The organism is Kribbella sp. CA-247076, from assembly GCF_050942445.1.
In the GTDB taxonomy this organism is placed as follows: Bacteria; Actinomycetota; Actinomycetes; order Propionibacteriales; family Kribbellaceae; genus Kribbella.
Genome location: NZ_CP192051.1, coordinates 4,045,442 through 4,160,059 on the forward strand (window position 1 = coordinate 4,045,442; position 114,618 = coordinate 4,160,059).

The 114,618-nt window shown below is 70.2% G+C and carries 102 protein-coding genes, 1 tRNA gene and 1 riboswitch (2 of these 104 only partly in view); of the genes, 33 read left to right on the forward strand and 70 right to left on the reverse strand.

All coding sequences use genetic code 11. The features are described from left to right. The 6 genes in view from tkt to pgl are tightly spaced (at most 36 nt apart) and all read left to right on the forward strand, a layout consistent with a single transcriptional unit that may run on beyond the window. Nucleotides 1-1,025 carry the final stretch of a transketolase gene (gene tkt / locus ACQPYZ_RS19190; RefSeq protein ID WP_433169720.1) on the forward strand. It extends 1,111 nt beyond the left edge of the window, so only the last 1,025 of its 2,136 coding nucleotides appear in the window; its start codon lies off the left edge, out of view; its stop codon occupies nt 1,023-1,025. Between the two features lie 36 nt (nt 1,026-1,061). After that, nucleotides 1,062-2,183 carry a transaldolase gene (gene tal, locus ACQPYZ_RS19195; RefSeq protein WP_433157588.1) on the forward strand — a complete coding sequence of 374 codons (1,122 nt, stop codon included), beginning with the start codon at nt 1,062-1,064 and terminating at the stop codon, nt 2,181-2,183. Beyond that, nucleotides 2,180-3,781 carry a glucose-6-phosphate isomerase gene (locus tag ACQPYZ_RS19200; RefSeq protein ID WP_433157590.1) on the forward strand — a complete coding sequence of 534 codons (1,602 nt, stop codon included), beginning with the start codon at nt 2,180-2,182 and terminating at the stop codon, nt 3,779-3,781. Before tal ends, ACQPYZ_RS19200 begins: the two co-directional genes overlap by 4 nt. Nucleotides 3,782-3,806: 25 nt before the next feature. Next, nucleotides 3,807-5,357 (forward strand): glucose-6-phosphate dehydrogenase, encoded by a 1,551-nt coding sequence (zwf, locus tag ACQPYZ_RS19205; RefSeq protein WP_433157593.1) that lies wholly within the window; start codon nt 3,807-3,809, stop codon nt 5,355-5,357. Further along, the gene (locus ACQPYZ_RS19210) at nt 5,354-6,574 is read left to right on the forward strand and encodes a glucose-6-phosphate dehydrogenase assembly protein OpcA (RefSeq protein WP_433157595.1); all 1,221 of its coding nucleotides are present in this window, start codon (nt 5,354-5,356) and stop codon (nt 6,572-6,574) included. The genes zwf and ACQPYZ_RS19210 overlap by 4 nt, the downstream gene beginning before the upstream one ends. Beyond that, entirely contained in the window at nt 6,571-7,320 is a 750-nt protein-coding gene (gene pgl, locus ACQPYZ_RS19215; RefSeq protein WP_433157597.1) for a 6-phosphogluconolactonase, read from the forward strand. Before ACQPYZ_RS19210 ends, pgl begins: the two co-directional genes overlap by 4 nt. A gap of 8 nt (nt 7,321-7,328) precedes the next feature. Here pgl and ACQPYZ_RS19220 read toward each other — a convergent pair whose 3' ends face one another. Beyond that, nucleotides 7,329-7,682 (reverse strand): DoxX family protein, encoded by a 354-nt coding sequence (locus ACQPYZ_RS19220; protein WP_433157600.1) that lies wholly within the window; start codon nt 7,680-7,682, stop codon nt 7,329-7,331. Between the two features lie 76 nt (nt 7,683-7,758). On the opposite strand from ACQPYZ_RS19220, the gene ACQPYZ_RS19225 reads away from it, so the two are divergent. After that, nucleotides 7,759-8,457, forward strand: a complete 699-nt coding sequence (locus ACQPYZ_RS19225; protein ID WP_433157603.1) for a sigma-70 family RNA polymerase sigma factor — start codon at nt 7,759-7,761, stop codon at nt 8,455-8,457. Here the strand turns inward: ACQPYZ_RS19225 and ACQPYZ_RS19230 are convergent. The 7 genes from ACQPYZ_RS19230 to whiA form a co-directional block, all read right to left on the reverse strand. Next, nucleotides 8,443-9,618 (reverse strand): IS30 family transposase, encoded by a 1,176-nt coding sequence (locus ACQPYZ_RS19230; RefSeq protein ID WP_433169721.1) that lies wholly within the window; start codon nt 9,616-9,618, stop codon nt 8,443-8,445. The genes ACQPYZ_RS19225 and ACQPYZ_RS19230 overlap by 15 nt on opposite strands. Nucleotides 9,619-10,043: 425 nt before the next feature. Continuing rightward, nucleotides 10,044-10,352, reverse strand: a complete 309-nt coding sequence (locus ACQPYZ_RS19235; protein WP_242001882.1) for an RNA polymerase-binding protein RbpA — start codon at nt 10,350-10,352, stop codon at nt 10,044-10,046. A 65-nt stretch (nt 10,353-10,417) separates the two neighbouring features. Next, entirely contained in the window at nt 10,418-10,651 is a 234-nt protein-coding gene (secG, locus tag ACQPYZ_RS19240) for a preprotein translocase subunit SecG (RefSeq protein WP_132145086.1), read from the reverse strand. Continuing rightward, on the reverse strand, nt 10,648-11,460 hold the full coding sequence (gene tpiA, locus ACQPYZ_RS19245; protein WP_433157607.1) for a triose-phosphate isomerase: 813 nt from the start codon (nt 11,458-11,460) through the stop codon (nt 10,648-10,650). Before tpiA ends, secG begins: the two co-directional genes overlap by 4 nt. 6 nt (nt 11,461-11,466) lie before the next feature. After that, nucleotides 11,467-12,669 carry a phosphoglycerate kinase gene (locus ACQPYZ_RS19250; protein ID WP_433157610.1) on the reverse strand — a complete coding sequence of 401 codons (1,203 nt, stop codon included), beginning with the start codon at nt 12,667-12,669 and terminating at the stop codon, nt 11,467-11,469. An 89-nt stretch (nt 12,670-12,758) separates the two neighbouring features. Beyond that, nucleotides 12,759-13,766 carry a type I glyceraldehyde-3-phosphate dehydrogenase gene (gap, locus tag ACQPYZ_RS19255; protein WP_433157613.1) on the reverse strand — a complete coding sequence of 336 codons (1,008 nt, stop codon included), beginning with the start codon at nt 13,764-13,766 and terminating at the stop codon, nt 12,759-12,761. Nucleotides 13,767-14,013: 247 nt separating this feature from the next. After that, on the reverse strand, nt 14,014-14,997 hold the full coding sequence (gene whiA, locus ACQPYZ_RS19260; protein WP_433157616.1) for a DNA-binding protein WhiA: 984 nt from the start codon (nt 14,995-14,997) through the stop codon (nt 14,014-14,016). Between the two features lie 137 nt (nt 14,998-15,134). Between whiA and ACQPYZ_RS19265 the strand changes: the two genes are divergently transcribed. Then, nucleotides 15,135-15,641, forward strand: coding sequence for a SigE family RNA polymerase sigma factor (locus ACQPYZ_RS19265; RefSeq protein WP_433157618.1), 507 nt, complete (start codon nt 15,135-15,137; stop codon nt 15,639-15,641). After that, entirely contained in the window at nt 15,638-16,453 is an 816-nt protein-coding gene (locus tag ACQPYZ_RS19270) for a hypothetical protein (RefSeq protein ID WP_433157621.1), read from the forward strand. The genes ACQPYZ_RS19265 and ACQPYZ_RS19270 overlap by 4 nt, the downstream gene beginning before the upstream one ends. 6 nt (nt 16,454-16,459) lie before the next feature. Here ACQPYZ_RS19270 and ACQPYZ_RS19275 read toward each other — a convergent pair whose 3' ends face one another. The 3 genes from ACQPYZ_RS19275 to uvrC are packed head-to-tail and all read right to left on the reverse strand — an operon-like array spanning nt 16,460 to nt 20,396. Next, on the reverse strand, nt 16,460-17,428 hold the full coding sequence (locus tag ACQPYZ_RS19275) for a gluconeogenesis factor YvcK family protein (RefSeq protein WP_433157623.1): 969 nt from the start codon (nt 17,426-17,428) through the stop codon (nt 16,460-16,462). Between the two features lie 56 nt (nt 17,429-17,484). Further along, complete coding sequence (gene rapZ / locus ACQPYZ_RS19280) at nt 17,485-18,351, reverse strand: RNase adapter RapZ (RefSeq protein ID WP_433157626.1); 867 nt, start codon at nt 18,349-18,351, stop codon at nt 17,485-17,487. Then, complete coding sequence (gene uvrC, locus ACQPYZ_RS19285; RefSeq protein WP_433157629.1) at nt 18,351-20,396, reverse strand: excinuclease ABC subunit UvrC; 2,046 nt, start codon at nt 20,394-20,396, stop codon at nt 18,351-18,353. Before uvrC ends, rapZ begins: the two co-directional genes overlap by 1 nt. 81 nt (nt 20,397-20,477) lie before the next feature. Here uvrC and ACQPYZ_RS19290 point away from each other — a divergent pair, with 81 nt between their 5' ends. Next, nucleotides 20,478-20,933 carry a DUF6194 family protein gene (locus tag ACQPYZ_RS19290; RefSeq protein ID WP_433157631.1) on the forward strand — a complete coding sequence of 152 codons (456 nt, stop codon included), beginning with the start codon at nt 20,478-20,480 and terminating at the stop codon, nt 20,931-20,933. Between the two features lie 148 nt (nt 20,934-21,081). Beyond that, the gene (locus ACQPYZ_RS19295) at nt 21,082-22,305 is read left to right on the forward strand and encodes a S8 family peptidase (RefSeq protein ID WP_433157634.1); all 1,224 of its coding nucleotides are present in this window, start codon (nt 21,082-21,084) and stop codon (nt 22,303-22,305) included. Between the two features lie 89 nt (nt 22,306-22,394). Here ACQPYZ_RS19295 and ACQPYZ_RS19300 read toward each other — a convergent pair whose 3' ends face one another. From ACQPYZ_RS19300 to eccCa, 6 genes are all read right to left on the reverse strand, one after another. Next, the gene (locus tag ACQPYZ_RS19300) at nt 22,395-22,973 is read right to left on the reverse strand and encodes a Rieske (2Fe-2S) protein (protein ID WP_433157637.1); all 579 of its coding nucleotides are present in this window, start codon (nt 22,971-22,973) and stop codon (nt 22,395-22,397) included. 176 nt (nt 22,974-23,149) lie between these two features. Continuing rightward, nucleotides 23,150-24,721 carry a hypothetical protein gene (locus ACQPYZ_RS19305; RefSeq protein WP_433157640.1) on the reverse strand — a complete coding sequence of 524 codons (1,572 nt, stop codon included), beginning with the start codon at nt 24,719-24,721 and terminating at the stop codon, nt 23,150-23,152. A 12-nt stretch (nt 24,722-24,733) separates the two neighbouring features. Beyond that, on the reverse strand, nt 24,734-26,056 hold the full coding sequence (eccD, locus tag ACQPYZ_RS19310) for a type VII secretion integral membrane protein EccD (RefSeq protein WP_433157643.1): 1,323 nt from the start codon (nt 26,054-26,056) through the stop codon (nt 24,734-24,736). 37 nt (nt 26,057-26,093) lie between these two features. Beyond that, nucleotides 26,094-27,143 (reverse strand): DUF6177 family protein, encoded by a 1,050-nt coding sequence (locus ACQPYZ_RS19315; protein WP_433157645.1) that lies wholly within the window; start codon nt 27,141-27,143, stop codon nt 26,094-26,096. Nucleotide 27,144: 1 nt separating this feature from the next. After that, the gene (locus tag ACQPYZ_RS19320) at nt 27,145-27,549 is read right to left on the reverse strand and encodes a hypothetical protein (protein WP_433157648.1); all 405 of its coding nucleotides are present in this window, start codon (nt 27,547-27,549) and stop codon (nt 27,145-27,147) included. Beyond that, nucleotides 27,546-31,505, reverse strand: a complete 3,960-nt coding sequence (eccCa, locus tag ACQPYZ_RS19325; RefSeq protein ID WP_433157650.1) for a type VII secretion protein EccCa — start codon at nt 31,503-31,505, stop codon at nt 27,546-27,548. Before eccCa ends, ACQPYZ_RS19320 begins: the two co-directional genes overlap by 4 nt. 200 nt (nt 31,506-31,705) lie before the next feature. Between eccCa and ACQPYZ_RS19330 the strand changes: the two genes are divergently transcribed. Beyond that, nucleotides 31,706-32,554: a hypothetical protein gene (locus ACQPYZ_RS19330; protein ID WP_433157653.1), complete on the forward strand. Its 849-nt coding sequence runs from the start codon at nt 31,706-31,708 to the stop codon at nt 32,552-32,554. Nucleotides 32,555-32,558: 4 nt separating this feature from the next. On the opposite strand, the gene ACQPYZ_RS19335 is transcribed toward ACQPYZ_RS19330, so the two are convergent. The 8 genes from ACQPYZ_RS19335 to uvrA form a co-directional block, all read right to left on the reverse strand. Next, entirely contained in the window at nt 32,559-32,798 is a 240-nt protein-coding gene (locus ACQPYZ_RS19335; RefSeq protein ID WP_433157656.1) for a hypothetical protein, read from the reverse strand. 36 nt (nt 32,799-32,834) lie between these two features. Beyond that, entirely contained in the window at nt 32,835-33,320 is a 486-nt protein-coding gene (locus tag ACQPYZ_RS19340) for a hypothetical protein (protein ID WP_433157659.1), read from the reverse strand. After that, nucleotides 33,320-41,293, reverse strand: coding sequence for a toxin glutamine deamidase domain-containing protein (locus ACQPYZ_RS19345; RefSeq protein ID WP_433157662.1), 7,974 nt, complete (start codon nt 41,291-41,293; stop codon nt 33,320-33,322). The genes ACQPYZ_RS19340 and ACQPYZ_RS19345 overlap by 1 nt, the downstream gene beginning before the upstream one ends. An 83-nt stretch (nt 41,294-41,376) precedes the next feature. After that, nucleotides 41,377-41,658, reverse strand: coding sequence for a hypothetical protein (locus ACQPYZ_RS19350; protein ID WP_433157665.1), 282 nt, complete (start codon nt 41,656-41,658; stop codon nt 41,377-41,379). Continuing rightward, on the reverse strand, nt 41,655-42,026 hold the full coding sequence (locus ACQPYZ_RS19355) for a DUF6507 family protein (protein ID WP_433157668.1): 372 nt from the start codon (nt 42,024-42,026) through the stop codon (nt 41,655-41,657). The genes ACQPYZ_RS19350 and ACQPYZ_RS19355 overlap by 4 nt, the downstream gene beginning before the upstream one ends. Nucleotides 42,027-42,126: 100 nt before the next feature. Continuing rightward, entirely contained in the window at nt 42,127-42,432 is a 306-nt protein-coding gene (locus ACQPYZ_RS19360) for a pore-forming ESAT-6 family protein (protein WP_433157671.1), read from the reverse strand. 14 nt (nt 42,433-42,446) lie between these two features. Next, nucleotides 42,447-42,785, reverse strand: coding sequence for a hypothetical protein (locus ACQPYZ_RS19365; RefSeq protein ID WP_433157674.1), 339 nt, complete (start codon nt 42,783-42,785; stop codon nt 42,447-42,449). 227 nt (nt 42,786-43,012) lie between these two features. Beyond that, nucleotides 43,013-46,018 (reverse strand): excinuclease ABC subunit UvrA, encoded by a 3,006-nt coding sequence (gene uvrA / locus ACQPYZ_RS19370; RefSeq protein WP_433157676.1) that lies wholly within the window; start codon nt 46,016-46,018, stop codon nt 43,013-43,015. Between the two features lie 229 nt (nt 46,019-46,247). On the opposite strand from uvrA, the gene ACQPYZ_RS19375 reads away from it, so the two are divergent. Then, on the forward strand, nt 46,248-46,907 hold the full coding sequence (locus tag ACQPYZ_RS19375; protein ID WP_433157679.1) for an MBL fold metallo-hydrolase: 660 nt from the start codon (nt 46,248-46,250) through the stop codon (nt 46,905-46,907). A gap of 20 nt (nt 46,908-46,927) precedes the next feature. Here the strand turns inward: ACQPYZ_RS19375 and ACQPYZ_RS19380 are convergent, their stop codons facing one another. Both ACQPYZ_RS19380 and ACQPYZ_RS19385 read right to left on the reverse strand, forming a co-directional pair. Then, complete coding sequence (locus ACQPYZ_RS19380) at nt 46,928-47,791, reverse strand: SDR family oxidoreductase (RefSeq protein WP_433157682.1); 864 nt, start codon at nt 47,789-47,791, stop codon at nt 46,928-46,930. Next, on the reverse strand, nt 47,788-48,228 hold the full coding sequence (locus ACQPYZ_RS19385) for a nuclear transport factor 2 family protein (RefSeq protein WP_433157685.1): 441 nt from the start codon (nt 48,226-48,228) through the stop codon (nt 47,788-47,790). The genes ACQPYZ_RS19380 and ACQPYZ_RS19385 overlap by 4 nt, the downstream gene beginning before the upstream one ends. A gap of 62 nt (nt 48,229-48,290) precedes the next feature. Between ACQPYZ_RS19385 and ACQPYZ_RS19390 the strand changes: the two genes are divergently transcribed. Further along, nucleotides 48,291-48,938, forward strand: a complete 648-nt coding sequence (locus tag ACQPYZ_RS19390; protein WP_433157687.1) for a TetR/AcrR family transcriptional regulator — start codon at nt 48,291-48,293, stop codon at nt 48,936-48,938. Between the two features lie 10 nt (nt 48,939-48,948). Here the strand turns inward: ACQPYZ_RS19390 and ACQPYZ_RS19395 are convergent, their stop codons facing one another. Both ACQPYZ_RS19395 and ACQPYZ_RS19400 read right to left on the reverse strand, forming a co-directional pair. Next, the gene (locus ACQPYZ_RS19395) at nt 48,949-49,572 is read right to left on the reverse strand and encodes a tetratricopeptide repeat protein (RefSeq protein WP_433157690.1); all 624 of its coding nucleotides are present in this window, start codon (nt 49,570-49,572) and stop codon (nt 48,949-48,951) included. 30 nt (nt 49,573-49,602) lie between these two features. Continuing rightward, nucleotides 49,603-50,547 carry a S1C family serine protease gene (locus ACQPYZ_RS19400; RefSeq protein WP_433157693.1) on the reverse strand — a complete coding sequence of 315 codons (945 nt, stop codon included), beginning with the start codon at nt 50,545-50,547 and terminating at the stop codon, nt 49,603-49,605. Between the two features lie 116 nt (nt 50,548-50,663). Between ACQPYZ_RS19400 and ACQPYZ_RS19405 the strand changes: the two genes are divergently transcribed. Next, nucleotides 50,664-51,212, forward strand: a complete 549-nt coding sequence (locus ACQPYZ_RS19405; protein WP_433157696.1) for a TetR/AcrR family transcriptional regulator — start codon at nt 50,664-50,666, stop codon at nt 51,210-51,212. Nucleotides 51,213-51,290: 78 nt separating this feature from the next. Then, entirely contained in the window at nt 51,291-53,462 is a 2,172-nt protein-coding gene (locus ACQPYZ_RS19410; protein WP_433157698.1) for an MMPL family transporter, read from the forward strand. Between the two features lie 35 nt (nt 53,463-53,497). On the opposite strand, the gene ACQPYZ_RS19415 is transcribed toward ACQPYZ_RS19410, so the two are convergent. The 16 genes from ACQPYZ_RS19415 to dop all read right to left on the reverse strand — a co-directional run bounded on the left by ACQPYZ_RS19415 (nt 53,498) and on the right by dop (nt 69,920). Further along, complete coding sequence (locus ACQPYZ_RS19415) at nt 53,498-54,277, reverse strand: group I intron-associated PD-(D/E)XK endonuclease (RefSeq protein WP_433157701.1); 780 nt, start codon at nt 54,275-54,277, stop codon at nt 53,498-53,500. Nucleotides 54,278-54,327: 50 nt separating this feature from the next. Continuing rightward, nucleotides 54,328-54,402, reverse strand: a tRNA-Pro gene (locus ACQPYZ_RS19420). A 57-nt stretch (nt 54,403-54,459) separates the two neighbouring features. After that, complete coding sequence (locus tag ACQPYZ_RS19425) at nt 54,460-56,817, reverse strand: sialidase family protein (protein ID WP_433157704.1); 2,358 nt, start codon at nt 56,815-56,817, stop codon at nt 54,460-54,462. Nucleotides 56,818-56,900: 83 nt separating this feature from the next. After that, entirely contained in the window at nt 56,901-58,280 is a 1,380-nt protein-coding gene (gene der / locus ACQPYZ_RS19430; RefSeq protein ID WP_433157706.1) for a ribosome biogenesis GTPase Der, read from the reverse strand. Further along, nucleotides 58,273-59,001: a lysophospholipid acyltransferase family protein gene (locus tag ACQPYZ_RS19435; RefSeq protein ID WP_433157708.1), complete on the reverse strand. Its 729-nt coding sequence runs from the start codon at nt 58,999-59,001 to the stop codon at nt 58,273-58,275. Before ACQPYZ_RS19435 ends, der begins: the two co-directional genes overlap by 8 nt. A gap of 115 nt (nt 59,002-59,116) precedes the next feature. Further along, nucleotides 59,117-59,803 (reverse strand): (d)CMP kinase, encoded by a 687-nt coding sequence (gene cmk, locus ACQPYZ_RS19440; RefSeq protein WP_433157711.1) that lies wholly within the window; start codon nt 59,801-59,803, stop codon nt 59,117-59,119. 39 nt (nt 59,804-59,842) lie between these two features. Continuing rightward, nucleotides 59,843-60,907, reverse strand: a complete 1,065-nt coding sequence (locus ACQPYZ_RS19445; protein ID WP_433157713.1) for a prephenate dehydrogenase — start codon at nt 60,905-60,907, stop codon at nt 59,843-59,845. Then, nucleotides 60,904-61,272 (reverse strand): chorismate mutase, encoded by a 369-nt coding sequence (gene aroH, locus ACQPYZ_RS19450; protein WP_393159014.1) that lies wholly within the window; start codon nt 61,270-61,272, stop codon nt 60,904-60,906. Before aroH ends, ACQPYZ_RS19445 begins: the two co-directional genes overlap by 4 nt. A gap of 34 nt (nt 61,273-61,306) precedes the next feature. Then, nucleotides 61,307-62,176, reverse strand: coding sequence for a bifunctional 5,10-methylenetetrahydrofolate dehydrogenase/5,10-methenyltetrahydrofolate cyclohydrolase (locus ACQPYZ_RS19455; protein WP_433157716.1), 870 nt, complete (start codon nt 62,174-62,176; stop codon nt 61,307-61,309). 25 nt (nt 62,177-62,201) lie between these two features. Next, nucleotides 62,202-62,291, reverse strand: a riboswitch (ZMP/ZTP riboswitch). Nucleotides 62,292-62,308: 17 nt separating this feature from the next. Further along, on the reverse strand, nt 62,309-62,944 hold the full coding sequence (locus ACQPYZ_RS19460) for a GNAT family N-acetyltransferase (RefSeq protein ID WP_433157719.1): 636 nt from the start codon (nt 62,942-62,944) through the stop codon (nt 62,309-62,311). 36 nt (nt 62,945-62,980) lie between these two features. Further along, on the reverse strand, nt 62,981-65,614 hold the full coding sequence (locus ACQPYZ_RS19465; protein WP_433157721.1) for a beta-N-acetylglucosaminidase domain-containing protein: 2,634 nt from the start codon (nt 65,612-65,614) through the stop codon (nt 62,981-62,983). Nucleotides 65,615-65,704: 90 nt separating this feature from the next. Further along, nucleotides 65,705-66,265, reverse strand: a complete 561-nt coding sequence (locus ACQPYZ_RS19470; protein WP_433157724.1) for an NUDIX hydrolase — start codon at nt 66,263-66,265, stop codon at nt 65,705-65,707. Between the two features lie 116 nt (nt 66,266-66,381). Continuing rightward, on the reverse strand, nt 66,382-67,254 hold the full coding sequence (gene prcA, locus ACQPYZ_RS19475) for a proteasome subunit alpha (protein ID WP_433157727.1): 873 nt from the start codon (nt 67,252-67,254) through the stop codon (nt 66,382-66,384). 29 nt (nt 67,255-67,283) lie between these two features. Beyond that, nucleotides 67,284-68,126, reverse strand: coding sequence for a proteasome subunit beta (gene prcB, locus ACQPYZ_RS19480; protein WP_433157729.1), 843 nt, complete (start codon nt 68,124-68,126; stop codon nt 67,284-67,286). Nucleotides 68,127-68,134: 8 nt separating this feature from the next. Further along, the gene (locus ACQPYZ_RS19485) at nt 68,135-68,344 is read right to left on the reverse strand and encodes a ubiquitin-like protein Pup (protein WP_433157732.1); all 210 of its coding nucleotides are present in this window, start codon (nt 68,342-68,344) and stop codon (nt 68,135-68,137) included. 55 nt (nt 68,345-68,399) lie between these two features. Continuing rightward, nucleotides 68,400-69,920 carry a depupylase/deamidase Dop gene (gene dop / locus ACQPYZ_RS19490; protein ID WP_433157735.1) on the reverse strand — a complete coding sequence of 507 codons (1,521 nt, stop codon included), beginning with the start codon at nt 69,918-69,920 and terminating at the stop codon, nt 68,400-68,402. Between the two features lie 73 nt (nt 69,921-69,993). On the opposite strand from dop, the gene ACQPYZ_RS19495 reads away from it, so the two are divergent. The 3 genes from ACQPYZ_RS19495 (at nt 69,994) to ACQPYZ_RS19505 (ending at nt 72,109) form a co-directional block, all read left to right on the forward strand. Further along, nucleotides 69,994-70,509, forward strand: coding sequence for an NUDIX hydrolase (locus tag ACQPYZ_RS19495; RefSeq protein WP_433157738.1), 516 nt, complete (start codon nt 69,994-69,996; stop codon nt 70,507-70,509). Nucleotides 70,510-70,598: 89 nt separating this feature from the next. Further along, a complete protein-coding gene (locus tag ACQPYZ_RS19500; RefSeq protein WP_433157741.1) occupies nt 70,599-71,219 on the forward strand; it encodes an RNA polymerase sigma factor in 621 nt (206 codons plus the stop codon). After that, nucleotides 71,216-72,109, forward strand: a complete 894-nt coding sequence (locus ACQPYZ_RS19505; protein WP_433157744.1) for a hypothetical protein — start codon at nt 71,216-71,218, stop codon at nt 72,107-72,109. The genes ACQPYZ_RS19500 and ACQPYZ_RS19505 overlap by 4 nt, the downstream gene beginning before the upstream one ends. 96 nt (nt 72,110-72,205) lie before the next feature. Here ACQPYZ_RS19505 and ACQPYZ_RS19510 read toward each other — a convergent pair whose 3' ends face one another. The 6 genes from ACQPYZ_RS19510 to ACQPYZ_RS19535 form a co-directional block, all read right to left on the reverse strand. After that, nucleotides 72,206-72,571: a hypothetical protein gene (locus ACQPYZ_RS19510; RefSeq protein ID WP_433157747.1), complete on the reverse strand. Its 366-nt coding sequence runs from the start codon at nt 72,569-72,571 to the stop codon at nt 72,206-72,208. 64 nt (nt 72,572-72,635) lie between these two features. Further along, nucleotides 72,636-73,844 (reverse strand): polysaccharide lyase family 7 protein, encoded by a 1,209-nt coding sequence (locus ACQPYZ_RS19515; protein ID WP_433157750.1) that lies wholly within the window; start codon nt 73,842-73,844, stop codon nt 72,636-72,638. Nucleotides 73,845-73,983: 139 nt separating this feature from the next. Continuing rightward, nucleotides 73,984-75,729 (reverse strand): proteasome ATPase, encoded by a 1,746-nt coding sequence (gene arc, locus ACQPYZ_RS19520; protein WP_433157753.1) that lies wholly within the window; start codon nt 75,727-75,729, stop codon nt 73,984-73,986. An 87-nt stretch (nt 75,730-75,816) separates the two neighbouring features. Then, a complete protein-coding gene (locus ACQPYZ_RS19525) occupies nt 75,817-76,827 on the reverse strand; it encodes a tRNA (adenine-N1)-methyltransferase (protein WP_433157756.1) in 1,011 nt (336 codons plus the stop codon). Nucleotides 76,828-76,881: 54 nt separating this feature from the next. Then, a complete protein-coding gene (locus ACQPYZ_RS19530) occupies nt 76,882-78,036 on the reverse strand; it encodes a site-2 protease family protein (RefSeq protein ID WP_433157759.1) in 1,155 nt (384 codons plus the stop codon). Nucleotides 78,037-78,117: 81 nt separating this feature from the next. After that, nucleotides 78,118-78,978 carry an intradiol ring-cleavage dioxygenase gene (locus tag ACQPYZ_RS19535; RefSeq protein WP_433157761.1) on the reverse strand — a complete coding sequence of 287 codons (861 nt, stop codon included), beginning with the start codon at nt 78,976-78,978 and terminating at the stop codon, nt 78,118-78,120. 125 nt (nt 78,979-79,103) lie between these two features. Between ACQPYZ_RS19535 and ACQPYZ_RS19540 the strand changes: the two genes are divergently transcribed. From ACQPYZ_RS19540 to glpK (ACQPYZ_RS19560), 5 genes are all read left to right on the forward strand, one after another. Then, the gene (locus tag ACQPYZ_RS19540) at nt 79,104-79,991 is read left to right on the forward strand and encodes a RecB family exonuclease (RefSeq protein ID WP_433157763.1); all 888 of its coding nucleotides are present in this window, start codon (nt 79,104-79,106) and stop codon (nt 79,989-79,991) included. A gap of 632 nt (nt 79,992-80,623) precedes the next feature. After that, nucleotides 80,624-81,367, forward strand: a complete 744-nt coding sequence (locus ACQPYZ_RS19545) for an ABC transporter ATP-binding protein (RefSeq protein ID WP_433157765.1) — start codon at nt 80,624-80,626, stop codon at nt 81,365-81,367. Beyond that, nucleotides 81,367-83,868, forward strand: coding sequence for an ABC transporter permease (locus ACQPYZ_RS19550; RefSeq protein ID WP_433157768.1), 2,502 nt, complete (start codon nt 81,367-81,369; stop codon nt 83,866-83,868). Before ACQPYZ_RS19545 ends, ACQPYZ_RS19550 begins: the two co-directional genes overlap by 1 nt. 53 nt (nt 83,869-83,921) lie before the next feature. Further along, nucleotides 83,922-84,680, forward strand: a complete 759-nt coding sequence (locus ACQPYZ_RS19555) for an IclR family transcriptional regulator (protein WP_433157770.1) — start codon at nt 83,922-83,924, stop codon at nt 84,678-84,680. An 18-nt stretch (nt 84,681-84,698) separates the two neighbouring features. Continuing rightward, complete coding sequence (gene glpK, locus ACQPYZ_RS19560) at nt 84,699-86,213, forward strand: glycerol kinase GlpK (protein ID WP_433157771.1); 1,515 nt, start codon at nt 84,699-84,701, stop codon at nt 86,211-86,213. 1 nt (nt 86,214) lies between these two features. On the opposite strand, the gene ACQPYZ_RS19565 is transcribed toward glpK (ACQPYZ_RS19560), so the two are convergent. The 4 genes from ACQPYZ_RS19565 to ACQPYZ_RS19580 all read right to left on the reverse strand — a co-directional run bounded on the left by ACQPYZ_RS19565 (nt 86,215) and on the right by ACQPYZ_RS19580 (nt 91,114). Beyond that, nucleotides 86,215-86,904 (reverse strand): hypothetical protein, encoded by a 690-nt coding sequence (locus tag ACQPYZ_RS19565; RefSeq protein ID WP_433157772.1) that lies wholly within the window; start codon nt 86,902-86,904, stop codon nt 86,215-86,217. A 62-nt stretch (nt 86,905-86,966) separates the two neighbouring features. Further along, nucleotides 86,967-88,679: a glycerol-3-phosphate dehydrogenase/oxidase gene (locus ACQPYZ_RS19570; RefSeq protein ID WP_433157775.1), complete on the reverse strand. Its 1,713-nt coding sequence runs from the start codon at nt 88,677-88,679 to the stop codon at nt 86,967-86,969. A 47-nt stretch (nt 88,680-88,726) separates the two neighbouring features. Then, nucleotides 88,727-90,244 carry a glycerol kinase GlpK gene (glpK, locus tag ACQPYZ_RS19575; protein WP_433157778.1) on the reverse strand — a complete coding sequence of 506 codons (1,518 nt, stop codon included), beginning with the start codon at nt 90,242-90,244 and terminating at the stop codon, nt 88,727-88,729. Between the two features lie 30 nt (nt 90,245-90,274). Then, on the reverse strand, nt 90,275-91,114 hold the full coding sequence (locus ACQPYZ_RS19580; protein WP_433157781.1) for an MIP/aquaporin family protein: 840 nt from the start codon (nt 91,112-91,114) through the stop codon (nt 90,275-90,277). A gap of 175 nt (nt 91,115-91,289) precedes the next feature. Between ACQPYZ_RS19580 and ACQPYZ_RS19585 the strand changes: the two genes are divergently transcribed. Next, nucleotides 91,290-91,793, forward strand: coding sequence for a SigE family RNA polymerase sigma factor (locus tag ACQPYZ_RS19585; RefSeq protein WP_433157784.1), 504 nt, complete (start codon nt 91,290-91,292; stop codon nt 91,791-91,793). Continuing rightward, nucleotides 91,790-92,941 (forward strand): hypothetical protein, encoded by a 1,152-nt coding sequence (locus ACQPYZ_RS19590; RefSeq protein ID WP_433157786.1) that lies wholly within the window; start codon nt 91,790-91,792, stop codon nt 92,939-92,941. Before ACQPYZ_RS19585 ends, ACQPYZ_RS19590 begins: the two co-directional genes overlap by 4 nt. 2 nt (nt 92,942-92,943) lie before the next feature. Here ACQPYZ_RS19590 and ACQPYZ_RS19595 read toward each other — a convergent pair whose 3' ends face one another. The 7 genes from ACQPYZ_RS19595 to ACQPYZ_RS19625 all read right to left on the reverse strand — a co-directional run bounded on the left by ACQPYZ_RS19595 (nt 92,944) and on the right by ACQPYZ_RS19625 (nt 101,560). After that, nucleotides 92,944-94,032, reverse strand: coding sequence for an ABC transporter ATP-binding protein (locus ACQPYZ_RS19595; protein ID WP_433157788.1), 1,089 nt, complete (start codon nt 94,030-94,032; stop codon nt 92,944-92,946). Nucleotides 94,033-94,045: 13 nt separating this feature from the next. Beyond that, nucleotides 94,046-95,074 (reverse strand): ABC transporter ATP-binding protein, encoded by a 1,029-nt coding sequence (locus ACQPYZ_RS19600; protein WP_433169723.1) that lies wholly within the window; start codon nt 95,072-95,074, stop codon nt 94,046-94,048. Nucleotides 95,075-95,121: 47 nt separating this feature from the next. Beyond that, nucleotides 95,122-96,111 carry an ABC transporter permease gene (locus ACQPYZ_RS19605; RefSeq protein ID WP_433157791.1) on the reverse strand — a complete coding sequence of 330 codons (990 nt, stop codon included), beginning with the start codon at nt 96,109-96,111 and terminating at the stop codon, nt 95,122-95,124. Nucleotides 96,112-96,237: 126 nt separating this feature from the next. Next, nucleotides 96,238-98,019 (reverse strand): ABC transporter substrate-binding protein, encoded by a 1,782-nt coding sequence (locus ACQPYZ_RS19610; RefSeq protein ID WP_433157794.1) that lies wholly within the window; start codon nt 98,017-98,019, stop codon nt 96,238-96,240. Between the two features lie 56 nt (nt 98,020-98,075). Beyond that, nucleotides 98,076-99,068 carry an ABC transporter permease gene (locus ACQPYZ_RS19615; RefSeq protein WP_433157797.1) on the reverse strand — a complete coding sequence of 331 codons (993 nt, stop codon included), beginning with the start codon at nt 99,066-99,068 and terminating at the stop codon, nt 98,076-98,078. A 237-nt stretch (nt 99,069-99,305) separates the two neighbouring features. Beyond that, nucleotides 99,306-100,868 carry an ABC transporter substrate-binding protein gene (locus ACQPYZ_RS19620; RefSeq protein ID WP_433157800.1) on the reverse strand — a complete coding sequence of 521 codons (1,563 nt, stop codon included), beginning with the start codon at nt 100,866-100,868 and terminating at the stop codon, nt 99,306-99,308. 68 nt (nt 100,869-100,936) lie between these two features. Further along, nucleotides 100,937-101,560, reverse strand: a complete 624-nt coding sequence (locus ACQPYZ_RS19625; RefSeq protein ID WP_433157802.1) for an HAD family hydrolase — start codon at nt 101,558-101,560, stop codon at nt 100,937-100,939. Nucleotides 101,561-101,780: 220 nt separating this feature from the next. Here ACQPYZ_RS19625 and ACQPYZ_RS19630 point away from each other — a divergent pair, with 220 nt between their 5' ends. The 3 genes from ACQPYZ_RS19630 (at nt 101,781) to ACQPYZ_RS19640 (ending at nt 104,424) form a co-directional block, all read left to right on the forward strand. Beyond that, the gene (locus ACQPYZ_RS19630; protein WP_433157805.1) at nt 101,781-102,626 is read left to right on the forward strand and encodes a PAC2 family protein; all 846 of its coding nucleotides are present in this window, start codon (nt 101,781-101,783) and stop codon (nt 102,624-102,626) included. Between the two features lie 118 nt (nt 102,627-102,744). Then, nucleotides 102,745-103,521, forward strand: a complete 777-nt coding sequence (locus ACQPYZ_RS19635) for a L,D-transpeptidase (RefSeq protein ID WP_433157807.1) — start codon at nt 102,745-102,747, stop codon at nt 103,519-103,521. 12 nt (nt 103,522-103,533) lie between these two features. Continuing rightward, nucleotides 103,534-104,424, forward strand: a complete 891-nt coding sequence (locus tag ACQPYZ_RS19640) for a hypothetical protein (RefSeq protein ID WP_433157810.1) — start codon at nt 103,534-103,536, stop codon at nt 104,422-104,424. Here ACQPYZ_RS19640 and ACQPYZ_RS19645 read toward each other — a convergent pair. After that, nucleotides 104,421-104,783 carry a MerR family transcriptional regulator gene (locus tag ACQPYZ_RS19645; protein WP_433157813.1) on the reverse strand — a complete coding sequence of 121 codons (363 nt, stop codon included), beginning with the start codon at nt 104,781-104,783 and terminating at the stop codon, nt 104,421-104,423. The genes ACQPYZ_RS19640 and ACQPYZ_RS19645 overlap by 4 nt on opposite strands. A 55-nt stretch (nt 104,784-104,838) precedes the next feature. On the opposite strand from ACQPYZ_RS19645, the gene ACQPYZ_RS19650 reads away from it, so the two are divergent. Continuing rightward, nucleotides 104,839-105,705 carry a polysaccharide deacetylase family protein gene (locus tag ACQPYZ_RS19650; RefSeq protein WP_433157815.1) on the forward strand — a complete coding sequence of 289 codons (867 nt, stop codon included), beginning with the start codon at nt 104,839-104,841 and terminating at the stop codon, nt 105,703-105,705. On the opposite strand, the gene mshC is transcribed toward ACQPYZ_RS19650, so the two are convergent. Then, on the reverse strand, nt 105,663-106,889 hold the full coding sequence (gene mshC / locus ACQPYZ_RS19655) for a cysteine--1-D-myo-inosityl 2-amino-2-deoxy-alpha-D-glucopyranoside ligase (RefSeq protein ID WP_433157817.1): 1,227 nt from the start codon (nt 106,887-106,889) through the stop codon (nt 105,663-105,665). The two genes, ACQPYZ_RS19650 and mshC, sit on opposite strands and share 43 nt — an antisense overlap. A gap of 45 nt (nt 106,890-106,934) precedes the next feature. Further along, nucleotides 106,935-107,747, reverse strand: coding sequence for an NAD(P)H-binding protein (locus ACQPYZ_RS19660; RefSeq protein WP_433157820.1), 813 nt, complete (start codon nt 107,745-107,747; stop codon nt 106,935-106,937). 85 nt (nt 107,748-107,832) lie between these two features. Here ACQPYZ_RS19660 and ACQPYZ_RS19665 point away from each other — a divergent pair, with 85 nt between their 5' ends. Beyond that, nucleotides 107,833-108,747: an AraC family transcriptional regulator gene (locus ACQPYZ_RS19665; RefSeq protein ID WP_433157822.1), complete on the forward strand. Its 915-nt coding sequence runs from the start codon at nt 107,833-107,835 to the stop codon at nt 108,745-108,747. Here ACQPYZ_RS19665 and ACQPYZ_RS19670 read toward each other — a convergent pair. From ACQPYZ_RS19670 to ACQPYZ_RS19680, 3 genes are all read right to left on the reverse strand, one after another. Then, on the reverse strand, nt 108,702-109,493 hold the full coding sequence (locus ACQPYZ_RS19670; protein ID WP_433157824.1) for an SCO1664 family protein: 792 nt from the start codon (nt 109,491-109,493) through the stop codon (nt 108,702-108,704). The genes ACQPYZ_RS19665 and ACQPYZ_RS19670 overlap by 46 nt on opposite strands. Then, nucleotides 109,490-110,065 carry a DUF3090 domain-containing protein gene (locus tag ACQPYZ_RS19675; RefSeq protein WP_433157826.1) on the reverse strand — a complete coding sequence of 192 codons (576 nt, stop codon included), beginning with the start codon at nt 110,063-110,065 and terminating at the stop codon, nt 109,490-109,492. The genes ACQPYZ_RS19670 and ACQPYZ_RS19675 overlap by 4 nt, the downstream gene beginning before the upstream one ends. A 179-nt stretch (nt 110,066-110,244) precedes the next feature. Further along, nucleotides 110,245-110,940: an MSMEG_4193 family putative phosphomutase gene (locus ACQPYZ_RS19680; RefSeq protein WP_433157829.1), complete on the reverse strand. Its 696-nt coding sequence runs from the start codon at nt 110,938-110,940 to the stop codon at nt 110,245-110,247. 60 nt (nt 110,941-111,000) lie between these two features. Here ACQPYZ_RS19680 and corA point away from each other — a divergent pair, with 60 nt between their 5' ends. Continuing rightward, nucleotides 111,001-111,972, forward strand: coding sequence for a magnesium/cobalt transporter CorA (corA, locus tag ACQPYZ_RS19685; RefSeq protein WP_433157832.1), 972 nt, complete (start codon nt 111,001-111,003; stop codon nt 111,970-111,972). Here the strand turns inward: corA and ACQPYZ_RS19690 are convergent. Both ACQPYZ_RS19690 and ACQPYZ_RS19695 read right to left on the reverse strand, forming a co-directional pair. Continuing rightward, nucleotides 111,969-112,796 (reverse strand): undecaprenyl-diphosphate phosphatase, encoded by an 828-nt coding sequence (locus ACQPYZ_RS19690; RefSeq protein WP_433157834.1) that lies wholly within the window; start codon nt 112,794-112,796, stop codon nt 111,969-111,971. The two genes, corA and ACQPYZ_RS19690, sit on opposite strands and share 4 nt — an antisense overlap. Beyond that, nucleotides 112,797-113,849: an LLM class F420-dependent oxidoreductase gene (locus tag ACQPYZ_RS19695; protein WP_433157837.1), complete on the reverse strand. Its 1,053-nt coding sequence runs from the start codon at nt 113,847-113,849 to the stop codon at nt 112,797-112,799. 51 nt (nt 113,850-113,900) lie between these two features. On the opposite strand from ACQPYZ_RS19695, the gene ACQPYZ_RS19700 reads away from it, so the two are divergent. Beyond that, nucleotides 113,901-114,618, forward strand: partial view of an aldo/keto reductase gene (locus ACQPYZ_RS19700; protein WP_433157840.1) — the 5' portion only. Its footprint extends 224 nt past the window's final position; 718 of the gene's 942 nt are visible here — the first part of the coding sequence; it begins with the start codon at nt 113,901-113,903; its stop codon lies off the right edge, out of view.

The following is a 114,618-nucleotide window of genomic DNA, read 5'->3' on the forward strand; positions in this document are numbered from 1 at the left end:
GTTCGGCCGACCTAGCGGGCTCGAACAACACCACCCCGAAGGGCCAGCCGTCGTTCGTCCCGGCGGAGTTCTCCACCAAGGAGTTCCAGGGCGACGAGTACGGCCGGGTGCTGCACTTCGGCATCCGCGAGCACGGCATGGGCTCGATCCTCAACGGCATCGCGCTGCACGGCGGCACCCGCCCGTACGGCGGCACGTTCCTGGTCTTCAGCGACTACATGCGGCCGGCGGTCCGGCTGGCCGCGCTGATGAAGCTGCCGGTCACGTACGTGTGGACGCACGACTCGATCGGCCTCGGCGAGGACGGTCCGACCCACCAGCCGATCGAGCACCTGGCGGCGCTGCGGGCGATCCCCGGCCTGGACGTCGTCCGCCCCGCGGACGCGAACGAGACCACGGCCGCGTGGGCCGCGATCCTCGAGCACACCGACCGCCCGGCCGGCCTGGCGCTGACCCGGCAGAACGTGCCGGTGTTCCCGCGCGGCACCGACGGCTTCGCGACCACGGAGAACGTGAAGAAGGGCGGCTACACGCTGCTCGACACCGACGGCACGCCGGACGTGGTGCTGATCGGCACCGGCTCGGAGGTGCAGCTCGCGGTCGAGGCCCGGAACCGGCTGGCCGACGAGGGCATCAAGGCCCGGGTCGTGTCGATGGTGTCGCGGGAGTGGTTCGACGAGCAGGACGACGCCTACCGCGACTCGGTGATCCCGGTGGAGGTCCGGGCGCGGGTCTCGGTCGAGGCCGGGATCGCGCTGGGCTGGCGCGAGGTCGTCGGTGACGCCGGCCGGAGCGTGAGCCTCGAGCACTTCGGCGCCTCCGCCGACTACAAGGTCCTGTACGACGAGTTCGGCATCACCGCCGACGCCGTCGTCCAGGCCGCCAAGGACAGCATCGCCGCCGCCGCGGAAATCGGCGGCTCCGGGGTCCCGGCCGGCCGCCGTCCGGCGGGCGGGATCGGCCCCGGCGACGACCCGGCGGTGAGCGCCGACCCCGATGCCGACGCCACCAACGAGCGCAACTGACACCACCACAACAGAACATTTCGGAGGGCTTCGGACATGAACGACCGCTTGAAAGCACTCGCCGACGCGGGTGTCTCCATCTGGCTCGACGACCTCTCCCGGCAGCGGCTCACCAGCGGCGGCCTGGAGACGCTGATCCACGACTCGCACATCAGCGGGGTGACCACCAACCCGACGATCTTCGCCAAGGCCATTTCCGACGCCGACGCGTACGCCGACCAGGTGACCCGGCTGGCCGCCGAGGGGGTCTCGACCGACGAGGCCATCCGGGCCATCACCACCGACGACGTCCGGGACGCCGCGGACCTGTTCAAGCCGGTGTACGACGACACCGAGACCGTCGACGGCCGGGTCTCGATCGAGGTCGAGCCCGGTCTCGCGCGGGACACCGAGAAGACGATCGCCCAGGCCAAGGAGCTGTGGGAGACCGTCGGCCGGGACAACGTGTTCGTGAAGATCCCGGCCACCGAGCCGGGCCTGCCGGCGATCACCGAGACGCTGGCCGCGGGCATCAGCGTGAACGTCACGCTGATCTTCTCCCTGGAGCGCTACAAGGCGGTCGCGGACGCGTTCCTGTCCGGCGTGGAGAAGGCGATCGAGAACGGTCACGACGTCACCAAGCTGGGCAGCGTCGCGTCGTTCTTCGTCAGCCGGGTGGACACCGAGGTCGACAAGCGGCTCGACGCGATCGGCACCGATGAGGCGAAGGCGCTGAAGGGCAAGGCCGCGATCGCCAACGCCCGGCTGGCGTTCGAGGCGTACGAGGAGATCTTCTCCTCCGACCGCTGGCGTGAGCTGGAGACCGCCGGCGCCAAGCCGCAGCGGCCGCTGTGGGCCTCCACCGGTGTCAAGGACCCGGACTACCCGCCGACCCTGTACGTCGACAACTTGGTCACCCGGGGCGTGGTCAACACGATGCCCGAGGCAACCATCAAGGCGACCGCGGAGCACAGCGAGATCACCGGCGACACCGTCCGCGGGAACTACGACGCCGACCGCAAGGTCATCGCCGACCTGGAGAAGCTGGGCATCTCGTACGACGAGGTGGTCCAGGTGCTCGAGGACGAGGGCGTGGCGAAGTTCGATGCCTCGTGGTCGGAGCTGCAGGACACGGTCACCGCGGCCCTCAAGAGTGCGCTGAAGGGTGCCGAGAAGTGACCGAGCTGACTGTCAACGCGTACGGCGAGGGCTGGCGCGAGGTCGTGGACCGGCTGGTCGACGAGAAGATCGCCTCCCGGATCGCGGCCAAGGACGCCACCACCTGGGGTCCCGAGGCCGAGTCCGAGTCGGCCATCCGGCTGAACTGGGTCGACCTGCACGAGTCCTCGCGGCCGCTGCTGGCCGAGATCGAGTCCCTGCAGGCCGACCTCCGGTCCGAGGGCCTGGACCGGATCGTGCTGTCCGGCATGGGCGGCTCGTCGCTGGCGCCCGAGGTGATCACCCGGACGGCCGGCGTCGACCTGGTCGTCCTGGACTCGACCGACCCGAGCGTGGTCGGCCGGGCGCTGGCCGGCGACCTGCAGAAGACGGTCGTGGTGGTGTCCAGCAAGTCCGGTGGCACGGTCGAGACCGACAGCCACCGGCGGGCGTTCGTCAAGGCGTTCACCGACGCGGGGATCGACCCGGCCGGCCGGATCGTCGTCGTGACCGACCCGGGTTCGCCGTTCGAGAAGCTGGCGGCGGACGAGGGCTATCGCAAGACGTTCCTGGCCGACCCGCACGTCGGCGGCCGCTACAGCGCGCTGACGGCGTTCGGTCTGGTCCCGTCGGCGCTGGCCGGCGCGGACGTCGCTGAGCTGCTCGACCAGGCCGCCGAGGCGGCTCCGGCGTTGCGGGCCGACGACGCGTCCAACCCGGCGCTCGTCCTCGGCGCCGTCCTCGCCGCGAGCCCGGGCCGGGACAAGGTCGTCATCGCGTCCGGTGGCTCGTCGATCGTCGGGTTCCCGGACTGGGCCGAGCAGCTGATCGCGGAGAGCACCGGTAAGAACGGCACCGGCGTACTGCCGATCGCGGTCGAGAGCCTGGAGGCGCCGGAGCTGCACAGCGGCGCGGGCGACCTCGTGCACGCGGTGCTCGCGGCCGACACAAGCGCGGCCAGCGTCGCCTCGGGTACGCCGACGGTCGTGACCACCGGCTCGCTCGGCGGACAGTTCCTGTTGTGGGAGACGGCGACCGCGGTGGCCGGCTACCTGCTGGGGATCAACCCGTTCGACCAGCCGGACGTGGAGAGCGCCAAGCAGGCCGCTCGTGGTCTGCTCGACGCGCAGCCCGAGCCGGAGCCGGCCGCGTTCACCGACGGCTCGGTCGAGGTTCGTGGGTCGGAAGGCCTGCTGGACGGTGTCGACTCGCTGCAGGGCGCGGTCGACGTACTGCTCGGCAAGCTCGACGACAAGGACTACCTGGCCGTGATGGCGTACCTGGACTCCGAGCGGGACGCTGCGCTGGCCGGGGTCCGGCCGGCGCTCGCGACCCGGACCGGCCGTCCGGTGACCTTCGGCTGGGGTCCGCGGTTCCTGCACTCCACCGGCCAGTACCACAAGGGCGGCCACCCGGAGGGCGTGTTCCTGCAGATCACCGCGGCGCACCCGGACGACGTGGAGATTCCCGACCGTCCGTTCACCTTCGGCACGCTGATCTCGGCCCAGGCGGCCGGGGACGCCAACGTGCTGGCCGAGCGCGGCCGCCCGGTCCTGCGGCTCCACCTGACCGACCCCGCGAACGGCGTACAGCAACTCCTTTCCCTGTTCGGCAACTAAGACAAGTCTCGGAGGGAAGCGGCTGATGACCGCTGAGCTCGACGAAGAGCTGACCGGCCCGGTCAACCCGCTGCGGGATCCGCAGGACCGCCGGCTCCCGCGGATCGCCGGGCCCTGCAGCCTGGTGATCTTCGGCGTCACCGGTGACCTGGCCCGCAAGAAGCTGATGCCGGCGGTGTACGACCTGGCGAACCGGGGGCTGCTGCCCCCGGGTTTCGCCCTGGTCGGCTTCGCCCGGCGCGACTACACCAACCAGGACTTCGCCCAGATCGTGCACGACTCGGTCAAGGAGCACGCCCGGACGCCGTTCCGCGAGGAGGTCTGGCAGCAGCTCGCCGAGGGCTTCCGGTTCGTGCCGGGCGACCTGACCGACGACGAGGCGTTCAAGCGGCTGCGGGAGACCGTGGACGAGCTGGACGTGAACCGCGGGACCGGTGGCAACCACGCGTTCTACCTGTCCATCCCGCCGGGGCTGTTCCCGGAGGTCGTCCGCCAGCTGTCCGAGCACGGCCTGACCGACGAGGTCCCGGGCTCGTGGCGGCGGGTGGTGATCGAGAAGCCGTTCGGTCACGACCTGAAGAGTGCGCGTGAGCTGAACCAGGTGGTCGAGTCGGTGTTCCCGCCGGAGGCGGTCTTCCGGATCGACCACTACCTCGGCAAGGAGACCGTGCAGAACATGTTGGCGCTGCGGTTCGCCAACTCGATGTTCGAGCCGGTCTGGAACAGCCACTACGTCGACCACGTGCAGATCACCATGGCCGAGGACATCGGCATCGGCGGCCGGGCCGGGTACTACGACGGCATCGGCGCGGCCCGCGACGTGATCCAGAACCACCTGCTCCAGCTGCTCGCGCTGGTCGCGATGGAGGAGCCGGTCAGCTTCGACGCCTGGTCGCTGCGGCAGGAGAAGAAGAAGGTGCTGGCGGCGGTGAAGTTGCCCGACCGCCTCGACCTGCACACCGCCCGCGGTCAGTACGCCCCCGGCTGGGCCGGCGGCGTGAAGGTCAAGGGCTACCTGCAGGAGGACGCGATCCCGAAGGACTCCGCGACCGAGACGTTCGCGGCGCTCCGGGTGGACGTGGACACGCGCCGGTGGGCGGGTGTGCCGTTCTACCTGCGGACCGGCAAGCGGCTCGGCCGCCGGGTCACCGAGGTCGCGGTGATGTTCAAGCGCGCGCCGCACCTGCCGTTCACCAAGACCGAGACCGAGGAGCTGGGCCAGAACGCCCTGGTCCTGCGGATCCAGCCGGACGAGGGCATCACCATGCGCTTCGGCGCGAAGGTGCCCGGCACCGCGATGGAGATCCGCGACGTGAACATGGACTTCGCGTACGGCGGCTCCTTCACCGAGTCCTCCCCGGAGGCGTACGAGCGGCTGATCCTCGACGTGCTGCTGGGCGACCCGCCGCTGTTCCCGCAGCACACCGAGGTGGAGCTGGGCTGGAAGATCCTCGACCCGGTCATCAACTACTGGGCCGCGCACGGCACCCCGGAGCAGTACGAGTCCGGTGGTTGGGGACCGGACTCCGCCCACGAGATGCTGGCTCGCGACGGACGCGCCTGGAGGCGGCCATGATCATCGATCTGACCGACACGACCTCGAGCGAGATCGCCTCGGCCCTGCTGCGGGCCCGCCGGAACGCGGGCTCGCCCGCCATGGGCATGGTCGGCACGATCGTCGTGGTCGTCGACGAAGCCTCTCACCACGACGCGATGAAGGCCGCGAACGAGGCCGGCCGCGAGCACCCGTCCCGCGTGCTGGTCGCGATCCTGCGTCCCGGCCGGGGCTCGTCGTCCGGCCTGGACGCCGAGGTGCGGGTGGGCGAGGGCATCCCGGGCGAGGCCGTGCTGCTCCGGCTGCACGGCGAGCTGGCGAAGGTGCCCGAGTCCGTCATCACTCCCCTGCTGCTGCCGGACTCGCCGGTCATCGTGTGGTGGCCGGGCGGCGGGCCGAAGGTACCGGCCGACGACCCGTTGGGCCGGCTCGGCCGACGCCGGGTCACCGACGCGGCTGCGACCCGTCGGGCCTCCGTGGACTTCAGCGCGCGGGCCGAGGGCTACCAGCCGGGTGACACGGACTTCGCCTGGGCCAGGCTGACCCCGTGGCGCGCACTGATGGCCGCGGCCCTCGACCAGTACCCGACGAAGGTGACCGGCGCCGAGGTCGTCTCGGCCAAGGGCAACCCGAGCGCGGACCTGATGGCGGCCTGGCTGCAGCAGCGGCTCGGTGTCGCGGTCGAGCAGAAGACGTCCCGTGGCCCGGGGATCACCGCGGCCCGGCTGTTCACGCCGACCGGCCCGATCTCGTTGACGCGTCCGGACGGCGCGGTCGCGACGTTCAGCGTGCCGGGGCAGCCGGATCGGCCGGTGGCGTTGAAACGCCGTACGACGTCCGAGCTGTTGAGCGAGGAGTTGCGGCGGCTCGACCCGGACGACGTGTACGCGCACACGCTGGCGTGCATGGTCGAGCGCGAGAGCATGCCGGCCGACGAGAAGAAGGTCAGCGCGGCGGATCGACGGTCGGCGCAGACCGCGGCGTCCGCGGCGGCCAGCCGGACGGCGGACCCGAACAGCAGCGGCAACGGCAAGGCCGAGCCGACGACGGGTACGGCCAAGAAGGCGGCGGTGAAGAAGGCCGTCGCGAAGAAGTCGACCACCGCCCGGAAGAAGACGGCCGCGAAGAAGTCAACGTCGAAGAGCGCCGCGGGGTCGAAGAGCGCTGCGTCGAGGGGCGCGGGGACGAAGAAGGCTGCCAAGAAGGGCACGGGTAAGAGGGTGGCGGGGCGGACATGAGCCGTCCGTCGGTGCTGGTCAACCGCGACGCCGAGGGCCTGGCCCACGCCGTCGCGGCCCGGCTCATCACCCGGCTGGTCGACGTCCAGAGCACCGGCCGGGTCGCTCAGGTCGTGCTGACCGGCGGCCGGGTCGCCGCGGTCGTCTACCGGGCCGTCGCCGAGTCGCCGGCCCGGAACGCGATCGACTGGCGGCGGGTCGAGTTCTGGTGGGGTGACGAGCGGTTCCTGCCCGAGGGCGACCCGGAGCGTAACGAGACGCAGGCCCGGGAAGCGTTGCTCGACCACGTGGACGTCGACCCGGCCCGCGTCCACCCGATGGCCGCAGACACCGGTCAAGGAGCCGAGGCAGCCGCAGCGGCCTACGCGGACGAGTTGGCGAAGGCGGCAGGTCCGGACGACCGGGACGGCGTACCGACGTTCGACGTACTGCTGCTCGGGGTCGGTCCGGACGGGCACGTCGCGTCGCTCTTCCCGGAGCACGCCGGGCTGGACTCCGAGGACGTCGCCGCGATCGCCGTGCACGACTCCCCCAAGCCGCCGCCGACCCGGATCTCGCTGACCTTCCCGGCGCTGAACCGGGCGCACGAGGCCTGGTTCGTCGTCTCCGGTGAGGACAAGGCGAACACGGTCGGCCGGGCCCTGGCCGACACTGACCGGCACCTGATCCCCGCCGCCGGCGTCCACGGTCTCGACCGGACGCTCTGGCTGCTCGACGACGCGTCCGCCGGCGACATCGGCACCTGACGACCAGGTCACGCTGCCGCGAGCACGAACACGAGCGTCGCGACACAGAGCGCCAGCATCCCTGTGGCGTTGACGAACAGGTCACGGCCGAAGTCGCGCGCCCTGAGGTGTGCGCCGATCGCGACCAGGAAGTAGCCGACGAGGGCCGCCGCCGTGAGGACGGCCAGCCAGGTCACCCAGATGCCGATGATCAGCCCTGCTGCCGCCGCGAGCTTCAACGGCGTCAGCACCGGCCAGAACCGCTGCGGGAACCGGACGTTGGTCAGACAATTGCGGACGAAGGCGACGGGCTTGTAGCACAGGACGGCGTCCCCGAACTGCACGAAGGCCAAAGTTGCCAGCGGCCACCATGGGTCGATCACGAGAGCGTTTCCTTCCGGTCGGCGTACGGTCGGTCTACGACGAGACAGCTCGCGCGGATGTGACAGCCTTGGGCGCATGGACATCGATCCGGAGGCGTGGCGGGATCACCGCAACTACCTGATGGCGGTCGCGTACCGGCTGCTCGGCTCGGTGTCCGAGGCCGAGGACGCGGTCCACGAGGCCTACCTGCGCCTGCGCCGCCACGACGGCGACGCGATCGAGGACGTCCGGCGCTGGTTGACGACCGTCGTGTCCCGGATCTGCCTGGACGAGCTGAAGTCGGCCCGGGTACGGCGTGAGCGCTACCTCGGGACCTGGCTGCCGGAGCCGCTGGTGGGGCCCGATGCGCAACCTGGTCCCGACGATCGGCTCGCGTTGAAGGAGTCCGTCCAGACCGCGATGCTGATCGTGCTGGAGACGCTGACGCCACCGGAGCGGATCGCCTTCGTGCTACACGACGTGTTCGACCTGACCTTCGACGAGATCGCCGGGATCCTGGACCGGTCGGCGACCGCGTCGCGGCAACTGGCGTCCCGGGCGCGGACGCGCGTGCGACGCGGGGTTCCCCGGTTCGACGTGAGTGCGGCCGACTGGTACGACGGGCCGCGCAGGAGCTCCTCACCACCGGCACCCTCGACTTCGCCGCCGGCCAGATCCCCCAGGCCGAGCTCAACCAGCTCTTCGCCCGGCAGGCCTGAAACACGAACAGCCCGGACCGTTGGGCGGTTTCTAGGGGTCGTTGCAACACCGTGTTGGTTTCTAGGTAGTGAGTAGATCACGCAAGCGCTCGGCTGGGGTGTCCCAGTCGAGCGTTTTGCGTGGTCTGGCGTTGAGTTCCTGGGCGACGTGTTCGAGGTCTTCGGGGCCGTGGACGGACAGGTCGGTGCCTTTGGGGAAGTACTGGCGCAGGAGTCCGTTGGTGTTTTCGTTGGTGCCGCGTTGCCAGGGTGAGTGTGGGTCGCAGAAGTAGACGGTCATGTCGGTAGCGATGGTGAATTGTTTGTGGCGGGCCATTTCGCAGCCCTGGTCCCAGGTCAGCGAGCCGCGCAGGTGTTCGGGCAGGGTCTGCATCGCTTTGATGAGGCCGTCGCGGACGGGTTCGGCTTCGTGGCTGCCGGGCAGGTGGACCAGCAGTGTGTAGCGGGTGGTGCGTTCGACCAGGGTCGCGATCGCGGACCGGTTGCCTTCGCCCATGATCAGATCGCCTTCCCAGTGACCAGGAACAGCGCGGTCTTCGATCTCGGCCGGGCGCTCGGAGATCATGAGCATGTCGTCGACGAACCGGGACTGGCGCTGGTCGGGCCGGCGTTGGGGTTTGCGGCGGGTCCGGCCGGTGCGCAGCGCGGTGACGAGCTCGCGTTTGAGTCCGCCGCGGGCCTGAAAGTAGAGCGCCTGGTAGATCGTTTCGTGGCTCACACGCATGCTCTCGTCGTCGGGGAAGTCTTTGACGAGCCTGTTGCAGATCTGTTCTGGAGACAACTTCTTCTCCAGGCCCAGTACGACCTGGGCGCGCAAGGCGGGATCGGTGAGCAGCTTGGAGGTCTTGGGCCGGGCCCTGGCCGTCGCAGCGTCGCGGTGGGCCTGGTGGGGCAGATAGATCCCTTCGACGCTGTGCGCGGCCACCTCGCGCGACACCGTGGACTTGTTCTTCCCGATGCCGGCCGCGATCGCGGTCAGCGTGAGCTTGTTGACCAGCCCGTCGGCGATCGCCAGCCGATCGTCCAACGACAAGTAACGCTCACTGATCACACCATCAACAGACCGGGGCACGGCAGTGAAATACCGGGTTCCGGTGCCGTAGTCCACGACCAGCCCGTCGGCATGGATCCGCGTGTTGCCCACCTTGCGGACCCCCAGACGCCAGTCCTGCCCGGTGCGCACGTTCACGCCCACCTCATCGGCCGCGCGAGCCACTGACCAGCCCGCCTCAACCAGCTCCGCGAACCGCGCCTTCGCCTGCGCCTTGCCATATGCAGCCTTCGCCGCACCGACCAGCCCAGCCGCAACCAGAATCCGCCGGGCAGCATCATGACTCAGCCCGCTGTCAATCGCAGCACGGTTGATACTGCCCGACCGGCCGAACACCGCCACCACCTGAGCACGCAACGCGTCGGTGATCACCGTCTTCGGGCCCCGCCCACGCCCCAACGACCGCAAAATCTCATAACCCCGACCACGCGCGATCCCCAACGACCTACACGCCGCCACTACCCCAACACCGGCATCCACCAACCGCAACAACCCATCCCCGTACTCCTCCAGGTCCTCCACAAACGACATGGCCGCCGCAACTCCTCAGATCGAGGTGTTGCGACGACCACGTGAACCCGCCTTGAGGGTCCGGGCTGTTGCGTGTGCTGCTAGAAGATGACCTCGCCGCGGGCGCGCCGGGCGCGGAGCTTCTCCAGCGCCTCCTCGAGGATCTCGGCCGCCTCCTGCTCGCTGCGCCGCTCCTTCACGTACGCCAGGTGCGTCTTGTAGGGCTCGATCTTCGGCGGCGGGGGCGGGTTGTTCACGTCGGTGCTGGTCGGCAGACCGCACCGCGGACAGTCCCACGCCTCCGGGATGGAGGCCTCGACCGCGAACACCGTCGCGGTCTCGTGCCCGTTGGCGCAGAAGAACACGATGCGCTGCCGGGGCGCGGTGTCGCCGCGCTCCGCCTCGCCCATCGGGCCCGCACCGACCCGGCTGCCACGAATCGCACTGCCACCACCAGCCACGGGAACCCGTCCCCTCAGCCGAGCTTGTAGAGCAGGCCGAGCGCGACGATGGCGGCGAACCAGATCAGACCGACACCGATCGTGATCCGGTCCAGGTTCCGCTCGGCGACCGACGAGCCGCCCAGGCTGGACGACACCCCGCCACCGAACAGGTCCGACAGGCCGCCACCGCGGCCTTTGTGCAGCAGCACGAGCAGCGTGAGGATGAGGCTGCAGACGATCACGACGATCGAGAAAGCGAGAATCACGAGGAGTAGCCTAACTGAAGGTCCAGGTAACGGCAGATACCGGCGAACTCGTCCACCTGGAGGCTCGCACCTCCGACCAGGCAGCCGTCGACATCCGGTTGGGCCATGATGCCACCTGCGCTGGCCATCTTCACCGACCCCCCGTAAAGAATCCGTACCGAGTCGGCCACCGACGGTGAGACCGTCTCCTCGAGCCGGCCCCGGATCGCGGCGATCACCTCCTGCGCGTCCTCCGGCGTGGCCACCTCGCCGGTGCCGATCGCCCACACCGGCTCGTAGGCGATCACCAGCTTGCGGACGTCGTCCTGCTTCAGCCCGGCGAGCGCGCCGTCGATCTGGCCGAGGCAGTGGTCGACGTGCCCGTCGGCCTTGCGGATCTCCAGGCCCTCGCCGACACAGACGATCGGGGTCAGCCCGGCCTCGAGCGCCTTGACCGTCTTGGCGTTGACCAGCGCGTCGTCCTCGTTGTGGTACTGCCGGCGCTCGGAGTGCCCGGTGAGCACGTAGCTGCAGCCGAGCTTGGCCAGCATCGCGGCCGAGATCTCACCCGTGTACGCGCCCGCGTCGTGCGTGGACACGTCCTGGGCGCCGTACCGGATCTTCATGCGGTCGCCGTCGACCAGCGTCTGCACGCTGCGCAGGTCGGTGAACGGCGGCAGCACCGCGACCTCGACCCGCTCGAAGTCGTGCTTCTTGTCCTGCAGCGTCCACGACAGCTTCTGCACCAGGTGCACGGCCTCGACGTGGTTGATGTTCATCTTCCAGTTGCCCGCCATCAACGGCGTCCGGGCAGCTGCGCTGTCGGTCATCGGGTGTCAGTCCTCTTCCAGTACGGCGAGACCCGGGAGCTCCTTGCCCTCCAGGTATTCGAGCGACGCCCCACCGCCGGTGGAGATGTGCCCGAAGGCGTCGTCGGCGAAGCCTAGCTGGCGCACCGCCGCGGCCGAGTCACCGCCGCCGACCACGCTGAGGCCGTCCACCTCGGTCAACGCCTGCGCGACCGCCTTCGTTCCGCCGGCGAACGCGGCCATCTCGAAGACGCCCATCGGGCCGTTCCAGAACACCGTCTTCGCGCCGGCGATCTCGGCCGCGAACGCCTTGCCGGACTCCGGGCCGATGTCGAGGCCGAGCTGGTCGGCCGGGATCGCGTCCGCGGCCACCACCGTGGCCGGTGCGTCGGCCTTGAACTCGGGCGCGACCACGATGTCGGTCGGCAGCACGATCTCGACACCCTTGGCCTGCGCCGCCTCCAGGTAGCCCTTGACCGTGTCGAGCTGGTCTTCCTCGAGCAGGCTCTTGCCGACCTCGTGGCCCTGCGCCTTGAGGAAGGTGAAGACCATGCCGCCGCCGATCAGCAGCTTGTCGGCCTTGGCCAGCAGGTTGTCGATCACGGCCAGCTTGTCCGACACCTTGGCACCGCCGAGCACGACGACGTACGGCCGCTCGGGGCTCTCGGTCAGCTTCTCCAGTACGTCGACCTCGGCGAGCACCAAGCCGCCGGCGGCATGCGGGAGCTTGCGGGCCACGTCGTACACGCTGGCCTGCTTGCGGTGGACGACACCGAAGCCGTCGCTGACGAACACGTCGGCCAGCGCCGCGAGCTCGTCGGCCAGCTGGTCGCGCTGCGCCTCGTCCTTGCTCTCCTCGCGGGCGTCGTACCGGACGTTCTCGAGCAGCAGCACCTCGCCCTCGTCGAGGTCCTGGACGGCGGACTGCGCGCTGTCACCGGTGACGTCGGCGGCGAAGTGGACGGTGATGCCCTCCGGCTGCAGCAGCTCGCCGAGCCGCTTCGCCACCGGGGCCAGGGTGAACTCCGGGTTCGGCTGACCCTTGGGCCGGCCGAGGTGCGCGGTCACGATCACCTTCGCGCCGGCCTTGGCCAGCTTCACCAGCGTCGGCACGCTGGCCCGGATCCGGCCGTCGTCGCCGATCGTCTCGTCCTTGATCGGAACGTTCAGGTCGGAGCGCACCAGCACCCGCAGGCCGGCCACGTCCCCGAGGTCTTCGATGGTCTTCACAGTTCAGCAATCCTTGCGGCTCAGGCATGGGCCTGCGCCCGGGGCCGGCGGTGGGCCGGTCCGGGCGCAGGCTGTCGCGCGTGCAGGTGTCAGAGCGAGGCGCCGACGTGGTTGACCAGGTCGACGAGCCGGTTCGAGTAGCCCCACTCGTTGTCGTACCAGCCGACGACCTTGACCTGGTCGCCGATCACCTTGGTCAGGCCCGCGTCGAAGATGCAGGACGCCGGGTCGGTGACGATGTCGGTGGAGACGATCTCGTCCTCGGTGTAGGTCAGGTAGCCCTTCAGCGAGCCCTCGGCGGCCGCGGCCTTGTAGGCCTCCTTGACCTCGTCCACGCTGACCTCGCGGCCGACCGTGACGGTCAGGTCGGTGGCCGAGCCGGTCGGGGTCGGGACCCGCAGCGCGTAGCCGTCCAGCTTGCCCTTCAGCTCCGGCAGCACCAGGCCGATCGCCTTGGCCGCGCCGGTGGAGGTCGGCACGATGTTCAGCGCGGCGGCACGGGCGCGGCGCAGGTCCTTGTGCGGGCCGTCCTGCAGGTTCTGGTCCTGGGTGTAGGCGTGGATCGTGGTCATCAGGCCGCGCTCGATCGTGAACGCGTCGTTCAGGACCTTGGCCAGCGGGGCGATGCAGTTGGTGGTGCAGGACGCGTTCGAGATCACGGTGTGCTTCTCGGCGTCGTACAGCTCGTGGTTCACGCCCATCACCACGGTCAGGTCCTCGTTCTTCGCCGGGGCGGAGATGATGACCTTCTTGGCGCCGTTGTCGGCGTGCGTCTTGGCCTTGGTGGCGTCGGTGAAGAAGCCGGTCGACTCGATCACCACGTCGGCGCCGACGTCGGCCCACTTGAGGTTCGCGGGGTCGCGCTCGGCGTACGCCTTGATGCTGTGACCGGCGACGGTGATGTCGTCCTCGGTCGCGGAGACCTCACCGGGGAAGCGGCCCAGGATCGAGTCGTACTTCAGCAGGTGAGCGAGGGTCTCATTGTCGGTCAGGTCGTTGACGGCGACGACCTCGATGTCGGCACCGGACGCCTGCACGGCGCGGAAGAAGTTACGGCCGATGCGGCCGAAGCCGTTGATACCTACGCGAACGGTCACGGGACTGCGTCTCCTCAGATCTAGCTTTCGAGCACTGCCGCTACAGCCCGAACACTAGCCCAAGAGCCCACTCGGCCAACTGGTACCGTCCACATCAGACCACCAGCGTCTCACCAACTGTCCCAGACCAGACCACCTGCTGGTACACGTCCCGCCCGCCTCCCGGACTCCCCCACCCCGCCGTACGGCGTCCCCGCCGGGCCACCGGCCGTCCGCCGCGGGCCCGCCGCATGGTGAGACGGCCGGATCAGGCCGGGTCGAGCATCTCGGGGGTGAGGCTGGCTTCGGTGTTCGGGATGCCGAGGTCGGCGGCGCGCTTGTCGGCCATCGCCAGCAGGCGCCGGATCCGGCCGGCGACCGCGTCCTTGGTCAGCGCCGGCTCGTGCAACTGGCCGAGCTCCTCGAGGCTGGCCTGCTTGTGCTCGAGCCGCAGCTTGCCGGCCACCTGCAGGTGGTCGGGGACGTCGTCGCCGAGGATCTCCAGGGCCCGCTCGACGCGTGCGCCGGCGGCCACCGCGGCCCGGGCCGAACGACGCAGGTTGGCGTCGTCGAAGTTCGCCAGCCGGTTCGCGGTCGCGCGCACCTCGCGGCGCATCCGCCGCTCCTCCCACGCCAGCACCGACTCGTGCGCTCCGAGCCGGGTCAGCAGCGCGCCGATCGCGTCACCGTCGCGGATGACGACGCGGTCCACGTTGCGCACCTCGCGCGCCTTCGACCCGATCCCGAGCCGACGGGCCGCACCGACCAGCGCGAGCGCGGCCTCGGGACCCGGGCAGGTCACCTCGAGCGACGACGACCGGCCCGGCTCGGTCAGCGAGCCGTGGGCGAGGAACGCGCCCCGCCAGGCCGCGACCGCGTCACACGAAGCGCCCGACACGACCGCTGGCGGCAGTCCGCGCACCGGCCGGCCGCGGTTGTCGACCAGGCCGGTCTGCCGGGCCAGCGCGTCCCCGTCCCGGACCACGCGGACGACGTACTTGGTCTGCTTACGGATTCCGGACGGGGAGATGACCACCACGTCCGACGGGTGGCCGAAGATCTCGGCGATGTCCTTGCGCAGCCGGCGGGCGGCGGCGCCGCTGTCCAGCTCGGCCTCGACGACGATCCGTCCGGAGACGAGGTGCAGGCCGCCGGCGAACCGGAGCACGGACGACACCTCGGCCTTGCGGCAACAGGGTTTCGTGACCTGGATGCTGGTCAACTCGGACTTCACCTGTGCTGTCATCGCCATGAAGGCATCCTCCCACCGTTGTCAAAGACCCTCCGGGCCACACCAGTCCAACGGAACGGACGGTGCCCTGTTACGGGTCGTGCAACCTTCCGGCGGGGTAGTCGCGTTCCATCGGCGAGAATGACGACAGGAGGGGTATGAGAGCACGCGACGAAGCCGAGTTCACCGAGTTCGCGGCCGTGACGGTCCGCCGGCTCCGGCGTACGGCGTACCTGATGTGCGGTGACTGGCATCGCGCCGAGGACGCGGCCCAGGACGCCCTGGTCAAGGTCTACCGCCGGTGGACCCGCATCGACCGCGGCGACGGCCTGGTCGGCTACGCCCACAAGGCAGTGGTCACCGCCGTCCTGGACCAGTCGCGCAAACCGTGGCGGCGGGAACACCTGGACGAGGTCGGTGACGACCTCCGGGTCGCACCCGATCCGCTGCAGGCGATCGACGACCGCTCGGTTGTGATCGACGCGCTCGCCGCCATGGCACCCGGTCAGCGCGCCTGCGTCGTGCTGCGGCACTACGCCGATCTCAGCGTCGAGCAGACCGCCGAGATCCTCGGCATCGGCGAAGGCGCCGTGAAGAGCCAAACCTCCCGGGGTCTCGTCCAGTTGCGCGACCTCCTCGGCCTGAACGAAAGGTGCGCCTCGTGAGCGACATCGAGCGCCTGCTGACCGCCGCGTCCGACGACACGGACCAGCCGCTGCACCACTCCGTCGACGACATCGTCCGCCGCGGCCGCCGGTCGGTCCGCCGCCGGCGCATCGCCACCGCGGGCACGGTCGCCCTCACCACCGCGGCGATCATCGGCGGCATCACCACCTGGTCGGCCACCCGTCCCGAGACCATCGGCCCGGCGGGCATGCCGACGGGCGTCACGTCCGTCGATGTGGAAACGGGCAAGGTCATCGCGCCCGCACCACCGGTCAGTCCGCTGAGCGACCGCGAGATCATCGCCGGCTGCATAACGCTCGACAGGCTCCCGACCTGGGATCCCAAGCCGTGGAACAGGCCGGGTACGCTCACGCAGCAGTGGAGCGTGGCGGTCAAGACCGGCGACGCGCGCAACCTCGCGGCGGTTCTGATCTCTCCGGACCGCCGCCTCGGGGCGCACTGCACGTGGTACGACGCTCCGGCGGGCCCGAACAGGTCGTACGGACGGTTCCCCGTCACCGTCGCGCCGAGAGGCGGGATCGTCTTCCGCTCCGGCACCGCCGACGGACTCAGGGTCCCCGGCGACGTCCGCCGCGTCCTGGTGGACATCCCGGACGAGAAACTGGTCCGGCAGGCGCTGATCGGCGCCGACGGCTTCTACACCCTCGGCGCGCCGAAGGGCCGCAGCAGCATCACGCCGGGGCGGACGGCCAAGAAGCCCCGGATCCTTGGCTTCACCACCGACGGCAGGAAGGTCCTCGACCGCGAACTGCCGTTCGCCGTCAACCTGCCGCCGGCGCCGGAGCGGTGAGCGGGGTCAGGCGAAGATCTCCTTGAAGACCTTGGCGAGTTTGTCGGGGGCGTGGTGGAGGTGGCGGTCGTCGTCGGCGATGTCGGCGATGACCAGGTCGGCGCCGAGGGATTCCGCCGTACGGTGCAGGGACTGTGGATCGGGGACGTGGCCCTCGTCGGCGAGGACCACGTCGATCCGCAGGTCGGGGGCGTGCGCCGCCAGGACCTCGAGGTGGGTCTCCGGGGAGAAGCCGTCGGTCTCGCCCTTCTGCTCCCCCAGGTTCAGCGTGAGTACGCGGCGCGCGCTGGTCTGCTCGAGACCGCGGCACAGCGCCGGGACCAGCAGGTTCGGGATCACCGAGGTGAACCAGGAGCCGGGACCGACCACGACCCAGTCGGCTTCCGCGACGGCCACCAGCGCCTCCGGGCAGGCCGGCGGGTCGGCCGGGTCGAGGGCGACGTCGACCACATGTCCCTCGGTGGTCGCCACCTCGGCCTGACCGCGGATCTCGGTGATCGCCTCCGGGTGCTCCGGGTCCAGCCCGAGCACCCGCGCGGTGATGTCCAGCGGTACGGCGGACATCGGCAACACCCGGCCCTGCGCACCGAGCAGCCGGGCGACCCAGTCGAGTCCGTCGACCGCCTCACCGAGCAACTCCCACAACGCCACGATCAGCAGGTTGCCGACGGCGTGGTCGTGCAGGGCACCGTCACTGCGGAACCGGTGCTGCAGTACGTCGGCCCACGTCCGGCCCCACTCGTCGTCACGGCACAGCGCGGCCAGCGCCATCCGCAGATCCCCCGGCGGCAGCACCCCGAGCTCGCTGCGCAGCCGACCGGACGAACCGCCGTTGTCGGCGACCGTGACGACCGCGGTCAGCTGGTCGGTGACATGGCGCAGCGCGGACAGGGAGGCTGCCAGTCCATGTCCTCCGCCTAGGGCTACGACCCGGGGTGCCGAGCGGGGGTCTGGGGGTCGCCCCCCAGACGACACGCCGGAGTCCCCCGGCCCGCGCTCTCCGCGGGCAGAGCTGTCCCAGGGGCTCCGACTCACTCCCGCCCCAGATCCCGGTGTACGACCAACGTCGGTGACCCTTTCTCACGCAGCCGGCGGGCGATCTCCTCGGCCATCGCCACGCTGCGGTGCTTACCCCCGGTGCAGCCGATCGCGACGGTGACGAAGCGCTTGCCCTCGTTCAGGTAGCCGGTCCGCAGGGTGTCCAGCACGTCCACGTAGTTCTGCAGGAACTGCTGGGCGAGCGGATGGCCGAGGACGAAGTCTGACACAGGACGGTCCTGCCCGGTCATCGGCCGCAGGTCGGGCTGCCAGTACGGGTTCGGCACGAAGCGCATGTCGGCGACCACGTCGGCGTCGACCGGGATGCCGTACTTGAACCCGAACGACACGACGGTGGCCCGGAGCTCGGCGTTCTCCTCGTCGCCGAACGCGTTCACGATCTTCGCGGCGAGCTGGTGGATGTTCAGGTTCGAGGTGTCGATCACCAGGTCCGCGCCGGCCCGGATGTCGCCGAGCAGCTCGCGCTCGCGCTGGATCCCGGTCAGCAGCCGGCCCTCGCCCTGCAACGGGTGCGGCCGGCGGACGCTCTCCTGCCGCCGGACGATCACGTCGTCGGAGGCCTCGAGGAAGACCGTCACCGGGCGGTACCCCTTGAGCCGCAGGTCGTGCACCGCCTGCGGCAGCTCGTCGAAGAACATCCCGGTCCGGACGTCGACGACGACCGCGAGCCGCGGCGACGCACCGGTGCCGACGACCTGGTCGACGATGGTGGTCAGGAACGTCGGCGGCAGGTTGTCCACCACGAACCAGCCGAGGTCCTCCAGCACGTCCGCGACCGAACTCCGTCCCGCGCCCGACATCCCGGACACGATGATGAGATTGCCGCTCTGGTCCGCCATCAGTTCTCTGTTCTCCCTGGATCCCCGTCGGCCGTGTCGTCCGGCCGCAGTCCGGCCGGCGCCGGGACGTCGTCGTCCAGTATCTCGCCTGTCGCCATGTTCACCGCGGGCGCCCGGCCGGTGTCGGCGTTCGTTGCGGCAGCGTTCACCGCCAGTACGACGGATTCCGCCGTACGCCGGCCGAACCCGGGCAGGCCGGCCACCTCGTCGACGGTCGCCTGCCGCAGCTTCTTCAGTGAACCGAAGTGCCGCAGCAGCGTCTTGCGGCGGACCTCGCCGAGCCCTGGCACGTCGTCGAGCACGCTCTCCACCATCGACTTGGACCGGCGGTTGCGGTGGTGCGTGATCGCGAACCGGTGCGCCTCGTCGCGCAGCCGCTGCAGCAGGTAGAGGCCCTCCGACGTCCGGGAGAAGATCACCGGGTCCTCCTCGTCCGGCACCCACACCTCCTCCAGCCGCTTGGCCAGGCCGCAGACCGGGATGTCGCCGAGGCCGAGCTCGTCCAGCGCCTGCCGCGCGGCCGCGACCTGCGGCGGACCGCCGTCGACCACGACCAGCCCGGGCGCGTAGGAGAACTTGCGGGCCCGCCCGGTCTCCGGATCGATCAGGGTGGCCGCCGGGTCTTCGTCGTCCGGCACGGTCGCTCGCTCGTCCAGCAGGCGCTTGAACCGCCGGGTGAGCACCTCGGCGATCGAGGCGACGTCGTTCTGCCCGTCCACGCCCTTGATCACGAACCGCCGGTACTCGCTCTTGCGCGGCAGGCCGTCCTCGAACACCACCATCGAGGCGACGACCTCGGTGCCCTGCAGGTTCGAGACGTCGTAGCACTCCAGCCGCAGCGGCGCCTCGGGCAGGTCGAGACCGGCCTGGATCTCCTCCAGCGCCTGATTCCGGGTGGTCAGGTCGCTGGCCCGCTTGGTCTTGTGCATGGTGAGCGTCTGCAGCGCGTTCCGCGCCACGGTCTCCATCAGCGCCTTCTTGTCGCCGCGCTGGGGCACCCGGATGAACACTTTCGAGCCGCGCAGCTCGGACAGCCACTCGGTCAGCGCGGCCGCGTCCTCGGGCTCGGTCGGCACCAGGATCTCCCGCGGGATCGCGTCGCCGGAGTCCCCGGCGTACGTCTGCTGGATGAACCGGGACACCAGGTCGCCGGTGGTCGCGGTGCCGTCGGCCTTGTCCGCGATCCACCCGCGCTCACCGCGGATCCGGCCGCCGCGGACGTAGAAGATCTGTACGGCGACCTCGAGCGGGTCCTCGCTGAGCGCGATCACGTCGGTGTCGGTGCCGTCGCCGAGGACGACCGCGTTCTTCGCCAGCGCCTTCTCCAACGCGGCCAGGTCGTCGCGGATCTTCGCGGCCCGCTCGTACTCGAGCTCGGCCGCGGCCGCCTTCATCTCCTTCTCCAGCCGGCGGACGTACGTCGCGGTCTGGCCGGACAGGAACGCGCTGAAGTCCTCGACGATCCTGCGGTGCTCCTCCTGGCTGACCTGGCCCGTGCACGGCGCCGCGCACTTGCCGATGTAGCCGAGCAGGCAGGGCCGGCCGATCTGGCGGTGCCGGTTGAACACGCCCTTGCTGCACGAGCGCATCGGGAAAACCCGCAGCAGCAGGTCGACGGTCTCCCGGATCGCCCAGGCGTGGCTGTAGGGGCCGAAGTACCGCACGCCCTTCTTCTTCGGGCCGCGGCCGACCATCACCCGCGGGTAGTCCTCGTTGAGGGTGATCGCGAGCCACGGGTACGACTTGTCGTCGCGGTACTTCACGTTGAAGCGCGGGTCGTACTCCTTGATCCAGGAGTACTCCAGCTGCAGCGACTCGACCTCGCTGCCGACCACGGTCCACTCGACCTTCGCCGCCGTCGTCACCATCGCCTGCGTCCGGGGGTGCAGGTTCACCAGATCCTGGAAGTACGACGACAGCCGGGCCCGCAGGTTCTTCGCCTTGCCGACGTAGATCACCCGCCCGGCGGAGTCGCTGAAGCGGTAGACGCCAGGTGAGTCGGGGATCGAGCCCGGAGCGGGACGATAGGACGACGGATCAGCCACCCGTCCACCCTAGTTCGCGGCACGGACAAAGCTGGAATTCCGCCGAAGTCTCAATTGCGACTTCAATGACACACTTGAAGCATGACTGTTGACGAGATGGACCTCCTGATCCGGAGGTACGACGGGGTGCGGGTGCTCGAGGGCCAGGGCGACCTGTTCTACCTGTACGACCCGGCCGCGGACCTCCCGCCCGAACGGCAGCAGCCGTTCGCGACGATCGTGACCGGCGACCACTACGAGACGGTGTCCCGGCTGGACGAGCCCGGGGCCTGGCGGCTCAACCTCGGGCTGACGAAAGCGACGTACACCTCCCTCTTCGGACCGGTGCCGACCGAGCGGGACGCGGACGGGGTGCTGGACTCCGGCCACGACTACGCCGCGCGGGACCGGCTCATGCCCCATCCGTTCTACGCCTCGCAGTACTGGGTGGCGATCATCGCGCCGACCGACCTGACGCCGGTCGAGCCGTTGCTGGCCGAGGCGTACGACTTCGCCGTGCGCAAGTACGACAAGCACCGCGCCCGGCAAACGCACTGACTCTTTGCGGTCGTGTTGCGGCTTGCCTCATAAGCCGGGTCTGACCCCTGGTTGGGATGAGCGGACTTCCTAGCGTGTGACCCAGGGTAGATGCGCAGGACCTTTGCGTGAGGCAACTGGGCCTTGCGCCGACTCGAGGGAGCCGCCCATGTCCCCATCCGTAGCCAGACCGCGCGCCGTGCTCGGAGCAGTCGCCGCCGCCGCGCTGGCCGCCACCGGGATCGTCGCCACCGCCGCCGGCAGCAACGCCGCGGACGAGGCCGGTGTGACGATCCGCGGCGCCGGCAGCCTCGACGCCATCGCCGGCAGCTACATCGTCGTCCTGGCCGGGCAGCGGACCCAGGCCGAGACCCGGGCCACCACCGCGAGCCTTGCGAACAGCTACGACGTGAAGGTGCGCAAGCAGTACGACGCGTCGGTGAAGGGCTTCTCCGCCGGGATGACCGAGGACCAGGCGAAGAGGCTGGCGGCCGACGAGCGGGTCGCGTTCGTCCAGCAGAACCAGCGGATCACCGTGAGCCAGGACAACCCGCCGTGGGGCCTGGACCGCAGCGACCAGCGCGACCTGCCGCTGGACAAGAAGTACGAGGCGTCCAGTACGGCGGAGAACGTCAACGTCTACGTGGTCGACACCGGCATCTACGCCGCCCACAAGGACTTCGGCGGCCGCGCGTCGGTCGGCACGGACACGGTCGGCGACGGCCAGAACGGGGTCGACTGCCACGGCCACGGCACGCACGTGGCCGGCACAGTCGCCGGGACGACGTACGGCGTCGCGAAGGGCGCGAAGGTGTTCGGCGTCCGGGTGCTCGACTGCAAGGGGTCGGGCTCGACCGAGTCCGTCATCGGCGGCATCGACTGGGTGACCAAGAACGCCGCCAAGCCCGCGGTCGCGAACATGAGCCTCGGCGGCGTCGCCGACGACGCGCTCGACGCCGCGGTGAAGGCCTCGGTGGGCGCCGGCATCACCTATGCGGTTGCCGCCGGCAACGAGAGCTCGGACGCCTGCGCCAGCTCGCCGGCCCGGGAGCCGTCGGCGATCACCGTCGGCGCCACCGACGACCAGGACAAGAAGGCGACGTTCTCCAACTGGGGCAAGTGCGTGGACCTGTTCGCCCCGGGGGTCGACGTCCTGTCCGCCGGCATCACCGACCCGGAGTCGACCGACACCATGAGCGGTACGTCGATGGCGTCGCCGCACGTGGCCGGCGGGATCGCGCTCTACCTGGCCGACCACCCGGAGGCCACGCCGGCCGACGTGACCACCGCCCTGGTCGGCGCGTCCACGCCGGACAAGGTGGGCGACCCGGGCACCGGCTCACCGAACAAGCTGCTGTACGTCGGGAAGGTCGACCCGGCCGTCCAGCGCTGATCGACCGAACGAGAAGAGCCCGGCCCCCGAAGGCCGGGCTCTTCTGGTTGTCCCCCGTCCGGCCGCGTGGTGGCGCGGCCGATCGGGAGTCAGGAGGTCTGGACGATGTTGCTGCCCTGGACGGCGACCTCGACGCCCGGCAGCGGCCGCTGGGCCGGACCGCTGACCACGCTGCCGTCGCTGATGCTGAAGTGGCTGTTGTGGAACGGACAGACGATCTGGCCGCCCTCCACCGAGCCGATCGGGTTGCCCTGGTGGGTGCAGACCGCGGAGAAGCCCTTGTACTGGCCCGCGGCCGGCTGGGTCACCACGACCTTCGCGTCGGTGTAGACCTTGCCGCCCCCGACAGGTACGTCGGACGCCGGGCCGAGCACCGTGCCACTGGCGGGCGCGCTCGACGACGGCGCGCTCGAGGACGGCGCCGAACTGGTGGCCGAGGTGGGCGCGCTGGACGGCGGCGCCGAGGTGCCGGTGGTCCCGGTCGAGCCCGCGTCGTCTCCCCCGCCGCAGGCGGCCAGGATCGGCGCGCCGGCGCCGGCCAGCGCGACCATGGCCGCGCAGCGAAGCACCGACCTCCGGTCGCGCAGGTCGTCACCCGCGGGCGTCGCCTCGGGGGCTGCCGGGCTGGTCGGCGGCATGCTGGGCGGGGCCATGGTGTCATCGCTCATGAATCTGGACCTCCAGGAGCTTCCGGTCGAAGTAGTTGAACGCTCTGCTTCTCTTCTTCCTACCCCACCCCGCAAAACTCGGGGCGGATACCGGGACAAACGACCGAATCGGCCGAACGGTTCAGCGATCCGGGAAACTTTCCGGATTCAACCGCGACTTGAGGCTTGCCGGGGAGTCAGCCGGTCGTGCGGGTCACCGTCTCGACCACCCGGGCGGCCAGGTCCAGGACCGCCCGGCGGGTGTCCGACTGGAGCTGCTCGGTGCGCAGTGGCCAGGACTGCGCGATGTGCGCGTCGAATGGCAGCACGACCGGCTCCATCCCGCGCCGGCGGAACGCCTCGACCAGCCAGCCGACGGAGGCGGGGTCGACGTTCTCGACCACGCTGATGACCACGATTCCGCGGGTCAGCAGCACGTCCTGACCGTCCGGGGTCAGCTGGTCCAGTTGCGCGAGGCAGTAGTTCGCCACGTGCTGCACCGACGGCACCACCACGACCGCACAATGCCCGGAGCCGGCCAGCTCGGCGCTGATCTCGTCGAACAGCCCGCCCGGGCAGTCGACCACGGCCAGCCCGACGTCGCGCGCTCCCTGCCCTTGTGCCTCCGCGAGGGTCTTCCGGACCGATTCGGCGGTGCCTTCACTGCGCAGCAGGGTCACCCGCTCGATCGGACCAGCACCGACGGAGAGCTCCAGTCGCCGGGACAGCTCGGCGCCACCCGGGTCCGCGTCGACCGCAACCACCCGGTCGGAGCGCTGCGCCGCCAGCATGGTGGACAGCAGTGCGGTCAGGGTCGACGTACCGCCGTTGGTGACCGGGCTCAGCACGCCGACGCGGCGCATGATCGCGATCGGGCGGCGGATGGTGGCGATGTTGTCCACGTCGCGCTGCATCCGGCCCGAGGCACCGACCAGGTACGCCGCCTCGGAGGCGATCCGGCGGAACCGGTCGAACACCGAGTCGCCCTGCACGACGGGCATCGGCGTACCGATCTGGTCCGACTGCGGCGTCGGCTGACCCCAGCCGTCGTCGTGGGCCGGTGGATGGCCCGGGTACTGCGGCTGGTCGTAGTAGTCCTGGTGCGGCACCTGGCCGGGGTGTTGCTGACCCTGGGGCGGGTACTGCTCCTCGTACTGCGGCTCCGGGTACGGCTGCTGCGGGTACTCGGGATGCTGGTACTGCGGCTGCGGTGGGTACTGCTCGTACGGCGCGGGCTGGTACGGCGCGACCTGGCCGGGCGGACCCTGGTAGCCCTGCTGCGGCGGGTACTGCTGCGGCGGGTACTGCTGCTCGTACGGCGGCGGGTACTGCTGGTCGTACGGACCCGGCTGGTACGGCGGCGGCTGCTGGTAGTCCTGCGGCGGGTACGGCTGCTGCTCCGGCGGGTAAGGCGGCGGCGGGTACTGCTGGGGTGGGTACTGCTCCGGCGGGTAGGGCTGCTGCGGATAAGGCTGCTGGGGGTGGGGCTGCTGCGGCGGGTATTGCTGGGGCGGGTACTGCTGCTCCTGCGGATACGGCGGCTGCTGCTGCGGAGGCGGCTGCTGGTACTGCGGAGGCGGTGGCTGCTGCTGGTACGAGCCCGGCTGCTGGTGTGGTGGTGGCACAGGTGGACCGCCCTGCCCGGCAGGGGCCGCGGGAGGTGCGGCGGGTGCCGGTGCGGGCGGAGTGTCCGGGCGGTCCGGTTCTTCGGCCGGTGACTGCTCCGCCATCTGGCGCAGCATGTCACCCTGCCAGTTCGATTCAGTCATTCCATCCGGTCGTCAGAAGGCGTTCAGCAGCTGGGAGTAGACGCCGAAGACTCCCAGCGCCAGGGGCACCGTCGCGATGACGGCCCCGACCTCAAGATAGTCGAGCAGCTGGGTGAGCCGCGCACGGACATGCTCCGCCGGTGCGAAACTGAGACCGAAGGCGCAGAACATCGCCACCAGCACCAGCAGCCCGAGCGCGATGAACGCACCGCCCTGGCCGTTCGCCGCCGCGATCAGCACACACCCCGACACGATCGTGAACGCCGCCGCGAACAGCACCGCGACCTCGCTCACCAGCGGGTACAGCCGCGACCTCGACGCCAGCAGGAACGCCAGCACGAGCGCCAGCGCCACCGCCCAGGCGGAGCCGTCACGCACCAGCTGGATGCCCGCGATCGCCGACGACAGCGCGATCGGCACGGTGGCCAGCGCCAGACCGAGGTGCGCGGCGTTGAGTGCGCTCTGGACGTCACCGCGCATGATCTCCTGACCCGCGGCCCGCTTGTCGTCCAGTCCGGACAGTCCGGACAGGGCGAGCGCCATCCGCGGCAGCAGACCGAGCAGCAGTACGGCGAGGAGCGCCGCGAGTGCACCGATCCGAAACCACGCGAGCCCCGCCCCGACACCGATGATCCACACGGCCACGAACAGCACCGCGGTCGCACCCGCGACCACACCGCCACCGGCAACGCCGGCGGCCGCGTAGAACATCGGCCCGAACGCGAGACAGAGCGCTCCGACCGACAGCACCAGACCGAGCTCCCAGCCGGCGTCCAGCGCCCAGAAGCCGACGGCCAGCGCCAGCAGTACGGTCGCGACGGTGACCAGCGGGATCGCCACGATCTTGTTCCCGGTCCGGCCGAGCGCGATCCCGACGAAGGCGCAGATCGCCGCGAGGACGAGCAGGATCGCCGCGGTCGCCCCGTTCGGCGCGGCGACCAGCAGCGAGATCGCCCCGGCGACGATCGAGAAGACCAGGCCGGCGCCGGCCAGGATCCGCCGGTGCTTCGGCGTGAAGGTCGCGCCGCGCCGCTTGAGGTCCTCGACCGCTTCCTCGGTCACGTCGTACACGGTCGGCGGCGGGGGCAACTCACCCTCGGACGCCAGCCGCAGCACCGAGCCGTCGATGATCCGCGCCGACGACAGCGTGCCCTCCGGCGGCACCAGCACCCCGCCGGCCGTGGTCAGGAAGCGCCGCTGCGGAGTCTGCTGCATCGGCTCGTCCAGCATCCGCAGCAGGTCGGGCAGCAGGACGCCGAGCGGCTCGTCGGCCGGCAACACCGCGTCCAGCCGCCGGCGCTGACCGATCACCGTCACCCGGCTGTACGTGCTCATCCCCGTCCTCGCTTCATGCCGTCGGAACTCCGTTTCGTCACGCCTTGCCCGCGATCGCTTCGGCCGGGACCAGGCTCTTCACCAGCTTCGCGTAGGTATCCCAGTCGCGCGGGTTGCGCCCGTCGCCGATCGGGTACCAGACGGCCGGCGCGTGCGCCGGGCCGATCGCCAGCGCCCGGTTGCTGCCCTCCAGGCTGACCAGCTTCTGGATGCCGTGCTCCCGGACCGCCTCGTTGCCGGCCGCCATCCCGATCGGCGAGCCCATGCCGACGAACCGCGGCAGGTAGGTGCCGTCCGCCTCGCCGTTCGAGCCGATCACCATCGCCGAGATCAGTTCGAGGCGGTCGGCGACCTCGTCGATCCATTCGCCGACCTTGTTCACGTTCGGGAAGTCCATCCCGGGCTGCGAGACCGCCAGAGTCAGGGTCTCGTCCACGCCGGACTCGACCCGCCGGACGTCCAGGGTGCCGACCGCGGGCCGGAACTCCGCACCAGGCTGCCCGGACAGGATCAGCCAGGTCGGGCTCGGCGCCCGGTCCCGGCAGTACTCGGTCAGCGCTTCCCGGCTCCACGGCTGGGTCACCGGCTCCGACGTCGACCAGCCGGCCGGACCGCTGCCGGTGGTCGCGGTGAACAGCCGGTCCGCGATCTCGCCCAGCATCAGGCTGTCGACCGGCTTGTGCCGGACCCGCACGGTGAACTGGAGCTGGCCGAACAGGTCTTCCTGGACCACGAAGTCCGGATGCAGGTCCGAGGTCGGCTGCCCGCGCGTGGCGGTCGAGCGGGCCAGGAACAGCTCGCCGTTCCACTTCAGCCGGACCCCGTTGAGGCCGTCGAAGTACTCCCCGTCGTCGCCGGTCACGACCCACTTGGAGTACGCGCCCTTGAACAGCGACGACCGGACCGGCCAGGTCAGCCGGGAGTGCTTCGGTGTCACCAGCTGCACGTCACGCGCGGACGCCTTCGCCGACGTCAGCGCGTCGCTGAGCCAGGCCGACATGCCGATCACCGGACGGTCCTGCATGACGACGGCGACCTTCTCGGTGATCAGGTCGACGCCCGGGCTGAAGATCAGGTCGTTCGGCATGTCAGTCGGTTCCCTCGCTCGCGCCCTGCGGTGTCCCGTCCCCGGGTGTCCGGATCCCTTCGGACGTCCAGACCCGGCCGCCGAGCCGGTTGATCAACGTGTTCGCGTACTGCTCCGCGACCTCGCGTGCCCCGTCCGCCGCGGTCGCCCGGATCTCCACCCACCACGCCGGGGTGTCGACCGTGCCGACCGTCGTACCGAGCATCCGCTCGACCTCGCCCGGCACCTGGATCAGCAGCGGCAGCTCGATCGACACCAGTGGCAGGTTGTCCTCGCCGCACAGCTGGACGACCGCGCCGCCGCTCACCGCGCGCACCCCGAGCTCCTCGCCCGCGGCCGTCAGGCCGGCTAGCACGTCCTCACTCGACGGCCGCCCGTCGACGAGAGCCACCAGGTCGTAGGTCATGTCGTTCCTCCACTGCTCTGGCTGGCGGCCTGGACCGGGTCGGCCAGCGCTGTCTGGACCAGCTCCGGTCCGTCGCCTCGTCGTACGAACAGCCCCCGGCCGGGCGGGTAGTCGCCCGGGTAGGCACCGGTGAAGAGCTGTCCCTCGCTGCGGTCGCCGGACAGCACCAGGCCGGCCGCTCCGGACTCCATGACCGCGGACAGGAACGGCTCGTACATCTGCCGCGACGCACCCGAGGCGCGCCGGGTCACGATGAAGTGCAACTTGATGTCGCGCCCGGACGCGACGTACGGCAGGAAGGCGTCCATCGGCGACTGCCCGCCGGTCGTCAGCAGGTCGTAGTCGTCGGCGAGTACGACGATCCGCGGCCCGCCCAGACCCGCTTCGGGAATCGCGCCGGTGTCGTCCGGCATCCGCTTGGCCAGCTCCTGCGACACCCCGTTGGCGAGTCCCGCCGCGACCCGGCCGGTCGGCGCGTAGCCACCGACGTACGCCTCCGGCACGAACTCCCGCAGACCGCGGCGCGGGTCCATCACCGCGAACACGAGCTGGTCGGAGGTGTGCCGCTCGATCAGCTGCTGGACGACGAGCCGGACGATGTTCGTCTTGCCCGAGCCGCTGTCGCCGAACACCACCAGATTGGTGTCCCGCCCGCCGAGGTCCAGGTACACCGGCGCCAGCGCGCGCTCGTCCACGCCGATCGGGACGACGGCCGGTTGCCGGACGTCGTCGCCCAGCTGCTCGCGCGGCAGTTTCAGCGGCAGGATCCTGACCTGCGGAGCCCGCGGGCCCTGCCAGGTGGACCGCAGCGTCAGCGCCTGGCTCTCGAGGATCTCGGACAGGTTCTCGTCGGCGGCGACCCCGTCCACCCGCGGCAGCGCGAACTGCGCGAACAGCTTGCTGCCCGGCACCAGCATCCGGCCCGGACCGGCCTTGCGCAGGACCTCCTGCAGGCGCCGGTCGATGTTGGAGTCCGACGCGTCGTTCAGCCGCAGCTCGAGCATCGTGCCGAACATCGCCTGGTTCTGCATGCGGACGTCGTTCCAGCGCATCATCGACGTCACCACGTGCACGCCGTAGCTGCTGCCGCGCTGCAGGACGTCGGTGATCGGCTCGTCCAGCTCGTCGAACGTCGTCCGGATCGCGCCGAAGTTGTCGATCACCAGGACGACGTCGGCGGTCGGCAGCTCGGGGATGCGGCCGGCCGCGTGGTCGGCGCGCAACGCCTCCATCGTGTCGATGGCGTGGTTGCGGAAGACCCGCTCGCGGTGGTCGATCATCCCGCGGATCTCCTCGACGGTCCGCCGGATCCGCTCCCGGTCGGTGCGCAGCGCGACGCCGCCGACGTGCGGCAGCTCCGACAGCGCCTGCATCCCGCCGCCGGCGAGGTCGAGCGCGTAGATCGCGACCTCCTGTGGCGTGTGGGTGTGCGCCAGCGAGGTGACCAGGGTGCGCAGCGCGGTCGTCTTGCCGGACTGCGGACCGCCGACGATCGCGGCGTGACCGCCGGCCCGGGTCAGGTCCAGCCGGAAGACCTCCTGGCGCTGGTTGGCCGGGTCGTCGACCACGCCGACCGGCGGCATCATCTGCGGCGGCCGCACCGCCAGTTGCAGACCACGGCCGTCGACGTAGTCCGCCCGGCCGCCGAGCGCGTCCAGCGTGCAGGCGGACGGCAGTGGCGGCAGCCAGATCTTCAGCACCTGCTTGGCTGCCTTGCGCACCTGGTCGACGAACACGTTCAGCTCGGTCGGCCCCGTCGTACGCTCGGTCGCCTTCACCTGAGCCACCGGCCGCCGCGCCTCCAGCTCGGCCTCGGACAGCTGGTACGGCGGGAGCTCGAGCGGCCGCACGTCCGTACCCTCGTCCTCGATCACCTCGTCCGCCGGCGCGACGTACGGACCGGAGACGTACGCCGCCCGGAACCGCTGGTACACGCTGGTGTCGACCTTGAGGAACCCGAAACCGGGCAGCGGCGGCAGGTGGAACGCGTCGGTGGTGTCCAGCACCGTCCGGCTCTCCTCCTCGGAGAACGTCCGAAGACCGAGCCGGTAGGACAGGTAGGTCTCCAGACCGCGCAGCTTGCCGGACTCGACCCGCTGGCTGGACAGCAGCAGGTGGACGCCGATCGACCGCCCGATCCGGCCGATCGACAGGAACAGGTCGATGAAGTCCGGCCGCTCGTTCAGCAGCTCGCCGAACTCGTCGATGATCACGAACAGGTGCGGCAGCGGGGCCAGCTCCGGCTTCTGCTGCCGGTGCAGCCGGTAGTCGGTGATGTTGGCGATGTTGCCGGCGTCCTTCAGCACCTGCTGGCGGCGCTGCACCTCGCCTTCCAGGCTCTTGTACGCCCGCTCGATCAGGCTGGCGTCGTCCCGCAGGTTGGTGATGATGCCGGCCACGTGCGGCACCCGCTCGAACGGCGCGAACGACGCACCACCCTTGAAGTCGACCAGCACGAACGACAGGTCCTCCGGACTGTGCGTGGCCATCAGCGCCATCACCATGGTCCGCAGTACTTCGGACTTGCCGGAACCGGTCGCGCCGACGCACAGGCCGTGTGGCCCCATCCCCAGCTGCGCCGATTCCTTGAGGTCGACCAGTACGTCGGCCCCGGTGTCGTCGACGCCCAGCGGCACCCGCAGGAACGCCCGGTCCGACCGTGGCTGCCACAGGTGGTCGAAGTCCAGCCGGGCCACGTCGGTGATCCCGATCAGGCCCATGAAATCGACGTCGTCGCGCTGCGCGTCCTCCTCCAGCGACTCCGCGGACAACCGCAGCGGCGCCAGCTCACGGGCGATGCCTTCGGCGACGGGTGCCTCCATCGGGTCCACCTGGCCGCTGGCGGCCATCGGGTACGGTCCGCGCAGGTCCTCGATCCGGACCTCGTCGCCGTACACGGTGATCCGCATCGTCACCGAGCTCGGCTCCTGCAGCCGGTCGGCGACCAGGTGCAGCACGGTGACTCCGAGTTCACCGGGAACGAGGGAGTCGTCGGCCTGCGGGCGGACCTCGGCCGCGACGTCGCCGTACGTGTCGTGCAGGACGAGCAGCCGCCTGGTCAGCCGGCGACGGTCGTCGAAGTTCACCGAGCCTCGGCGCGATTCGGTCGCCCACTGGACGCGCTCGCCCAGGTCGGCGGACAGCAGGTGCGACAAGTCCTGCGGACTCTGCGCGATCCGGCGGAACGGGAGCGCACCCTGCTTGCGCTCCGCATCCTGGACGTGCGGTAGCCAGTTCATCCACTGCCAGTCCGGCATCGCCTGCCGCGGGAAGCTCGCCGCCATCATGACGTCCTCCGGCGCGTGGAACACCGCCGTCTGCACGAGCAGCGAACGAGCGACGCGGACCACGCCCTCGCGGTCGCCGACGATGCTGACGTTGCCGACGTGGTCGAGCGGGACGGTCAGCGGCATGTCGGGCATCTCGGTGAAGCGCCGTACCAGCGCGTTCGCCTCGGCCATCATGAACTGATCCGGCGGCTCCATCGCGGACCCGCCCTGGCCCACCACCGCCGGCACCACCGGCACCCGGCCGCTGCCGCACCGCGGCTGCAGGAAGTCACTGTCCGTACGCCGGCGCTCCCACAGCCGCGAGACGTCCACCACGCAGTCGAGCAGGGCGTCCGGCGGCGGGTTCAGCTCGAGCGCCTGCGCCCGGGCCTTGCGCTCCTCCTTGGAGAACTCGTCGCGCATCCGCTCCAGGTAGTCCAGGTAGCGGGTGCGCTGGTTCTTCCGGTCCTTCCCGCCCCGGCCGCGGGACGCGAGCATGCCCCCGACCGAGCCGACCAGAGTGAGGCCCAGCAGGCCGATCCCGACCATCACCATCGGCCCCGAGCGGCCCATCGTCATCATCGCGACCGACCCGATGCTGCCGACCATCGGCAGCATCATCTGCAGGGCGCCACCGCCTCCGCCACCACCGCCTCCGCCGGGGAGGCTCGGTGCAGGCTCGATCACGCGCTGCTGCTGCACCCCGGGGGCAGGTGTGCGACGCGCCGGGCGGTGCACGATCCGGCTTGCCACTAAGGTTTTCCTCCGCTGGACCAGCCCGCGGTTGCGCGGGGGACTTCGTACTTCTTACCGACGGACGTGCGAGACACTCTAGTGGTGGGTGAGGTCAAGGGATGACAGGCACGAACGATTCCACCGTGGTCGAAATGATTGCGGACCTGGCACCGATCTGGTTGCCAGGCTGTGTCGTGGACGCCGCGGAACGGACCGTCGAGGTCGGCTGGGGGCGCGGTGCGCTGCAGATGTCCGCCGTCGTGGGCGTCGGCGAGATCGTCGATCGTTGCCTCCAGCTACCAAAAACCCACTGGCCCGAACGGATCGAGGCCTGGCTGCGCGCCGTCGTCGCCGAGGGTGAGCTCGCCACCGAGGAGCACCGGTACGGCGACGTCGCCGAACGCCAGCGTGCCTTGCTGGTGCAGCGCGGCTGGTCGGCGCGGACCGCCGGTCCGGTAGCTGACGCATTGTTGCCGTTCGGCGACCACTTCGAGGTTGTGGTGTTCGTTCGGACCGGTGACCAGCTACGGCGGCTGACCGTCGTCCGGCGGTCGATGCTCGGTCTCGGCGATCCCGGCGTACCGTCGCCGGTTCAGCTCACCCTGGCCGAGATCGCCGACCTGGTCCCGCGCGAGCAGAACGGGATCTCGATCCTGAGCCGTGACGACGATCCGCTGGTGTCGATGGCGATCGTCGACCGGGAGAACCTGTTGCCGCAGGCATCCATCAGCGCGGGCGTGCTGATCGGCGTACCCCGGCTGAGCACCATTGCCTACTGCCCCGCCGACGCCGGCCAGGCACGCGCCGACACGCTCGCCCGGTGGATCGCCGACAGCTACCGCGGCGCGCCCGACCAGTGCTCCCCCGACCTCTTCTGGCTCCAGGGCGACCAAATGGTCCAGGTCCCGGTCACGCTGGCCACGCCGCCCACCGCCGTACTGCCCGCCGCCCTCAAACCCCAGCCCCGCCGGACGTGGCTCCGCCACCCCTTCGGCCGGTAGGCACCTACCTCGACGGTGACGGGCTGGCCGGACCGGACGTGGTCGCCGTCGGCGCAGGCTGCTGCTTCTCGTTCTCCTTGGCCTGCGCCGACTTGAAGTACGACACGCCGGCACACCCGGCGCACGCCAGCGCCCCGATCATCACACTGGCCAGCACCTTCCCGGTCTGCTCGTTCAACGTGTTCTTGGCCCGGTCGGCCCCGAACAGCCAAGCCTCCCGCAACCGCCGCCGCCGAACCGCCACCGACTCAATAACCTGAGTCCCATAACTCCCGGACATCTAGGCCTCCTGGTCCGCCACGATCCACTCGCGCCAGTGCGCGGCGTCCGGAGCGTCCACCGTCGTACCGGGAGGGAATTCGTGGATCCCGTGGCCGGGGCGGTACGCCGCGACAAGGAGCGTGAGGTCATGGCACAGCAGCATCGGCACCTCCGGGCGCGCCTCGACGAGTCGGTCGAACACCAGCCGGGCCTCCTGAGCCTGCGTCGGCCCGCGTGCGCCGAGCCAGATGTCGATCTCGACCTGGTAGTCGTCGAAGGCCTGCACCTCGTCCGGTTCCGCGTTCGGGTCGACGTGGCCGTTCGGCTGGATGACGTACCCGACCATGCCGTCGGCAGTGGCCGCCGGGCCGCGCAGCCCGTGCACGTCCGGCCCGGCGCCCTCGGCGTTCGGGATCGGCTCGAGGCCGAGCAGGTCCTGGATCAGCTTCGCCTCGTCCCCGATCGCTGCTCCGGACTGCAGGAAGATGTTCTCCTGCTCGGCCATCAATCCTCCTTCACGTAGGTCACGATCCGGCCGTCGCCAAGGATGACATGAACGGTCTTGGCCACCACCTTCTTCGGCTGGCCGAGTGCTCTGCGCCACCCGCGGTACGCGTCCTCCTCGGTGGTGCCGACATTCCGGCCGTCGATCACCACCTCGCCCTCCGGCGGAACCTGCTCGCTGGCTGCGTTGATCGTCCGCCGTACCGCGGTGTTCGACGGACCGTCCACCGTCTTGAACTCGGTGATCATGCCGTCGTCGCCGGGATGCTTGCGCGTCATGGAGTCCGGGTTCTTCTGGAACTGGACGTCGTGATCCGCCTCGCGCGCGTCGACCCGCCAGCCTTCCTCCCCGAGCCGGTCGGCGATCTCCCGTTCCTTCGGCGTGTACGAACCGTCCGGATCGTGCACACCAGGCGCGAACTCGTCCCCGAGCGCCTTGTGATGGAACGCCGGGTCGAAGCCGGACTTCTTCGTCACACCGTACTTCGCCTCGCCCGAACGCCAGTCCTGCCCGTCGGCCGAATCGGCCTGCCCGCTACCTGGCACCGATTCCTCGGCCCCTCCGGAGCCCCGCTCACCGGTGCCGGGCTGCTCACCCACGCCGGGCTCCTCACCCGCGCCGGGGCGCTCACCCACTCCGGGCTCCTCACCTGCGCCGGGGCGCTCACCCGAGCCAGGCTGGTCACGTGAGTCGGGCCGGTCGCCTGAGTCGGCCTGGTCGCCTGAGTCCGGCCGCTCCGACCGGCCCTGCGGCGGCTCGCCGCCGTACTGCGGAGGCTCACTGCCGTACTCCGGAGGCTGCCCGCCGAACTGCGGCGGCTCATCCGGAGCATGCCGCGCAGACGGCCCGAACTCCTGCGGGTTGTACCCCGGCTGCCCTGGCCCGAACGGCTGCCCAGGGTCGTACCCAGGCTGTCCCGGGTGCTGATACGGATCAGGTTGCTGGAACGGACGGGGCTGCCGCGGCGGGTACTGCTGCGGGTCATACCCCGGCTGCTGACCAGGACGTCCCGCCTGGTGCTGACCAGGATGCCCCGGCTGCTGGTACGGAGGCTGCCCCGGCTGGTGTCCCGGCTGTCCCGGCTGCTGGTACGGAGGCTGCCCTGGCTGCTGGTACGGAGGCTGCCCCGGCTGGTGTCCCGGGTGCGCCGGCTGCTGGCCCGCGTGCCCCGGCCGCTGCGTACCCGGCTGCCCCGGATGCTGACCGGGCTGGTTCGGGTAACCAGGCTGGTTGGGGTAGCCAGGCTGGTTCGGTTGCTGGCCAGGCTGGTTCGGGTAGCCAGGCTGGTCGGGTTGCCTGTGCCCAGGTCCGAACGGCGCCTGTCCCGGCTGCTGGTACGGGTCCGGCTGCCGTGGCGGGTACTGCTGCGGCTGCCGTGGGTCGTACCCCGGCTGCTGTCCCGGCTGGCCCGGCTGCTGGTGCGGCGGGAACTGCTCCGGCCCCCGCGGCCCGAACCCAGGCTGTTGCCCAGGCTGGCCGTGACCAGGATGGCCCGGCTGACCGGGGTGACCAGGCTGATGGTGCGGGTACTGCTGCGGCTGCCGTGGGTCGTAGCCAGGCTGGCGGCCCGGTTGCCCAGGCTGCTGGTACGGGTCCGGCTGCGCCGGGCCGTGCTCTGGCTGCTGACCCGTCGGGCCGAAGTCCCCAGGCTGACCCGGCCCATACCCCGGCTGCTGACCCGTCGGGCCGAACTGCCCCGGCTGACCCGGGCCGTGTCCCGGCTGCTGACCCGTCGGACCGAACTGCCCCGGCTGACCCGGGCCGTAGCCCGGCTGCTGACCCGTCGGACCGAACTGCCCCGGCTGACCCGGGCCGTAGCCCGGCTGCTCGCCCGTTGGACCGAACTGGCTGTCCGGGTGGTGGCCCGGGTGCTGCGGCCCGAAGCCTCCCGGCGGCGGACCGTACTGCGGCTCCGGATGTGCCGGCGGCGGGCCGTAGTCAGGCGCCGGATGCGGCGGCTGACCGCCGGGACTGTACGGCTGCTGGTACGACGGCTCGCCCGTCGGACCGAACTGGCCTTGCGGCTGCTGCCCGGGATGGCCCACCTGAGGACCCGTCGGGCCGAAGTGGCCCGGCGGCTGGTTCGGAGATGTCCCTGGAGGACCGAACTGGCCGGGTGGGGGGTACTGACCGGGCTGGTTGCCCTGGGCATCGATCGTCTGACGTGGGACGGTCTGGGTTGCGTCGGCGTCGTACGAAGGCTGGTGCGGTGGAGGCGGCGGTGTCTGGTTCGAGTTGTCGAACGGGTTCCACGCCAGCTGCTGATTCTGTGCCTGCACGTGCTGGCGCCAGTAGTCGCGATTGGGGTCGGACTGCGTGACCCGCTCGACGTCCGGCCAGCCGCCCGGCGGCTCGGGTTCGGGGCCGCCGTGATCCCGGACGTGGACGTGGTACGTCTTCGTCTCCGGGTCGAACTCCAGCTTCGTCGGATAGAACGTGGTGTGCGGCGGGTGCATGACCTCGTCCACACCGAGTTCCTTGGCACGCAGGAACGACATGTCCTTGCCGTGCCGCGCGTCGATGTGCATGACGACCCGGGCCGGGCCGTAGTCCGTCCCGCTGAAGATCTTCGCGCCGTCCGGGTCCTTGTCGGAGTGCGTGAACGCCGCCTCGCGGGTCGAACCGCCTGGCGCGTAGTTGTCCAGGAACGCGTTCAGCTCCTCGGCCGTGTCGAACGTGATTCCGCGGTGGATCTCGCCGACGTGGTCGGGCAGCCTGTTCATCGCCGACGTCGCCATCCGCACCAGCGGCAGCTGTTCGACGCTCGTGTCGCCCGCCCGGAACGCCCGGTTGATGTCCTGGTGCGGCATCCCGAGCATCTCTTCCATCGCGTTCAGCTCGAGGTCGGAGAAGTCGTCGATCTGGTCGCCGAGCGCCTCCCGTCCGCGGGTCCGGTGCTCGAACATCTTGCCCTGGTCGATCGACCGCAGCGACGACCGGTACGCCGCCTCGTCAGCAGCCGACGCGCGGAACCCGCGATCCGCCAACTGCGACCCCTCGAACGGCCCACCATCAGCCCCACGCCCAGGCCCACCACCAAACTCGCGCCCAACCGGCTCCGACATACGCCCGTCCGGCGCACCCGAGTCCGGAGTACGTCCGTCCGGCGTACCCGATTCCGGCGTCCGCCCGTCCGGCGCACCCGACTCCGGCGTACGCGACTCCGGACCACTCCGATCCGGCGTCCGCCCGTCCGGCGCACCCGACGCCGGCGTACGCGACTCCGGACCACTCCGATCCGGCGTCCGCCCGTCCGGCGCACCCGACGCCGGCGTACGCGACTCCGGACCACTCCGATCCGGCGTCCGTCCTTCCGGCGTACGCGACTCCGGCGTATATCCGTCCGGCGCACGGCCCTCCGGCGCACGCGACTCCGGCGCTCGCTCACCGGGCGCACGGGTCTCCGGCGCGTGCGCTTCAGGCGCTCGGTCGCCCGCCCGGTGAGCCTCCGCGCTGTGCGACTCCGGGCCACGTCCGTGCGGGGTACGACCGTCCGGCGTACGTCCATCCGGCGTACGTCCATCCGGCGTACGTCCATCTGGGCGTCCGTCGGGCGCGTTGGTGTCCGGGGTGCGGGACCCGGGAGCCGTTGGGTTGGCGTCGGGACTGTTCGCGTTCGGTGCGCGAGTGCCGGCCGGAGTCAGGTCCGGCGGGTTGAGGTCCGGGGTGTTGGCGCCGGCGAGATCCGGTAGCTCGTTGCCGCGGAACGTGGACTTGCGGATGTGCGACATCTGCGATGCCGGTGGCATGTTCGCGGGCCGGGGCGGGCCCTCCCAGCGACCGCCGGGCTCACGGACGGCGAACTGGATCGAGGTGATGTCGGCGGGGTACGGGTTCCGGGGGTACGGACTATTGTGCCCTGGCGGGAACGCGTCCCTGATCATGCCGCCAGGCGGCTGCGCGTCGAGGAACTTGACGTTGCCCGCCGCGTCCACGAACGCGTTCAGCACGTGCCCGCTGCCCGGGATGTCGGGCACGGTCGACCGCCAGGTCACGAAGACGTTCGCGTGCGTCCCCGGCGGACGGCCGGACAGTGCGTCGTACAACCGGCGGTAGGCGGCGTCGGTGAACTCGGACGGCGGGCGGGTCGGATCCCGCAGCACCATCTGGTTCTCGGGCGGGAAGTTCTCCAGGTCCATCCACTCGAGCGTGCCCTCCGGGTCCTCGCCGCGCGCCATCGTGCGGCCGGCCGCGAGGTCCGGGGTATCGCCGTTCAAGATGTCCGCGGCCCGGCGGGACACCTCCGCGCAGTTCATCTGGTACTGCATGCTGCGGGGGTGGTCCGGGTTGATCCTGCCGACCCAGTTCTCGGGGTTGCTGACCGGCGGGTCCCCGACCGAGTCCCGCAGCTCGCCCCGGCGGGCGTCGCGCGGGTCCGGGTGCACGAACGAGTGCGGATCGACCTGCGTCCGGGGCTTGCCCGGCTCCGGACGCATGTAGTCCGGTTTCATCGCGTCGATCTCGCGCTGGCGGTGGAGCGGCTCGTCCCAGTACGGGTCGTTCGCGGGGTCGGGGTTATCCGGCTGCCGGCGTACCGCGGCCGGGTCGTACGCCGGGTCCCGGCGCTGCCACAGGGTCGGCGGCGGGGTCTCGTCCGGGTCGTAGTCGAACGGCTGGTTCCGCGGATCGGTCGGGTCGTTGGGGTAGTTCGGCTCGGGCTCCGGGTTGTTCGGGTCGTGCCACGGCGGCCGGTTCCCGTCCGGAGCCGGCCTCCCGGGTGCCTCCCCAGTGCGCGAGGGGTCGCGGTAGTCGGGCGATTCCCAGTCCGCGTGCCGGCGGTCGCCGGTCGGGTACATCGGGTCCTCGCCACGAGGGCGCGTCGGCCCACCATCAGGCGTCCGGTCCCCCGGCCGCCCCACCGGCTGCGTCTCCTCCGGCCCACGCCGACCATCCGGCGTACGCGATCCGTCCGGCGTGCGTGAGCCGTCCGGCGTACGCGTTCCATCTGGAGTGCGCGTTCCCTCCGGAGTACGGGTGCCGTCCGGAGTGCGGGTGCCGTCCGGCGTACGCGTTCCATCCGGCGTGCGTGAGCCGTCCGGCGTACGCGATCCGTCCGGAGTGCGGGTGCCGTCCGGAGTGCGGGTGCCGACCGGCTCTACGCCTTCTAGGCGTTCGGGGATTGTGGGTTCCTTGCCCTCCAGGCGGTCCGGGATCGACTGCCGCGGAGTCGGCCGGACCGGCCCGTCGGGCTCGAGGCGCTGCGCGATCGTGGGCTCGTCGCCGTCGAGCCGCTGACCGATCGTCTGCCGCGGTGCACCAGGCTCAGCGGACGTACGACGCGGTGCATCAGACTCACCGTCGGCGCGCCGGGGAGCGCTCGGGTCGCCAGTACGACGTGGCGCACTGGGGTCGTCGTGGTCGCCGCGTGTGCGCGGGGTTTCCGCATCCGTTCGGCCCGCGCGACTCGGCGTACTCGCACCGCGCGACGCGTCCGGCGTCCGGGTCGCGTCCGGGGTCCGGGTCGCGTCCGGGGTCCGGGTCGCGTCCGGCGTCCGGGTTGCGTCCGGCGTCCGGGTTGCGTCCGGCGTCCGGGTCGCGTCCGGGGTGCCCGAGTGCGGCGAACCCGTGTTCGGGGTGCCGCCGTGGCCGGGCGTGCCGGTGTGCATCGGCATCACCGGCGCCACCGCCGGATCGCCTGCCCGAGCGGCAGGAGCGTCCGGCGCACGGGTGCCCGGCGCCGACCCAGTCTCCGGAGTGTGCGTCGTGCCCGGCGTCTGCGTCGCCCCGGGGGTAGTCGTGCCAGGCGTGTGCGTGGCGCCCGGGGTGGTCGTGCCGGGCGTGTGGGTGGTGCCGGGGGTCGTCGTGGTGCCCGGCGTCGTCTCTGGCGTGTGCGTCGCACCGGCGGTGGTCGTGCCGGGAGTGTGCGTGGCACCGGGCGTGGTCGTGCCAGGTGTTTGGGTGGTGCCGGGGGTCGTCGTGGTGCCCGGCGTCGTCTCCGGCGTGTGCGTGGCACCAGGGGTGGTCGTCCCGGGCGTGTGCGTGGTGCCGGAGGTCGTGGTGGTGCTCGGGGTGTCGGTCGTTCCCTGGGTGTCGAGAGAGTCCAGCGTCGGGCTGGTCTGCGCCGCAGGGGTCTGCGTCCCCGGTGTACTTGTGGAGCCGGGAGTCGTGGAACCGGGAGTACTCGTCGAGCCCGGCGTGGTCGTGGAACCCGGCGTACTGGTCGAGCCCGGCGTACCTGTGGAACCGGGTGTGCTGGTCGAGCCCGGCGTACCTGTGGAACCGGGCGTACCCGTCGAACCCGGCGCGCTCGTCGAACCCGGCGTACCCGTCGAGCCGGGAGTGCTCGTGGAACCCGGCGCGCTCGTGGAGCCCGGCGTACCCGTCGAACCCGGCGTGGGCGTGGAACCCGGCGTACTCGTCGAACCCGGCGCGGGCGTGGAGCCCGGGGTGGGGGTGGTTTGCTGCAGCGGGGGTGCCTGCGGCGTCGTCGTGCCCGGGTTGGCGTGCGAGACCGGCGCCGTCGTGCCTGGGTCTGCATGGGACACGGGTGCCGTCGTGCCCGGGTCCGCGTGGGAGACCGATGGCGTCGGTGTGCTGACACCTGGCGTGTTGCTCGGACCGTCGGCGCCGGAGAACGGCGTGTCGACCGAAGGAGCGTCTACCGAAGGCGTGTGGGCTGGACTGTCCACCGAGACGTTCGGGGCGTTCGTCGTCACGTCGCCCAGGTCGGCCGAGGGAGTGTCGACCGAGGGGGCGTCGACGGACACGTTCGGAGCGCCCTGCATCTTGAAGGTGTCGCCGACGATCGGGATCTTCGACAGGCCATCGACCACGTCGCCGACCTTCGGGATCTTCGTCGCGGCGCCGAGTGCCATGTCGTGCAGCCCGACCCGCATGCCCTGCAACTTCGAGGCGACGCCGGCGACCTTCGACACCGCCATACTCGCGGAGCCGAACTTGCCCGCCATCGCCGCACCCTTCACCGCGGCCGCGCTACCACCGCTGGCAACGGTCGCGACGACGTTGGTCAGCGCCATGCCGAACGCCTTCGCCGGGTTCTTGGCCCACTCGTCCCAGGCGACGAAGCCCTTCAGCATGCCCTCACCCATGGTGAGGCCCGTCTCGCCCCACTCCTTGACCCAGTCGGGCCGGGTGTCCATGCCCGTGATCTGGTCGAAGCCCCACCACGCGAGCTGGATCGGCGCGGTCGCGATCTGCCCGACCATCGTGGCCAGGCCCTTCCACGCGTTGCCCGCGTCCTCCCAGGTCGGCATGTCCCAGCCCAGCGTGTCCTTCGCGAAGTCCCGCAGACCGGGGATCTCGGCCAGCAGCGGGAGCACCGGGATCAGCGTCAGGATGCCCTCGACGGCCTCGCCGACGACCGTCAGGACACCGACGGTGAAGTCCACCGGTGCCATCACGATGTCCTGCCAGAGTGGCCGGTCGCGCTCCTCCGGCGTCCCCCAGGCCGGCGGCGGCGGATCGCCCTCCTCTTCCTTCTTCGGCGGCGGCTCTTCACCTTCCTTCACGCCGGTCTTCGGATCCCACGGCTTGCCGCCGTGCAGCTTGACGATCTCGTTGGCCGCCGTGAAGCAGAGGTTCGGCAGCTCCTCGGTCATGATCCGGGTGACGTCCCCAACCATCCGGTTGTTGTCGTCGATCATGTCCTGGTCGTTCTGCCACTCCGGGTTGCCGTTCTTCCGGCGGTGCCACGTGTAGGCCTCTTCCCGGATGTTCTTCAGCGATCCGAGCCGGCCGCGCACCTCGTTGGCCAGGTGCTCCAGGTGGACCGACATCTTCGGCAGGCTGGGCCCGAACTCCGCGAGGTTCGTCTGAACCTTCTTGGTGGAGTTCACCAGCACCTCGCGCTCGGGCGCCTGGTAGACGTTGTTCAGCCGCTGGAACGTGTTGTGAACGTCGTTGCCGACGTCGGTGAAGCCTTTGCCGAGCGGGCCCAGTCCGAACACGTTGCGGTCGAGGGCCGACACCACTTTGTCCAGCTCCGCGATCGGGATGCCTTCGGGTTGGATCATGTCAGTTCAGTCCTCGGTCACACGTGGGTCGACGATTCACTTCGGGTACGGCGGGGCGCAGTTCCGGTCCGGCGTGCGGGCGATCACGACTGCGGCCGTGCCGCCTCCATCGCCTGCTCCAGCGTCTGCTCGCTCGGTGCGAACGAGCTGATGCCGTGATCGGCCAGCAGGAAGATCCGGTTGGCGAAGCCGGGCGGAACGAAGACGAGGTACTCCTCCGCCTGGTACGCCGGCCAGTCCGCCAGCTCCTCGGCCGTCGTCCCCAGCTCGGGGCTGTCCGCCTCGGCGGTGAGCCACTCGGCCAGCCGCACCCGCCCGGCCTGGGCAACCTCGTCCGGCGCCAACGCCGACTCTTGCTCGCTCATACCGCCTTGTTCCTTCCGGTCGGCTGCGGGTTTCCGCCGGGCGGGTTCGGGATCTCTCCGCGCCCGGCGGCCAGCTGTGCGTTCAGCGCCATCTCGTTGTGTCCCTCGGCGTAGGCCTTGAGGGCGTTCTGGGCACCGGTCAACGACGCACCGACCTGCTTCGCCGCGGCCTCGATCGTCGGCGACCAGTGGTTGGCATACTCGCCGACCGCCGCCGCGACGACCGTGAAGACGTCGTAGTTGAGGCCCTCCGCGATCGCGGTGAGCTTGTCGCCGTAGCTCTTCGCCAAGGTGTCGAAGGGCTTCGCCGCGTTGCTCGTGTCCGTGAGGACCTTGATCGAGCCCTCGATGTCGATATCCCAGTCCACTGTCACTCCTCAGTCCGCCGGAGCCCCTGGCTCGGCCCATGGCAGGTCCGGGCACGCCCGTCCGCGGGCGTGTCCAGGACCGGTAGAGCGTGGTGCGCGATCAGCCGCCGATGCCGTCGACCGCGGCCGACGCCTTCTTCAAGGTCGCGGCGGCGGTGGCATCGTTCTGCGCCATGGTGTCCTTCAGCGTCTTGATGATCGCGAGCGTCTGGTCGGCCGCCTTGTTGAAGCGGTCCTCGACGCCGCGGTAGTTCTCGGTCACGCCGCTGGCCGACGCGTCCGCCAGAGCCGCCGTCACGTTCTGCTTGTGGGCGGCGATCAGGCCCTGGATCTGGCCGGCGAGGTTGTTGATCGTGGTCTGGACCTCACCCGAGGCCCCGGTGTCGTAGCTGTTGCGGTTCGCCATCGTCGATTCCCCTCTCAGCGCTTGCCGAACTTGGCGGCGTTGAAGTCGGCCGAGCCCTGGTTCTTCTTGGCCGTGTCGGCCATCTCGGTGTCACCGCCGCGGAAGGCGGTGTCCATCCCGGACTGGCCCTGGTTGATGGCCGCGAGACCGGCGTTCAGATCGGCGGCGATCCCGTCGACCTGGGCCTTGAACCCGTCGAACATCTTCTTGCCGGCACCGTTCATCTTGCCTTCCAGCGGCTGGGCGGCGGCGACCAGTTGCTTCACCAGGCCACCCAGGTCCTGGGTTCCGGTCGAGGTCTTCTTGGCCAGTTGGCTCAGGGTGTCCTGGCCCATGTCCCAGCGTCCGCTCACGGTTTCTCCTTCGACAGTTTGGTTGCGCCGCGATGCCACGATAAACGGATCCCCGGGTCACCCGGTTCAAACCGTTCGAGCAGTGAATCCCGTACTCCGACTGGTTGACATGGGCAAGCATTTCGATCCAGCTGGAAAGGCTCGTGGACCGACACGCCGTTGCAATCCAGCCACAACGCAGAGTGGGGCACCGGCGAGTGCCGGTGCCCCACTGCAGTCAGATTCGATCAGCCGGCGATACGCTTCCGGGCTGCCGCCTTCTGCACCGGAGCTGCCTTCTTCGTCACCTTCTTGGTGGCGGTCTTCGTAGCCGCGGCCTTCTTCGCCGGAGCCTTCTTGCCGGCGGTCCGCGCCGCGGCGACCTGCTTCTTCGCGCTCGGCTTCGTGGCCCGGCCGTCAAGGATCTCGGCCAGGAACTGCCCGGTGTACGACGATGCGTTCGCCGCCACGTCCTCCGGCGTACCCTCGGCGACCAGCGTGCCGCCTCGGCGACCGCCGTCCGGACCGAGGTCGATGATCCAGTCGGCGGTCTTGATCACGTCGAGGTTGTGCTCGATCACGAGCACCGAGTTGCCCTTGTCGACCAGCCCGCCGAGGACGCCGAGCAGCTTGCGGATGTCCTCGAAGTGCAGGCCGGTGGTCGGCTCGTCCAGCACGTACACCGTCCGGCCGGTCGAGCGCTTCTGCAGCTCCGACGCCAGCTTGACCCGCTGCGCCTCACCACCGGACAGCGTCGGCGCCGGCTGACCCAGCCGGACGTATCCGAGGCCTACCTCGGTCAGCGTGGTCAGGTGCCGCGAGATCGCCGGGATGGCGGCGAAGAACTCCGACGCCTCCTCGATCGGCATGTCCAGGATGTCCGCGACGGTCTTGCCCTTGTAGTGCACCTCGAGCGTCTCCCGGTTGTACCGGGCACCGTGGCACACCTCGCACGGGACGTAGACGTCCGGCAGGAAGTTCATCTCGATCTTCAACGTGCCGTCACCGGAACACGCCTCGCACCGGCCGCCCTTGACGTTGAACGAGAACCGGCCCTGCTGGTACCCGCGGACCTTCGCCTCCGGCGTCTCCGCGAACAGCTTGCGGACGTGGTCCCACACGCCGGTGTACGTCGCCGGGTTGGACCGGGGCGTCCGTCCGATCGGCGACTGATCGACGTGGATCACCTTGTCGACCAGCTCCATCCCGGAGATCTTCGTGTGCCGCCCCGGCACCGCCCGGGCGCCGTAGATCTGCCGCGCCAGCGAGGTGTAGAGGATGTCGTTGACCAGGGTCGACTTGCCCGAGCCGGAGACCCCGGTGACCGCGACGAACACCCCGAGCGGGATGGTCACGTCGATGTCCTTGAGGTTGTTCTGCCGGGCGCCGTACACGGTCAGCTCGCGACCCTCGGTGAGCGGCCGCCGGACCGCCGGGAGCGGGATCTCCTTACGGCCCGAGACGTACGCGCCGGTGATCGAGTCCGGGTGGTTCTTCAGGTCCTCGACCGTGCCGGAGACGACCACCTGGCCGCCGTGCTCACCGGCGCCGGGGCCGATGTCGACGACCCAGTCGGCGTGGTCGATGGTGTCCTCGTCGTGCTCGACCACGATCAGCGTGTTGCCCAGCTCCTTCAGCCGGACCAGGGTGTCGATCAGCCGCCGGTTGTCCCGCTGGTGCAACCCGATCGACGGCTCGTCGAGCACGTAGAGCACGCCGACCAGTCCGGAGCCGATCTGGGTCGCGAGCCGGATCCGCTGCGCCTCGCCGCCGGACAGCGAGCCCGCGGGCCGGCTGAGGGCCAGGTAGTCCAGGCCGACGTCGAGCAGGAACCGCAGCCGCTCGCCGATCTCCTTGACCACCCGCTCCGCGATCTGCTTCTCCCGCGGGGTCAGCTCCATCTGGCGTAGGAAGTCGTGCACCTCGTCGATCGACATCGCGCTGACCTCGGCGATGTTCTTCCCGCCGAGGGTGACCGCGAGCGAGATCGGCTTCAGCCGGGCGCCGTTGCAGGCCAGGCACGGCACCTCGCGCATGTACTCCTCGAAGCGCTCCCGGCTGGTGTCGCTCGACGCCTCCGCGTGCCGCCGCTCGACGTACGGGATGACGCCCTCGAAGGTCGTGTAGTACGACCGCTCGCGGCCGTACCGGTTCTTGTAGGAGACGTGCACCTGCCGGTCGTGGCCGGTGAGCAGCGACTTCTTCGCCTTCGCCGGCAGCTCGCCGAACGGCGTGGTGGTCTTGATCTTCAGGTCCTTGGCCAGGGCGGCCAGCAGACGCTCGAAGTACTGCGAGACGTTCGCACCGGACCACGGCTGGATCGCGCCCTCGTCCAGCGACTTGGACGGATCCGGGACCAGCAGCTCCGGGTCGACCTCCATCCGGGTGCCGAGACCGGTGCACACCGGGCAGGCGCCGTACGGCGAGTTGAACGAGAACGACCGTGGCTCCAGCTCGTCGATGGCGAGGGGGTGGTCGTTCGGGCAGGCGAGCTTCTCGGAGAACCGGCGCTCACGGTGCGGGTCGTCGTCCGGCAGGTCGACGAAGTCGAGGACGACCAGTCCGCCGGCCAGGCCGAGCGCGGTCTCGATCGAGTCGGTCAGCCGCTGCTTCGCGGAGCTCTTCACCGCGAGCCGGTCGACGACGACCTCGATCGTGTGCTTCTTCTGCTTGTCCAGCTTCGGCGGGTCGATCAGCTGGATCGTCTCGCCGTCCACCCGGGCCCGGGACAGACCCTGACCGCTCAGCTGGCGGAAGAGGTCGACGTACTCCCCCTTGCGGCCGCGGACGACCGGCGCGAGCACCTGGAACCGGGTGCCCTCCTCCAGCTCGAGCACCCGGTCCACGATCTGCTGCGGGGTCTGCCGCGCGATCGGCTCACCGCACTCCGGGCAGTGCGGCCGGCCGGCCCGGGCGAACAGCAGCCGCAGGTAGTCGTAGACCTCGGTGATCGTGCCGACGGTGGAGCGCGGGTTGCGGGAGGTGGACTTCTGGTCGATCGACACCGCGGGCGACAGGCCCTCGATGAAGTCGACGTCGGGCTTGTCCATCTGACCGAGGAACTGACGCGCGTACGCCGAGAGGGACTCGACGTACCGCCGCTGGCCCTCGGCGAAGATCGTGTCGAACGCCAGGCTGGACTTGCCGGACCCGGACAGGCCGGTGAAGACGATCATGGCGTCCCGCGGCAGGTCGACCGAGACGTCCTTCAGGTTGTGCTCACGCGCTCCGCGCACGATCAGACGGTCAGACACAAGCTCACTCTCAGCCGTTCTCGAGGGGGTCCGGGTGGTGCTCCGGCATGCCCGGTCATGCTAACGAGGCCCACCGACAAAAACTTCCGCCGCCCGATCGGGCACCTAGATCGAGCCCACTTCGAAAGTATATTCGATCGCGGACGGTGCTCAGGGCAAATCGGCCGGACGTGACCGCGCGGCGCGATCGGTGCAAGGATCGGTCACAGGACGACATCCAGGAGGACGCATGGCGGAGTACCACGGCAACGTCAAGGTCGGCGGGCCGGTGCAGACCCACGAGCTGGCCGAGCTGATGATCACCAAGGTGGCCGTCGGGCCGATGGACAACAACGCCTATCTGCTCCGCTGCCGGCGGACGGACGAGCAGGTGCTGATCGATGCGGCGAACGACGCGCAGACGCTGCTGAGGCTGATCGGCGACGGCGGCCTCGAGCGGGTCGTCACCACGCACCGCCACCAGGACCACTGGGAGGCGCTCGCCGAGGTGGTCGCCCGGACCAGCGCGACCACGGTCGCCGGCCGGTACGACGCCGAGGGCATCGGCGTCCCCACCGACGAGCTCGTCGACGAGGACGCCACCATCCCGGTCGGCCAGTGCCACCTCCGCGTCATCCACCTGGCCGGCCACACCCCGGGCTCGATCGCGCTGCTGTACGACGACCCCGCCGGAGCCCCCCACCTCTTCACCGGCGACTCGCTCTTCCCGGGCGGCGTCGGCAACACCGAGGGCGACGCGGAGCGTTTCACCTCGCTGATCAACGACGTGGAGACCAAGCTCTTCAACCAGCTCCCCGACGAGACCTGGGTCTACCCGGGCCACGGCGCCGACACCACCCTCGGCACCGAACGCCCCAACGTCCCGGAGTGGCGCGCCCGCGGCTGGTAACAGGCCGCCGAGTCGCGCCGCTACGGCCGGTGAGGGCTTGCGGTGACCACGTCGTGGGCGAAGGTGGCGAGTGTGGTCGGCCGGATGCCGTACTGATCGGACAGGTGGCTGCTGTCGATCAGTGAGTCGTAGGTTTCCAGTGAGGCCAGGAGTCCGGCGACCAGGTCGGATAGACCGGGCACCGGCCGGCCCGGTGGGACGGTCCGGACCGTGATCTCCCGGCCCAGCTCGTGTTCGAAGGCTGCCACGACGTCGCGCCAGGAGACCGGCTCGGGGCCGCCGATGACCAGAGTTTGCCCCTCGGCCTCCTCGCGGTGCAGCGCCGCGACGGCGTACTCGGCGACGTCCCGCATGGCGACGAGTGAGTGACGCCGGCGGCCCTCGCCGACCAGCGTCACCGGGTCGCCGGCGAGCGCCGGGCCGATCACCGCGAGTGGCAGCTTGTCCATGAACAGGTTCGGCTGCAGCACTGTCCACGTCATCCCGCTGTCCCGCAGCCGCCGCTCGGTCTCGCCTTTGGCCCGGAGCAACGGCATCGGGTGCTGGGGATCGGCGCCGAGGGCCGACACGAACACGAATCGCCGGACGCCTTCCGCCTCGGCGGCCGCGATCAGGTTCGCGTTGCCGGCCAGGTCCACCGACTCGATCGTGTCCGCGCCACCACGGTCGGTGGCGTTGGCCGTGGTGACGACCGCTTCGACACCACTGCACGCCTTGCGCAACGAGTCCAGGTCCTTCAGATCACCGGTGACCACCTCGACGGCCGCGTCACCGTCGTACGGCGAACCTGTCCGCACCAGCACGCGGACCGGCTCGGCCCGGTCGAGCAAGATCCTGGTGATCAGCCCGCCCAACTGTCCTGTCGCTCCCACTACGAGGATCATGACGTCCCCCTTCCACCGGCGCCGGACGCGTCGCCGGCCACCCGGCGTACCGCGTCGTCGACGCCACCACTGTCTTCGTCGACCGGCTCCAGATAGAAGCGGGCCGAGGTGATCAGGTCGCCGGTCACTCCGAAGATGACGACGCCGCGCATCAGGAAGCCGCCCTCGTCGGCGCGCGGACCCGACATCTCCCACTCCGTCCACAGCGCGTCGCCGTCGGCCGAGCTGCGCGTGACCCGCGCACTGATGTCGGGCACGCCCGCGAAGATCTGCGTCCAGTTGCGGCGCACCTGGTCCTGACCCCGGAACCCCCGCTGCGGGTGGGCCGGTGTCTCGTTGCGGTAGTCGCCGGCGAAACAACCGACGAGGGCGTCCAGGTCGTGCGCGTTGACGGCGGTGAGTAACCGCTGCAGCACCGCTGGGTTCGATCCGCTCATGACGAGCCTCCACCGCTTTTGATACAGTCACCTGTATCTGATACAGCAGCTTGGAACGAAATATGGCAGACGTCAAGAGCAAGCGCCCGTACGACTCGAGTGGCCGGCTCGCCCAGGCCGAACACAACCGGGCGGCCGTCCTCGACGCGGCCGAGCGGCAGTTCCTGGACCGCGGGTACGCCGCGACGACCGTCGCCACCGTGGCCCGCGAGGCCGGAGTGTCGGTGGAGACGGTCTACAAGGCGTTCGGCGCGAAGGCGGGGCTCGTCCGCGCCATCTACGAGCGCGGTCTCACCGGGCGCGGGCCGGTCCCCGCCTACCAGCGGTCGGACGAGATGCGCGCCGAGGAGGCCGATCCGCGGACGGTGATGCGGAAGTGGGGCGTGCTTACCACCGAGGTCGCGTCCGTGGTCACACCGATCCGGCTGCTGATGCGCTCGGCGGCGGCGACCGATGCCGAGATGGCTGCGCTCCTCGAGGAGAGTGACGACGAGCGGCTCGAGCGGATGCGGCACCACGCCCGGTTCCTCAAGGCGCGCGGGTGGCTGCGTGCCGGAGTCACGGTGCCCGAGGCCACCGACATCCTGTGGACCTGCAGCTCGGTCGAGCTCTACGAGCTCCTGGTCCTCAAGCGTGGATGGTCCGCCCGGCGATTCGCGCAGTACTTAACCGACTTCATGATCTCCACGCTGCTTCCGGACGACGCCTGAGTGTGGTCCGTCAGAGCTGGGAGCGGGCTTCCTCGATCTGGGCGGTGATCGTGCTCGCGCCGACGGAGGCCGCGAGCGTTGCGGCCTCGTCGGCCAGAGCTCGGGCCTCGTCTCCGGTGGAGAGGTAGATCAGGCCGACGAGGTTGGCGGCTACTCCGGCCGTGAAGCCGAGGGTACGCCGTAGCGCGGTCGACTGCTCGAGGAGCGTCCGTGCCTCGTCCAGGTTGCCGGCCAGGTGCGCAGCGATGCCCAAGTGGCGGAGGGCGTAGGAGAGCGTCAGCTGGTCGCCGGTCTTCTCCGCGAGCTCGCGGGAGCGGGTCAGCGCCTCGACGGCCGGCTCGGCGTCGCCCCGGACGACCTGGTGGAAACAGCCGATCCAGAAGAGTGCTTGGGCCTGGCCGCGCACGTCGTCCATCGCCTGGAAGAGCGCGAGCGCCCGCTCGAACAAGCCGAGCTCCCGCGGATCCTCCGTCCGGGTCTCCAGGAAGCGGCCGTGCAGCACCTTGCCCCGCGCGATCGCCAGCTCGGCCTCGGCCGCATCCAGCTCCCGATCGGCGACGGTCAGGCCGTCGTACTCCCCCCGGAAGATCGCCCGCTGGAACAACTCCCCGGCCAACCGCACTCGTTCGTCCACCTGGCGATCGTAAGCCGGTCGGGGTCGACCTCAGCGGTCGGTGAGCTCGGCCGGGAAGGCCACCACGTCGACCAGCGCGCCGTTGCGGATGGCTGTGATCTCGGTCCGCCGGCTGATCGCATCCTCGAACAGGAGCCGCTGCAGCGACTGCGCGTCCCGCAGCGGAACGCCGTCGATCGCGAGAACGAGATCACCCTGCCGCAGACCCGCCTGCGCGGCCGGGCTGCCGGTGATCACCTCGACGACCCGCAGCGCGGTCCGCTGGTCGAACCGTTCGGCGAGCTGCGGCCGCAGCGGGGCCGGCGTCGTGACCAGGCCGAGGTATGCACGCCGTACCCGGCCGTCGTGCAGGAGTGAGTAGATGATCCGGCGAGTGGTCTGGTTCATCGGGACCGCGAGACCGAGGCCGATGCCGGCGACCGCGGTGTTGATGCCGACCACCCGACCGTTGCCGTCGGCAAGCGCTCCGCCGGAGTTGCCCGGGTTGAGCGCGGCGTCGGTCTGGATGACGTCCTCGATCATCCTCGTCGCATTCCCGGTCCGCACCGGCAGTGACCGGCCAAGCGCGCTGACCACGCCGGCGGTCACGCTGCCGGCCAGTCCGAGCGGGTTGCCGACCGCAACGACCAGGTTCCCGACCTTCAGGTGGTCGGCGTCGCCGTACTCGGGCGGATCGGGAATGTCCCGGTCGGCGCGCAAGACGGCGAGGTCGGACAGTCGGTCCACGCCGACGACCCGGGCCTGCGCCGCCGTACCGTCGGCGAACTCGGCGGTCGCGTGCTCACTGCCGCCGACCACGTGGGCGTTCGTCAGCAGGTGGCCGTCCTCGGTCAGCACCACGCCGGATCCGGACGAGTCGCCTCGCCGGCTCGCGATCCGCAGGCTGGCGACCCGCGGGATCAGGTGTTCGGCCACTCCCGAGACCACCCGGGAGTAGGCGTCCAGTACGTCGTCCTCAGCAGTGTCGTCGGCCATCTCCGCCTCCCGATTACAGCATTACACCGCAAGCAAATCGAGGACAGTGCGTGAGCCGGGCCACAAACCTGACCGATCGGTTGAAAACTGGCCGATCGGTCAGGACCATGGCTGACATGGCAGTCACCACCCCTGCCCGGGAGCGCACGCGGCACGAGATCGTGCGGCAGGCGATGGACCTGTTCCAGGCCAAGGGCTACAACGCGACGTCACTGCAGGACATCGCGACCGCGGCCGGCTGCTCGAAGGCGACGGTGCTCTACCACTTCAACGGCAAGCCCGCCGTGCTGGCCGCCGTACTCGAACCGGCCGCGGCGGACCTGGCCGCGCTCATCCGGACCGTCGACGGGCTGCCGCGGGCGGTCGCCCAGGAGATCGCAATCCACCAGTTCACCGAGCTCGCGGTCGTGCACCGCGGCGTCATCGACGTCATCCAGGACGTCCTCCCGGTGATCGAGGACATGCCGGAGATCGCCGGGCTGGTCGCCGACGGCATGAAGCTCACCGGCTTCCTGGCCGGCTCCGACGATCCGCTGGAGAACGACCTGGCGATGTTCGCGATCAACGGACTCCTCGGCGAGTGCCGGCACCCCGGCGAACGCACCGACGACGAACTCCGCCGCCTCTGCGACATCGCCCTCCGGCGCCTGTTGAGACCCGCCTGAAGACAGCCGCTCACTCGCCCCCGCACCCCGCCCCGACACCCGCCTAGTTCCCCCCTGCACACGAACGGACGCTTCTCGATGGCCAACCTGCTCTACCGGCTCGGCCGGTTCTCCTATCAGCGCCGGCGCCTGGTCGCCGCCGTCTGGGCGGTGTTCCTCGTCCTCCTCGGGGTCGGCGCACTGACCCTCGGCGGCAAGACGACGAACACCTTCTCGATCCCGGGCACCGAGTCGCAACGCGCCCTCGACGCCCTGAAGACCGAGCTGCCCGCCGCCAGCGGCGCCTCCGCGACCGTGGTGGTGAAGGCGCCCGACGGCAGGACCCTCGCCGACCCGGCCGTCAAGGCAGCCGTCGGTACGACGGTGGCGCAGGTCGCCAAGGTGCCGGAGGTGATCGGCGCGGTCGACCCGTTCACCAGCAAGGCGATCAGCCCCGACGGCACCACCGGCCTGATCAGCGTCCAGTTCGCCAAGCCGGCGGACGAGTTGGCGAAGACCACCACCGAGGCGTACGACGAACTCAGCGGCCTCAGCTCCGGGGAGCTTCAGGTGGTCCCGGGCGGCCAGGTCGTCGGCGGCGTACCCGAGGTCGGGGCGACCGAGGTGATCGGGGTCGCGATCGCGGCCGTCGTACTCGTCGTCACCTTCGGCTCGCTGGTTGCCGCGGGGATGACGCTGCTCACCGCGCTGCTCGGCGTGCTGGCAGGAATGGCCGGGCTGTTCCTGGTCACGGCGTTCGCCGACGTGTCGTCGACCGCGCCGATCCTGGCACTCATGCTCGGCCTGGCGGTCGGGATCGACTACGCGCTGTTCATCAGCTCGCGGCACCGGACCCAGCTCGCCGAAGGGATGGACGAGGAGGAGTCGGTCGGGCGGGCGACGGCGACCGCGGGTTCGGCGGTCCTGTTCGCCGGCGCGACCGTGGTGATCGCATTGGCCGGGCTGAGCGTGGTCGGCGTACCGTTCCTCACCGCGATGGGGCTCGCGGCCGCGGCGACTGTGTTGACGGCGGTGCTGGTCGCGTTGACCTTGCTGCCCGCGCTGCTCGGGTTCCTCGGGCGGCGGATCCTGCCGCGCAAGCTTCGGAAGGCCGCCGTGACCGCGCCCGTCGAAGGGTTCGGGTTCCGGTGGGGCCGGTTCACGACGCGGTTCCGGGTCCCGATCGTTGCTCTCGGCATCATCGGGCTCGGTCTGCTATCGATCCCGGTCAAGGACATGCAACTGGCGTTGCCGGACGGCGCGTCGGCGGCGGCCGGCAGCAACCAGCGGGTCGCGTACGACCTGACGGCGGACGCCTTCGGGCCAGGCGCCAACGGTCCGCTGGTGGTCGTCGTGACGAGCGACAGCGCCCAGACTGCCGGCGCGCTGGTCCAGCAGGTGCTGGCGAAGACCCAGGGGCTCGACGACATCGTCGCGGCGCAGCCCGGTCCGGCGAGTGCGGACGGGTCGACGCGGCTGCTGCAGGTGATCCCGGAGAGTGGCCCGGCGAGCGAGCAGACCGCGGACCTGGTGAAGAACCTGCGGAACGCCGTACAGCCGCTGGCGACCGGTGACGCGTCGATCTCGGTGACCGGCAACACAGCCGTCGGCGTCGACGTGTCGAATAAGCTGTCCGACGCGTTGCCGACGTACCTGCTGCTGGTGATCGGGTTGTCGTTCCTGCTGTTGCTGCTGGCGTTCCGGTCGTTGCTGGTGCCGTTGAAGGCGACGCTCGGGTTCGTGCTGACGATCGGCGCGACGTTCGGGATCACGGTCGCGGTGTTCCAGCAGGGCTGGGGCGCGGAGCTACTCGGCGTGGACGCGCCCGGTCCGCTGGTCAGCTTCCTGCCGATCATCATGATGGGCGTGCTGTTCGGGCTGGCGATGGACTACGAGGTCTTCATCGTGTCCCGGGTCCGGGAGGAGTTCGTGCACGGCAAGCCCGCGACCGACGCCACCGTCGAGGGCCTGGGCCACGGCGCCCGAGTGGTCACCGCGGCGGCGCTGATCATGGCGTCGGTGTTCGCCGGCTTCATCTTCGTGCACGACCCGATCATCAAGGCGATCGGCTTCGGCCTGACCATCGGCGTCCTGATCGACGCGTTCGTCGTCCGCATGACCCTGGTCCCGGCGGTCCTCAGCCTCCTCGGCCGCCACGCCTGGTGGTTCCCGAAGTGGCTCGACCGCCTGACCCCCAAGGTCGACATCGAAGGCGAAACCCTCCGCGTCCCCCACCACCCCGACCCCAGACCCCTGGAAAAGGTCCACTAACCACACCGAGGGGTGCCGGCCACCACCGGCATCCCTCACCGCATCAGACTCGAGGCATCACCGACTCGGTACGGCGAGTAGGTCTCGGCATCGATCGCCACTCTGCCCGCGACGACGGAGCTGGGGATGATGTAGATGCTCCCGTCGCCGAGCAGGACGAAGAACAGGTCGAGCGAGTCCGGGTCGTACGGCATCTTGCCCGCCGACTTGTCGAGTGCGTACGGGCGTCGTCCGATCCCGACGTTCCAGCGCCCATGGCCGTTGCGGGAAGCACACGACTTGACCTGCACCCGCTGGACACCCTTGGCAGTCGTCACGAGCAGGTCGTACTCCTGAGGCTCCACCGGCAGCGCAACCGCGCACCCGCGCAGGCTGAACCAGGCCATCGCCACCGCCGAGGCTGCATAGCGGAGGCTTTCCGGCCGCGTCGGCTCATCGAATACCTCCGCCGGCGTCGCCGATCGGTCGAGCTTCTTCAGATGCGTGTAGTCCAGACCCAGCCGGACTGCGTGTCCCTTGACCCGCACCCGGTTCTCGCCGTTGTCGATCACCCCGAGACCGGCGAGGACGTCGGCCCAGCAGCTCGAACCGAGCACCACGGCGCGGAGCTGACCGTCCGACCAGCGACGCTGGCCGGTGAAGTGTGTCGCGTCCAGCCCGAGACGGTCAGCGTGGCGCTTGAGCGTCCGGATCACACCCGCCGACGTCGCCTTCAAGCCCAACGACCGGGCAACCGCACGCCACGATCGGTTGCCGGCCACGGCCTCGCGCAGCTGGACGTCGTTCCAGGTGCGCCGGTCTCGTGTCGCTGCCATGGGACGAAAATAGAGCGGGGCACCGACAAAAATCGGTGCCCCGCTTCGGGTCGGGCTGGGGAGATTTGAACTCCCGCTCTCCGGTCCCCCAGACCGGCGCGTTAACCAAGCTACGCTACAGCCCGCCGCTCACCCCGAACGGGCAAGCGGGGTAAACCTTACCGCATCTGGTGGGGTGGTTTTTACCGGGTTGGGAGGGTGAGGGTTCGGGACCAGATGGTGGCGGTGGGGGGTTTGTTGTGGGACCAGTCGGCGCCTCGGTCGCCGAAGGTGAGGAGGGTGTTCGTGTCCAGGGGTACGGCGCTGCCGTTGGCGGAGTTGCGGTAGTCGACGGTGGTCGGGGTGGTCCAGGACAGGCCGGTGCCGTCGTTCGAGATCGACACGGACTGGCCGGGGCGGCCGTAGTAGAGGACGAGGCGGCCGTCGGGCATCGGGACGAGGTTCGGGTACACGCCGGTGATGGTGAGACCGTTCGCCGCGCGGAGCGGGATGGGCGCGGACCAGGTGCGACCGTGGTCGACGGATCGGGACACGTACATCGGCAGGTAGCTGCCGGTGCGCATGACAGCGAGGAACGAGCCGTCTGCGACCCGCTGGATCGCCGCTTCGCTGAAGCCTTCGCCGGGGTGATTCGGGCTCACGGCAACGGTCGATAGTGTGGTCCAGGTGAGCCCGCCGTCCGTCGACCGCAGCATCAGCTGGCGGTACTTCGGATCGCCCTGGAAATACCCGTACGCCGACTGGTACAACGTCCCGTCCGCGTCCTCGACGACGGCGTGAACGAGCACGAATCCGCCCAGCGTCCGGCCCGGCCGGCTGCTGTGCGGGCTGATCGGCCGCATCGGCTGCGGCGTCGTCATCGTGCCGACCCGGATCGATTCCCAGGTTCGCCCGCCGTCGCGGGAGATCGTCGACTCCACGTCCGCGCTCCGCTGACCGGGGCGCATGAACGTGTGGTACGAGATCGCGAGCAGATCGCCGTTCCGCAGTCGGGAGAGGTTGTAGGACTGCGCGTCTGGCATCGGGTTGCGCGCGTCTTGCCGCAGCCACGTCACCCCCGAGTCCGGTGAGGTCGCCAACCGGGTCCCGGTGCCGGTGCTCGAGTCGGCGTGCGCGGCGTACGTCACCAGCGTCTCGGCACCGGTGGTCACGGACCCGTGCGGCATCTGCAGGAGGGAGCCGGTGACCTGCTCGACAGTCACAGCCGGCCCGACCCCCACGTCGCCGGGCGGCAGCACGGCGGGTGCGGCGCCGACGGACAGGTCGTCGAAGTACACGTCATCACCCGTGGTCGCGGTGCCGTAGCTGGAGAGCTCGAAGCCGGTAACGTCGACGACTCGGCGCATCCCGATCGGTCCCGCGGCCGCCGCGCGGACGCCGTTCACCAGGATCTCCACGGACTCCTGATCAGCAGCGGCCCGGACCTGCACCGAACTCCACGCGCCGACGCGGACCGCGCCCGGCGTACTCACGGTCGTCCACGCGAACCCGTCGTACCACCGCAGACTCCCGTCCGCGACGACCGCGAGATGAAAGACGACCCGCGGATCGGCGAGGCCCTCGAAGTGTCCGCGCAGCGACACCAGGAAGCCGTTCCTGAGCACTGCTGGGTACGCCGCGAATCGCAGGTCGATCCCCCGTTGCGGCACCGCGGGACACGAGACGACGGTCTGCCGATTGGCCGCCGGATCGTTCAGCCGCAGCGACCGCGATCCCGTGCGCGCGGCAACCACGGCGGCCGCCTTCCCGGCCGGCGTGATGCAGCCCGCCGGTACGCCGCCGACCGGCTCGGACTCGAAGTCGCGGCCGGCCGTCGTACTGATGTCGTCGAAGAGGACGCGGTCGCCTTGCGGGACGGTGCCGTGACTCGCGAACTGGTACGCCGTGATGCTCGCAGCAGCGCCCGCCTTATACGCCGTACCTACGAGCGTCTCGCCGACGAAGACCTCGGCCGTCTGCTGATCCGCGTCGATCCGCACCGCGTTCGACGCGCCCGTCCGGACAGTGCCTGGCGGAGCGAACTGGGTCCACCGGCTGCCGTCGTACCAGTGGAAAGAGCCTTCGGACGTCACGCTCAGGTGGTAGACCTGCGTCGCGCCGCCGAGGAGCGTGATCAGGAAGCCGTTCGGCAGGCTCGTGGGGTACGCCGAGAACCGGAACGACGTGCTCGGTCGCGGATCCACCGGGCAGGTGACGACCGTGTGCGCGGATGCGGACCGGTCGTCGACAAGCAGCGCTCGCCCGGCTCCTTGCGCGCTGACGACTGCGGGCGCCTTGCCGGCCGGCGTCGCGCACCCCGACGGCACCTGACCAACCGCCTCAACCTCGAACGACCGCACCGCCGCCTCAACCTCGAATGACCGCACGGGCGCCTCGTCCTCGGCGGTGCGCACCGACGCCGCGACCGGCTCGCCCCCGAAGGCTTGCACCGACGCCGCGACCGGCTCGACACCAAGGCCCGGGGCCGCCGGACCGGCCCCGACAGAGCCGGCGCCAAGCAGGCCGGCAGTCAGCGTGAGGGCGACAAGGAAGGGCTTCACGGGCGGCCTCCGGGCTGCGGGTCGACGACTCGCAGCCTGCAGGAGGCAGCTGCCCGGTGCTACCTATTCGAGGGCAGCCGAAATCAGCGCTTCTTGTTCTTCTGCCGGGCCCGGACCTGTACGTGCACCGGGCTGCCGACGAACCCGAAGTCCTCACGCAGCCGCCGCTCGATGAACCGCTGGTACGACGGCTCGAGCTGGCCGGACGTGAAGATCGCGAAGGTCGGCGGCATCGTCGTCGCCTGGGTGCCGAACAGGATCTTCGGCTGCTTGCCGGAGCGGACCGGGTGCGGGTGGGCGGCGACGAGCCGGCCGAGGAACGCATTCAGCTGGCCGGTCGGGACGCGGGTCTGCCAGCCGTCCAGCGCCGCCTCGATCGCCGGCACCAGCTTCTCCATGTGCCGGCCGGTGAGCGCGCTGATGTTCACCCGCGGCGCCCAGCGGAACTGGACCAGGTCGCGGTCGATCTCGCGCTCGAGGTAGTAGCGCCGGTCCTCGTCGACCAGGTCCCACTTGTTGTACGCGATCACCAGCGCCTTGCCGGCCTCCTCGACCGCGTTCATGATCCGCAGGTCCTGCTCGGACATGGTCTCGGACGCGTCGATCACGACCACCACGACCTCGGCCCGCTCGATGGCCGCGTTGGTCCGCAGGGAGGCGTAGTACTCGTGGCCCTGGGCGTTCTTCACCTTGCGGCGGATGCCGGCGGTGTCGATGAACCGCCACTCCTTGCCGCCGAGCGTGATCAGCTCGTCCACCGGGTCGACCGTGGTGCCGGCCACGTCGCTGACGACGACCCGGTCCTCCTTGGCGACCTTGTTCAGCAGCGAGGACTTGCCGACGTTCGGCTTGCCGACGATGGCGACCCGGCGCGGCCCGCCGGCCTCGCCGTCGCGCTCCGGCGGCGCCTCGGGCAGCGCGGCCAGGACCGCGTCCAGCAGGTCGCCGGTCCCCCGGCCGTGCATCGCCGACACCGGGAACGGCTCGCCGATGCCGAGGCTCCACAGGTTCATCGCCTCGGACTCGATCCGCTGGTCGTCCACCTTGTTGGCGGCCAGCACGACCGGCTTGCCGGACTTCCGCAGGACGCGGACGACGGCCTCGTCGGCATCGGTGATCCCGACGGTCGCGTCCACCACGAACAGCACCGCGTCGGCGGCGTTGATGGCGACCTCAGCCTGGGCCGCGACCAGCGCGGCCATGCCGACGGCGTCCGGGTCCCAGCCGCCGGTGTCGACCACGGTGAAGCCGCGGCCGGCCCAGTTGGCGTCGTACGACACGCGGTCCCGGGTGACGCCCGGGGTGTCCTCGACGACGGCCTCGCGGCGGCCGATGATGCGGTTCACCAGCGTGGACTTGCCCACGTTCGGCCGGCCCACGATCGCGAGCACTGGCAGCGGGCCGGTGTCCTCGCGGTCGTGGGTTGGCTCGGCATAGTCGTAGCCGGTGGGCAGGTCACTCATCAGGATCCTTCGTGTCTGGCGCGCCCGGGAGCGGGTGGCCGGTTTCCTCGACGGCCGCCCTGACATGGGCCCGCAGCACGTCGCCGATCTGGTCGGCAACCGCTCGTACGTCGGAGTGCCTCCGAGGAAAGGGTACGCGGTCGATGGTGAACGGCTCGCCGTAGACCACGTCCACCCGGCTCCCCGCGGGCGGGAATCGCTCGACGTCGCCGTGCGGCAGCCGGGTCCCGAGCAGCGCGACCGGCAGGATCGGCGCGCCGGTCACCATGGCCAGGTAGGCGACGCCGGTCCGGATCCGGCTGAAGTCGCCGGTCCCCCGGGTCCCTTCCGGATAGATGTTCAGCACCCGGCCGTCGCGGAGCACCTGGATCGACTGCCGGACCGCGCGGACGTCGTACGCCGACCGGTCGATCGGGATCTGGCCGATCCGCCGCAGGAACCGGCCCTGGAGCCCGCCGAACGCCTCGATCTTCCCGAGCTGGTGCAGCATCCGGGGTGCGATCGCGCCGAGCAGCGGCCCGTCGAGCAGGCTGAGATGGTTCGGCGTCATCAGCACCGGCCCGGTCCGCGGGAAGAGTTCCTCGTGGTAGATCGTCAGCCGGTACCTGCGGCGGAAGTAGGGTTTCGCGAGTCCGCGGGCCGGCAGCGCGAAAAGGTACGGCAGCCGGGGCAGGTCGTCGGTGCGGGGCAGCTCCAGGTGCCCGGTCAATTCAGCGGTCATGGGGCCTCCCGGCCTGGACTGAGGAGCGCAGGGAGCGAAGCGACCGGAGCGACGAGGGAAGGCCGGGAGTCAAAGCCCCATGACCCGCCGCGCCGGAGGCGTGGCATCAGTACAGTCATGACTCCCGATGGCGCGGAGCGGCCTCGGCCTCCTTCGCGAGTCGGCTGATCACGTCGACGACCTCCTCCAGGGACAGATGGGTCGAGTCGACGGTGACGGCGCCGTCCGAGGCGACCAGGAACTGCGAGACGGTCGCGTCGTCGGCGTCCCGCCGGACGATCTGGTCGCGCAACTGGTCGGCGGTGACCGCGCCGGCGGTCAGCTCGGCCCCGCGCCGCGCCATCCGGGCGTCCTGGTCGGCGGTCAGGTGCACCTTCAGCTCGGCGTCGGTCGCGACCACGGTGGCGATGTCGCGGCCCTCGACCACGATCCCGCCGGTCGGCTGGGCGTCGTCGATGATGGCCCGCTGCCGCCGGATCAGCTCCTTGCGGACGTCCAGGTTGGTGGCGATCTTGCTGACGCTCTCGCTGATCCGCGGCTCCCGGATCGCGGTCGTCACGTCGACGTCGTCGGCGATCACGTACTGGTCCGTGGGATTCGTGCTGATCTCCAGCCGCAGCTCCCGCGCACGCTGCGCGACGACGGCCGTGTCGTCCAGGTCGAGACCGTGCTCGAGGGCCGACCAGGTCACCGCTCGGTACGTCGCACCGGTGTCGAGGTACCGCAGTCCGAGCCGGGTGGCGACGCCCCGGGCCGTGCTCGACTTACCGGACCCGCTCGGGCCGTCCACAGCGATGATCATGGCCCAGAGATTACCTCCGGCCGGGGACACTCCCGGCGCCTACCGGTGCACCACCCAGCCGCGCTCGGTCAGGACCTCGACCAACTGGTCGACCGAGCCGGGCTTGACCGCCAGCTCGACCTCACCGACCGGGCGGCCCGGGCTGTGGTCGATCCGCAGGTCCTCGACGTTCGCGCCGGACTCGGCCGCGTCCGCGAACAGCCGCGCCAGCTGTCCCGGCCGGTCGGGGATGGTGACCAGCACGGTGACCAGGTCGATGTGCGGCGCGCCGTGCTTGCCCGGCACCCGGACCGCACCCGAGACCCCCTGACCGAGGATCGTGGTCAGCTCGTCGGCGGCCTCTTCCTTGCCCAGAGCAACGAGAACGCGGTCCAGCTCGCCGCGGATCTGCTCCAGCAGGCCGGTCAGCGCGGCCGAGTTCGCCGACACGATCTGGGTCCACAGCTTCGGGTCGCCGGCCGCGATCCGGGTCACGTCCCGGACGCCCTGACCGGACAGCTGCAGGTGCGAGTGCGGCGCGTCCACCAGCGTGCCGGCGGCCAGCGCCGACATCAGGTGCGGCAGGTGCGAGACCCGGGCGACCGCGAGGTCGTGGTCCTCGACCGACAGCTGGACGGTCCGCGCACCGGAGGCCTCGGCCAGCCGACGGACGAGCTCGACCGCCTCCGGCGCACTGGTCTCGTGCGGGGTGATCGCCCAGGTCGCGCCGTCGAACAGGTCGGCGCGGGCCGCGAGCGGGCCGTTCCGCTCGGAGCCGGCCATCGGGTGACTGCCGACGTACCGGCTGAGGTCCTTGGTCAGCCGGGCGGCGTCGGCGAGCGGCTTCGACTTGACGCTGGCCGCGTCGGTGACGATCGCGTCGGTCTGCTCAAGCTGCTCGGCGACCACTTCGCCGACGTGATCCGGCGGTACGGCGACCACGACGAGCTGCGGCTCCAGCTGGACCAGCCGGGAGCCGGCCCCGATCCGCTCGGCCATCAGCGCGTTGTCCGGGTCGGCGTCGACCAGCTCCACCACCACGCCCAGCCGGGCCAGCGCCAGGCCGATCGACGTACCGATGAGTCCGGCGCCGACGATCCGGACCGGACCGCGCAGCTCGGTCACTGGGCGCCTGTCAGGTCGGGACGCAGAGCGACCGCGCCGTGCAGGTAGACGTGCTGGATCTTCTCCCGCGACCGCGACGACTCGGCGTGCACCATCATCCGGACCACCCGCGGCAGCGCGTGCGGGACGTCGATCTCCTGCATGCACATCAGCGGTACGTCGGTCAGCCCGATCTGCCGGCCGGCGACGGCGGGGAACTCCGAGTGCAGGTCCGGCGTGACGGTGAACAGGATGCTGATCAGGTCCTCACGGTCCAGATCGTTCGCTTCCAGGACCGCCTTCACCAGCTCGGCGGACCGCTCGAGCAGGTGCTCGCGCTCGTCCACCTCCAACTGGGTGGCACCCCGGATCGCCCGTACCGCCACGTGCCTGCCTCCTCGCGTTCGCCTACCCCCAACCCTAGGTCAGAGTAGTCAGAGAGTGGACAGCCGTCTCGGATTGTGCCTGCGCCGCCGCGACGGTCTGCTCCAGCAGCAGCGCGATCGTCATCGGCCCGACCCCGCCCGGGACCGGCGTGATCAGACTCGCCACCGCGGCCGCCTCGTCGAAGTGGACGTCCCCGACGTTGCCCTCGTTGTAGCCGGCGTCGACCACGACCGCGCCGGGCTTCAGCCAGTCGCCGCGGACGAAGTTCGGCTTGCCGACCGCGGCCACCACGATGTCCGCCGTCCGGACGATCCCGGGCAGGTTCGTGGTCCGCGAGTGCGTGTAGGTGACCGTCGCGTTCGATGCCAGCAGCAACATCCCGGCCGGCTTGCCGAGGATCGGGCTGCGGCCGATCACGACCGCGTGCGCACCGGCGATCGGTACGTCGTACGCCTCCAGCAGCCGGAGGATGCCGCCCGGGGTGCACGAGCGGAACCCGGGCTCACCGAACGCCATCGCGGCGAACGCGTGCATCGTGACCCCGTCCACGTCCTTGGCCGGGTCGATCGCCTCGAACGCGGCCCGCTCGTCGATCTGCGCCGGCACCGGGTGCTGCAGCAGGATCCCGTGCACGGCGGGGTCGTTCGAAAGCTCGTGCACCACGGCGACCAGTTCGGCGGTCGTCGTCTCCGCGGCCAGCACCACACTGCGAGAGGCGATCCCGGCCTTCTTCGAGCGGTTCTGCTTCATCCGCACGTACGTCGCCGACGCTGGATCGTCACCCACGAGCACAGTCGCGAGGCACGGCTGGACGCCGGTCCGCTCCCGCAGTACCCGGGCCCGTTCCGCGGCCTCGGCCATGATCTCGGCGGCGAGGTCGGTCCCGATCATCAGGTTGGTCATGGCGGCGCGCTCCTTCGGGCATCGGCTGAGGTGCCCAGGCGCGCGGCGAGGCCGGATTCTCCGGCAGACCGTTCCCCGGTGGTCCTCCACCTCAACGCCAGTCGCGGTCCGCCCACCAGCCTAGGCGATGGCTCAGCTGATGAAGAACGAGCGGCATTTCTCCAGGCCGGTGATCTCGACCTTTCCGGCCGGCTTCCAGTCCGCGCGGGTCAGCCGGAGGCGGTCCGAGATCACCGGGCGACCGTGCAGCACGTCCACCGAGATCCCGTCCGGCCGGTAGCCGAGCTTCCGGGACACGCCCTGCGAGCCGGCGTTGTCCTGGAAGACCTCGGTCAGCGCGGCCTCCGCGCCCAGTTCCTCGAACGCGAGGTGCAGCAAGGCCCGGCGCGCCTCGGTCCCGTACCCCTGGCCGTGGTACTCCAGCCCCAGCCACGACCAGGTCTTCACCTCGCGCAGGATCGCGAAGTCCCAGCCACGCAGCGCGACGATGCCGATCGGCGTCCCGTCCCGGAACACGCCCAGCGGCATCTCCCAGTCGTCCGGCCTCCAGGAGGACATCGAGCCCCAGAACGCCTGCACCACGTGCCGGCCGCGCTCTTCGGGCGTCCCGTTGGTCCACGCCCGGAGGAACGGCTGCTCCCCCGGCTTGTGGACACCGGCGGCGGCCACGTCGGCGAGCGCAGCGAGCTCCTCCTCGTCCGGCAGGCGCAGGACCAGGCGGTCGGTGGTCAGGGTGAGGTGGCGCAGTGGCCAGTGGTCGCTAAGCACCGGCCCATCGTGAAGCCCTGTCCGCCTCCCGGCAACCTATTTGACGACCGTGCGAGGGATCACCTCGTGCACCTGCGGAGGTACGGCGCCCGCCGCCCAGCTGATCCGGATCGCCTCCACCTCGGTCTTGGGAACGGCGACCTCGGTGTAGGCAGCGTGCACCTTGCCGGCCTGCTGCCATCCGGCCGCGGTCTTCACCTCGAGCCGCCCGGCTGCGGCAGCCGCCTGCAGCACCGTGATCCGGTCCAGCGTGCGCGGGCTCGACAGGGTGACGACCAGCGCGTCACCCTCGCCGGGCGCCGTAGCCGCTCGGTACGCGGTCGACACGTCGTGGTCCACGGCGTCCGCCAACGCCGAGCCTTCCGCCGGCGCCGGCGTACCCGTTGCTGTGAGCACCAGCTCGGAGCCGTCCGTCACCTCGACCGTGAACTCCCGGACCACCAGCCAGTACGACGGGTTGTCGGCCAGCGCGCGGTAGCGCACGTACCGTGCCGTCACGTCGGCGGTGAAGCGCACCTCGGCCGTCGTCGCCCGGGTGAGCTCGGTCCAGCTCGAACCGTCGGTCGAGTACTCCAGCACGCCGGAGTGGATGAAGTCCTGCGGACTGCCCGGCTTCCCCATCAGTACGGCGAGGTCGCCGATCGCCCGTGGTGCGCCGAGGTCGACCCGGATCTCGTCCCCGGCCGTGGGCGCGCCGTTGCTCCAGAAGAACGTCGACTCGTCCCCGTCGATCATCCGAGCGGGGACGTTGTCGGCGTACGTGCCCAGTGAGCTGGACGCCGTACGGCCGGGCTCCAGGCCCATCCACTGGTCGTGGATCCGGCCGGCCTCGGTCAGGAACGCGTCGGCGACGCCTTCGCCGATCCGCGGGTAGGTGTTGGCGTGCGGCAGGCGGACGTCACGGATCGCCTTCGCCCGGGTGACCAGCTCGTCGATCCGTTGCCTGCTCTTCCAGGCGGCCGCACCGTTGCCCTCGGCTACTTCGTCGAGCAGGCGCAGCGATCGCTGGAGCGCCTCACCCCAGAGCACGGTCGCGTCGAGCCAGGCCTTGGCCTCGTCCGCGAACGCGGGGTCGTCCACACCGCGCCTGATCTGCCCGGGGGCCCGCTCGATCGCCTCGAAGTACGGCCGGAGCTGCTTGATCGCGCGGTCCTCGTGCCCGGCCCGCCACGTGTCCCAGAACGCGGCCGTGCGAGCGGCCAGCACCGGCGCACTCTCCGGATGCAGCGTCGAGTCGTAGGTGTTCAGGTCGGCGAACACGTCCAGCGCGGCGATCGTCGCGCGGTCTCCGCCGGCGCGCTCGGCGATGGCGCGGTGCCAGGACGCCTGCTCGTCGTACGTCGCCGGGTTCCAGCCGAGCTCGGCGAACGAGTACAGCGCGAGCTTGCTGACCGCGGCCTGGTTCATCGGGTTCGAGATCACGCCGGCGACGTGCTCGGCGATCCCCGGCTCCCGGCCGCTGTAGTCGGCGAGCAGCAGGCGCCCGGCCGCGTAGTCGTTGACCGGGTAGTTGTCCCAGATCAGGATGTCGTGCCCGAACACCGCCTTCGCCTCGGCCGCTTGTGCGGTCGTGATCGTGCGCGGGACGACGCCGATCCCGGTCCAGTGCACGACCACCGCGCCGTCGAGCTGCTCCCGCAACGCCTTCTTGTACGGCGTCTCGGTCACGTTGTAGTACTCGGTCGGGACCATCTGCAGCGGGGCCAGGTCGGGCTTCGACGCGACCCATTCACGCTGGATCCGGTTCAGCAACTCGCTCTGCGCCTGGCCGGCCGCTCCCCCGCCGGTGCCGTACTTCTCCCGGTCCTCCGGGCAGTGCCAGGTGTTGTAGTCGATGTCGTCCAGCGGCACGTTGAACGCCCGCGCGCCGAGCGCGTACAGCGCCTCGAACTTCGCGACCAGCGCCTGGTAGTCGCTGTCCGAGGTGTAGCAGACCGACAGGCCCGGCGAGAGCGCGAAGGTGAAGTCGACCTTGTTCCGCCGCGCGCGCTCGATCAGCTCACCGAGCTCGGCCAGCTTGTCGGCCGGGTACGGGTCGCGCCACTGCTCGCGGTGGTACGGGTCGTCCTTGGGCGCGTACTCGTAGGTGTTCATCCGGTGGGCGCCGAGGTAGTCGAGGTGATCCAGCCGGTCGGCGTGCGACCACGGCGTGCCGTAGAAGCCCTCGATCGAGCCGCGGTAGCGCATCGTCGGCCAGTCGCGGATCTCGACGCCGTCCACGCGGTTGCCCTGAACGAGCTGTGCGAACGTCCGGGCCGCGTAGTACGTGCCGTCGGTGTCCACGCCGTCGAGGACGACCTGCCGACGGCCGACGGCGACGACGTACCCCTCGTCCGGCAGCCCGGCGGCCGGCTGCACGTCCAACTCGCTCAGCGCCTGCTCGTTGCCACCCAGCCAGATCGTCACGTCCCCGGGCCGGTCCCGGACCGTCCGTACGCCGGCCCGCTCGAGCGTCTCGCGGACGACGCGCTCGGCGTCCGCGTCGGCGGTCGGGCCGTGGACGAGGCCGACCGTCCGGCCGAGCGGGAACCCGTCCTTGCGGCTGACGGTCTGCTGAGGCTCTGGCGTCACCGGCGCGGCCCCTCTCGAACTGGCGGCCGCCGACGCGGCCGGAACGGACAGGAGCTGAGCGGTGAGCAGCAGAATCGCGGGGAGGACGACGCGGCGCATGAGCAACTCCTCGGGCGGAAGGCGTTTGCTACCGTCCATCCACTCAGTGCGCAGACCTGCACGTCAAGGGCGCGACGTGACCAGTTCCAGTCAGAGTAGACCGGCGTGGTCGAGGGCGAGGTAGGCGGCGTCGATCCCGGTCATCGCCCCGGGCGTCCGCAACTCGGCCCGGAACTGCTCCACGGTCAGCTCGACCGGCACGCAGTCCTCGAACTCGTCCAGCGCCTGCTGCCCGTCCGGCCGGCAGCCGCGCGCGATCCCGACGTACTTGCGGTAGACCGACGACGCCTGGGTCCACTGCCACCCGACGACGTCGAACGAGTCGCAGCGGTAGCCGGTCTCCTCCTCGAGCTCCCGGATCCCAGCGACCGCAGGGTCCTCCCCTGGCTCGATCAGCCCGCCCGGGAGGTTCGTGACCACCTGGTCGGGCCCGGCCCGGAACAACCGGATCGTCACGATCCGCCCCTCCGGCGTCAACGGCAGCACGGTGATCCCGGAGGTGATCCCGGCCGCGGTCTTCGGACCGAACACGTCCCAGTCGACCTCACGCCCGTCGGGCAGCCGGTACCGCCGGCGGCTCACCGTCAGGAACCCGTCGAACCCCGGCTGCTCCCCCAGCAACACCCACGCCGCCGGATCCGTCGGCGTCAACTGCGCTCCCACATCCGCGCGTCCAGCCGTGGAGCGGCCGGACGCGCGGGTCGCAGAGGGGATCGGAGTGGCCGTGCTCTCGGCAGCGGCCGGATCGCGATCCGTCGACCGGTCGGTCACAGCGGACGGTCGTCGTCCGGGTCCTCGGGCGGGGCCACCGGTACGTCGTCCTCGGCCGGCGCCACCGGGCTGTCGTCGGCCGGCGCGACCGGGGCATCGTCGGCGGCCGTCGGCGTCGTGTCACCGTCGGCCGGCGTCTTGGCCGCGGGCTCCGTCGGCGTGGTGTCGGGGCGGGACTCGGACAGGATGCGCGCGAGCGTCTCCTCCGAGATGCGCTTGAACTTGCGCACCTGCGTCCGGGTCCGGTCCAGCACCGCGACCTCGATCTGGTCCGGGGTGAGCTCGCGGACCTCGTTGCTGTCGTGCCCGAGCGCGTCCACCGCGAGCCGGAGCGCCCCGGCCAGCGAGATGCCCTCCTGGTAGTGCTCGCCGACGTAGTCCGCGACCTGCTCGGCCGGCCCGCCCATCACGGCGTACCCGCGGACGTCCGCGATCGAGCCGTCGTAGGTGAGCCGGTAGATCTGGTCCTCGGCGGTGCTGGCGCCGATCTCGGCGACCAGGATCTCCACCTCGAGCGGCTTCTCGCCGCCGGAGGAGAAGATCGCGCCCAGCGTCTGCGCGTAGGCGTTGGCGAGCGCCCGGCCGGTGACGTCACGCCGGTCGTAGGAGTACCCGCGCATGTCGGCCAGCCGGACGCCGGCGATCCGCAGGTTCTCGAACTCGTTGTACCGGCCGACCGCGGCGAACGCCATCCGGTCGTAGATCTCGGCCACCTTGTGCAACGCCGGCGACCGGTTCTCCGCGACGAACAGGATGCCGTCGGCGTACTGCAGCGCGATCGCGCTGCGGCCCTTGGCGATGCCCTTGCGGGCGAAGTCGGCCCGGTCCCGCATCAGCTGTTCGGGCGAGACGTAGAACGGAACGCTCATCGAAGGTGTCGTCCTCTATCAGTCGATGGTCAGGTCAGGGACGCCGAGGCCGGGCCGTCGGGACGCCGGTGCCGCTCGGCCCAGGCGCGGTCGACGATGTCGGCCACGTCGTCCTCGGGCAGCCGCTGGTAGCCGTCCGCGGTGACCACGCCGACCACCGGGAAGATCCGCCGCAGCATGTCCGGCCCGCCGGTCGCCGAGTCGTCGTCGGCGGCGTCGATCAGCGACTGGATCGTCACCGTCGCGCAGTCGGTCGCGGACAGGTCCTCGCGATAGAGCTTCTTCAGCGCACCCCGGGCGAACAGCGACCCCGAGCCGACACTGTGGAAGTGGGTCTCCTCGTACCGCCCGCCGGTCGGGTCGTAGGAGAAGATCCGGCCGCCCTTGATGTCCTCGTCGTAGCCCGCGAACAGCGGGACCACGGCCAGGCCCTGCATCGCCATCGCCAGGTTGCCCCGGATCAGCGCGCTCAGCCGGTTGGCCTTGCCGTCCAGGCTGAGCGTGGTGCCCTCGAGCTTCTCGTAGTGCTCCAGCTCCACCTGGAACAGGCGCACCATCTCGAGCCCGAACCCGGCCGAGCCCGCGAACGCGACCGCGGAGTACTCGTCGGCCGGGAACACCTTCTCGATGTCACGCTGGGCGATGATGTTGCCCATCGTGGCCCGCCGATCGCCGGCCATCACCACGCCACCGGGGAAGGTGGCCGCGACGATCGTCGTACCGTGCGGGACGTCGGCGGAGAAGTCGGCCGACCCCAGGCTGCGCCGTCCCGGCAACAGGTCGGGCGCGTGCCCGGCCAGGAAGTCCATGAACGACGAGCCGCCCGGGGTCAGGAAGGCTTCCGGCAACCGGCCGGAGGCATCGAATGTCATCGAGCGGTTCACTCCCCACCCTTTTGCACGAACCCGCGGACGAACTCCTCGGCGTTCTCCTCGAGCACCTCGTCGATCTCGTCGAGAATCGAGTCGACGTCCTCGTCGAGCCGCTCCTTGCGCTCCTGGACGTCCTCCGACGTCTCGACCTGCTCGACCTCTTCCTCGGTCGAGGAACGCCTCGGCTGCTTGTGCTGCTGCCCGCCGTCCTTCGCCATTGCACACCTCCTAGAACCGCTGGGAGGGCCGCCCAACCGACCCTCAATAGCGACCCTACCCGGCGGCACCCCCAGTAATGGTGCGAACCAGGTCACTCGCGGTGTCGCACTGGTCCAGAAGCGCTCCGACATGGGCCTTCGTACCGCGCAGCGGGTCCAGCGTCGGGATGCGCTGGAGCGACTCCTTGCCGGGCAGGTCGAAGATCACCGAGTCCCAGGAGGCGGCCGCGACCTGCGGCGCGTACTGCTGCATGCAGCGGCCGCGGAAGTACGCCCGGGTGTCGGTCGGCGGGTGCGAGACCGCCATCCGGATCTCCTCGTCGGTGACCAGGCGCTGCATCCGGCCGGCCTTCACCAGCTTGTAGTAGAGACCCTTGTCCGGGCGCAGGTCGGCGTACTGCAGGTCGACCAGGTGCAGCTTCGAGTCGTCCCACTCCAGGCCGTCGCGGTCGCGGTAGGACTGCAGCAGCTTCAGCTTGGCCACCCAGTCCAGCTGGTCGGCCAGCTTCATCGGATCCGTGGCGAGCTGGTCGAGCACCTGCTCCCAGCGGTGCAGCACGTCCTTGGTCTGCCGGTCCGCGTCGTCGCCGTACTTGTCCTCGACGTACTTGCGGGCCTGCTCGAGGTACTCCGTCTGGAGCTGGACCGCGGTCAGCTTGCGACCGTCCTTCAGCGTCATCAGGTGCGTGCAGGTCGGATCGTGGCTGACCTCGTGCAGCGCGGTCACCGGGCGGTCCACGCTCAGGTCGTCGGTCAGCCAGCCGTCCTCGATCATCGACAGCACCAGGCTGGTCGTCCCGACCTTCAGGTACGTCGAGATCTCGGACAGGTTCGCGTCGCCGATGATCACGTGCAGCCGGCGGTAGCGGTCCGGATTCGCGTGCGGCTCGTCCCGGGTGTTGATGATCGGCCGCTTCAGCGTCGTCTCCAGGCCCACCTCGACCTCGAAGTAGTCGGCCCGCTGGCTGATCTGGAAACCGTGCGCGGTGCCGTCCTGGCCGATCCCGACCCGGCCTGCGCCGGTGACCACCTGGCGGCTGACGAAGAACGGCGTCAGGTGCCGCACGATCGACGCGAACGGGGTCGACCGGCGCATCAGGTAGTTCTCGTGCGAACCGTACGACGCGCCCTTGTTGTCGGTGTTGTTCTTGTAGAGATTCAGCGGCGGGGCGCCGGGGATCTGCCGGGCCTGCCGGGCGCCCTCCATGATCACCAGCTCGCCGGCCTTGTCCCAGACCACCACGTCCCGCGGGTTAGTGGTCTCGGGTGCGGAGTACTCCGGGTGGGCGTGGTCGACGTACAGCCGGGCGCCGTTGGTGAGGATCACGTTGGCCAGGCCGGTCTCCTCGTCGGTGAGCTGGCTGGAGTCGGCCACCTCCCGGCTGAGGTCGAACCCGCGCGCGTCCCGCAGCGGGTGCTCCTCGTCGAAGTCCCAGCGCGTCTTGCGCGCGAGCGGCTGCGTCTGGGCGTAGCCGTTCACCACCTGGCTCGAGGTCAGCATCGGGTTCGCCCCGGGCTGGCCCGGCACCGAGATCCCGAACTCGGTCTCGGTACCCATGATCCGCCGAACACTCATGGTGTCGAGCCTACGCGGTACCGGCGGTGAAAGCCGTTGCCGTGTCCACAGGGTTACGTGTGAAACTTCCCGGGTGGACGAAATCGTGGCGATCCTGGACGAAGACAACCGTGTCAGCGGGTCGGCACCGCGGTCGGTGATGCGCCGGGACAACCTGCGGCACGCCGCGACCGGGGTCCTCGTCCGGAATCCGGCCGGTGACATCTACGTGCACCGGCGGACCGAGACCAAGGACGTCTTTCCCGGCTGTTACGACTTCTCCGCGGGTGGTGTCGTAGCCGCCGGCGAGGAGCCGTACGACGCCGTCGTACGGGAGCTCGCGGAGGAGCTCGGCATCACCGGGACCGAGCTGGTCGCGCTGCCCGAGGGCGACTACGCCGACGCCTTCACGAACTACCACGCGTACCTCTACACGTGCGTCTGGGACGGCCCCATCACCCATCAGCCCGAGGAGGTCTCCTGGGGCGCCTGGATGTCCCCTGAGGACCTCGTACGGCGCCTGGACGAGTGGAACTTCGTCCCCGACACCGCGGCGCTCCTGGGCCCGTACGTCCGAAGCCTCGTCGAAGCACCCTCCGGCCCTGCCTAGCGCCAGCCGGAGTGTGATGCAACCTTCGGGCAGCCGGCCGGTCATTACCCGACGTGAACATCATCCTGACTGACGATACGGAGCCGGTCTTGGCGACGGAATCCGCGGGCCTCGGGTCACCGATCGATCCCGACCCGGGCTCCGACCCGGAGCTGTGGGAACGATTGCGGGCCGGGGACCACCACGCACTGGGTGAGTTGTTCGACCGCTACGCCGACGACGTGCACGCCTTCGCGTTCCGGCGTACCGCCTCCTGGAGCGCGGCCGAGGACGTCGTCCAGGCCACCTTCCTGAACACCTGGCGGCGGTTCGAGCGCAACCCACCCGGTCCGCTGACCGGTCCCAGCGCCCGCGGCTGGCTCCTGATGGTGGCCGCCAACGAGTGTCGAACCCTGTTCCGTACGGCGAGCCGCGTGCGCAGACTGCTCGATCGCCTGCCCACCCCAGGCGTCGACGACGATCATGCCCCCGAAGTCGCTCGCCGCCTCGACGACGAGCGCCGCATGTCCGCGATCCGCCGCGCTGTCGCCAAACTTCCCCGGCACGAGCGGGAGACCCTCGAGCTCGTCGTGTGGTCCGGTCTCACGATGACCGAGGCCGCAGACGCACTCGGAGTACCGGTCGGGACCGTGAAGGCCCGGCTCCACCGCACCCGCCGCCGCTTCCCCGACCTGCTGACCCGCGTCGCTCTCAACGAGGAGCTCTCATGAACATCCAGCTCGAACCGCCCTCCGTCCCGCCGCTGACCGCCGCCGAGCGGGCACGCCTCCGCAACCGAGTGATGGACCGGACCCGCCCCGCTCCCTACATCGCGTCGCGCCCGCTCGGACGCCGCCTGGCGCCCGTGGCCGGCATCGCAGCCGTGGCAGCTGTCGTGGCCGGCACCCTCGTGATCACCAACGGGCCGTCGGACGATGCCGGCGTCGCGGGACAGGCAGCGCCGGATGCCAAGGTCGGTATCGACCGCGGCGCTGTGCCCCAGGAAGACCTGCGCAAGCTCGTGTCCGAGTGCACGTTCCCCGACGAGAAGCGGCCTACCGAGGTGCTGTGGAGCCGTCAGGTCGAGGGCATCACCCAGGACAGCCGGACCCTGGTGGCGCTGGCGCGGAACACCAGCCTGCCTGCCGCTCCCCCGGCCACCACACCCCCCAGCCGTACGCCGGGGGTGTATCCCCGCGGGCGGGTCGCCGGCAGGATGAGCGAGGGGTTGCAGCTCGGCTACCGGTTCTGCTCGGTGCGGCTGCCGGCGTCCCACGAGCTGGGCGCGATCGGCGAGGTCACCCGGATTCCGGATGCGGTGTGGCAGGCGAAGCCGACCCCCCAGCGCGGCCTGGTGACACTCGGCGGAAACGGAGGCCACCTGACCGCGAATCTACGCACCCTGCAGGCCTCGAACCACTACCGCGTCCTGCCGGAGGTCGCGACGGTCGAGGCCCGGTACGTGCTGAAGGATCGATCCGGCCCATGGACGAAGGGTGTCGTCGCCGACGGGTTCGCCTACACCCAGGTCCAGGCGTCCGGCCACTTCACCAACGGTCAGCAGCTCCGCACCGAGGTCCGTGCCTTCGACGCCCGAGGCAAGCAGATCCCGATCGGCTAGCGGCGCCGGGCACCGGCGGTCCGGGCGTGGTGGTCTGCCGACCAGGCCGGCCCAGCAGACCACCACGCCCACCAGGTTGGTGGGAGCGGGAGTGGCCTAGTCGGAGTTGCGGCGGTTGGACCGCCAGGCGAAGTTGATGCCCACCAGGCCGGCCCAGCTGATCAGCATGCCCGGCAGTCCGGTCATGTCGGCGGCGATGGCGGAGATCGGGATCGCGCAGGCCACCGAGACGATTGCCAGCGCCAGGCCGCCCGGGTCGGAGCCCTCGCGTCGCTTCAGGCCGACCGCCTCGAGCATCTGGTCCTCGCGCCGGTGCTGGAGGTCCTGGGTGTGCCGCTGGGCCTCCCGCGCGTCCAGCTTCGCCAGGAAGCTGTCGATGATCTCGTCCTCGTACTCCGGGCCGAGCTCCCGCCGCGCCTCGACCGCCGCGCGCAGGTCCTTCCGCCCCTCATCCGTCGCCATACCTGCAGGGTAGGCCGGAAAGGGCCGTCCTGGGATCAGGGGAATCCCCGGACGGCCCCTTCCTTCAGCGGTGCTCGACCTTCAGGCCGGAGATGTGCACCTCGCCGTAGTTGGACGCACTGCACGGCGACGACTTCTCGCAGTTCGCCTGGGTGTAGGCACCGGCCTTGAAGTAGGCCCCCGACAGCGACTTCTTCAGCGTCGTCTGGAGTACGCCGTTGTAGTACGCCTTCACCTGGCCGCCGGACACGACGAACTTGGCCTCGAACGGCGTACCGAGCACGTAGTCGCTGGTCACGAGCTTGTAGTGCGGGTCGTCGCCGTTGGTGACGTAGAGCTTCGTGCCCTCCAGCCGGAACACCGTGACGTCGTCGTCCCCGCCGTGGATCTGCGCGCCGACCACATGCGGCTTCCCGGCCGGCAGCTTCACGAACGCCTCCTTGACGGTCAGCGTGTGCGTGCCGGACGTCGAGGACCAGGCCGCGTTCTTCGTCCCGTTGTCGGTCATCTCCCGCAGCTCGGCCCGCGGGTAGCTCGACCCGCTCGTAGTCACCCCGTTCACCGGCGCCCTGAACTGCACGGCGTTCCCGGTGACCTTGAAGTACGGGTCCTTGCTGTACGTCGCCAGCGCGGGCTGCTTGATCTCCGTCGGCTTCTCGTCCGAGCCGATCGGCAGCGTGACCTTCCAGTTCCTCAGGTCCAGCACCTCGGCCGGTACGTCGCCACCCGGCGGGGTCGTCGGTGGCGTTGTGGGACCACCACCCGGGCCCCAGACCTGCACCTCGGTCAGGCTGTTCCAGGCCCCGGGCTCGTCGTCGTCCACGAGCGTGTGCCCGTGGCCGACGTACCGGAGCTTGGAGGTGGTCACGTCGGTGATGTCGAACGTCTGCAAGCCGGTAGTGGTGCCGCTGCTCTCGCCGTCGTACACGGTCTTCCAGCCGCTGCCGCTCGGCACCTGGAGCTCGAACTGGTTCCGGCGCTCGTCACCGTGGTAGACGGCGAGCTTGATCGCCGAGACGGTCGCGGCCTTGCCGAGGTCGAGCTCCAGCCAGGCGCCGTCGCCCTTCCCGGACCAGCGCGTCTCCAGGTCGTCGTCCACCACGTTGCCGGGCAGGTTGTCGTCGCTCGTGCTCGCCCGGACCGCGCCGGCCGCGGGGGTGAGCTCCGCACTCGCCGCGGTCGTGCTCGGCAGCGTGCCGGCCCAGATCGTTCCACCCACCAGCGCGGCCGCCAGCAGGCCGGCCGTCGCGAGCGTCATTCCGGCTCTCTTCATCGCCAACTCCTCCACAGGGACAAGGTCGAGCCTCATCCTGGTGGCGGGAACCGGCCCGGCCGGGCCGGTTGCACGTTCCTGCCACCCACGCGCGACCGCCCCCGGACGCGAGGTCCGGGGGCGGTCGGCGTACGACGGGTTACAGGTACTGACCGGTGTTGGTCGCGGTGTCGATGGAGCGGCCGGGCTCGGTGCCCTGCTTGCCGGAGATGAGCGTCCGGATGTAGACGATCCGCTCGCCCTTCTTGCCGGAGATCCGGGCCCAGTCGTCCGGGTTGGTGGTGTTCGGGAGGTCCTCGTTCTCCTTGAACTCGTCCACGCAGGCCTGCAGCAGGTGCTGCACCCGCAGGCCCTTCTGGTTCTCGTCCAGGAAGGCCTTGATGGCCATCTTCTTGGCCCGGTCGACGATGTTCTGGATCATCGCGCCCGAGTTGAAGTCCTTGAAGTACAGGACCTCCTTGTCGCCGTTGGCGTAGGTGACCTCGAGGAACCGGTTCTCGTCGGCCTCGGTGTACATCCGCTCGACGGTGCGCTGGATCATCCCGTTCACGCACTCGCCGCGGTCGCCGCCGAACTCGTTCAGGTCGTCGGCGTGCAGCGGCAGGCTGGTGGTCAAGTACTTCGAGAAGATGTCCCGGGCCGCCTCGGCGTCCGGGCGCTCGATCTTGATCTTCACGTCCAGCCGGCCGGGCCGCAGGATGGCCGGGTCGATCATGTCCTCACGGTTCGAGGCGCCGATGACCAGGACGTTCTCCAGGCCCTCGACCCCGTCGATCTCGCTCAGCAGCTGCGGGACGATGGTGTTCTCGACGTCGGAGGAGACGCCGGAGCCGCGGGTGCGGAACAGCGAGTCCATCTCGTCGAAGAACACGATCACCGGCATGCCTTCGGAGGCCTTCTCCCGGGCCCGCTGGAAGACCAGGCGGATGTGCCGCTCGGTCTCGCCGACGTACTTGTTCAGCAGCTCCGGGCCCTTGATGTTGAGGAAGAACGACTTCTGTCCCTCGACCCCGGTCCGCTCGGCCACCTTCTTGGCCAGCGAGTTCGCCACCGCCTTCGCGATCAGCGTCTTGCCGCAGCCGGGCGGACCGTAGAGCAGCACGCCCTTCGGCGGCTTCAGCTCGTGCTCGAGGAACAGGTCCTTGTGCAGGTACGGCAGCTCGACCGCGTCCCGGATCTGCTCGATCTGGCCGGTCAGGCCACCGATCTGGGTGTAGTCGATGTCCGGGACCTCTTCGAGGATCAGCTCCTCGACCTCGGACTTCGGGATCTTCTCGTAGACGTACCCGGACCGGGCCTCCAGCAGCAGCGAGTCACCGGCCCGCAGCGGGATGTCGAGCAGCGGCGACGCCAGCCGCACCACCCGCTCCTCGTCCGCCTGGGCGATCACCAGCGCCCGCTCGCCGTCGGCCAGCAGCTCCTTCAGCATCACCACGTCGCCGACGACCTCGAAGTCGCAGGCCTCGACCACGTTGAGCGCTTCGTTCAGCATGAGTTCCTGGCCGAGCTTCAGCGCGTCCAGGTCGACCGACGGGCTCGCCGCGACCCGCAGCTTGCGGCCCCCGGTGAACACGTCCAGCGTGTCGTCGTCATTGCGTCCGAGGAAGGTGCCGAAACCGGACGGCGGCTGCGCCAGCCGGTCGACCTCCTCCTTCAGGGCGATGATCTTCTCTCGCGCCTCCCGCAGCGTCTCGGCCAGCCGCTCGTTCTGAGCGGTGACACTCGCCAGGGAGGCCTGGGTTTCGGACAGCCTGCTCTCGAGCGACCGGCTGTCCGCCGGGTGCTCCAGCAACCGACGCCGCAGCGCTGCGACCTCGGCTTCCAGGTAACGGACCTGGTTACGCAGCTCTGCCGCGGTAGGACTTTCGTCTCCAGCCACGATCATCACCTCACCATGTGGGGCTCGACCCTATGGACCTTACCCAGAAAACCTCACCGGGCAAGCTGAATCCCATCACGTGTCGGTTGCGGATCAATCCGTTGCTGTCGGCATGTCTCCGGATGTTTCGGCAGGTACTTCGGCGCGCCCTTCGGCACCACCCTCGGAACGACCCTCGGCACGTCCCTCGGCACGTCCCTCGGCACGTCGCGGTCCGGAGTAGTCGTCGCCGTACGCACCGGGCGCCGGACGGCGCTTCTTCCGCGGCGCCTGGACACCGTGCGCCATCCGCCGGGCGGTCACCAGGAACGCGGTGTGACCCTGCATCCGGTGGCCCGGCCGGACGGCCAGTCCCTCGACGTGCCAGTCGCGCACCAGCGACTCCCAGGCCCGCGGCTCGGTGAACTCGCCATGGGCCCTGAGCGTCTCCACGACCCGGCTCAGCTGGGTCGTGGTGGCGACGTACGCGCAGAACACCCCGCCGGGCGACAAGGCCTCCGCGACGGCGTCCACGCACTCCCAGGGTGCCAGCATGTCGAGGACGACGCGGTCCACGTCCCGCTCGTTCAGCTTCTCGACCAGGTCACCGACCTCGAGCCGCCAGGCCGGGTGCTCGCCGCCGAAGAACCCGGTCACGTTCTTCCGCGCGACCTCGGCGAAGTCCTCCCGGCGCTCGAACGAGACCACCTGCCCGTGGATCCCGACCGCGCGCAGCAGCGCCGTGGTCAGCGCGCCGGAGCCGGCGCCGGCCTCGACCACCTTCGCGCCCGGGAAGATGTCGGCCATGGTGACGATCTGTGCCGTGTCCTTCGGGTAGATCACGGCCGCGCCGCGCGGCATCGAGACCGAGTAGTCGGCCATCAGCGGCCGCAGCGCGAGGTACTCGACCCCGCCCTTGGACTTGATCACGACCGCGTCCGGGCCGTCGATCAGGTCGTCGTGCGCGATCCCGCCCTTGGTGGTGTGGAAGATCTTCCCGCGCTCCAGGAACACCGAGTGCCGGCGGCCCTTGGAGTCCTGCAGGGTGATCCACTCCCCCGCCTGCAACGGGCCGTGGTGGACCCCGGAGTACGCCTGGTCGGGAAAGTCACGCAAGTCAGCCATAAGGCGCTCACCTTAACTTTCCGTCAGCTGCCCGGGGCAACCCAGGTGGATCGCTCAACGGCCGCGGAAGGCGCGCTCGATGTCAGCGGTCGCGAGGACGCCGTAGACCGAGCCGCCGGCGTCGAGCACCAGGTACTCCGAGGCGGGGTGCTCGCGGAGCGTCTTCAGGATCTCCTCGCCGGTGTCGTTCACGCCGATGATGTGGCCCGCGCCGATCCGGGTCGCGACCTCGCTGACGTTGGTCCACGGGCGCTGGTTCTGCGCCACCGCGGCGACCGCGGACTCCGACACCAGCGCGTGCGGCCGGCCCTCGCCGTCGATCACCACGACCGCCCCGGCGTCGGCTTCGCCCGCCAGCCGGACGGCCTCCGAGATCGGCGTACCGGAGTGGACGGCGATCGCGCGCCGGGCCAGCGTACGGACCTGCAGGGCGGGCAGCTTGCGCTTCAGCCGCGCCTGCATGAGGGACGCGGTCGACCCCATCCAGAGGAAGAACCCGACCGCGAGCGCGATCACGAAGTCGATCAGTGTCGGCTGCCTGCCCCAGATCTCCTCGAGCAGGAGCGGCGCGGCCAGCACCGTGATCGCGAGCAGCCGGCCGGCCCAGGCGGCCACGATGGTGCCAGTGTGCATGTTGCCGGTGGCCTTCCAGACCGCCGCGCGCAGCACCCAGCCGCCGTCCAGCGGGAGACCGGGCAGCAGGTTGGTCACGCCGACGATGAGGTTGGCGACCCCGAGCTCCCAGAGGGCGACGTACGCGACCCCTTCGTCGAATGCGCGCGAGCCCAGGTACGCCGCGCCGCCGATCACCAGGGACGCGATCGGGCCGACCACCGAGACGGCGAATTCCTCGAGTGGTGACTTCCGCTCGCCCTCGATGTGTGTGCCGGCCGCGAAGAAGCCGAGGTTGATCTCGGACACCCCGATGCCGAACCGCATCGCCATCAGGGCATGCGCGAGCTCGTGCACCAGGATCGACAGCGTGAACGCGACCACGAACGCGAACGCGGCCAGGTAGCGCCAGCTGCCCAGGTCGGGGAACTGCTGCCCGATGATCGCGGCGAACCCGATCGCCAGCAGCATCGCGACCGGCAGCCAGGTGAAGCGCATCGTGAGCCGGATCCCGCGGACACGGCCGAGGACCCAGGTACCGGGCGGCGGTGGGCCGGCCGGCTGGGCGGGGCTCTGGGGTTCTCGCGGTTCTGGCATCGACCCAACGCTACTTGCCCGGCGGTAACTCCGTGCTACCTACCCGGCATCCGCAGGCCAACGGCCCGCCAACCTCGTCCGTCACACCCCGACGTTCAGCTTCGCGACGTACCCGCTGCCGACGTCGCCGGTGACGGTGGCGAGCTGGTGTACGCCGTCGTCCTCGCCGAACACGTTGTCGTCCTCGAGCGACGTCCGCTGCATGTTGTCCGCGCTGCCGTCGTACCCGTCGGTGGCGTACACGCTGTCGCAGACGGCCTTCGGGAACGCGAGCTGCGAGGTCGCGCTGATCTTGCCGGCCGCGGTCGCCTCGGACAGGCTCGCGTACACCTCGAAGTGGATGTGCGGCCAGCGGCCCATGTACGCCGCCGGGAAGATCGAGGTGAAGGTGACCTTGCCGTTCGCGTCCGCGGCCTGGACGCCGCGCAGGTAGTTCTCCTCGGTGGCACCGTCGGAGTAGAGCGAGTACCGGCCCTGCGCGTCGCAGTGCCACAGGTAGACGGCCGCGCCGGCCAGTGGGGTGTCCTTCGCGGCGTCCAGGACGGTGAGCTCGACGGTCAGCGGTACGCCGGTTGCGACGCCGGACGCGGAGCCGAAGGACCGGGTGATGTCCTTGCGGACGATGCCGGACTCGGTCAGCACGTTCGGGCCGTTGGAGCCGTCGCCGGGGTACGGGCCGGCGGTCTCGTCGGGGATCTCGTCGACGTCGGTGCTGGTCGTCGTTCTGGCCGAGGGGGTGGTGGACGTGGTGGACGGGCTCGGTGTGGTCTGGCCGGTGGTCGCTGTGTCGGTCGCCTGTCCCGGCTCGTCGGCCGAGCAGCCGGTGACCGCGACGAGGCCGGCGCCGGCGAACAGGCCGAGGAAGCGGCGGCGGTGGAGGGTCCGCAGGTCGTGGTCCAGGCCCAGGTCGTGTTCCGGGGGTGGTTTCGGTGGTGGCGTCATGGGACCAGCGTGGCAAGCCGGGCCGATGGTCTGCCGAAAGCCGGCTGGGAGTTTGCTGGGAGGTTTTCCACAGGCCCGGGGTGTGGGCACGCGAAGTGTCGGTCGTCTCGCCTAGGGTTCATGGCATGAGCGTCGCAGTGCAGGCCGATCCGCATGTGCATCCGCGTGGGGCGTTGTCGCCGTCCCGGGCCGCGGATTTCATGAGCTGCCCGCTCAAGTACCGGTTCCGCGTGATCGACCGGTTGCCGGAGAAGCCGTCGGCGGCGGCCGTGCGCGGCACCGTGGTCCACGCCGTGCTGGAGCGGTTGTTCGACCTGCCGCGCGGTCAGCGGACCCTGGAGCACGCGGCCGAGATGCTCGAGCCGCAGTGGCAGCAGGTGCTGGCCGCCGAGCCCGAGGTCGCGCAACTGTTCGCCGAGGACGCTAGCGGTGAGGAGCTGGCGAGCTGGCTGGCCGAGGCCCACCAGCTGCTCGGCAAGTACTTCACGCTGGAGGACCCGAACGCGCTGGAGCCCGCCGAGCGGGAGCTGTACGTCGAGACCGAGCTCGACTCGGGCCTCGTCCTGCGCGGGTACGTCGACCGCCTCGACGTCGCGCCGACCGGCGAGATCCGCGTGGTCGACTACAAGACCGGTCGCTCGCCGTCGGAGTTCTTCGAGGCGAAGGCGTTGTTCCAGATGAAGTTCTACGCGCTGGTGCTCTGGCGGCTGCGCGGCGTCGTACCGGCGATGCTGCAGCTGGTGTACCTGGGCAACGGCGAGATCGTCCGGTACGTTCCGGACGAGGCCGATCTGCGCGCTTGTGAACGCAAGGTCTCGGCGCTGTGGACGGCGATCACCCGCGCCCTCGAGTCCGGCGACTGGCGCCCGAGCCCGGGCCCCCTGTGCGAGTGGTGCGACCACAAACCCCTCTGCCCCGCCTGGGGCGGCACACCCCCACCCCTCCCCACCCGCTCGGTCGAGGAAGTCGCCGCCGAGTCCGCCGGCGTAGACCTCGTAAGCGTCGACGGCTGAGGTAGAAGCAGCCCACGCGTGCTGCGCGGCCGCTCCTGCGTCGCGTCCGCTCCGCGCGCTCCCTCCCACCCACGGGCTACCGCCGATGCAGCTTCTTCCCGGCTGCCGCCGGGATGCGGGCTTAGCGCCCGAGCTCGTCCGTGGACGGACCGCCCGTCCCACGAATACCTCGCGTACTGCACGCTTGCCACGGTCTCGTGTTGGTAGCCGCCGTCAGGTGTGCCGACTGCGTGCGACCACGGCGACCAGCCGCCTCGGGCGGTTGTCGCCCTCCCCCGCGGTAGTCCAGGACTTTGCGCCAGCGATTTCACCGAGGCGCGGTCGTGCTGTACGGCAGACGGTCCGCCGACGAGACCGGGCGATCAGCCCGCATCCCGGCGACAGCCGGGTAGCAAGATGCATCGGCGGTAGCCCGGGGTGGGAGGGAGCGCGCGGAGCGGACGCGACGCAGGAGCGGCCGCGAAGCACGCGGGGGGTTCCCCGGACAGCACGCGAGGGCTTGAACAGGTTGTCGGGGGCTGGCACCTGTTATTTCCTGTGCACGGTCTCCGTGGGGTGGGTGAGGGCCCGGTTCGTGGGTTGGGGCCTGGGGGGTGGGCGGGGAGGAACCGGGGGTGGATAGCGTTCGTCGCATGAGCGTGGTGGTTCGGGCGGTGGGGTTGTGGAAGCGGTACGGCGGCGGGTCGACGCGGGTGGATGCGCTGGCCGGGGTGAGTGCCGAGTTCGGGCAAGGGCGGTTCACCGCGATCATGGGGCCGTCGGGCTCGGGGAAGTCGACGCTGCTGCATTGTCTGGCCGGGCTGGACGCGCCGTCCGAGGGGCAGGTGTACTTCGGCGACCTCGACATCACGCGGTTGCCGGAGAAGCAGTTGACGCACCTGCGCCGGGATCGGATCGGGTTCGTGTTCCAGGCGTTCAACCTGGTCCCGACCCTGACCGCGCTCGAGAACATTACGCTCCCCCTCGACCTCGCCGGCCGCAAACCCGACCAGGACTGGCTCGACACCGTCATCGAGACCATCGGCCTGAAGGACCGCCTCGGCCACAAGCCCTCCGAGCTCTCCGGTGGGCAGCAGCAGCGGGTCGCGTGTGCTCGCGCGCTCGCGTCCCGGCCGGATGTGGTGTTCGCGGACGAGCCGACCGGCAACCTGGACTCGCGCTCGTCGGCCGACGTACTCGCCTTCCTGCACCGGTCCGTCCGTGATTTCGGGCAGACCGTGGTCATGGTCACCCACGATCCGACGGCCGCAGCGTACGCTGACCGCGTCCTGTTCCTCGCCGACGGTGAGCTGCGGTCGGAGTTGCTCGATCCGACGGCGGAGTCCGTGCTCGACACCATGAAGCAGCTCGACGCGACCGCGCCCGCGGCCGGCTGATGTTCAGGCTGGGTCTCCGGTCGGTCCTGGCGCACCGGCTGCGGTTCGTGCTCTGCACGGTCGCGGTGCTGCTCGGGATCGCCTTCGTCGGCGGCGCGATGGTCTTCACCGACACGCTGTCGGCCGCGCTGAAGAAGAACTTCTCGGGCGGTACGGCGGACCTCACGGTCACCCCGGTCGACCCGGTCGGCGCCGACACGGGCCGGCCGGCGACGCTGACGTCCGACACGGTCGAGCGCGTCGCCGCCGTCCCCGGGGTGGCCGCCGCCAACCCGGAGTTGCTGGTCCGCGACGTCCAGGTCCTCGCCGCCGACGGGAAACCGGCCGAGACGTACGGCCTGCCGACGTACGGCGGCGCGTGGCCCCGGGACGCGCGGACCGCACCCTTCCGGCTGCTCGACGGGCGGCCGCCGTGGGGTGGGGCGCAGCTGGCCCTCGACCAGGCGACCGCGTCCCGCGAGGGGTACGTCGTCGGCGACCAGGTCCGCGTGGTCACCGCGACGCAGGCCGTCACCGCCGAGCTGACCGCGATCACCAGCCCACCGCTGTCCGGTCCGGCCGCGGGCTCGGGCCTGGTCACCTTCGACCCGGCCACCGCACAACTGCTTCTCCTCGGCGAGCCCGGCTGGACGTCGATCGGCGTCGCCCTGACCGCCGGATCGGATCCCGGGACCGTCCGCCAGGCGATCGCCACCGCGATCGGCGACGGGGTCGACGTACGGACGGCCGAGCAGGTGAAGTCCGACGGCGAGAACGCGCTCGACGATGCGTTCGCCGGCTACAGCACGGTCCTGGTGCTGTTCGCCGGGCTCGCGCTGTTCGTCGGCGCGTTCCTGATCGTCAACACGTTCGCGATGCTGGTCGCGCAGCGGTCCCGCGAGCTGGCCATGCTTCGCGCGATCGGCGCCTCCCGCGGACAGGTCACCGCCTCCGTCCTCGCCGAGGCCCTGCTGATCGGCGCGATCGGCTCGACGCTCGGTCTGCTGCTCGGCATCGGGGTCGCCGCCGGCATCCGGTTCCTCTACCGCTGGCTCGACCTGTCGATCCCCGACGCGGCGCTGCAGGTCCGCCCGGCCACGGTCGTCGCCTGCTATCTCATCGGCATCGGCGTCACGGTCGCGGCGGCGTACCCGGCGGCCCGGCGCGCCGGCAAGCTCCCGCCGATGGCCGCGCTGCGCGACGACGTGGCGCTGCCCGAACGATCCCTGCTCGTCCGCCTGCTCATCGGCGGTTTCATGCTGCTGATGGCGGTCGTGCTGTACCTGATCGGCCTGCAGGCCCAGGGCCTGCCGGGCGCGCTTCTGCTCGCGTTCGCGGCCGCGATCACGCTGCTCGGCATCGTGATGACCAGTCCGCTGATCAGCCGGTACGCCGTTCGCGCGCTGCTGTGGCCGTTCGGCCGCAAGGCGCCGGTCACCCTCGGCCGGCGCAACGCCGAGCGCAACCCGCGCCGTACGTCGGCCACCGCGTCGGCGCTGATGATCTCGGTCGCCCTGATCAGCGGCCTGCTGGTGATCGCCGCCTCCGCCAAGGCCTCGATCGAGCGGAACATCACCGACGCGATCGGTACGTCGGAGCTCGTCATCAGCTCCGAGGATCCGGCCACGTTCAGCCCCGCGATCGCCGACCGGGTCGCAAAGGTCGCCGGCGTCGAATCGGTCCACCGCGTCCGCCAGCAGCAAGGCAAGGTCGGTGACACCACGGTCCAGATCAGCGGCGTCAGCGACGGCACCCTCGACGGCCCGATCACCACGAAGCTCGAGTCCGGTTCCCTCGACGGACTCCGTCAAGGACAGGCGGTCCTCCCCCGCACCCTGGCCAAGACGCTCGACCTGACGACCGGCGAGACGTTCGAACTGACCACGACCACCGGCAAGCACCAACTCACCGTGGCCGGCATCCTCGCCCCGAACCGCCAGCTCAACGCGATCGTCCTCGCGTTGCCGACGTACGACGCGCTCGGCGGCGCCCCCACCGACGCGGTCCTGTACGTCGACGGAGCGGCCCCGGCCGAGGCGATCCTCGCGGAGCTGAAGGACTACCCGACGATCCAGGTCCGCGACCAGCAGGCGTACGTCGCGACCGCGCGCGGACCGGTGAACGTGGCGCTCGGCGTGATCGGGATGCTGCTCGCGCTGGCGATCCTGATCGCCATCCTCGGCATCGTCAACACGCTCGCGCTCGGGGTGGTCGAGCGGACCCGCGAGATCGGGCTGCTGCGGGCGATCGGGATGGACCGGCCGCAGCTGAGCCGGATGCTGCAGGTCGAGTCGATCGCGATCTCGCTGCTCGGCGCGCTGCTCGGGCTGACAATCGGTGTCGTGTTCGCGGCGTCGGTGCAACGTGTCATGGTCGGCAACGGACTGAGCGTGCTCGACGTACCGGTCCTGCAACTGCTCGTCGCCGTACTGCTCGCCGGAGTCGTAGGCGTCCTCGCGGCCGTCTGGCCGTCCCGCCGGGCCGCCCGCCTGGACGTACTGCGGGCGATCGCGACCGAGTAACGCCCGTGCGGCGAACTGAAGAAATGCGGACGAATCACCGATAGCCTGCGGGTGTGCCGGGCACTGTGCAGTCCATCGAGCGGGCTGCCGCTGTGCTGCGACTGCTCGCGGCCGCACCCGACGGGCTCGGGGTCGCCGACCTCGGCAACGCGCTCGGGCTGGCGAAGCCGACCGTGCACGGAATCCTGCGGACCCTGCACCAGGTCGGGTTCGTCGAGCAGGACCACAGCGGCGCGCACTACCACCTGAGCGACGCCTTCGGCCGGCTCGGAGACACCTACCTGGACCCGAACGAGCTCCGCAGCCGAGCGATCAACTGGGCCGACTCGCTCGCCTCCCGCAGCGGCGAGGTGGTCCGCGTCGGCCGCCTGGTCGAGGGCAAGCTCGTCGTCGTCCACCACGTCTTCCGCCCGGACGACAGCGACCAGGACCTCGACGTCGGTACGACGCTCCCGCCGCACGCCTGCGCCCTCGGCAAGGCCGTGCTGGCGTTCGACACCAGCGGCGCCGCCCGCGTGCCGAAGCTGGAGGCCTACACCACCCGGACGATCGTCGACCCGGCCCGACTGGCCGAGGAGCTCGCCGGGATCCGGGCCACCGGCTGGGCCGGTGAGCGCGAGGAGTACATCGTCGAGATGGCCAGCATCGCGGCGCCGATCCGGGGGCTCGGCGGGCTCGTGGTCGGCGCGGTCGGCACGACCGGCCGGATCGAGCGGATCTGCGACAGCCGGCTGCGGTATCGGCCGGACCTGGTCAGCATGGTCCGGGCGACCGCCGAGGCCATCGGGCGGGATCTGCGGGAGGACAACTGATGCTTCGGGGGTGGCGTCATGGCTGAGCAGTTCGTGGCGGCGGTGGACCAGGGGACCAACTCGTCGCGGTGCATCCTGTTCGACCGGCGCGGCCGGCTGGTGTCGGTCGCGCAGCGGGAGCACCGGCAGCTGTTCCCGCGGCCGGGCTGGGTGGAGCACGACGCGACCGAGATCTGGCGGAACGTGACCAGGGTCGTTCCGGCCGCGGTCCGGCAGATCGGCGCGGCACCGTCCCAGATCGTTGCCATCGGCATCGCGAACCAGCGGGAGACCAGCCTGCTCTGGGACCGCTGGACCGGACAGCCGATCGGCCACGCGGTGGTCTGGCAGGACACCCGGACCGACCGCCTGGTCACCGAGCTCGCCGGCGACGAGGGCCCGGACCGGTACGCGGACCTGTGCGGGCTGCCGCTGACGACGTACTTCAGCGCGCCGCGGATCCGGTGGATGCTCGACCACACTCCCGGGCTGCGGCAGCGGGCCGAGCGTGGCGAGGTGCTGTTCGGCACGATGGAGACCTGGCTGATCTGGAACTTCACCGGCGGCGTGAACGGCGGGCTGCACGTCACCGACGTGACGAACGCCAGCCGGACGATGCTGATGAACATCGAGACCCTGCAGTGGGACGAGACGCTGTTGCAAGCGTTCGACGTACCGCGGGCGATCCTGCCGGAGATCCGGCCGTCGTCGGGGGTGTTCGGCGTGGCCACCGACGTACTGCCGGGGGTCCGGATCGGGGCCGCACTCGGCGACCAGCAGGCCGCGCTGTTCGGGCAGACCTGTTTCAGTGCGGGTGAGGCGAAGTGCACGTACGGCACCGGGTCGTTCCTGCTGCTGCACACCGGGCAGGAGATCGTCCGGTCGAAGCACGGCATGCTGACGACCGTCGCCTACCAGATCGGGTCCGAGCCGGCGTCGTACGCGCTCGAGGGCTCGATGGCGGTCACCGGGTCGCTGGTGCAGTGGTTCCGCGACGGGCTCGGGCTGATCCACACCGCGGCCGAGATCGAGACACTCGCCCGGACTGTCGAGGACAACGGCGGGGCGTACATCGTGCCGGCGTTCTCCGGCCTGTTCGCGCCGCACTGGCGCAGCGAGGCGCGCGGCGTGATCGCCGGGCTGACCGGCTACATCACCAAGGGCCACCTGGCCAGGGCGGTGCTGGAGGCGACCGGGTTCCAGACGCTCGAGGTGGTCGACGCGATGAACGCCGACTCCGGGATCGAGCTGACCGCGCTGAAGGTCGACGGCGGGATGACGGCGAACAACCTGCTGATGCAGTTCCTCGCCGACCTGCTCGACGTCCGCGTGGTGCGTCCGATGGTCACCGAGACGGTCTCACTGGGCGCGGCGTACGCGGCCGGCCTGGCGGTCGGCTACTGGCCCGATCTGGAAGGCCTGCGCAGCAACTGGCACCGAGCCGGCCAGTGGGTCCCCCACCTGGACCCCGCCACCCGCGCCCGCGAGTACGAGAACTGGAAGTCCGCCGTCCAACGCACCTTCAACTGGATCCGCCCCGAGGACAGGCCGTAGGTCACATCGCGGCCGGCGCCGGACGCCAGCGTCCGCGGAGGAGTTGCACGCTGATGAAGATCGTCCACAGCCAGTAGAGCGCGTACGGGACCAGCCAGATCGACGTCGTCCAGAACGCCCGGCCGAGGACGAATCCGGCCGCCGCGACCAGCGCCACCCAGCCGAGCCAGGCCGGCAGCACGCGCGACGACAGGATGATCCAGCCCGCGGCGAGCAGGAAACTGGCCAGCGCGAGCCAGGCGCTCGCGAAGCCCAGGTTGCCGTCGTCGTACGCCAGCCGGGCCACCTGCGGATCCAGCCCCTCGTCGGCCCGGATCCCGGCCAGATCCCACCCCGGGCGCATCACCAGGACGACGAACACCAGCCCCGACCCGAGCGCCGCCGCCGACCGCCAGGCCGGCATTCCCTCGGCGGACCGGAGCACCGCCCAGAACCCGGCGAAGAACCACAGCAGCGCGAGTACGGCGACCAGCCCGAGGAACGAGCCGATCGGGTAGAGCGTGTCGTTCCGGGTCTCGAAGAAGCCCAGGATCTCCTCGCCGGACGCGTCGAACGCCGGCTCTCCGCCACCGATCTGCACCAGCGCCTGACTGACGGCCACCAGGACGAACCCGGTCACCCCGGCGACCCCCGTCGTGACGGACATCGTCCGCCACTGCCTGCTCGTTGCGTCCAGCCCCGTCCCCACCATCGGCCCTCCCCCGGCTCACTTCGAGTAAGCCACGGGAGGGCGGACCCGTCCAGGGCCGGGCCCTAGGCCGGGGAGACGATGTCGGGGGCTTCGAGGCGGACCTTGTCGGCGGACTCGTCGTCGGGCTGGTCCTGGGAGTCGCGTTCGGACTGGACCCGGCGGAGGTAGAACGACACCTCGCGCTCGATCGTCGCCTCGTCCCAGCCGAGGATCGGGGCCACCAGCCGGGCCGCCGCCTCGGCCGCGCCGGCGCCGCGGTCCCAGGCCTCGATGGAGATCCGGGTCCGCCGGGCCAGGATGTCGTCGAGGTGCCGGGCGCCCTCGGCCGAGGCGGCGTACACGATCTCGGCCTTCAGGTAGTCCTGCGTGCCGGGCAGCTGCTCGCCGAGCGACGGGTCCTTGGCGACCAGGTCGAGGACCTCGTCGATCAGGGCGCCGTACCGGTTGAGCAGGTGCTCGATCCGCGCGACGTGCAGCCCGGAGCGCTGGGCGATCAGGTGCCGCTGGTTCCACAGCGCGTGGTAGCCGTCGGCACCGACCAGCGGGATGTTCTTGGTGGTGCACTTCGGCACCCGCCCGTCGAGGGCGTTGGCGACCGCGTCGATGGCGTCCTTGGCCATCACCCGGTACGTCGTGTACTTGCCGCCGGCAACCACCACGAGACCGGGCGCGGCGTGTGCGACCACGTGCTCGCGGGACAGCTTCGACGTACTCTCCGACTCACCGGCGAGCAGCGGGCGGAGGCCGGCGTACACGCCCTCGACGTCCTCGCGGGTGAGCGGCGTGTTCAGGACGGCGTTCACGTGGTCGAGCAGGTACTCGATGTCCTTGCTGGTCGCGGCCGGGTGCGCCTTGTCGAGGTCCCAGTCGGTGTCCGTGGTGCCGATCAGCCAGTGCCGGCCCCACGGGATGACGAACAGCACGGACTTCTCGGTCCGCAGGATCATCCCGGTGCTGGACTGGATCCGGTCCTTCGGGACGACCAGGTGGATCCCCTTCGAGGCGCGGACGTGGTACTGACCGCGCTCGCCGACCATCGCCTGGGTGTCATCGGTCCAGACGCCGGTCGCGTTCACCACCTGCTTGGCCCGGACCTCGAACTCGCGCCCGCTCTCCAGGTCCTTGGCCTGCACCCCGGTCACCCGCTCGCCCTGCCGCAGGAAGCCGGTGACCTTGACCCGGTTCGCCACCAACGCGCCGTACGACGCCGCCGTCCGGGCCAGCTCCATCGTGTGCCGGGCGTCGTCGACCTGGGCGTCGTAGTACTGGATCGCGCCGACCAGGGCCGACTTCTTCAGGCTCGGCACCAGCCGCATCGCGCCGCGCCGGGTCAGGTGGCGGTGGATCGGGAGCCCGGCGCCGTGGCCCGAGCTGACCGCCATGCCGTCGTACATGGCGACGCCGGCGCCGGCGTAGAACCGCTCCCACCAGCGGTGCTGGAGCGGGTAGAGGAACGGCACCGGCTTCACCAGGTGCGGTGCCAGGCGTTGCAGGAGCAACCCGCGCTCCTGCAACGCCTCGTGCACCAGCCGGAAGTCCAGCATCTCCAGGTAGCGCAGTCCGCCGTGGACCAACTTGCTGGACCGGCTGGAGGTGCCGCTCGCGAAGTCGCGCGCCTCCAGCAGTCCGGTGGTCAGGCCCCGGGTCGCGGCGTCGAGGGCCGAGCCGGTGCCGACCACCCCGCCACCGATCACCAGGACGTCCAGTTCCCGGCCGTCGGCCATCGCGTCGATGGCCTCGGTCCTCGCTTGCGGTGACAGAGCCACTGCGCCCACTGTGCTGTTCCTTCCGGTTTGTTCCGCTTGCTCTTACTGCTGACTGCTCAGTCGACGTCGACCCAGTCGAGCGTCCGCTGGACGGCCTTCTGCCAGCCGGCGTACCCCTTGGCCCGGGCGTCGTCGTCCCACTGCGGCTCCCACCGCTTGTCCTCGTTCCAGTTCTGCACCAGTTCGTCCTTGGTCTTCCAGAAGCCGACGGCCAGGCCGGCCGCGTACGCCGCCCCGAGCGCGGTGGTCTCCGCGACGACCGGCTTGCTCACCGGTACCCCGAGGATGTCCGCCTGCATCTGCATGCACAGCTCGTTCGCGGTGACGCCGCCGTCCACCTTCAGCACGTCCAGCGTGACCCCGGAGTCCTTCTCCATCGCGTCCGCGACGTCCTTGCTCTGGTAGCAGATCGCTTCCAGTGTTGCTCGCGCCAGGTGAGCGTTGGTGTTGTACCGGGACAGCCCGACGATCGCGCCGCGGGCGTCCGAGCGCCAGTACGGCGCGAACAGGCCGGAGAACGCCGGGACGAAGTACACCCCGCCGTTGTCCTGGACCTGCCGGGCCAGCGTCTCGGTCTCGCTCGCACCGGAGATGATGCCGAGCTGGTCCCGCAGCCACTGGACCGCCGACCCGGTGACCGCGATCGAGCCCTCGAGCGCGTACACCGGCGCCTCGTCGCCGAACTTGTAGCACATCGTGCTGAGCAGGCCGGCCTTCGACCGGACCAGCTCGGTGCCGGTGTTCAGCAGCATGAAGTTACCGGTGCCGTAGGTGTTCTTGGCCTCGCCCGGGTTGAAGCAGACCTGGCCCACGGTGGCCGCCTGCTGGTCGCCCAGGTCGCCGGTCAGCGGAACCACACCGCCCACCGGTCCGTTCGCCAGCGTCTCGCCGTACTTGTTCGGGTCCGACGACGGCCGGATCTCCGGCAGCATCGACCGCGGGATGTTGAAGAACGAGATCAGCTCGTCGTCCCAGTCGAGCGTCTCCAGGTTCATCAGCATGGTCCGGCTGGCGTTCGTCACGTCGGTGATGTGCACCCCGCCGTCGGTCCCGCCGGTGAGGTTCCAGAGCAGCCAGGTGTCGGTGTTGCCGAACACGGCGTCACCGGCCTCGGCGGCCTCCCGGACCCCGTCGACGTTCTCCAGGATCCACTGCACCTTCCCGGCCGAGAAGTACGTCGCCGGCGGCAGGCCGGCCTTCTGCCGGATCACGTCGCCCTTGCCCTCGCGTTCGAGGGCGGACGCGATCCGGTCGGTCCGGGTGTCCTGCCAGACGATCGCGTTGTAGTACGGCCGCCCGGTCTTGCGGTTCCAGACCACCGCGGTCTCCCGCTGGTTGGTGATCCCGAGCGCGGCCAGGTCGCTGGCCTGCAACCCCTTCGCGTTCATCGCGGTCCGGATGACCGAGCTGGTCCGCTCCCAGATCTCCACCGGGTTGTGCTCCACCCAGCCGGCCTGGGGCAGGATCTGCTCGTGCTCCAGCTGGTGGATGCCCACCTCGTTGCCGGAGTGGTCGAAGATCATGAAGCGGGTGCTCGTGGTGCCCTGGTCGACGGCACCGACGAAGTCAGCCATGGAAGGTCCTCTCCTCACAGGAAGTCGTGCTCATGTCGCGGTCTCCTCGGGGATCCGGCCGGGCTCCTCCTCCTCGTCCGCGATCGGCAGGTTGCGGCCGACGAGCAGCTCGTACAGCAGCGCGCCGACCAGGGCGCCGAGGATCGGTGCCACGATCGGCACCCAGAAATACAGATCCCCGAACTGATCCCTGAAGGCCCCTCCGTACCCGGTGAAGAAGGAGGCCAGCCGGGGCCCGAAGTCACGGGCCGGGTTGATCGCGTAGCCCGCGTTGGTGCCCCACGCCATGCCGATGCCGACGACCACGAGGCCGACGATGAACGGCGCCAGGTTCGCGGCCGGGGACGTGTTGCGCAGGTCGACGATCGCCAGGATCAGGAACATCAGGATCGCCGTACCGATGATCTGGTCCCGGAAGCCGCCCCACATGTCGACGCCGAGATCCATGCTGCCGTTGCCCGGCAGGGTCGAGAACACGCCCTGGCTCTTGATCGTGAGGCCGGGATCGAACTTGTTCAGCGCCTCGGTGTAGTTCCAGCGGACCACCAGAGCCGCCGCGAACGCGCCGAGGAACTGGGCCACCGAGTACGGCAGCACCTTCTTCCAGCTGAACCCGCGGAACGCCGCCAGCGCGATCGTCACCGCCGGATTCAGGTGCGCACCGGTCATCCGGCCCGCCGTGTAGATCCCCATCGTGACGCCGATTCCCCACGCCCACGCGATGGAATCGTGGTCCCCGAGTCCCTCCCCGCCGGCCACCACCTGCGCCACCACACCGCAGCCGAACAGGATCAGGATGAACGTGCCCGCGAACTCGGCGGAACACTCCCCCAGAAGGGTCTTCGCTTTGACCGCTTCGGTCGTAGCCATGCCTTAGCCTCCCTTCCACACCGTGACGACCACGGCTGGCTGGAATGTAGGAGCGATTCCGGGGCGAGACAACGGAAGGCGTTCGACATTGTCGAACGGCCCGGACGGCAGCCAACGGTTGAGCCCTGTCATCGCGTCCAGGCAGGTAGACGGTACCTACGCCGAGGGGGGTCCAGTGACGGGTTTCGCCGAGTTCGCCCGCGGGCGGCACGGTGCGCTCTACCGCTACGCCTACCTGCTCGCCGGCGACCGCGGCCTGGCCGAGGACCTCGTGCAGGAGGGCCTGGTCAAGACGTACGTCGCCTGGCGGCGGCTCCGCGATCCCGGAGCCGCCGAGGCCTACGCTCGGCGCGTGATCACGACCACCGCGATCACGTGGTGGCGGCGGAAGGCCTGGCACGCCGAGCGGCCGAACGACGACCTGCCGGAGCGGCCGGCGCCGTCCGACGACAGCACGTCCCGGCTGTGGCTGTGGCACGAGCTCCAGCAACTGCCGCCGAAGCAACGTGCGGCGGTGGTCCTCCGGTACTACGAGGACCTCACCGAACCCCAGACCGCGGAGATCCTCAACTGCTCCGTCGGCACCGTCAAGAGCCAGGTCTCGGCCGCCCTGAAGAAGCTCCGCACCCGCCTCGGCGACGACATCCCCCTCCCGGACAAGGCAGGAACCACGCCATGACCGACCTCCTCAAGCGCACCCTCACCGAGCAGGCGCAGTCCGCCGAGCCGCCCGCGCTCGACCTGGACGGCATCGTCGCGGCCGGTGACCGCCGGATCAGCCGCCGCCGGTTCACCGCCGTGCTCGGCGGTGGCGTCCTCGGCGCCGCCGCGATCGCCGGGGGCGTCTCGGTCGGCCGTTCGATCGACCGCCGTCCGGTTCCCACCCCCTTCACCGAACGCCGGCCGACGTACGCCGTCGGCAGCGAGATCCACTACGGACAGGAGGTCGTCTCGGTCGCCCCACACCAGGTGACCGCGTTCGTCCAGACCGACGCCGGCTTCGTCTTCCTGGACCGCGAGAACAACATCCGGGTCGCCGACGGAACCGGCGTACGGTCACTCGGCAAGAACACCTGGAGCCTCACCGCCGATGACCGGGGCACCCTGGTCGGCTGGGTCGAAGGCTTCGACAACCACGGCGAGTCGGTCGTGTACGACGTCGCCGCCGGGCGCGAGGTGGTCCGGACGGCGATCGGCAACGAGTACGGCCCCGGCTCGCTGGCGGTCGGCCCCCGGATCGTCGCGATCGACGGCGACTACGCGTACTTCGGCACGCTGGACGGGCTGTACCGCTGGAACGTCGCGGCGGACAAGGGCGAGCTGATCGCCGACGTCGCGCCGGACGCGGTGCGGACCGTGACCGCCGGCCAGATGGTCTACCAGGTGCCGGACGGGCCGCCGAGGAGCGCCAGCCTGACGATCGGCACGACACCGACCGAAGCCCGGCCCGTGCGGTTCAGCGGACACCAGGCGTTCCTCTCCCCCGCGGCGAAGTACGTCGTGACCGCGCCGGACGACGTACGTCTCGGAATCCAGCCGAGCTGGGCCGACCTGCAGATCTTCGACGTCGCCGGCCGCAACGTCCGTACGCCGGAGGCCTACCAGACCCTGGTCTTCGGGCAGTGGCTCGACGAGGAGACCTTCACGGCGGCCGGTGAGCGCCGAGCGGAGCCGTCCGGACCGGCCGATCTCCTGAAATGCTCCGTGCGCACGGGCGCCTGCGAGGTCGTGGCGCACGGCTTCTCGACGTTCACCTTCAGTCAGACCCCGCCGCGCATCACGCCGTTCGCACTCCCGACCGGCAGTCCGGTGCGCGACCTGTACTGACCTCAGGCCTTCGGGTCCTCCTTGGCCGCGGCCTGGGCGGTCGCCTCCTGCTCCGCAGAAGCGTTCTCCGGGAAGTGGCAGGCGCTGCGGTGCCCGGGCGCCAGCTCGACCAGCGGCGGCTCGACCACCCGGCAGATCTCCTGCGCCTTCCAGCAGCGGGTGTGGAAGCGGCAGGCGGGCGGCGGGTTGATCGGGCTGGGAACGTCACCCTGCAGGCGGATGCGCTCCTGCTTGGCCTTGCGCTTGGTGTCCGGGATCGGGACGGCCGACAGCAGCGCCACGGTGTACGGGTGCATCGGCTTCTCGTAGAGCGACACCCGGTCGGCGAGCTCGACGATCTTGCCCAGGTACATCACCGCGACCCGGTCCGACACGTGCCGGACGACGGACAGGTCGTGCGCGATCATCACGTACGTCAGGTCGAACTCGCTCTGCAGGTCCTCGAGCAGGTTGACGACCTGCGCCTGGATCGACACGTCCAGCGCGGACACCGGCTCGTCGGCCACGATCAGCTTCGGACGTAGCGCGAGCGTCCGGGCGATGCCGATGCGTTGCCGCTGGCCGCCGGAGAACTCGTGCGGGTAGCGGTTGTAGTGCTCCGGGCTCAGGCCGACCAGCTCGAGCAGCTCCTGCACGGCCTTCTTCGTGCCCTGCTCGGTCTTCACGTTCTGCAGCTTGAACGGCGCGCCGACGATCTTGCCGACCGTGTGCCGCGGGTTCAGCGAGCCGTACGGGTCCTGGAAGATCATCTGGACGTCCCGCCGCAGCGGGCGCATCCGGCCCTCGCCGAGGTGGGTGATGTCCTTGCCCTCGAACACGATCCGGCCCGACGTCGGCTCCAGCAGCCGGGTCAACAGGCGGCCCGTGGTGGTCTTGCCGCAGCCGGACTCCCCCACCAGCGACAGGGTCTCGCCGCGCGTGACGTTGAAGGTCAGTCCGTCCACGGCCTGCACGGCGCCGGTCTGGCGCTGCAGCAGTCCCTTGCGGATCGGGAAGTGCTTCACCAGGCCCTCGACGGAGAGCAGCTCCTCGCCGATCTTGGGCTCGATCACGCCGGGGACGCCGGTGGATTCGGTGTTGGCAGTCGTCACAGTCGTCGTCCCGTCACAGCTTCGGCTTGATGTCGGTCTCCCAGGCTTTCCGGCGCTCCTCCGGGGAGAGGTGGCACGCGACCAGGTGGCCGCCGCCGATGTCGAGCAGCTCGGGCCGCTCGGTCTCGCTGGCACCGCCGTTCAGGTGCGCGTAGTTGCAGCGCGGGTTGAACGCGCAGCCCTGCGGCACGTTGATCAGGCTCGGCGGCGTGCCCTTGATCGGGATCAGCCGTTCGCTGCGCTCGCGGTCGATCCGCGGCATCGAGCCGAGCAACCCCCAGGTGTAGGGGTGCTGCGGGCGGTCGAAGATGTCCTCCGCGCTGCTGTACTCGATCGCCCGGCCGGCGTACATCACCTGGATCTCGTCGGCCAGCTCGGCGACCACGCCAAGGTCGTGGGTGATGATGATGACCGCGGAGTTGAACTCGCGCTGCAGGTCCCGGATCAGGTCCAGGATCTGGGCCTGCACGGTCACGTCGAGCGCGGTGGTCGGCTCGTCCGCGATCAGCAGGTCGGGGTCGCAGGACAGCGCCATCGCGATCATCGCGCGCTGCCGCATCCCGCCGGAGAACTGGTGCGGGTAGGCGTCCACGCGCTTGTCCGGCTGCGGGATGCCGACCCGGTCGAGCATCTCGACCGCGTGCTTGCGGGCGACCTGCTTGCTCACCTGGTTGTGCACCCGGTACGCCTCGACGATCTGGTGACCGACCGTGTAGAAGGGGTGCATCGCCGACAGCGGGTCCTGGAAGATCATCGCCATCCGCTTGCCGCGCAGCCGCCGCACCTCCTCGCGGCTGGACGAGATCAGGTCCTGCCCGTCGAGGAAGATCTGCCCGGAGATCCGGGCCACGCCGGGCTTGTGCAGGCCCATGATCGACAGGCTGGTCACGCTCTTGCCGGAGCCGGACTCGCCCACGATGCCGAGGGTCTTGCCGCGCTCGAGCTTGAACGAGATGCCGTCGACGGACTTCACCACGCCGTCGTCGGTCGGGAAGTGCACCTTGAGGTCGCGGACGTCGAGGAACGCCTCACCGCGATCGATCCGCTGGACAGTCTCCGGAGCGTCCTGAGCTGAGACTTGGGGTTCGGTCACGAGATCCGCACTCTCGGGTCGACGATGGCGTACAGGAGGTCGACGATCAGGTTCGCCAGCACGATGAAGAAGGCGGCGATCAGGGTCACGCCGAGCACCTTGGGCAGGTCGTTCGCCCGGAGCGCGATGACGGCGTACTGGCCGAGGCCGGGCAGGGAGAACGTCGTCTCGGTCAGGATGGCGCCGCCCAGCAGCAGGCCGAGGTCGAGACCGAAGATGGTCAGGATCGGCGTCAGGGCGGACCGCAGGCCGTGTTTCATCACCACGGTCCGCTCGGTCAGGCCCTTGGCCCGAGCGGTACGGACGAAGTCCTCGTTCATCGTCTCGAGCATGCCGGCGCGGGTCAGCCGGGCGTACGCCGCGGCGTACAGGAACGCGAGCGTGACCCAGGGCAGGATCAGGTCGTAGGCCCACCACGCCGGGTTGGACGCGTCCATTGGGTTGGTGCCGCCCTGGGCGGTCCAGCCGAGGCCGTAGCTGAAGATCGACAGCGAGAGCAGGCCGGTGAAGAAGATCGGCAGCGAGACACCCGCGAGCGCCACCGACATCAGTGAGCGGTCCAGCACCGACCCGCGTCTGAGCGCGGAGACGATGCCGGTGCCGACGCCGGTGACCAGCCAGATGAACGCCGCGCCGGCCGCCAGCGACGCGGTCACCGGTAGTCGGTCGACGAGATCGGGCCAGACCGGTTGCTGGGTCAGGAACGAGTACCCGAAGCACGGCGCCGGGCAGTGCTCGGTCGCCGGGCCGTAGTTGTACTCCTGACCGGCGAACAGGCCCTTGACGAAGCGGCCGTACTGCACCCAGAGAGGGTCGGTGAAACCGAGCTTGACCGCGGTCTCGTGGATCTGCTCCTGACCCGCGCTCTTGCCGACGTAGCGCGAGGCCAGGTCGTCGGCGGACGCGCCGCCGAGCTTGGGGACCAGGAAGAAGATCGAGAACGTGACGGCCGTGACGATGAAGAGCAGGATCACTGCTCCGATCACCCGGCGGACCAAGTATGCGAACACCGTGCTCGGCGTGGTGGCCGGTGATCACCACGGATCACCGGCCACCGTCAGCCTTCACCTACCTCTGCTGGCGATTTGTTGGTCAGGGCAACCGACGTGCGACTACTTCAGGCCGATCCCCGCGTAGTCGTACATGTTCTGGCTGTCGCTGACGTACACGTTGGCCAGGGTGTCCGGGCGGTACAGCAGGCCCTTGGCCCAGATGCCCGGCAGGACGGCCGCCTGCTCCATGACCTTCTTGTCGACGTCGACCCAGATCTTCTCGCGCTTGGCCTTGTCGGTCTCCTTCAGCGCCTGGTCGATCAGCTGGTCGACCTCGGGGATCCGGACACCCAGGTTGGTGTTACCACCGGTGGCGCGGATGACCCGGCTGTCGACGATCTGGCTCAGGAAGCCGAAGCCGTCCGGCCAGTCAGCACCCCAGCTGTAGACGATCAGGCCGAGGTTGTTGGCCTTCGCGTAGTCCGGCTTGCCGGCGTACAGCTTGGTGTAGTCACCGGTCGGGAAGCCCTTCGGGGTCAGGTTGATGCCGACCCGCTTCAGCGACTGCTGCAGCGACTCCGCGACCGCCTTCTCCTTCGGCCGGTCCGCCCGGTAGGCGATGTTGGTGCTGAAGCCCTGCGGCATGCCACAGGCGGCCAGCGACTTCTTCGCCTCCTCGACGTTGCCGTTCTTGTTCGCCTCGAAGCCGTAGGTGTCGAACTTCTCCGCGCCGGTGACCAGCGGCGGCATCAGGTTCGTCGCGATGTCGCCACCGATCGGGCCGCCGTACGCGCGCTGGTAGCCCTCGTGGTCGGCGGCGTGCAGGATCGCCTTGCGGCAGTCGATGTTGTCCAGCGGCTTGACCTCGCTGTTGAACACCGTGAAGTTCAGCCGCGGCGCCGGCACGTTGTCGGCCTTCGCCTTGAGCTGCGGGTTCGCCAGGATCTTGGCCTGGGTCTCCGCGAGCACACCGGTGCCGGCGATGTCGACGTCGAGGTCACCGGCCTGCAGCCGGTTGTCGATGTCGGGGCCGTTCACGTTGTAGGCGACGGTGATCTTGTCCGGCAGCGCCTTGCGGCCCGAGTTCGGGTCGCTCGCCGGGTCGTACTGGTCGTTGCGGATCAGCGACAGACCCTTGTTCGGGTCGTGGCTCTCGAACTTGTACGGGCCGGTCGCGATCGGGTGCAGCTGGTACTTCGCACCGGTGTCCTTCGCCTGCGGGACCGGCGCGGTGGCCGGCAGCTGGGCGAAGTAGTCGAAGCCGGAGAACGACTTGTTCAGGTTGAAGACGATGGTGTAGTCGTCCGGCGTCTGGATCGCCTTCGCGACCCCGGCCAGCGTCGGGTCCTTGTAGACGCTGTAGCCCTTGGGGATGTCCAGCAGGAAGTCGTTGAAGTACGTCGGGCCGCTCGGCAGCGTCGCCTTGTCCAGCGACCGCGCGACTGCGTACTTGACGTCCTTGGCCTTGACCTCGGTGCCGTCCTCGAACTTGACGCCCTTGCGGATCTTGTAGGTCCAGGTCTTGGCGTCGTTGCTCGGCACACCGGCGGCCTCGGCGAGGTCCGGAACGACCTCCGCGCCTTCCTTGCCCGGGGCCGACTTGAAGACCATCAGCGGCCGGACGTAGTTGCGCACCAGGTTCCAGGACAGACCGTAGTAGGTGTCACCAGGGTCCGTGGAGTCCCACTTCTCGGTGATGGCCATCCGGAGCGTGCCGCCCTTTTTGTCGCTGGGGCTGTAGATCCCCTTGACGGCCGCGTCGAACTCGGCCTGACCCGAGCTCCCGCTACCGGAGCCGCCGGATCCGCCGGAGCCTCCGCTGTCGCTGCCCCCGCAAGCCACCAGGCTCAAGGCGACGGCCGCACTGACGGCTGTTGCCGTCGTGATGCGATTCCATCTCATCTCTTGTTGCACCCCTTTTTTCGTGAGAGCCAGGCTCCCTGGTTGGAGAGAAGTCCTTATCGCGAGCGGGGGTCGAGGGCGTCCCGCAGCCCGTCGCCGAACAGGTTGAACGCCAGCACCGTGACGAAGATCGCCAGCCCGGGCGGAACCAGGAAGAGCGGCTCCACCTGGTACCAGTTCGCGGCGGTGGACAGCATGTCGCCCCAGCTCGCGGTCGGCGGCCGGACGCCGACGCCGAGGTACGACAGCGCCGCCTCGAAGAGCACGTTCGTCGGGATCAGCAGGGTCGCGTACACCAGGATCGGGGCGATCAGGTTCGGCAGCAGCTCGGTGAACAGGATGTACGGCCGGCGCGCGCCGAGACTGCGGGCCGCGTCGACGAACTCGCGTTCCCGCAGCGACAGCGTCTGGCCGCGGATGATCCGGCCGATGTACGGCCAGCTGAAGAAGCCGATGATGAACACGATCAGCGCCACCCGCAGCGCGTCACCGCTCAGCCCGAGCAGGCTGTCCGGGATGGCGCCGACCAGCGCCAGCGCGAACAGCACCAGCGGGAACGCCAGGAAGATGTCCATCAAGCGGCTGATCAGCGTGTCCACCCAGCCGCCGAAGTAGCCGGCGATGATGCCCATCACGGTGCCGATGACGACCGACAGCAGGGTGGCCAGGAACGCGATCAGCAGCGAGATCCGGGCGCCGTACACGATCCGGGCGAAGATGTCGCGGCCGTTGACCGGCTCGATCCCGAACGGGTGGTCCCAGCTGATCCCGTTCCACTTCCCGATCGAGGTCTGCAGCGACGGGTCGACCAGGTCCTGGTGGAAGTCGTTCGGCGTGACCCCGACCAGCTTGCAGATCAGCGGCGCGAAGATCGCGACCAGGATCAGGAACAGCACGATGAAGCCACCGGTGATCGCGACCTTGTCACGCTTCAGCCGCATCCAGGAGATCTGCCACAGCGAGCGGCCCTCGATCTTGCGGACACCCTCGAGTACGGCCTCCGGCTCGGCTGCCGACGATCCCGGCTCGACCTCGAGTGGCGTGCTCACGCGATGAGTTCCCCTGTTTCCTTCGATTCGACCGGCGGCAACCGGTAGTGGCTGCCGCCTTAACCTGCCGCCATTACACGCCGGAGTCAAACGCGGAAAGTGCTGCGTTGCCCGATCGTGATCGTCAGGAAATCGTCCCGTATCGTGGACATTCGGCAGTAAACCACGGCCTCGTACCCACGGTCGCCGGGGCCCTGCGAACCGTTACTGCCATGGCATATTTGTGTCAGCCGGCGATTACAGCCGGAGGCCGGACAGGTACAGGAACGACAACGGATTGACCGCCGGCGCGACGTTCTCCAGATCCTTCCCGGCGACTACCGTGAGTCGTCCCTGCCAGGTCGGGATCACCGGCACCTCCTTGGCCAGCACACCTTGCAGCTGACCCAGCAGCTTCTCGCGCTCGATCCCGTTCTGCTCGGTCGTCTCCTGCTCGAGCAGCGCGGCGGCCGCCGCCGACCGATAGCCGTTGTTCAGCACCGCGCCGGGCCGCACGAACGGCGCGAGGTAGTCGTCGGCGTCCGGGTACTCCGGCAGCCGGCCGTCTTGGTAGAGGTCGTACGCCCCGGCCCGCGTCAGTTGCTGGTACTGCGGCCACTCGGCGCTCCGCAGGGTCACCTTGAACAACCCCGAGGCCTCCAGTTGCCGCTTCAACTCCAGTACTTCGTGCCTCGCGCCGGCGCCGTACTGCAGCGGCGTCCACCCGACCGTCAGCGGCACGGGTACGGCGACGCCCGCCTGCCGGAGGATCGTCGCGGCCGCGGTCTTGTTCGGCTCCTTGTACTCCGACTTGAACGCGTCCACCTGTCCGCCGAAACCGGGTGGGACGAGCGAGTACAGCGGCGTCACCTGGTCGGCGTACGCCTTCTTCGCGATCGCCGGACGGTCGATCAGTTGCGCGACGGCTCGGCGTACGGCGGGTTTGCGCGCCGTCGGCGATTTCAGCTGGAACTGGAAGAACCGGACGGCCGCGTAGTCGGAGGCGACCACCTGGAGCTGGTCGTTCTTGCGGAGCTTGTCCAGCATGCTCGGGCCGAAGCCGTGGAAGGCGAGGTCGGCCTTCCCGGTGGTGATCGCCTGGTAGAGCGCGGTCGAGTCCTTGAGCAGGGTGATCTCGGCACCGTCGTTCTGCGCGCCCCGCGGGCCTTTGTACTTGTCGAATTGCGTCAGCGTGACCGACTGCCCGGGCCGGTAGCCTGCCAGCTGATACGGGCCGCTGCCCATCGCCTTGGTGTCGAGGAGCTTGTTCGGCGGGTAGAACTCCTGGTCCACGATCGAGCCGGCAGTCGTGGTCAGGAGGTACGGCAGCCGGGCGTCGGGGCGCTTCAGGTTGAACACGGCGGTCAGCTCGTCCGGCGTACTCACCGAGGTCAGCGAGGAGAACCACGCGGCCGGTCCGCCGGGGGTCTTCAGGCGCAGCATCCGCTCGAAGCTGTACTTCACGTCCGCGGACGTGAGCTCGTGCCCGTTCGGGAAACTGAGGTCTTCCTTCAGGCTGCACGTGTACGTCGTCGGCGAGTCGAACTGGCAGTCGGCCGCGTCCGGGACCGGTGTGGGCTTGCCGGGCAGGATCGTCAGCAGGGTCTGGTACAGGTTCGCCTGGACCGTCCGCGAGCCGACGTCGTACGGCCCGGCGGGGTCGAGCGAGGCGATCGCGTCGGTGGTCGCGACCCGCACGGTCATCGCCTTCGGGGTCTCGCTGCCCTGGTGCGGCGCCTTGTCGTCCGGATCACCACACCCGGCCAGCGCCACCACGAGCGCGGCCGTCACCGCGACCCGGCACCACGACCCGAACACCATCTCACCCTTCCCCAGCCCACTCACTACCCCGAACAACGCCCCCGAGGGCACCAAGTGACGGTAACGCGTCAGCGGAGCAGAGCGCGCAGTGACTCCGGGCTCAGCGGCTCGAGCGAGTCGACCACGAGCCGCCGCGGCGCCTCCGGGATCGTCACCCACTGCGGTACGGCGACCACGTAGGCGCCGGCCGCCGTGCCCGCCTCGGTGCCGGTGTTCGAGTCCTCGATCACCACGCACCGGGCCGGGTCGACACCGAGCGCCGCGGCCGCCTTCAGGTACGGCTCGGGGTGCGGCTTGCCGTTGACCACCTCGTCACCGGCGACGATCACGTCGAACGGGTCCGCCGGCAGGTGCGTGAGCACCGCGTCGATCATCACCCGGTACGACGCCGACACCAGCGCGCACGGTACGTCGGCCTTGCGCAGCGCCTGCAGCAGCTCGACGGCACCCGGCCGGAACTCGACCTCGCGGTGCAGCGCCTCGACGACGGACCGGAACATCCGCTCGGCCAGCTCCTCGGCGGTGATCCTCCCGTCCGGGATCCGCGCCATCCACACCCGGACGGCGTCCCGCAGGTCGCTGCCGACCAGCTGCATGCAGTCCTCGACGGTCCAGATCACGCCGAGCGAGCCGAGCAGCTCGATCTGCACCTCCGCCCACACCTTCTCGGAGTCGACCAATGTCCCGTCCATGTCCCACAACACTGCTTGAAGGGTCATGACGCGACGGCGTACTTCGCTTGGCGGTGCAACTGCGGCTCCTCGGATCGGTGGACCAGGACATCCTAGTCGGGCGGCCGACACGTTCCGCCGACCGTGAAACCGGCCACACCGAGCCGCCCGAGGCCGTAGGCTGGCAGTCCGGTTTCCGGCGACCGCGCCGGATGGCACAGAGACGACAGGGGGCCTGCGAGTGGTTGACCTCGCGAACCTGAGGGACCCGGTCGTGATCGCCGCGTTCGCAGGCTGGAACGACGCGGCGGAGGCGGCCACCGGAGCGGTCGACCACCTGATCGACGAGTGGAACGCCGAGCTCGTCACCGCGATCGACCCCGAGGACTACTACGACTTCCAGGTGAACCGCCCGGAGGTCGGTTTCGACGAGGACGGCGACCGCCGGCTCACCTGGCCGACCACCCGGATCTTCGTGGCCCGGCCGGAGGACACCGACCGGGACGTGCTGCTGATCCGCGGTGTCGAGCCGAACATGCGCTGGCGCGGGTTCTGCCAGGAGCTGCTCGAGGTGGTGGACGAGTCGAACGCGCAGCTGGTGGTCGTGCTCGGCGCGCTGCTGGCCGACTCGCCGCACACCCGGCCGATCCCGGTCTCGGCCACCTCGGCCGACCCGGAGCTGTCCGCGTCCTGGAGCCTGGAGCCGTCGACGTACGAGGGACCGACCGGCATCACCGGCGTGTTCGCGGACCTGTGCGGCACGCTCGGCGTGCCGGCGGTGTCGATCTGGTCGGCGATCCCGCACTACATCGCCGGCAGCCCGTGCCCGAAGGCGTCCCTCGCGCTGCTGAGCAAGGTCGAGGCCCTGCTCGACCTGCAGATCCCGGAAGGTGAGCTGCCCGAGCTCGCCCGGGCCTGGCAGCGCGGTGCCGACGAGCTCAGCGAGGAGGACCCGGAGGTCGCGGAGTACGTGCACTCCCTGGAGGAGCAGCGCGACACCGCCGACCTGCCGGAGGCCTCCGGCGACGCGATCGCCGCGGAGTTCGAGCGCTACCTGAAGCGCCGGAACAAGAACCACCCGGACTGACGGTTCGTCACTCTACTGTGGTGTAACTTCACTGATCGTCCTATTCTCGTGCGGACGACGACGGCTGCGTGGGTACGGCGGCCGCCGGTGAGGCTGTGGTGAGGGCACGGGGAGCGCGATGCGCGGGATGCGGGTGGACGAGCGAGGCGGCGGATCCGTCGGCGCACTCGCCGTCCTGGTCGTGCTCGGCGCCGTCGCGGTGGTCGGTGTGCTCGGCAACCGCGAGCCCGAGGTCGACCTGACCACGCTGGTGACCTCGTCGACGCACGCGACCATCCCGGACGCGCCGCTCGACCCGCAGCCGTTCGCCGGCACCGGCGGGGTGGTCGTCCACCCGCGCACCGAGACCGCCGTCCACACCGCGCCGGACGGGGACGCGTTCGCGAAGATCGCGCCGACGCAGTTCGGACCGACGTGGTTGCCCGTGGTCCAGCAGGCCGACGGCTGGGTCCGCGTCCTGCTGCCGTCCAAGCCGAACCGGTCGACCGGGTGGTTGCCGGAAGAGGATCTCGATCGCGCCACCTCGCCGTACCTGATCCGCGTGCACACGGGCTCGCGCACGATCGAGCTGTTCCGGCAGGGTCGCCCGGTAGGCGTGTGGAAGGCGGGCGTGGGTGCGCGCAAGACGCCGACACCTCCCGGCCGGACCTTCCTCCTCGGCTCGATCATCGACCAGAAGCGCTCGGCCTCGCCGGTGGTCCTGCCGCTCGGCGCGCACAGCCCGACCCTCGACACCTTCGGCGGTGGGCCCGGCACGGTCGCGATCCACGGCTGGCCGGACCCCGACGTGTTCGGTGCGGCCATCAGCGCCGGCTGCGTCCGGGTGCCGAAGAAGGCCCTCACCGAACTCCAGAAGGTCCCGCTCGGGACGCTCGTCCTGATCGACAGCAAGTAGACGGGAACACAGATGCGACGACCCCTCGTGCCGACCGTACTGACCGTCACCGCGGTGACCGGTGTGGTGACGTTCAGCCTGGTCGCCAGTTCACCGGTCGGCAACGCGGCCGCCCGGCCGTCGTCGGCGTACGCCGTGAGCGCGGACGGGCAGGTCCCGATCGCGAGGACGCCGTACGCCGAATCCCTCGACGGCAAGCGGCGCAGCTCGTCGGCGCTCGACCTGCCGGAGAACCCGTTGCTGTCGGTCCGGGCCGGGACCGTGACGGCCGGGAACGACGCGGCCTCGGTCGAGCTCTTCGACGTGATCGTCGGCCCGGACGTCCTCAGCCAGGTGAAGGTCCCGCCGGAGCTGAAGCAGACGTGCGCCACGCTCCCGGCCACCGGTGCGGACGACCTGCCGATCCCGGACCTCCCGCTTCCCGACCTCGGCCTGCCGCTGCCGGCGCCGAGCACGGCCGACCTGCCGGCCAAGAACCTGCCGGAGCTGTGCGAGCTGCTGCTCACGCCGCCGAGCTCGTTGCTCGGGATCGATGCCGTCAACGTCTGGTGCTCCGGTGATGACGGCGGCGTCGACATCGGCTCGCTCACGGTGCTGGGTCAGAAGGTCGCCGTACCGACCACGAAGGAGGCGGTGACGATCCCGGCGGCGCCGTTGGCCACGATCACCGTCAACGAGCGCACGCAGCGGTCGGACGGGTCGTTCACGATCACCGGACTGACCATCAACCTGGGCGACGGCGCCCAGGTGATCCGGCTGGCCTCGGCAACCTGCGCAAAGCCGGCCGACAAGCCCCAGCCGACCCCGACACCCGAGCCCACGCTGCCGGTCCCGCCCCTGGACCAGCCGCCGATCGCCCCGATCCCCACCCCCGTCAAGACCCACCACCCGGTGACTGGCTAGAACTCCCGGGCCGCGGTCGAGATGACGTCGTCCAGGACCGCGCGGGAGGTGGTCAGGTCGGCGATCATCCGGTCGATCCGGTCGCGCTCGGCGGTCAGCTCGGTGACGAGCTCAGGTGTGGCCCGTTCGTTCGGGCTGCCGTCGGGGTCGCGCATGCACGGGAGCAGTTGGGCGATCTTCTTGCTGTGCAGGCCGGCGGCGTACAGCTCCTGGATCAGGATCACCCGGTCGACGGCGCGCTCGGCGTACTCCCGCTGACCGCCCGGGGTCCGCTCCGACACCAGCAGGCCGTGCTGCTCGTAGTACCGCAGCGATCGTTCGCTCACCCCGGTCCGCCGGGCCAGCTCGCCGATCCGCATCGATCCTCCACCGGGACTTGAACCTGACACTGATGTCAGATTCTACGGTGCCGGTATGACGCTCTTCGACTACAGCCCGATCACCGAACGCCCGCCGCTGGCCTGGCCCGACGGCAAGCGGGTCGCCTTCTACGTCGGCCTCAACATCGAGCACTTCCTGCCCGACCTGCCGTCCACCAGCATCTGGCCGCTCGAGCTGAAGCCCGACCCGCTCAACCACGGCTGGCGTGACTACGGCGCCCGGGTTGGCGTCTGGCGGACCATGGACGTCCTCGACCGGTACGGCGTCCGCGCGAGCGTGCTGCTGAACTCGATGGTTGCCGAGCACAACCCGCAGATCGTCCAGGCCGGCGTCGACCGCGACTGGGCCTGGCTCGCCCACGGCACGACGAACTCGACCCTGCACACCGGGCTCGAGCCGGACGAGGAACGCAAGGTCCTCACCGAGATCGTCGACACGATCGAGGCCGCCACCGGCAGCCGGCCGAAGGGCTGGATGGGCCCGGGGCTGACCGAGACGCACAACACCCCGGAACTCCTGGCCGAGCTCGGACTGAGCTACGTGCTGGACTGGACCAACGACGACCAGCCCTACCGGCTCAACGTGCCCGGCATGCTCAGCGTCCCGTACACGGTCGAGCTGAACGACCTGCTGATCTTCCCGCGCGGCATCACCGGCCCGGAGTTCGTCCAGATGGTCAAGGACCAGTACGCCGTACTCAGTGCCGAGTCGGAGCACGGCGGACGGGTGCTGCCGTTGGCGCTGCACCCGTTCGTGATCGGACAGGCGTTCCGCGCGAAGTACCTGGACGAGGCGCTGAAGTTCCTGGCCTCACAGCCGGACGTGTGGTTGACCACGAGCGACGAGATCGCCGCCCACTACACCGCCAGCTTGACCCCCAGCAACGCGTCGACGGCCTGAGCCACCAACGCCGGCGCCCCGGTGTCGTCGCCGTTCGTCTCCGCCCAGGTGTCGATCGCGGACAACGCCGCGACGGTGTCCAGGTCGTTGGTGAGCGCAGCGCGTACGGCGTCCACCGCGGCGGCACCGTCGGGACCCGAACCGCGGGTCACCGCGCCACGCCAGACGTCCAGTCGCTCCTGGGCGTCCAGCAGCTCCGACGACGTCCAGAACCAGTCCGTACGGTAGTGGTGCGCGAGGAGCGCCAGCCGGATCGCCATCGGGTCGGCACCGGCGAGGCGCTCCTTCGACACCAGCACCAGGTTGCCCTTGGACTTGGACATCTTCTCGCCGTCCAGCCCGACCATCCCCTGGTGGACGTACGCGCGGGCGAACGGGTGCTCCCCCGTCGCCACCTGCGCGCCGCTCGCCGACATCTCGTGGTGCGGGAAGATCAGGTCCGACCCGCCGCCCTGGACGTCGAACGTCATCCCGAGGTACTTCAGCGCGATCGCCGAGCACTCGACGTGCCAGCCCGGCCGGCCGCGACCGAGCGCCGAGTCCCAAGCCGGCTCCCCCGGACGCTCGTGCCGCCACAGCAGGCTGTCCAACGGGTCCCGCTTGCCCTCGCGGTCCGGGTCGCCGCCGCGCTCGGCGAACAGCTCGTGCATGGTCTCCCGGTCGTAGCCGGACACGCTGCCGAACGCCGGGTCCGCCTTGACCGCGAAGTACAGGTCGCCGTCCACCGAGTAGACCGCACCGGCCCGCTGCAGGTCCTCGACCGCGTCGGAGACCAGGTCGATCGACTCGACCACGCCGACGTAGTGCTCCGGTGGGATCACCCGCAGCGCGCTCATGTCGTCGCGGAACAGCTGGATCTCCTGATGGGCCAGATCGGTCCACGCCACCCCGGTCTCGGCGGCCCGCTCGAGCAGCGGGTCGTCGATGTCGGTGATGTTCTGCGTGTACTTCACCTCGTACCCGGCATCACGCCAGAGCCGGTTGACCAGGTCGAACGTCACGTACGTCGCCGCGTGGCCCATGTGCGTGGCGTCGTACGGCGTGATGCCGCACACGTACATCCGCGCGGTCCCGCCGTCGGCCGGCGGCACCTCGACCTGACCGCCCGACGCGGTGTCGTAGAGGCGCAGTCGCCGGGCCGGCCCCGGCACGGCCGGGATGTCTGGTTTCGTCCACGCCTGCATGATGTGGAGCTTATGTCAGCCCGGATTTCCCCGGGGCGACACGGTTCACTCTCCGGGCGCCCAGACCCGTTCGGCGTACGACGTGAAGCTGGTCGCCGGCCGGCCGAGGAGGCGGGCGATGTCGTCGGTCGGCGTGGCCAGGTGGCCTTCGCGCATGATCTCGAACAGGCCGTTCAGCTCGGTCGCGACCTCGTCCGGCAACCCGGCGGCGAGCAGCTCGTCGCGGTACTCCTCCGGGGTCAGGGAGACGTACGTCATCGGCCGTCCCGAGACCTTCGCGATGGTGTCGACGGCTTCGGCGAACGTGATGGCCTCGGGTCCGGACAGTTCGTACGCCCGGCCGTCGTGACCCGTCGACATCAGCACCGTCGCGGCGACGTCGGCCACGTCCTCGACGTCCACGAACGGCTCCCGCAGGTCGCCGGCGGGTAGCGCGAGCCTGCCCGCGAGCAGCGGCTCGTACCAGAGGTCCTCGTCGAAGTTCTGCGCAAAGTTGTTCGACCCCAGGATCGTCGACCCCACCCCGGACACCCGGACCGCCCGCTCGGCCTCGGCCATCCCCGCCCCGAACCGCCCGACGGCCTGGTCCATTCCCCGGCCCGACAGCGCGACGAAGCGCCGTACCCCGGCTTCCACGGCCTGCGTGACGAACGGCTCGATCGGCGCGGGATCCTCGGGCGCGATCAGATAGACCACCTCGATTCCGCGTACGGCGTCCGCCCACGTGCTCCGGTCCGCCCAGTCGAACCGGGTCTCGCTCGACCGGGACGCCGCCCGGACGTTCACACCGCGGTCCCGCAGCCGGGCCACCACCCGGCGGCCGGTCTTACCTGTTGCCCCTAGCACCAAAATCGTCATGTCCCGAGTCAATCCGGGATCACCCGCCGGCCCCATGGGCGACCGGACCGTCCGCATGTCCGTCCGGCCCACCTATCGTGGCTGTGTGGATCCTCTCGACGACCTGCTGCGCGGCCTGCGCGCCGAGGGCGCCGTCCTCGGTACGCCGGTGCTCGCCCCGCCGTACGCGCTCCGCTTCACCGAGGGCGCGGCGCTGACGCTGGTGGCACCCCTGCTCGGCGACGGCTGGCTCGTCGTCGCCGGCGCCGAACCCCGCCGGATCCGGCCGGGCGAGACCGCGGTCGTCCGCGGGCCGGCCGAGTTCCTGTTCACCGACGATCCCGCGCGGACCGGTCCCGCGCTGGACGTGTACTGCGACGGCCGGATCGACTCACCCGGTCCGGTCGACCACGGCACCGTCCTGCTGGCCGGCGCCTACCACGTCCGGCAGGAACTCCCCCGCCGCCTGCTCGACGAGCTCCCGCCGCTGGTGGTGATCACCGAGGACCACGACTGCGCACCCCTGCGCGACTACCTCCAGGAACGCGTCGCCGCCGGCGCCCTCGGCCGGCACGTCGTCCTCGACCGCCTGCTCGACTGGCTGATGGTCTGCACCCTGCGCGACTGGTTCGAAGGCAACCGGCCGCCCTGGTACGACGCCCTCGGCGACCACGTGGTCGGCCCGGTCCTGCACGCGATGCACGGCTCTCCGGTAGCCGGATGGACGCTCGCCGGTCTCGCCGAGGTGGCCGCCGTCTCCCGGACGACGCTCGTACGACGCTTCACCGAGCTGACCGGTCAGGCGCCGCTCGCCTACCTGACCGAGCTCCGGATGACGCTCGCGGCCGACCTGCTCACCGAGCCCGGTGCGACCGTCGCCGTGGTCGCCCGCCGGGTCGGGTACGCGGACGCCTTCAGCTTCAGCGCCGCCTTCAAACGCGAACGCGGCGCGAGCCCCAGCACCTACCTGACCGGTCAGAAAGCGGGCCAGGGAATGGCCGGCCAGTCGTCGCTCGGGTAGGGGTGGACGCCGGTCTTCAGCAGCATCGCGCACCGCTCCCGGGTCGCGGTCAGCTCGACCGCGGTGATCAGCTCGCACAGCCGCTGCCCGAGTCCGCCGGCGAGTTGGTCGGCGAGCGCGCGGACGTCCTCCAGCACGTCGCCCGGGATCGGCTCACCGGCCCAGCCCCAGAGCACGGTCCGCAGCTTGTCGTCGGCGTTGAACGTGACGCCGTGGTCGACGCCGTACACCCGCCCGTCGCCGGTGTTCAGCACGTGGCCGCCCTTGCGGTCCGCATTGTTGACCACGGCATCGAACACGGCCATCCTGCGCAGCGCCTGGTTGTCCGCGTGCACCAGCGTCACCGGGTTGTGCCGGCCGTCGAGCGCGTCGAGCACACCGATCCAGCCGTCCGGCACCCGGCCCTGCGGCACGATGTCGACCAGCTCGGTCGCGTCCGGTCCGAGGTCGGCCTCGTCGATCCACAGCTGCACCATGCCCTCGCCGAGCGGCCCGTCGCGCAACAGCGTCGGCGGCACCAGCGACCAGCCGAGCGCCTCCGAGACGACGTACGACGCGTACTCGCGCTGAGCCAGCGTGCCGTCGGGGAAGTCCCACAGCGGTCGCTCGCCCTGGACCGGTTTGTAGACCACCGTCGCGGAGTCCTGGCCCCGGCTCACCGAGCCCTGGAACGTCCCGTTCGACGCCGCCACCAACCGGCCGTGCAGGGAGAGCTCCCCCTGGGCGAGCAGGTCCAGGTCGATCATTCGGGCAGATGCCTGCGATAGCCGTTGGCGCGCGGGCAGATGTGGCCCTCCGGGTCGATCGGGCGCCCGCAGAATGGGCAGCTCGGCCGGCCCGAGGCGACCAGCGCGACCGCCCGCCGGGCGAACGCGCGGGCCTGCTCCTCGCTGATCCGGACGACGAACACCTCGGCGTCCTCGGACTCCATCGCGGCCGCGACCGGGTCGGTCTCCTCCAGCTCGGCCTGCTCGCCGGTGACCACCGAGAACACCTCGATCACCACCCGCTCGGCGTCCGCCTCCCAGGCGAGCGTCATCGTGCCGGCCCGGAACTCTTCCTCGATCGGCTGCTCCAGCGGATCGGTGTCGTCCACCGCGGCCGGGCTCACCGGCTCGCGGTCGAACCGCCGGGCGACCTCGTCCAGCATCACGTCCAGCCGCTCCGCGAGCGCCATCACCTGTTCCTTCTCACAGGCCACCGAGGTCAGCCGGGCCCCCTCCCGGGCCTGCAGGAAGAACGTCCTCGCACCGGGTTCCCCCACGGTGCCGGCGACGAACCGGTCCGGGTCGTCGTAGGAATGCACAACTCGCGCCATGACTAGACCCTAGAACATGCCCGTCAGTCCCGTGCCGTCGCGAGCAGGTGCTCGGTGGTGTAGCTGGGTGTGCTGGGGGCGAGGGCTCGATGCGGAGCATCGTGACCTTGCCACCAGTGCAGCCAGATGCGCCACCGAGGTGCCGCGCAGTAGGCACGGGGCTGACGGGCATGTTCTTGTTACCGTCCGCCTACTACTGCGTCCGAGGTCTGCTTTCTGGTGCGCTTCCTGGTGGTCGGCTTCGGGATCAGGCTCTGGAGCTCGCTGCCGGAGTCGTTCAGGCGGACCAGGAACGGGCGGGTCTTGGTGTAGGTGATGATCGTGGTGGTCGCGGTGTCCACGACGATCCGCTGGAAGGTGTCCAGGTGCTGCGCGAGCGCGTCCGCGACGATCGCCTTGATCACGTCGCCGTGCGACACCGCCACCCACAGCGCGCCATCACCGTGGGTCTGCGCGAGCGCCGCGTCGTGCGCGCGGACGGCGTCCACCGCGCGCTGCTGCATCGCCCGCATCGACTCCCCGTTCGGGAACGTCACCGCCGACGGGTGCTGCTGCACGACCGCCCACAGCGGGTCCTTCATCAGCGTCGTCAGCTTCTGCCCGGTCCAGTCGCCGTACCCGCACTCGGTCAGTCGCCGATCCGTTGCCGGACGCAACTCGGGGTGGTGCTTCGCGATCGCGGCCGCGGTCTGCTTGCACCGCTCCAGCGGCGAGGTGACGACCGTCGCCAACGGCAGCTCGGCCAGCCGCCGCCCGACCGCCTCGGCCTGCTGCAGACCGGTCTCGTCCAGCTTCACTCCCGGCGTCCGGCCGGCCAGCGTGCCGGATGTGTTCGCGGCGCTGCGGCCGTGGCGGACCAGGATCACCGTGGGCATGACCTGCACGGTATCCGGTGCCGGCAAGTTTCCGGCAGCACCCGGTGCCATGATGGTGCTGTGATCGTGGACTGCGGCGTCTACGCCGAGGGCGAACGGCAGGACCTGCCGAAGGATCCCGAGACCGTTGCCCAGGCCATCGACGACGACGGCGCGGCGTTCGGCTGGGTCGGCCTGCACGAGCCGTCGGACACCGAGATGCGCCGGGTGCAACGGCTGTTCGGCCTGCACGAGCTCGCCGTCGAGGACGCCCTGAAGGCGCACCAGCGGCCCAAGGTCGAGCGGTACGGCGACGCGATCGTCGTCGTACTCCGCACCCTCTGGTACGTCGACGAGGGCGACGCCGTCGAGACCGGCCAGGTGAGCGTTTTCGTCGGCCCGCGGTACGTCGTCACCGTCCGGCACGGTGAAGGCGGCGAGCTGGCCACCACCAGGCAGCAGCTGGAGGACCGCGCCGCCGTGCTCGGCCACGGACCGGCCGCCGCCCTCTGGGCGGTCTGCGACTCCGTGGTCGACGGGTACGAGGAGGTGGCCGAGCAGGTCGAGGTCGACGTCGACGAGGTGGAGAGCTCGGTGTTCTCCCCCGAGCGCACCAGCGACGCCGAGCGGATCTACAAACTCAAGCGCGAGGTGCTCGAGATGCGCCGCGCGATCCAGCCGCTGCGCGACCCGATGGAGCAGTTCGCCCACGGCGTACCGGGGATCAGCCCGAAGGCCGCGCCGTTCTTCCGCGACGTCGCCGACCACGTCAGCCGGGTGTCGGACCAGACCGACTCCCTCGACACCCTGCTGACGTCCGCCCTCGCCGCGCACCTGGCCCGCGTCTCGGTCCAGCAGAACGACGACATGCGCAAGATCTCCGCCTGGGTCGCGATCGCCGCGGTGCCGACCATGGTGGCCGGGATCTACGGCATGAACTTCGACAACATGCCCGAACTCCGCTGGCACTACGGCTACTACGCCGTACTCCTCCTGATGGCCACCGTCTGCCTCACCATGCACCGCTTCTTCCGCAAGGTCGGCTGGCTCTAGGTTGCGGTGATGGTGCTGGTGGCCAGGAGGATGACGATGACGATGCCGAGGAGGATGCGGTAGAAGGCGAAGACCTCGATGGTGTGCTTGGCGACGAACTTCAGGAGCCAGGCAACCGACGCGTAGGCGACGAAGAAACTGACGACCGTGCCGACCAGCACCGGGACCAGGCCGACGGAGCCGTCCAGGGCGTGCGGTAGCTCGAAGATCGCCGCACCGACCAGCGCCGGGATGCCCAGCAGGAACGCCATCTTCGTCGCCGCCACCCGGTCCAGGCCGCAGAAGAGGCCGGCCGAGATGGTGGCGCCGGAGCGCGAGACCCCGGGGATGAGCGCGAGGCACTGGATGACGCCCATCACAACCGAGTCGATCAGCGTGATCCGGGTCAGCGGCCGGCTCTTGCTGCTCAGCCGCTCGGCCGCGACCATCACCACCGACCAGCCGATCAGCGAGCCCGCGACCCACCACATGCTCCGCAGCGGGCCCGAGATGATCTCCCGCCCGAGGTACCCGACGATGCAGATCGGCAGCGAGCCGACGATCACGAACCAGCCCATCCGGTGGTCGAACTCACCCCGGTACTCCGGGTGCCGCAGTCCCTTGAACCACGCGGCGGCGTATGTCCGGATGTCCTTCCACATGAACAGCACCACGGCCGCGATCGCGCCGAACTGGATCACCGCGGTGAACGCCGTGATCGCCGGGTCGTCGATCTTCTGCCCGAGCGCGTACGACGTGATCGTGAGGTGCCCCGTGCTCGACACCGGCAGGAACTCGGTCAGGCCCTCGACGATGCCGAGGAGGATGGCTTCCCAGATCGACACTCAGTCACCCACCCCGGCGAGCTCCAGCGCCTCGGCGACCGTCCGCAGGTCGGCGATCCGCTGCTCCACGGTCGGCGCGAACGGCGTCAGCGCGACCGTGGTCGCCCCGGCCTCGGCGTACGCGGTCAGCTTCTCGGCCATCCGCTCCTTGCCGCCGAGCAGCGAGATCGAGTCGATGAACCCGTGCGGTACGGCGGCCATCGCGTCCCGGTGCTGCTTGCCGAGGTAGAGGTCCTGGATCCGCTTGGCCTCCTCGGCGTACCCCATCCGGACGGCGAGCGCGTTGTAGAAGTTCTTCTCCCGGCTGCCCATGCCGCCGATGTAGAGGGCGGCGTACCCGCGGATCGGGTCGGCCGCGGCCTGCAGGTCGTCACCGGTCATCACCGGAACGGACGCGACGACGTCGAAGCCGTCGAGTCCTTCGTGACGGGTCTCACGGCCCGTCCTGATGTGCGTCAACTGCTCTCCCAGATAGGCGGGGTCGTTCAGGATGCCGAGCCAGCCGTCGGCGATCTCGCCGGCCAGCTCGAGGTTCTTCGGGCCGACCGCGGCCAGATACACCGGCACGTGGTCGCGGAGCGGGTGGATGGACAGCTTCAGCGGCTTGCCCGGGCCGTCGGGCAGCGGCAGCGTGAAGTGGTCCCCCTCGAAGGACACCGTCTCACGCCGCATGGCCGCGTTCACGATCGCGACGTACTCGCGGGTGCGCGCCAGCGGCTTGCCGAAGCGGACGCCGTGCCAGCCCTCGGAGACCTGCGGCCCGGACACGCCCAGGCCCAGCCGGAACCGGCCGTTCGACAGCCGGTCCAGGGTGGCCGCCGTCATCGCGGTCATCGCCGGCGTCCGGGCCGGGATCTGGAACACGGCCGCGCCGACGTCGATGGTGGAGGTCTGGGCGGCGATCCAGGTGAGCAGCGTGGCGGCGTCCGAGCCGTACGCCTCCGCGGCCCAGGTGACCGCGAAACCGAGCCGTTCGGCCTCCTTCACCAGCCTCAGATGATCCAGATGGTCGTCGCCACCGAAGACGAAGCCGATGTTGAGTCCGAGTCGCATGACAGGCGAGCCTAACGAGCCGTTGTCGGTGGCGGCCAATAGGCTCGGCTCATGCAGCAGCGCTATCTCGGTCACAGTGGACTGGCGGTGAGCCGTCTCGGCCTCGGCACCATGTCCTGGGGGCGGGACACCGACGAGCACGAGGCGCGCGAGCAACTGGCGGCGTTCGTGGCCGCCGGCGGGACGCTGATCGACACGGCGGCGGCGTACGGCGACGGTGACAGCGAGCGACTGATCGGATCGCTGCTCGGCGACGTGGTCGAGCGCGACGACCTGGTGATCGCGACCAAGGCCGGGTTCAGCGTCCGCCGCGGTGAGCGGATCACCGACACTTCCCGCGGGGCCCTGCTGCGCGACCTGGAGGGCTCGCTGCGCCGGCTGAACATCGACCACATCGATCTCTGGCAGCTGCACACCTGGTCCGACGACGTGCCGCTGGAGGAAACGCTCTCCGCGCTCGACCACGCGGTCAACTCCGGCAAGGTGCGGTACGTCGGCATCTCGAACTACGCGGGCTGGAAGTCGGCCCGGGCGGTCACCTGGCAGCAGGCGTGGCCCGGCCGCGCGGTCCCGGTGTCCAACCAGGTGGAGTACTCGCTGCTCGCCCGGGACGCCGAGGCGGACGCGATCCGGGCGGCCGGCGGGCTGGGGATCGGCGTCCTCGCCTGGTCGCCGCTTGGCCGGGGTGTGTTGACTGGGAAGTACCGCACCGGGATCCCGGCGGACTCCCGGGCGGCGTCCCAGCATCTGTCCAGATTCGTCGACCCCT

Coding starts and splice junctions, on each gene's coding strand:
- tal (WP_433157588.1), top strand. CDS start 1,062: ATGAACGACCGCTTGAAAGCACTCGCCGACGCGGGTGTCTCCATCTGG.
- zwf (WP_433157593.1), top strand. CDS start 3,807: ATGACCGCTGAGCTCGACGAAGAGCTGACCGGCCCGGTCAACCCGCTG.
- ACQPYZ_RS19210 (WP_433157595.1), top strand. CDS start 5,354: ATGATCATCGATCTGACCGACACGACCTCGAGCGAGATCGCCTCGGCC.
- pgl (WP_433157597.1), top strand. CDS start 6,571: ATGAGCCGTCCGTCGGTGCTGGTCAACCGCGACGCCGAGGGCCTGGCC.
- ACQPYZ_RS19225 (WP_433157603.1), top strand. CDS start 7,759: ATGGACATCGATCCGGAGGCGTGGCGGGATCACCGCAACTACCTGATG.
- ACQPYZ_RS19235 (WP_242001882.1), bottom strand. CDS start 10,352: ATGGGCGAGGCGGAGCGCGGCGACACCGCGCCCCGGCAGCGCATCGTG.
- tpiA (WP_433157607.1), bottom strand. CDS start 11,460: ATGACCGACAGCGCAGCTGCCCGGACGCCGTTGATGGCGGGCAACTGG.
- whiA (WP_433157616.1), bottom strand. CDS start 14,997: ATGGCGATGACAGCACAGGTGAAGTCCGAGTTGACCAGCATCCAGGTC.
- ACQPYZ_RS19265 (WP_433157618.1), top strand. CDS start 15,135: ATGAGAGCACGCGACGAAGCCGAGTTCACCGAGTTCGCGGCCGTGACG.
- rapZ (WP_433157626.1), bottom strand. CDS start 18,351: ATGGCGGACCAGAGCGGCAATCTCATCATCGTGTCCGGGATGTCGGGC.
- ACQPYZ_RS19290 (WP_433157631.1), top strand. CDS start 20,478: ATGACTGTTGACGAGATGGACCTCCTGATCCGGAGGTACGACGGGGTG.
- ACQPYZ_RS19295 (WP_433157634.1), top strand. CDS start 21,082: ATGTCCCCATCCGTAGCCAGACCGCGCGCCGTGCTCGGAGCAGTCGCC.
- ACQPYZ_RS19300 (WP_433157637.1), bottom strand. CDS start 22,973: ATGAGCGATGACACCATGGCCCCGCCCAGCATGCCGCCGACCAGCCCG.
- ACQPYZ_RS19305 (WP_433157640.1), bottom strand. CDS start 24,721: ATGACTGAATCGAACTGGCAGGGTGACATGCTGCGCCAGATGGCGGAG.
- eccD (WP_433157643.1), bottom strand. CDS start 26,056: ATGAGCACGTACAGCCGGGTGACGGTGATCGGTCAGCGCCGGCGGCTG.
- ACQPYZ_RS19315 (WP_433157645.1), bottom strand. CDS start 27,143: ATGCCGAACGACCTGATCTTCAGCCCGGGCGTCGACCTGATCACCGAG.
- ACQPYZ_RS19320 (WP_433157648.1), bottom strand. CDS start 27,549: ATGACCTACGACCTGGTGGCTCTCGTCGACGGGCGGCCGTCGAGTGAG.
- ACQPYZ_RS19330 (WP_433157653.1), top strand. CDS start 31,706: ATGATTGCGGACCTGGCACCGATCTGGTTGCCAGGCTGTGTCGTGGAC.
- ACQPYZ_RS19340 (WP_433157659.1), bottom strand. CDS start 33,320: ATGGCCGAGCAGGAGAACATCTTCCTGCAGTCCGGAGCAGCGATCGGG.
- ACQPYZ_RS19345 (WP_433157662.1), bottom strand. CDS start 41,293: ATGATCCAACCCGAAGGCATCCCGATCGCGGAGCTGGACAAAGTGGTG.
- ACQPYZ_RS19350 (WP_433157665.1), bottom strand. CDS start 41,658: ATGAGCGAGCAAGAGTCGGCGTTGGCGCCGGACGAGGTTGCCCAGGCC.
- ACQPYZ_RS19360 (WP_433157671.1), bottom strand. CDS start 42,432: ATGGCGAACCGCAACAGCTACGACACCGGGGCCTCGGGTGAGGTCCAG.
- ACQPYZ_RS19375 (WP_433157679.1), top strand. CDS start 46,248: ATGGCGGAGTACCACGGCAACGTCAAGGTCGGCGGGCCGGTGCAGACC.
- ACQPYZ_RS19380 (WP_433157682.1), bottom strand. CDS start 47,791: ATGATCCTCGTAGTGGGAGCGACAGGACAGTTGGGCGGGCTGATCACC.
- ACQPYZ_RS19385 (WP_433157685.1), bottom strand. CDS start 48,228: ATGAGCGGATCGAACCCAGCGGTGCTGCAGCGGTTACTCACCGCCGTC.
- ACQPYZ_RS19390 (WP_433157687.1), top strand. CDS start 48,291: ATGGCAGACGTCAAGAGCAAGCGCCCGTACGACTCGAGTGGCCGGCTC.
- ACQPYZ_RS19400 (WP_433157693.1), bottom strand. CDS start 50,547: ATGGCCGACGACACTGCTGAGGACGACGTACTGGACGCCTACTCCCGG.
- ACQPYZ_RS19405 (WP_433157696.1), top strand. CDS start 50,664: ATGGCAGTCACCACCCCTGCCCGGGAGCGCACGCGGCACGAGATCGTG.
- ACQPYZ_RS19410 (WP_433157698.1), top strand. CDS start 51,291: ATGGCCAACCTGCTCTACCGGCTCGGCCGGTTCTCCTATCAGCGCCGG.
- ACQPYZ_RS19415 (WP_433157701.1), bottom strand. CDS start 54,277: ATGGCAGCGACACGAGACCGGCGCACCTGGAACGACGTCCAGCTGCGC.
- der (WP_433157706.1), bottom strand. CDS start 58,280: ATGAGTGACCTGCCCACCGGCTACGACTATGCCGAGCCAACCCACGAC.
- ACQPYZ_RS19435 (WP_433157708.1), bottom strand. CDS start 59,001: ATGACCGCTGAATTGACCGGGCACCTGGAGCTGCCCCGCACCGACGAC.
- cmk (WP_433157711.1), bottom strand. CDS start 59,803: ATGATCATCGCTGTGGACGGCCCGAGCGGGTCCGGTAAGTCGAGCACG.
- ACQPYZ_RS19455 (WP_433157716.1), bottom strand. CDS start 62,176: ATGACCAACCTGATGATCGGGACCGACCTCGCCGCCGAGATCATGGCC.
- ACQPYZ_RS19465 (WP_433157721.1), bottom strand. CDS start 65,614: ATGCGCCGCGTCGTCCTCCCCGCGATTCTGCTGCTCACCGCTCAGCTC.
- prcA (WP_433157727.1), bottom strand. CDS start 67,254: ATGAGCGTTCCGTTCTACGTCTCGCCCGAACAGCTGATGCGGGACCGG.
- prcB (WP_433157729.1), bottom strand. CDS start 68,126: ATGACATTCGATGCCTCCGGCCGGTTGCCGGAAGCCTTCCTGACCCCG.
- ACQPYZ_RS19485 (WP_433157732.1), bottom strand. CDS start 68,344: ATGGCGAAGGACGGCGGGCAGCAGCACAAGCAGCCGAGGCGTTCCTCG.
- dop (WP_433157735.1), bottom strand. CDS start 69,920: ATGAGTGTTCGGCGGATCATGGGTACCGAGACCGAGTTCGGGATCTCG.
- ACQPYZ_RS19505 (WP_433157744.1), top strand. CDS start 71,216: ATGAACATCCAGCTCGAACCGCCCTCCGTCCCGCCGCTGACCGCCGCC.
- ACQPYZ_RS19510 (WP_433157747.1), bottom strand. CDS start 72,571: ATGGCGACGGATGAGGGGCGGAAGGACCTGCGCGCGGCGGTCGAGGCG.
- ACQPYZ_RS19515 (WP_433157750.1), bottom strand. CDS start 73,844: ATGAAGAGAGCCGGAATGACGCTCGCGACGGCCGGCCTGCTGGCGGCC.
- arc (WP_433157753.1), bottom strand. CDS start 75,729: ATGATCGTGGCTGGAGACGAAAGTCCTACCGCGGCAGAGCTGCGTAAC.
- ACQPYZ_RS19525 (WP_433157756.1), bottom strand. CDS start 76,827: ATGGCTGACTTGCGTGACTTTCCCGACCAGGCGTACTCCGGGGTCCAC.
- ACQPYZ_RS19530 (WP_433157759.1), bottom strand. CDS start 78,036: ATGCCAGAACCGCGAGAACCCCAGAGCCCCGCCCAGCCGGCCGGCCCA.
- ACQPYZ_RS19535 (WP_433157761.1), bottom strand. CDS start 78,978: ATGACGCCACCACCGAAACCACCCCCGGAACACGACCTGGGCCTGGAC.
- ACQPYZ_RS19540 (WP_433157763.1), top strand. CDS start 79,104: ATGAGCGTCGCAGTGCAGGCCGATCCGCATGTGCATCCGCGTGGGGCG.
- ACQPYZ_RS19545 (WP_433157765.1), top strand. CDS start 80,624: ATGAGCGTGGTGGTTCGGGCGGTGGGGTTGTGGAAGCGGTACGGCGGC.
- ACQPYZ_RS19550 (WP_433157768.1), top strand. CDS start 81,367: ATGTTCAGGCTGGGTCTCCGGTCGGTCCTGGCGCACCGGCTGCGGTTC.
- glpK (WP_433157771.1), top strand. CDS start 84,699: ATGGCTGAGCAGTTCGTGGCGGCGGTGGACCAGGGGACCAACTCGTCG.
- ACQPYZ_RS19565 (WP_433157772.1), bottom strand. CDS start 86,904: ATGGTGGGGACGGGGCTGGACGCAACGAGCAGGCAGTGGCGGACGATG.
- glpK (WP_433157778.1), bottom strand. CDS start 90,244: ATGGCTGACTTCGTCGGTGCCGTCGACCAGGGCACCACGAGCACCCGC.
- ACQPYZ_RS19580 (WP_433157781.1), bottom strand. CDS start 91,114: ATGGCTACGACCGAAGCGGTCAAAGCGAAGACCCTTCTGGGGGAGTGT.
- ACQPYZ_RS19590 (WP_433157786.1), top strand. CDS start 91,790: ATGACCGACCTCCTCAAGCGCACCCTCACCGAGCAGGCGCAGTCCGCC.
- ACQPYZ_RS19610 (WP_433157794.1), bottom strand. CDS start 98,019: ATGAGATGGAATCGCATCACGACGGCAACAGCCGTCAGTGCGGCCGTC.
- ACQPYZ_RS19620 (WP_433157800.1), bottom strand. CDS start 100,868: ATGGTGTTCGGGTCGTGGTGCCGGGTCGCGGTGACGGCCGCGCTCGTG.
- ACQPYZ_RS19625 (WP_433157802.1), bottom strand. CDS start 101,560: ATGGACGGGACATTGGTCGACTCCGAGAAGGTGTGGGCGGAGGTGCAG.
- ACQPYZ_RS19635 (WP_433157807.1), top strand. CDS start 102,745: ATGCGCGGGATGCGGGTGGACGAGCGAGGCGGCGGATCCGTCGGCGCA.
- ACQPYZ_RS19640 (WP_433157810.1), top strand. CDS start 103,534: ATGCGACGACCCCTCGTGCCGACCGTACTGACCGTCACCGCGGTGACC.
- ACQPYZ_RS19645 (WP_433157813.1), bottom strand. CDS start 104,783: ATGCGGATCGGCGAGCTGGCCCGGCGGACCGGGGTGAGCGAACGATCG.
- ACQPYZ_RS19650 (WP_433157815.1), top strand. CDS start 104,839: ATGACGCTCTTCGACTACAGCCCGATCACCGAACGCCCGCCGCTGGCC.
- mshC (WP_433157817.1), bottom strand. CDS start 106,889: ATGCAGGCGTGGACGAAACCAGACATCCCGGCCGTGCCGGGGCCGGCC.
- ACQPYZ_RS19660 (WP_433157820.1), bottom strand. CDS start 107,747: ATGACGATTTTGGTGCTAGGGGCAACAGGTAAGACCGGCCGCCGGGTG.
- ACQPYZ_RS19670 (WP_433157824.1), bottom strand. CDS start 109,493: ATGATCGACCTGGACCTGCTCGCCCAGGGGGAGCTCTCCCTGCACGGC.
- ACQPYZ_RS19675 (WP_433157826.1), bottom strand. CDS start 110,065: ATGGCGCGAGTTGTGCATTCCTACGACGACCCGGACCGGTTCGTCGCC.
- ACQPYZ_RS19680 (WP_433157829.1), bottom strand. CDS start 110,940: ATGCCCACGGTGATCCTGGTCCGCCACGGCCGCAGCGCCGCGAACACA.
- ACQPYZ_RS19695 (WP_433157837.1), bottom strand. CDS start 113,849: ATGCGACTCGGACTCAACATCGGCTTCGTCTTCGGTGGCGACGACCAT.